This window comes from Stutzerimonas zhaodongensis (assembly GCF_003696365.1).
GTDB classification, from domain to species: Bacteria; Pseudomonadota; Gammaproteobacteria; order Pseudomonadales; family Pseudomonadaceae; genus Stutzerimonas; species Stutzerimonas zhaodongensis.
In genome coordinates this window covers 1-115,343 of record NZ_RFFM01000005.1, presented here as the reverse complement: position 1 = coordinate 115,343, position 115,343 = coordinate 1, and the positions used below count along the sequence as shown (strand labels likewise).

The 115,343-nt window shown below is 57.9% G+C and carries 97 protein-coding genes and 3 tRNA genes (1 of these 100 running past the window's edge); 50 read left to right on the top strand and 50 right to left on the bottom strand.

All coding sequences use genetic code 11. The features are described from left to right. Nucleotides 1-607 carry the 3' portion of a TRAP transporter substrate-binding protein gene (locus tag EA797_RS17625; protein WP_122167580.1) on the top strand. Its footprint begins 404 nt before the window's first position, so 607 of the gene's 1,011 nt are visible here — the last part of the coding sequence; its start codon lies off the left edge, out of view; the stop codon is at nt 605-607. Nucleotides 608-675: 68 nt separating this feature from the next. Further along, a complete protein-coding gene (gene gntR / locus EA797_RS17620; RefSeq protein ID WP_122167578.1) occupies nt 676-1,695 on the top strand; it encodes an HTH-type transcriptional regulator GntR in 1,020 nt (339 codons plus the stop codon). Nucleotides 1,696-1,748: 53 nt separating this feature from the next. Here the strand turns inward: gntR and EA797_RS17615 are convergent, their stop codons facing one another. Further along, nucleotides 1,749-2,663 carry a LysR family transcriptional regulator gene (locus EA797_RS17615; RefSeq protein WP_122167576.1) on the bottom strand — a complete coding sequence of 305 codons (915 nt, stop codon included), beginning with the start codon at nt 2,661-2,663 and terminating at the stop codon, nt 1,749-1,751. Nucleotides 2,664-2,809: 146 nt separating this feature from the next. Here EA797_RS17615 and EA797_RS17610 point away from each other — a divergent pair, with 146 nt between their 5' ends. Next, nucleotides 2,810-4,036 carry an acyl-CoA dehydrogenase gene (locus EA797_RS17610; protein ID WP_122167574.1) on the top strand — a complete coding sequence of 409 codons (1,227 nt, stop codon included), beginning with the start codon at nt 2,810-2,812 and terminating at the stop codon, nt 4,034-4,036. A gap of 188 nt (nt 4,037-4,224) precedes the next feature. On the opposite strand, the gene xylB is transcribed toward EA797_RS17610, so the two are convergent. The 10 genes from xylB to xthA form a co-directional block, all read right to left on the bottom strand. After that, entirely contained in the window at nt 4,225-5,748 is a 1,524-nt protein-coding gene (gene xylB, locus EA797_RS17605; RefSeq protein WP_122167572.1) for a xylulokinase, read from the bottom strand. Nucleotides 5,749-5,759: 11 nt separating this feature from the next. Beyond that, nucleotides 5,760-7,238 (bottom strand): mannitol dehydrogenase family protein, encoded by a 1,479-nt coding sequence (locus EA797_RS17600; protein ID WP_122167570.1) that lies wholly within the window; start codon nt 7,236-7,238, stop codon nt 5,760-5,762. 97 nt (nt 7,239-7,335) lie between these two features. After that, nucleotides 7,336-8,439 (bottom strand): ABC transporter ATP-binding protein, encoded by a 1,104-nt coding sequence (locus EA797_RS17595; RefSeq protein WP_122167568.1) that lies wholly within the window; start codon nt 8,437-8,439, stop codon nt 7,336-7,338. Between the two features lie 38 nt (nt 8,440-8,477). Continuing rightward, nucleotides 8,478-9,311 (bottom strand): carbohydrate ABC transporter permease, encoded by an 834-nt coding sequence (locus EA797_RS17590; protein ID WP_044314497.1) that lies wholly within the window; start codon nt 9,309-9,311, stop codon nt 8,478-8,480. Nucleotides 9,312-9,321: 10 nt separating this feature from the next. Beyond that, nucleotides 9,322-10,266 carry a carbohydrate ABC transporter permease gene (locus EA797_RS17585; RefSeq protein WP_122167566.1) on the bottom strand — a complete coding sequence of 315 codons (945 nt, stop codon included), beginning with the start codon at nt 10,264-10,266 and terminating at the stop codon, nt 9,322-9,324. Nucleotides 10,267-10,362: 96 nt separating this feature from the next. Continuing rightward, nucleotides 10,363-11,670 carry an ABC transporter substrate-binding protein gene (locus tag EA797_RS17580; RefSeq protein ID WP_122167564.1) on the bottom strand — a complete coding sequence of 436 codons (1,308 nt, stop codon included), beginning with the start codon at nt 11,668-11,670 and terminating at the stop codon, nt 10,363-10,365. A 307-nt stretch (nt 11,671-11,977) separates the two neighbouring features. Further along, the gene (locus EA797_RS17575) at nt 11,978-12,883 is read right to left on the bottom strand and encodes an AraC family transcriptional regulator (RefSeq protein WP_122167562.1); all 906 of its coding nucleotides are present in this window, start codon (nt 12,881-12,883) and stop codon (nt 11,978-11,980) included. A 66-nt stretch (nt 12,884-12,949) separates the two neighbouring features. Next, complete coding sequence (locus EA797_RS17570) at nt 12,950-13,885, bottom strand: carbohydrate kinase family protein (RefSeq protein ID WP_122167560.1); 936 nt, start codon at nt 13,883-13,885, stop codon at nt 12,950-12,952. A 99-nt stretch (nt 13,886-13,984) separates the two neighbouring features. Next, nucleotides 13,985-15,367, bottom strand: a complete 1,383-nt coding sequence (locus tag EA797_RS17565) for a substrate-binding domain-containing protein (protein ID WP_122167558.1) — start codon at nt 15,365-15,367, stop codon at nt 13,985-13,987. A 152-nt stretch (nt 15,368-15,519) separates the two neighbouring features. Beyond that, on the bottom strand, nt 15,520-16,332 hold the full coding sequence (xthA, locus tag EA797_RS17560) for an exodeoxyribonuclease III (protein ID WP_122167556.1): 813 nt from the start codon (nt 16,330-16,332) through the stop codon (nt 15,520-15,522). A 155-nt stretch (nt 16,333-16,487) separates the two neighbouring features. Here xthA and EA797_RS17555 point away from each other — a divergent pair, with 155 nt between their 5' ends. The 6 genes from EA797_RS17555 (at nt 16,488) to EA797_RS17530 (ending at nt 26,480) form a co-directional block, all read left to right on the top strand. Continuing rightward, entirely contained in the window at nt 16,488-17,126 is a 639-nt protein-coding gene (locus EA797_RS17555; protein WP_122167554.1) for a GNAT family N-acetyltransferase, read from the top strand. 144 nt (nt 17,127-17,270) lie between these two features. Further along, complete coding sequence (locus EA797_RS17550) at nt 17,271-18,998, top strand: autotransporter assembly complex protein TamA (protein ID WP_122167742.1); 1,728 nt, start codon at nt 17,271-17,273, stop codon at nt 18,996-18,998. After that, nucleotides 18,995-22,681 carry a translocation/assembly module TamB domain-containing protein gene (locus EA797_RS17545; protein WP_439655397.1) on the top strand — a complete coding sequence of 1,229 codons (3,687 nt, stop codon included), beginning with the start codon at nt 18,995-18,997 and terminating at the stop codon, nt 22,679-22,681. The genes EA797_RS17550 and EA797_RS17545 overlap by 4 nt, the downstream gene beginning before the upstream one ends. A gap of 421 nt (nt 22,682-23,102) precedes the next feature. Then, nucleotides 23,103-24,455, top strand: coding sequence for an alanine/glycine:cation symporter family protein (locus EA797_RS17540; RefSeq protein ID WP_122167552.1), 1,353 nt, complete (start codon nt 23,103-23,105; stop codon nt 24,453-24,455). Between the two features lie 50 nt (nt 24,456-24,505). Continuing rightward, on the top strand, nt 24,506-25,006 hold the full coding sequence (gene tpx, locus EA797_RS17535) for a thiol peroxidase (protein WP_122167550.1): 501 nt from the start codon (nt 24,506-24,508) through the stop codon (nt 25,004-25,006). 298 nt (nt 25,007-25,304) lie between these two features. Next, complete coding sequence (locus tag EA797_RS17530) at nt 25,305-26,480, top strand: NAD(P)-dependent oxidoreductase (RefSeq protein WP_122167738.1); 1,176 nt, start codon at nt 25,305-25,307, stop codon at nt 26,478-26,480. A 101-nt stretch (nt 26,481-26,581) separates the two neighbouring features. On the opposite strand, the gene EA797_RS17525 is transcribed toward EA797_RS17530, so the two are convergent. From EA797_RS17525 to EA797_RS17510, 4 genes are all read right to left on the bottom strand, one after another. Further along, entirely contained in the window at nt 26,582-27,877 is a 1,296-nt protein-coding gene (locus tag EA797_RS17525) for a TRAP transporter large permease (protein ID WP_122167548.1), read from the bottom strand. Then, on the bottom strand, nt 27,867-28,343 hold the full coding sequence (locus EA797_RS17520; protein ID WP_122167546.1) for a TRAP transporter small permease: 477 nt from the start codon (nt 28,341-28,343) through the stop codon (nt 27,867-27,869). The genes EA797_RS17525 and EA797_RS17520 overlap by 11 nt, the downstream gene beginning before the upstream one ends. 45 nt (nt 28,344-28,388) lie before the next feature. Continuing rightward, nucleotides 28,389-29,387, bottom strand: a complete 999-nt coding sequence (locus tag EA797_RS17515; RefSeq protein WP_122167544.1) for a DctP family TRAP transporter solute-binding subunit — start codon at nt 29,385-29,387, stop codon at nt 28,389-28,391. Between the two features lie 282 nt (nt 29,388-29,669). After that, a complete protein-coding gene (locus tag EA797_RS17510; protein ID WP_122167543.1) occupies nt 29,670-30,071 on the bottom strand; it encodes a hypothetical protein in 402 nt (133 codons plus the stop codon). A gap of 327 nt (nt 30,072-30,398) precedes the next feature. On the opposite strand from EA797_RS17510, the gene tig reads away from it, so the two are divergent. From tig to EA797_RS17480, 6 genes are all read left to right on the top strand, one after another. Next, nucleotides 30,399-31,709 carry a trigger factor gene (tig, locus tag EA797_RS17505; RefSeq protein WP_122167541.1) on the top strand — a complete coding sequence of 437 codons (1,311 nt, stop codon included), beginning with the start codon at nt 30,399-30,401 and terminating at the stop codon, nt 31,707-31,709. Between the two features lie 87 nt (nt 31,710-31,796). Next, nucleotides 31,797-32,435: an ATP-dependent Clp endopeptidase proteolytic subunit ClpP gene (gene clpP / locus EA797_RS17500; protein ID WP_122167540.1), complete on the top strand. Its 639-nt coding sequence runs from the start codon at nt 31,797-31,799 to the stop codon at nt 32,433-32,435. Nucleotides 32,436-32,533: 98 nt separating this feature from the next. Continuing rightward, the gene (gene clpX / locus EA797_RS17495; RefSeq protein WP_122167538.1) at nt 32,534-33,814 is read left to right on the top strand and encodes an ATP-dependent Clp protease ATP-binding subunit ClpX; all 1,281 of its coding nucleotides are present in this window, start codon (nt 32,534-32,536) and stop codon (nt 33,812-33,814) included. Nucleotides 33,815-33,942: 128 nt separating this feature from the next. After that, nucleotides 33,943-36,339: an endopeptidase La gene (gene lon, locus EA797_RS17490; RefSeq protein ID WP_122167537.1), complete on the top strand. Its 2,397-nt coding sequence runs from the start codon at nt 33,943-33,945 to the stop codon at nt 36,337-36,339. Between the two features lie 132 nt (nt 36,340-36,471). Further along, nucleotides 36,472-36,744, top strand: coding sequence for a nucleoid-associated protein HU-beta (gene hupB, locus EA797_RS17485; RefSeq protein WP_019339231.1), 273 nt, complete (start codon nt 36,472-36,474; stop codon nt 36,742-36,744). Between the two features lie 208 nt (nt 36,745-36,952). Next, entirely contained in the window at nt 36,953-38,806 is a 1,854-nt protein-coding gene (locus tag EA797_RS17480; RefSeq protein ID WP_122167536.1) for a SurA N-terminal domain-containing protein, read from the top strand. A 65-nt stretch (nt 38,807-38,871) separates the two neighbouring features. Here EA797_RS17480 and fabI read toward each other — a convergent pair whose 3' ends face one another. The 6 genes from fabI to EA797_RS17450 are packed head-to-tail and all read right to left on the bottom strand — an operon-like array spanning nt 38,872 to nt 47,102. Then, the gene (gene fabI, locus EA797_RS17475; RefSeq protein ID WP_122167534.1) at nt 38,872-39,666 is read right to left on the bottom strand and encodes an enoyl-ACP reductase FabI; all 795 of its coding nucleotides are present in this window, start codon (nt 39,664-39,666) and stop codon (nt 38,872-38,874) included. Further along, entirely contained in the window at nt 39,647-41,296 is a 1,650-nt protein-coding gene (locus EA797_RS17470; protein WP_122167532.1) for an ABC transporter ATP-binding protein, read from the bottom strand. Before EA797_RS17470 ends, fabI begins: the two co-directional genes overlap by 20 nt. A gap of 1 nt (nt 41,297) precedes the next feature. Continuing rightward, nucleotides 41,298-42,317 carry an ABC transporter permease gene (locus tag EA797_RS17465; protein WP_122167530.1) on the bottom strand — a complete coding sequence of 340 codons (1,020 nt, stop codon included), beginning with the start codon at nt 42,315-42,317 and terminating at the stop codon, nt 41,298-41,300. A 1-nt stretch (nt 42,318) separates the two neighbouring features. Next, the gene (locus EA797_RS17460) at nt 42,319-43,392 is read right to left on the bottom strand and encodes a microcin C ABC transporter permease YejB (protein WP_122167528.1); all 1,074 of its coding nucleotides are present in this window, start codon (nt 43,390-43,392) and stop codon (nt 42,319-42,321) included. Between the two features lie 3 nt (nt 43,393-43,395). Next, nucleotides 43,396-45,276 (bottom strand): extracellular solute-binding protein, encoded by a 1,881-nt coding sequence (locus EA797_RS17455; protein WP_122167526.1) that lies wholly within the window; start codon nt 45,274-45,276, stop codon nt 43,396-43,398. Next, nucleotides 45,273-47,102 carry an extracellular solute-binding protein gene (locus EA797_RS17450; protein WP_122167734.1) on the bottom strand — a complete coding sequence of 610 codons (1,830 nt, stop codon included), beginning with the start codon at nt 47,100-47,102 and terminating at the stop codon, nt 45,273-45,275. The genes EA797_RS17455 and EA797_RS17450 overlap by 4 nt, the downstream gene beginning before the upstream one ends. A 140-nt stretch (nt 47,103-47,242) precedes the next feature. Between EA797_RS17450 and EA797_RS17445 the strand changes: the two genes are divergently transcribed. Then, nucleotides 47,243-48,688 carry an HDOD domain-containing protein gene (locus tag EA797_RS17445; RefSeq protein ID WP_425275585.1) on the top strand — a complete coding sequence of 482 codons (1,446 nt, stop codon included), beginning with the start codon at nt 47,243-47,245 and terminating at the stop codon, nt 48,686-48,688. Between the two features lie 26 nt (nt 48,689-48,714). On the opposite strand, the gene EA797_RS17440 is transcribed toward EA797_RS17445, so the two are convergent. Beyond that, nucleotides 48,715-50,268 (bottom strand): lytic transglycosylase domain-containing protein, encoded by a 1,554-nt coding sequence (locus tag EA797_RS17440; protein WP_167468828.1) that lies wholly within the window; start codon nt 50,266-50,268, stop codon nt 48,715-48,717. 100 nt (nt 50,269-50,368) lie between these two features. Beyond that, complete coding sequence (gene gloB, locus EA797_RS17435; protein ID WP_122167522.1) at nt 50,369-51,148, bottom strand: hydroxyacylglutathione hydrolase; 780 nt, start codon at nt 51,146-51,148, stop codon at nt 50,369-50,371. Between the two features lie 112 nt (nt 51,149-51,260). Between gloB and EA797_RS17430 the strand changes: the two genes are divergently transcribed. From EA797_RS17430 to nudC, 7 genes are all read left to right on the top strand, one after another. After that, nucleotides 51,261-52,019 carry a class I SAM-dependent methyltransferase gene (locus tag EA797_RS17430; RefSeq protein ID WP_122167520.1) on the top strand — a complete coding sequence of 253 codons (759 nt, stop codon included), beginning with the start codon at nt 51,261-51,263 and terminating at the stop codon, nt 52,017-52,019. A gap of 14 nt (nt 52,020-52,033) precedes the next feature. Continuing rightward, complete coding sequence (rnhA, locus tag EA797_RS17425) at nt 52,034-52,486, top strand: ribonuclease HI (RefSeq protein WP_122167518.1); 453 nt, start codon at nt 52,034-52,036, stop codon at nt 52,484-52,486. Between the two features lie 11 nt (nt 52,487-52,497). Further along, entirely contained in the window at nt 52,498-53,259 is a 762-nt protein-coding gene (dnaQ, locus tag EA797_RS17420) for a DNA polymerase III subunit epsilon (protein WP_122167516.1), read from the top strand. 109 nt (nt 53,260-53,368) lie between these two features. Next, the gene (locus tag EA797_RS17415; RefSeq protein ID WP_122167514.1) at nt 53,369-55,621 is read left to right on the top strand and encodes an Orn/Lys/Arg family decarboxylase; all 2,253 of its coding nucleotides are present in this window, start codon (nt 53,369-53,371) and stop codon (nt 55,619-55,621) included. A 192-nt stretch (nt 55,622-55,813) separates the two neighbouring features. After that, a complete protein-coding gene (locus EA797_RS17410; protein WP_122167512.1) occupies nt 55,814-56,626 on the top strand; it encodes a crotonase/enoyl-CoA hydratase family protein in 813 nt (270 codons plus the stop codon). Between the two features lie 37 nt (nt 56,627-56,663). Then, nucleotides 56,664-58,346 (top strand): FimL-related protein, encoded by a 1,683-nt coding sequence (locus EA797_RS17405; protein WP_122167510.1) that lies wholly within the window; start codon nt 56,664-56,666, stop codon nt 58,344-58,346. Continuing rightward, complete coding sequence (gene nudC / locus EA797_RS17400) at nt 58,346-59,179, top strand: NAD(+) diphosphatase (protein ID WP_122167508.1); 834 nt, start codon at nt 58,346-58,348, stop codon at nt 59,177-59,179. Before EA797_RS17405 ends, nudC begins: the two co-directional genes overlap by 1 nt. Here the strand turns inward: nudC and EA797_RS17395 are convergent. Next, nucleotides 59,147-59,929: a TSUP family transporter gene (locus EA797_RS17395; RefSeq protein WP_122167506.1), complete on the bottom strand. Its 783-nt coding sequence runs from the start codon at nt 59,927-59,929 to the stop codon at nt 59,147-59,149. The genes nudC and EA797_RS17395 overlap by 33 nt on opposite strands. Nucleotides 59,930-60,140: 211 nt before the next feature. On the opposite strand from EA797_RS17395, the gene EA797_RS17390 reads away from it, so the two are divergent. Next, nucleotides 60,141-60,788, top strand: coding sequence for a hypothetical protein (locus EA797_RS17390; protein WP_122167504.1), 648 nt, complete (start codon nt 60,141-60,143; stop codon nt 60,786-60,788). A gap of 56 nt (nt 60,789-60,844) precedes the next feature. Here EA797_RS17390 and EA797_RS17385 read toward each other — a convergent pair whose 3' ends face one another. From EA797_RS17385 to EA797_RS17370, 4 genes are all read right to left on the bottom strand, one after another. Continuing rightward, a complete protein-coding gene (locus EA797_RS17385) occupies nt 60,845-61,612 on the bottom strand; it encodes an SDR family oxidoreductase (protein WP_122167502.1) in 768 nt (255 codons plus the stop codon). Nucleotides 61,613-61,638: 26 nt separating this feature from the next. Further along, the gene (locus EA797_RS17380; RefSeq protein ID WP_122167500.1) at nt 61,639-62,706 is read right to left on the bottom strand and encodes a phosphotransferase family protein; all 1,068 of its coding nucleotides are present in this window, start codon (nt 62,704-62,706) and stop codon (nt 61,639-61,641) included. Between the two features lie 246 nt (nt 62,707-62,952). Next, nucleotides 62,953-63,267, bottom strand: a complete 315-nt coding sequence (locus EA797_RS17375) for an SCP2 sterol-binding domain-containing protein (protein ID WP_045427587.1) — start codon at nt 63,265-63,267, stop codon at nt 62,953-62,955. A 64-nt stretch (nt 63,268-63,331) separates the two neighbouring features. Beyond that, on the bottom strand, nt 63,332-64,045 hold the full coding sequence (locus EA797_RS17370; protein ID WP_122167498.1) for a histidine phosphatase family protein: 714 nt from the start codon (nt 64,043-64,045) through the stop codon (nt 63,332-63,334). Between the two features lie 176 nt (nt 64,046-64,221). On the opposite strand from EA797_RS17370, the gene sohB reads away from it, so the two are divergent. Both sohB and EA797_RS17360 read left to right on the top strand, forming a co-directional pair. After that, on the top strand, nt 64,222-65,247 hold the full coding sequence (gene sohB, locus EA797_RS17365) for a protease SohB (protein ID WP_122167496.1): 1,026 nt from the start codon (nt 64,222-64,224) through the stop codon (nt 65,245-65,247). Between the two features lie 11 nt (nt 65,248-65,258). Next, complete coding sequence (locus EA797_RS17360; protein WP_122167732.1) at nt 65,259-66,251, top strand: YhdH/YhfP family quinone oxidoreductase; 993 nt, start codon at nt 65,259-65,261, stop codon at nt 66,249-66,251. Between the two features lie 253 nt (nt 66,252-66,504). Here EA797_RS17360 and EA797_RS17355 read toward each other — a convergent pair whose 3' ends face one another. The 7 genes from EA797_RS17355 to EA797_RS17325 all read right to left on the bottom strand — a co-directional run bounded on the left by EA797_RS17355 (nt 66,505) and on the right by EA797_RS17325 (nt 73,674). Next, a complete protein-coding gene (locus EA797_RS17355; protein ID WP_122167494.1) occupies nt 66,505-67,005 on the bottom strand; it encodes a DUF934 domain-containing protein in 501 nt (166 codons plus the stop codon). Next, nucleotides 66,989-68,647: a nitrite/sulfite reductase gene (locus tag EA797_RS17350; RefSeq protein WP_122167492.1), complete on the bottom strand. Its 1,659-nt coding sequence runs from the start codon at nt 68,645-68,647 to the stop codon at nt 66,989-66,991. The genes EA797_RS17355 and EA797_RS17350 overlap by 17 nt, the downstream gene beginning before the upstream one ends. A 366-nt stretch (nt 68,648-69,013) precedes the next feature. Then, a complete protein-coding gene (locus EA797_RS17345) occupies nt 69,014-69,232 on the bottom strand; it encodes a DUF2970 domain-containing protein (protein WP_122167490.1) in 219 nt (72 codons plus the stop codon). A 228-nt stretch (nt 69,233-69,460) separates the two neighbouring features. Next, complete coding sequence (locus tag EA797_RS17340; RefSeq protein ID WP_122167488.1) at nt 69,461-69,913, bottom strand: 3-phosphoshikimate 1-carboxyvinyltransferase; 453 nt, start codon at nt 69,911-69,913, stop codon at nt 69,461-69,463. A gap of 48 nt (nt 69,914-69,961) precedes the next feature. Then, nucleotides 69,962-71,305, bottom strand: coding sequence for a leucine-rich repeat-containing protein kinase family protein (locus tag EA797_RS17335; protein ID WP_122167487.1), 1,344 nt, complete (start codon nt 71,303-71,305; stop codon nt 69,962-69,964). A gap of 103 nt (nt 71,306-71,408) precedes the next feature. Continuing rightward, complete coding sequence (locus tag EA797_RS17330) at nt 71,409-72,476, bottom strand: RNA methyltransferase (RefSeq protein WP_122167485.1); 1,068 nt, start codon at nt 72,474-72,476, stop codon at nt 71,409-71,411. A gap of 49 nt (nt 72,477-72,525) precedes the next feature. Further along, nucleotides 72,526-73,674: an MFS transporter gene (locus EA797_RS17325; protein WP_122167483.1), complete on the bottom strand. Its 1,149-nt coding sequence runs from the start codon at nt 73,672-73,674 to the stop codon at nt 72,526-72,528. 192 nt (nt 73,675-73,866) lie between these two features. Between EA797_RS17325 and EA797_RS17320 the strand changes: the two genes are divergently transcribed. The 3 genes from EA797_RS17320 to EA797_RS17310 all read left to right on the top strand — a co-directional run bounded on the left by EA797_RS17320 (nt 73,867) and on the right by EA797_RS17310 (nt 75,715). After that, nucleotides 73,867-74,169 (top strand): DUF1883 domain-containing protein, encoded by a 303-nt coding sequence (locus EA797_RS17320; protein ID WP_122167481.1) that lies wholly within the window; start codon nt 73,867-73,869, stop codon nt 74,167-74,169. A gap of 126 nt (nt 74,170-74,295) precedes the next feature. Continuing rightward, nucleotides 74,296-74,811, top strand: a complete 516-nt coding sequence (locus EA797_RS17315) for a MarR family winged helix-turn-helix transcriptional regulator (protein ID WP_122167479.1) — start codon at nt 74,296-74,298, stop codon at nt 74,809-74,811. Continuing rightward, entirely contained in the window at nt 74,804-75,715 is a 912-nt protein-coding gene (locus tag EA797_RS17310; RefSeq protein WP_122167477.1) for a DMT family transporter, read from the top strand. The genes EA797_RS17315 and EA797_RS17310 overlap by 8 nt, the downstream gene beginning before the upstream one ends. A gap of 376 nt (nt 75,716-76,091) precedes the next feature. Here EA797_RS17310 and EA797_RS17305 read toward each other — a convergent pair whose 3' ends face one another. Then, entirely contained in the window at nt 76,092-76,418 is a 327-nt protein-coding gene (locus EA797_RS17305) for a DUF5629 family protein (RefSeq protein WP_122167476.1), read from the bottom strand. Between the two features lie 322 nt (nt 76,419-76,740). Here EA797_RS17305 and EA797_RS17300 point away from each other — a divergent pair, with 322 nt between their 5' ends. Further along, on the top strand, nt 76,741-78,489 hold the full coding sequence (locus EA797_RS17300) for a sensor domain-containing phosphodiesterase (protein ID WP_122167730.1): 1,749 nt from the start codon (nt 76,741-76,743) through the stop codon (nt 78,487-78,489). Nucleotides 78,490-78,610: 121 nt separating this feature from the next. On the opposite strand, the gene metH is transcribed toward EA797_RS17300, so the two are convergent. Continuing rightward, nucleotides 78,611-82,303, bottom strand: coding sequence for a methionine synthase (gene metH / locus EA797_RS17295; RefSeq protein ID WP_122167474.1), 3,693 nt, complete (start codon nt 82,301-82,303; stop codon nt 78,611-78,613). A gap of 280 nt (nt 82,304-82,583) precedes the next feature. On the opposite strand from metH, the gene nfuA reads away from it, so the two are divergent. The 3 genes from nfuA to EA797_RS17280 all read left to right on the top strand — a co-directional run bounded on the left by nfuA (nt 82,584) and on the right by EA797_RS17280 (nt 85,247). Beyond that, nucleotides 82,584-83,168 carry a Fe-S biogenesis protein NfuA gene (nfuA, locus tag EA797_RS17290; protein WP_122167472.1) on the top strand — a complete coding sequence of 195 codons (585 nt, stop codon included), beginning with the start codon at nt 82,584-82,586 and terminating at the stop codon, nt 83,166-83,168. A gap of 139 nt (nt 83,169-83,307) precedes the next feature. After that, on the top strand, nt 83,308-84,291 hold the full coding sequence (locus EA797_RS17285) for a response regulator (protein WP_122167470.1): 984 nt from the start codon (nt 83,308-83,310) through the stop codon (nt 84,289-84,291). A 2-nt stretch (nt 84,292-84,293) separates the two neighbouring features. Continuing rightward, nucleotides 84,294-85,247 carry a sensor domain-containing diguanylate cyclase gene (locus EA797_RS17280; RefSeq protein WP_122167468.1) on the top strand — a complete coding sequence of 318 codons (954 nt, stop codon included), beginning with the start codon at nt 84,294-84,296 and terminating at the stop codon, nt 85,245-85,247. On the opposite strand, the gene EA797_RS17275 is transcribed toward EA797_RS17280, so the two are convergent. The 6 genes from EA797_RS17275 to EA797_RS17255 all read right to left on the bottom strand — a co-directional run bounded on the left by EA797_RS17275 (nt 85,244) and on the right by EA797_RS17255 (nt 90,482). Further along, nucleotides 85,244-86,359, bottom strand: coding sequence for a DNA topoisomerase IB (locus EA797_RS17275; protein WP_122167466.1), 1,116 nt, complete (start codon nt 86,357-86,359; stop codon nt 85,244-85,246). The genes EA797_RS17280 and EA797_RS17275 overlap by 4 nt on opposite strands. A 94-nt stretch (nt 86,360-86,453) precedes the next feature. Further along, on the bottom strand, nt 86,454-86,618 hold the full coding sequence (locus tag EA797_RS21855) for a hypothetical protein (protein ID WP_167468827.1): 165 nt from the start codon (nt 86,616-86,618) through the stop codon (nt 86,454-86,456). Nucleotides 86,619-86,723: 105 nt separating this feature from the next. Continuing rightward, nucleotides 86,724-87,416 (bottom strand): DUF421 domain-containing protein, encoded by a 693-nt coding sequence (locus EA797_RS17270; RefSeq protein ID WP_122167464.1) that lies wholly within the window; start codon nt 87,414-87,416, stop codon nt 86,724-86,726. 298 nt (nt 87,417-87,714) lie between these two features. After that, complete coding sequence (locus EA797_RS17265; RefSeq protein ID WP_122167462.1) at nt 87,715-87,996, bottom strand: hypothetical protein; 282 nt, start codon at nt 87,994-87,996, stop codon at nt 87,715-87,717. Between the two features lie 212 nt (nt 87,997-88,208). Then, on the bottom strand, nt 88,209-88,478 hold the full coding sequence (locus tag EA797_RS17260) for a hypothetical protein (RefSeq protein ID WP_122167460.1): 270 nt from the start codon (nt 88,476-88,478) through the stop codon (nt 88,209-88,211). A gap of 369 nt (nt 88,479-88,847) precedes the next feature. Further along, nucleotides 88,848-90,482 carry a methyl-accepting chemotaxis protein gene (locus EA797_RS17255; RefSeq protein WP_122167458.1) on the bottom strand — a complete coding sequence of 545 codons (1,635 nt, stop codon included), beginning with the start codon at nt 90,480-90,482 and terminating at the stop codon, nt 88,848-88,850. A gap of 280 nt (nt 90,483-90,762) precedes the next feature. On the opposite strand from EA797_RS17255, the gene EA797_RS17250 reads away from it, so the two are divergent. The 3 genes from EA797_RS17250 (at nt 90,763) to EA797_RS17240 (ending at nt 93,362) form a co-directional block, all read left to right on the top strand. After that, nucleotides 90,763-91,593, top strand: coding sequence for an undecaprenyl-diphosphate phosphatase (locus EA797_RS17250; RefSeq protein WP_122167456.1), 831 nt, complete (start codon nt 90,763-90,765; stop codon nt 91,591-91,593). 32 nt (nt 91,594-91,625) lie between these two features. Continuing rightward, complete coding sequence (locus EA797_RS17245) at nt 91,626-92,600, top strand: alpha/beta fold hydrolase (RefSeq protein WP_122167454.1); 975 nt, start codon at nt 91,626-91,628, stop codon at nt 92,598-92,600. Between the two features lie 66 nt (nt 92,601-92,666). Next, entirely contained in the window at nt 92,667-93,362 is a 696-nt protein-coding gene (locus tag EA797_RS17240; protein WP_122167452.1) for a DUF1294 domain-containing protein, read from the top strand. 67 nt (nt 93,363-93,429) lie between these two features. On the opposite strand, the gene EA797_RS17235 is transcribed toward EA797_RS17240, so the two are convergent. Both EA797_RS17235 and acnB read right to left on the bottom strand, forming a co-directional pair. Further along, complete coding sequence (locus tag EA797_RS17235; RefSeq protein ID WP_122167451.1) at nt 93,430-95,016, bottom strand: ABC-F family ATPase; 1,587 nt, start codon at nt 95,014-95,016, stop codon at nt 93,430-93,432. Nucleotides 95,017-95,325: 309 nt separating this feature from the next. Further along, a complete protein-coding gene (gene acnB, locus EA797_RS17230; protein WP_122167449.1) occupies nt 95,326-97,935 on the bottom strand; it encodes a bifunctional aconitate hydratase 2/2-methylisocitrate dehydratase in 2,610 nt (869 codons plus the stop codon). A gap of 400 nt (nt 97,936-98,335) precedes the next feature. Here acnB and EA797_RS17225 point away from each other — a divergent pair, with 400 nt between their 5' ends. Continuing rightward, nucleotides 98,336-98,803 (top strand): DUF1289 domain-containing protein, encoded by a 468-nt coding sequence (locus EA797_RS17225; protein ID WP_122167447.1) that lies wholly within the window; start codon nt 98,336-98,338, stop codon nt 98,801-98,803. Between the two features lie 68 nt (nt 98,804-98,871). On the opposite strand, the gene EA797_RS17220 is transcribed toward EA797_RS17225, so the two are convergent. Beyond that, nucleotides 98,872-99,735 (bottom strand): universal stress protein, encoded by an 864-nt coding sequence (locus EA797_RS17220; RefSeq protein ID WP_122167445.1) that lies wholly within the window; start codon nt 99,733-99,735, stop codon nt 98,872-98,874. A 174-nt stretch (nt 99,736-99,909) separates the two neighbouring features. Between EA797_RS17220 and EA797_RS17215 the strand changes: the two genes are divergently transcribed. Continuing rightward, nucleotides 99,910-100,515 (top strand): MiaE family protein, encoded by a 606-nt coding sequence (locus EA797_RS17215; RefSeq protein WP_122167443.1) that lies wholly within the window; start codon nt 99,910-99,912, stop codon nt 100,513-100,515. Nucleotides 100,516-100,519: 4 nt separating this feature from the next. Here the strand turns inward: EA797_RS17215 and lpxH are convergent, their stop codons facing one another. Continuing rightward, nucleotides 100,520-101,242, bottom strand: a complete 723-nt coding sequence (gene lpxH / locus EA797_RS17210) for a UDP-2,3-diacylglucosamine diphosphatase (RefSeq protein ID WP_122167441.1) — start codon at nt 101,240-101,242, stop codon at nt 100,520-100,522. A gap of 5 nt (nt 101,243-101,247) precedes the next feature. Continuing rightward, nucleotides 101,248-101,742 (bottom strand): peptidylprolyl isomerase, encoded by a 495-nt coding sequence (locus tag EA797_RS17205; RefSeq protein WP_122167439.1) that lies wholly within the window; start codon nt 101,740-101,742, stop codon nt 101,248-101,250. Between the two features lie 343 nt (nt 101,743-102,085). Here EA797_RS17205 and EA797_RS17200 point away from each other — a divergent pair, with 343 nt between their 5' ends. After that, nucleotides 102,086-103,756, top strand: coding sequence for a glutamine--tRNA ligase/YqeY domain fusion protein (locus EA797_RS17200; protein WP_122167437.1), 1,671 nt, complete (start codon nt 102,086-102,088; stop codon nt 103,754-103,756). After that, nucleotides 103,756-105,141 (top strand): cysteine--tRNA ligase, encoded by a 1,386-nt coding sequence (cysS, locus tag EA797_RS17195; RefSeq protein WP_122167435.1) that lies wholly within the window; start codon nt 103,756-103,758, stop codon nt 105,139-105,141. Before EA797_RS17200 ends, cysS begins: the two co-directional genes overlap by 1 nt. A 115-nt stretch (nt 105,142-105,256) precedes the next feature. On the opposite strand, the gene EA797_RS17190 is transcribed toward cysS, so the two are convergent. Continuing rightward, nucleotides 105,257-107,125, bottom strand: coding sequence for a sigma-54-dependent Fis family transcriptional regulator (locus tag EA797_RS17190; protein ID WP_122167728.1), 1,869 nt, complete (start codon nt 107,123-107,125; stop codon nt 105,257-105,259). A 219-nt stretch (nt 107,126-107,344) separates the two neighbouring features. On the opposite strand from EA797_RS17190, the gene EA797_RS17185 reads away from it, so the two are divergent. From EA797_RS17185 to EA797_RS17160, 6 genes are read left to right on the top strand one after another with little or no spacing between them, the layout of a single operon-like run. Further along, nucleotides 107,345-108,427: an ABC transporter ATP-binding protein gene (locus EA797_RS17185; RefSeq protein WP_122167433.1), complete on the top strand. Its 1,083-nt coding sequence runs from the start codon at nt 107,345-107,347 to the stop codon at nt 108,425-108,427. Nucleotides 108,428-108,437: 10 nt separating this feature from the next. After that, on the top strand, nt 108,438-109,535 hold the full coding sequence (locus EA797_RS17180) for an ABC transporter ATP-binding protein (RefSeq protein WP_122167431.1): 1,098 nt from the start codon (nt 108,438-108,440) through the stop codon (nt 109,533-109,535). Next, complete coding sequence (locus tag EA797_RS17175) at nt 109,532-110,395, top strand: carbohydrate ABC transporter permease (protein WP_122167429.1); 864 nt, start codon at nt 109,532-109,534, stop codon at nt 110,393-110,395. Before EA797_RS17180 ends, EA797_RS17175 begins: the two co-directional genes overlap by 4 nt. Before the next feature lie 13 nt (nt 110,396-110,408). After that, complete coding sequence (locus EA797_RS17170; protein WP_122167427.1) at nt 110,409-111,209, top strand: carbohydrate ABC transporter permease; 801 nt, start codon at nt 110,409-110,411, stop codon at nt 111,207-111,209. Nucleotides 111,210-111,218: 9 nt separating this feature from the next. Further along, nucleotides 111,219-111,491, top strand: coding sequence for a DUF2160 domain-containing protein (locus EA797_RS17165; RefSeq protein ID WP_122167425.1), 273 nt, complete (start codon nt 111,219-111,221; stop codon nt 111,489-111,491). A gap of 42 nt (nt 111,492-111,533) precedes the next feature. After that, nucleotides 111,534-113,273: an ABC transporter substrate-binding protein gene (locus tag EA797_RS17160; RefSeq protein ID WP_122167423.1), complete on the top strand. Its 1,740-nt coding sequence runs from the start codon at nt 111,534-111,536 to the stop codon at nt 113,271-113,273. Between the two features lie 84 nt (nt 113,274-113,357). Here the strand turns inward: EA797_RS17160 and folD are convergent, their stop codons facing one another. Continuing rightward, nucleotides 113,358-114,212 (bottom strand): bifunctional methylenetetrahydrofolate dehydrogenase/methenyltetrahydrofolate cyclohydrolase FolD, encoded by an 855-nt coding sequence (gene folD / locus EA797_RS17155; protein WP_122167421.1) that lies wholly within the window; start codon nt 114,210-114,212, stop codon nt 113,358-113,360. A 270-nt stretch (nt 114,213-114,482) separates the two neighbouring features. Between folD and EA797_RS17150 the strand changes: the two genes are divergently transcribed. The 4 genes from EA797_RS17150 to EA797_RS17135 form a co-directional block, all read left to right on the top strand. Beyond that, nucleotides 114,483-114,559: transfer RNA gene (locus EA797_RS17150), tRNA-Arg, on the top strand. A 31-nt stretch (nt 114,560-114,590) separates the two neighbouring features. Further along, nucleotides 114,591-114,666, top strand: a tRNA-His gene (locus EA797_RS17145). A gap of 45 nt (nt 114,667-114,711) precedes the next feature. Next, a tRNA-Leu gene (locus tag EA797_RS17140) sits at nt 114,712-114,796 on the top strand. 170 nt (nt 114,797-114,966) lie between these two features. Continuing rightward, nucleotides 114,967-115,343: Arm DNA-binding domain-containing protein (locus tag EA797_RS17135; RefSeq protein ID WP_147456824.1), on the top strand; the 377-nt coding region annotated here is incomplete at its 3' end.

The following is a 115,343-nucleotide window of genomic DNA, read 5'->3' as shown; positions in this document are numbered from 1 at the left end:
GCTGGAGGCTAAGGGATTGGTCGGTCTGGTCTACTGGGAAAATGGCTTCCGGAACCTGACCAACAACGTCCGTCCGGTCGAGAAGATGGAAGACTTCAACGGCATCAAACTGCGCGTCATGCCGAACCCGGTGTTCATCGACACCTTCAAGCAGATGGGCGCCAACGCCGTCCCGCTGCCATTCTCCGAGCTGTTCACGGCGCTGGAGACCAAAGCGGTCGATGGTCAGGAAAACCCCTACAACACCATTCTGTCTTCGAAATTCTACGAGGTTCAGAAGTATCTGAGCGTGACCAATCACGTCTACAGCCCATGGATTGTTACGGCGTCCAAGCGTTGGTGGGACGGCCTTTCCGAGACCGAGCAGGGGATCATCATGGACGCGGCGAAAAAGTCGCGTGATTCGGAACGCGAGGACACTCGCGCCGAAGCTCGTGAGGCCTTGGCTCAAATCGAGAAGCAGGGCATGGCCGTCAACAAAGTCAGCCCGGAGGAAATTCAGCGCATGCGCGATCAGGCTAAGCCGGCCATCCAGACCGTAGTCGATACGGTGGGTGAGCCGCTGTTCAAGGAAGTACAGGCCGAAATCGCCAAAGCACCGAAGTGATGGCGCGCGCCCCTACGGGGGCGCTTTTCCCGATATAGAATTCCCGCCCCTGGTCGTTGGATGTTGTTATGAGTTCTCGCCGTCGTCGTTCGCTGGAACGGGCCACGCTCTCCGACGTTGCCCGCAGTGCCGGCTGTTCACTGATGTCCGCATCACGTGCGCTATCGCAGCCCGAACGTGTATCCGATGCACTGCGCGAACGTGTGATGACGGCTGTCAAGACCTTGGGTTATGTCCCTCATACCGCCGCCCGTAGCCTGGCCAGTGCACGGTCGAATTTGGTTGCGGTGATCATTCCTTCGCTCTCCAACGCCGTCTTCGTCGATACCGTAGAGGCCATTCAACGTGTGCTGATGCCTGCCGGTTACGAGTTGATGATTGGCGTCAGTCATTATCATCCTGAGGAAGATGAGCGCCTGCTGCGTGCCTACCTGGCGCATCAGCCGGCTGGCCTGCTGGTAACGGGTTTCGAACGCAGCGACGCGGCGCGTGAGGTACTGGGCAGCTACACCAGCCCCATCGTCACGCTGATGGAACTCAGCGATGGAGAAGAGGAGTACTGCGTCGGCTTCTCCCAGTACGAGGCGGGTGCTGCCATGACCCGTAAGCTGCTCGAGCGCGGCTATCGCAACATCGCATTCGCCGCTGCGCAGCTGGACCCACGGACGCTCCAGCGTGCCGAGGGCTATCGTCAGGTAATGCGTGATGCGTCCCGCTATGACGCCGCGCTTGAACTGCTGACGCCCCAGGTGTCATCGATCGGGCTCGGCGCCGAATTACTGGACCGGTTGCTCGCGCAACATCCGGAGATCGATGCGATTTTCTTCAACAACGATGACCTGGCACTCGGCGCACTGTTCCGGGCTCGCCAGCTGCAGTTGGCCGTGCCAGAGCGGCTGGCGATTGCGGGTTTCAATGATCTGCCTGCTGCTGCCTGGATGCACCCGGCGCTGACGACGGTGCGCACCATCCGTGGCGAGATAGGCAAGTTGGCGGGGCAGATGCTGCTCAGCCTGATGCGCGGTGAGTCGCCTGCGCAGCGACGCATCGATGTGGGGTTCGAAGTGGTGATGCGCGAAAGCGCCTGATACGTAACCGGCAAGCGTTGCGCCTGCCGGTCCCTGCATATCGGCGCTGTCGATCAGTCGGCTTGCTGCGCGGCGGTGACCTGCTGGGCAATCTCGATCATCTGTTCACGCATCCAGCGGTTGGCCGGATCCTGGTCCGTGCTTTCGTGCCAATAGATGTGCGTCTCCAACGGCGGAATGTCCACCGGCAGCGGGATCTGATGCAGATCGTGGCGACGGGCGAAGCGCTCGGGCACAGTTACAGCCATGTCGGTGTGCTGGATGACCTGCGTTGCCATCATGTAATGCTGCGAGCGCAGTGCAATTTTTCGCTGCTGGCCCATCTTGCCGAGCGCCAGGTCGACCATCCCCAGACCGCTGCGCCGGCTCGAAATATGGATGTGGGATAGCGACAGGTATTCCTCGACGCTGAGCTTGTCCTTGGCCAGCGGATGACCACGGCGCATCGCGCACACGTATCGATCTTCCAGCAGCTTGACGTGGCGCACCTGCGGGTCGGTGTTGAGCGGCGCGTCCATGGCGAAATCCAGGCGCCCGGCTGCCAGCTCCTTGGTGGTCTCGCGACGCTTGGCGAGCATGCTCTCGATCTTGACGTTTGGCGCCAACCGGCGCAGACGCTGGAATAGCGGCGGCAACACGACAGCTTCGGTGAGGTCGGTCATGCTGATACGGAAGGTCTTGTTTGCCTGCGCAGGGTTGAACGTCCGGCTTTCCTGTACTGATACGCGCAGCAGCTGCAATGCATTGCGCACCGGGCCGATGATGTTCTGCGCCATTGGCGTCGGCACCATACCTTGTGCGGTGCGCACGAACAGCGGGTCGTTGAAGGTTTCGCGAAGGCGGGCGAGCGCGTTGGAAACGGCCGGCTGGGTGATGCCGACGATCTGTCCGGCACGGGTCAGGTTCGCTTCGGTGTAGATGGCGTCGAAGACGATGAAAAGATTCAGATCGACCTTGTTCAGGTTCATTGTTGTGCTCTCCGGCGTGTATCGGAATTCGCCGATCATATATCGGTGATGAATGTTTATACACGAGGAAAATAGCTTAGATAAATCGCCAGACCTCCTCTAGCATCCAAAACTACAAAACATTACCTGCCAGAAGGTTGTCGCCCATGAATTTCGCCTACTCCCCGAAGGTTCAAGAGCTGAGAGAGCGCGTGCAAGCGTTCATGGATGCTCATGTCTATCCCGCTGAAAAGGTGTTCTACCAGCAGGTTGCCGAGGGCGATCGCTGGCAGCCGACCGCTATTGTCGAGGAGCTCAAGGCCAAGGCCAAGGCAGAAGGGCTGTGGAATCTGTTCCTGCCGGAGTCGGAGCTGGGCGCCGGTCTGACCAATACCGAATATGCGCCACTGGCGGAAATCATGGGCAGCTCGGGCCTCGGCCCAGAAGCCTTCAACTGCTCGGCACCGGACACCGGGAACATGGAAGTGCTGGTGCGCTACGGCAATGATCAGCAGAAGAAGCAGTGGCTAGAGCCACTGCTGCGTGGCGAAATTCGCTCGGCGTTCGGCATGACCGAGCCGGGAGTGGCGTCGTCGGATGCCACCAACATGCAGGCGCGCGCCGTGCGCGAGGGTGATGAGTGGGTTATCAACGGCCGCAAATGGTGGACCTCCGGCGCCTGCGATCCACGCTGCAAGGTGATGATATTCATGGGGCTGACCAACCCGGATGGCCCGCGCCACCAGCAACATTCGATGATTCTGGTGCCGATGGATGCGCCGGGTCTGAAAGTGCTGCGTCCATTGCCCGTTTTCGGCTACGACGATGCGCCGCACGGCCACGCCGAAGTGCTGCTGGAAAACGTTCGGGTGCCCTACGAGAACGTACTGCTAGGCGAGGGTCGAGGCTTCGAGATCGCTCAGGGCCGTCTCGGCCCAGGCCGTATCCACCATTGCATGCGCTCGGTGGGCGTCGCTGAGCGTGCTCTGAAACTGATGTGCCAACGCTCGGTGGACCGCACGGCATTCGGCAAGCCCCTGGCTCGCCTCGGCGCAAATTTCGATCACATCGCCGAGTGTCGGATCGAGATCAACATGGCGCGCCTGTTGACGCTAAACGCCGCCTATATGATGGATACCGTGGGCAACAAGATTGCAGCGAGCGAGATCGCCCAGATCAAGGTCGTCGCGCCTAATGTGGCTTTGAAGGTCATCGACCGTGCCATCCAGATTCATGGTGGCGCTGGCGTTTCCGAAGATTTCCCGCTTGCGCACTGGTGGGCCATGCAGCGCACCCTGCGCCTGGCCGACGGCCCGGACGAAGTGCACCGCGCATCGATCGCCAAGCACGAGCTGGGCAAATACATTTCTCGCGAGATGCTGCGCAGCCGCTAAGCCAACGGCAGGTCTGAGCTAAGCAAAAAGCAAAGCCACTCAAATGGCTTTGCTTTTTTTATGCAACGACAGTTGAGTTATCAAGGTGCGAGCGTGCTGGCAATCACTGAGGGCATGTAGGTCCTTCACCACGAATGATTCCGAACCCTGTGTTCACTCATGGCCCAGCCCGACACAGAGCCGGTTCATCACGGCGTGACTGTCGTCTGATCCGGGGGCGTACGCTGCCCATAGGTGGCAATGACCAGGGCTTGATAGCGCCGGTACACCTGTTCATAGCTCTGCACAGCGTTGGGTTCAGGCTCGACAGCGGTAGATTCGTCAAGGCTCACGCAGCGATCACAAAGCTCGACAAGGCTAGCCTGCGGGTCGCTTTGTCTGGCGTGACACCAAGCGGCCTGTATCGCACCGCCCAGGGCCGCAGCTTCATTATGGGACGTGCAGACCACAGGAGTGGCCATCATGTCGGCGACGATCTGGCGCCATTGCGGGTTCTTGGCGCCGCCGCCGATCAGCTGGATCCGCTCGCTGCGCACGCCACTCTCACGAAGCAAATCCAACCCGTAACGCAGGCCTAAGGTCACGCCCTCAAGTACCGCGCGGCAGAGGTTGGCGCGGGTCAGATTGTCGGTCGTCAGGCCGTGCAGGCTCGCAGTGGCCTGGGGCAGGGCGGGGACGCGCTCGCCGTTAAGAAAGGGCAGGAGGGTTACGCCTTCTGCGCCGATGGGCGACTGCACCACGAAGTCGTTGAACTGCTGAAGATCGAGCTCCAGCAGGTCGCGAATCGCCGCGTTGGCGTTAGTCAGGTTCATGGTGCAAATCAGAGGCAGCCAGCCGCCGCTGGAGGAGCAGAACGTGGCGACCGCTGGTTGCGGGCTGATCTGCGGTTCTCCTGTGAAGGCATACAAGGTGCCCGATGTGCCGAGGCTCATCGTGATAGCGCCAGGTTGGATGTTGCCGGTGCCGATAGCGCCCATCATGTTGTCGCCACCACCGCTCGAAACGATGACATTTGGGTTCAAACCCAGACGAAGTGCCAGTTCCGGGCGCAGCGTGCCCACAGCTTCATCAGGCCCGATCAGCTCCGGCAGTGCAGCTTCGAGACGGCCGTTGGGATCAATGTGCCGCAGCATCTCCAGATCCCAACGCCGGCTTCGCACGTCGAAGTAACCGGTGCCGGATGCATCGCCGTACTCGCTGCAGCAGCGGCCCGTCAGCCAGTAGTTAAGGTAGTCGTGCGGCAGAAGAATATGAGCGATACGCTCGAACAGCTGTGAATGCTGTTCTTTCATCCACAACAGCTTCGATACCGTGTATCCCGGTGCGATGACCACACCCAGCCGCTCAAGCGAGCCGCGTTCACCGCCCAGCCACTGCAATAGCCGCTGGTTTTCTTGGGCGGACTCGGTATCGCACCAGAGCTTGGCGGGCCTCAAAACCCGGCCGTCGCGATCAAGCGTGACCAACCCGTGTTGCTGGCCTGAAACACCGATCCCGAGCACCTGATCACCCGGTACCCCGGCGTCGGCGAGCGCCGCCGCGGTTGCCGCTTCAAATGCAGACGTCCATTGCTCGACATGCTGTTCGCGACGGCCGTTCGGGCCACTAATCAACTCGTGACTGGCCGAGCCCTGGCCGAGCACTTGTCCGCTGACTGCATCGAGCAGCAATGCCTTGGTGCCCTGGGTGCCGCAATCGATTCCGAGAAACATGATCTGCTCCGTTAGCGGGTCAGCAACAGATCGAGGGTGCCGCTCACGCCTAATGTGGTCAGACGCAGCAGGTTGCGGTCAAACGCCTCGCGGAATGCCGGCGAGCGGCCTATGTGATTGCCAAAGATCTCTTCCCGCCCGAGCAGGCGATCGGCAAGTCCGTCATCGTCTTCGACCAATGACTGGCAGAACTCCGCACGTGGATCGGGGATCCGGTAGCGGTCACCGTTCTCGTCGACGCCCCGCAGGTACAGCGCCCATGCAGCTACGACCAGCGCCGCGCGATCGAGCTCAGCGTTATCAGCGATCAGGCGATTGATGGTCGGCACAGTGAATTTTGGAAATTTCGAGGAGCCGTCGGAGCAGACGCGTTCCAGCTGGTCAGCGATGGCGCAATTGGAGAATCGCTCGATCAGGGTTCGTTTGTACTGCGTGAGGTCGATCCCCGTCACGGGAGCCAGCTGTGGCGTGACGTCCTCGTCCATGTATTGGCGGATGTACTCGACGAACAGCGGGTCGGCCATGGTTTCATGGACGAAGCGATACCCGCGCAGAAAGCCCAGATAGGTCAACGCAAGGTGGCTGCCATTGAGCAGCTTGATCTTCATTTCCTCGTAGGGCGCGACGTCATCGGTGAACTGGACGCCTACCTTTTCCCAGGCCGGTCGGCCAGCATTGAACTTGTCTTCCAGAACCCACTGTACGAAGGGCTCGCAGACCACGGGCCAGGCGTCATCGATCTCGTGGTTCTGGCGAAGATCCTTGCGGTGAGCAGCACTGGTCATGGGCGTAATGCGATCGACCATGGCATTGGGAAAAGAGACATTCTGCGCTATCCAGTTGGCCAACTCAGAGTCCACCAGATTGGCGAATGCCAGCGTCGCCTTACGCGTAACGTCGCCGTTGTGCGGCAGGTTATCGCAGGACATCACCGTGAACGCTGGCACACCCTGTCCGCGGCGTTTGGCCAAAGCTGCGCAGAGCAGACCGAATACGCTGATCGGCGCGCGCGGATTCTCCACATCGTGCTGGATGTGGGGCAGCGCGGCGTTGAACTCGCCGGTGCCATCGTCCATGCAGTAGCCGCCCTCGGTGATGGTCAGCGAAACGATGCGGATCGCGGGGTCAGCCAATCGGGCAACAACCGACTCGGAGCCGTCTTCGCCTACCAGCAGCATTTCGCGAATGCTGCCGATCACGCGGACCTCTGTATCGGGTCGGTCGTCAAGCTCGACCAGGGTATAGAGGTAATCCTGCGAGGCGAGGGCGTCACGCATGGACAGCTCATCGGCACGTGTGCCGATACCACAGATGCCCCACTCGAGCCCTTCGCCCGTGTTCATCAGTGCATCGGTGTACGCCGCTTGATGAGCGCGGTGGAAGCCGCCGACGCCGATGTGCGCTATCCCAGTCTTGACCTGATCCGGAGCATAGGCAGGACGCGCGATGTGGGCCGGCAGCTGCGGCAGATTCTGTCGTTTCAACTTCATGTCAGGCCTCGCAGGGCGTGGGAATGGAAAAGCCGAGGGCGCGATCGCGGCCTGGGTAGGCAGCGATCTCGCCGACATACGGGTTCTGATTGAAGCGTCAGGCCACCTGTTGCAGGGATTGACCGACCGCCAGGCCGTTGCCATCGAACAGGTGGCAGTGGGCGGAGTCGAGGCTCAGCTTCAGCGATTCGCCGTAGCGAGGGGTAAAATCGCCCCGGATGCGCATAGTCAGGGGTTCGTTCGCCTGGGTGATGACATGGCAGTAGGTATCGCTACCCAATCGCTCGCTGACGTCGGCTTTGACCTCAAGCTGGCAGTTGCCATCGGTGCTGCGGTTGAGATGCTCAGGGCGAATGCCAAGGGTTACGGCGTCTCCCACCGCCAGGGATGGTCCGCTGCGCGGCAGGTACAGTCGGCAGCCTGCGTCGAGTTCCACTTCGCAGCCTGTAGCTTCAACCTGCCTGATGCGGCCCTGCAAAAAGCCCATCTTCGGTGTCCCGAGGAAACCTGCTACGAAGAGGTTGGCGGGGTTGTGATAGAGCTCCATGGGTGATCCGACCTGTTCGATGCGTCCGCCGTTGAGCACTACGACCTTGTCCGCCAGGGTCATGGCTTCGACCTGATCGTGAGTCACGTAGATCATGGTCGCTTGTAATTCCTGGTGCAGGCGCGAGAGCTCCAGGCGCATCTGTACGCGCAAGGCGGCATCGAGGTTGGAGAGGGGCTCGTCGAACAGGAAAACCTTGGGATTGCGCACGATGGCACGGCCTATGGCGACGCGCTGGCGCTGGCCCCCGGAGAGCTGGCGCGGTTTGCGTTCAAGCAGTGGCTCGAGTTCGAGCGTACGCGCGGCCGCTTCGATTTTGCGAGCCACTTCCTGCTTGTCTGCCCCGGCGAGATCGAGGGCGAAGGACATGTTCTTGCGCACCGTCATGTGCGGATAGAGCGCGTAGGTCTGGAACACCATGGCCAGGTCGCGCTTGGCTGGGCTGACATCGGTGATGTCGCGCCCGTCGAGCTCGATCCTGCCGCTGCTGACTTCCTCCAGGCCGGCGATCAGCCGCAGTAGCGTGGACTTGCCGCAGCCGGACGGCCCGACGAAGACCACGAACTCGCGATCACGAATGTCGAGGTCTATACCTTTGATGATGTCGTTGCCGTCGAAGCTTTTCTTCAGGTTGTGGACTTTCAGGTCTGCCATGTTCGGAATCCTCTGTTGTTCTTCTCAGCTCAGCGGCGTTACTTCACAGCGCCGAACGACAGGCCGCGGACCAGCTGCTTCTGACTGATCCAGCCGAAAATCAGTATGGGGGCGCAGGCGAGGGTGGATACGGCTGAAAGCTTGGCCCAGAACAGCCCTTCTGGGCTGGAGTAGGAAGCGATCAGGGCGGTCAGCGGCGCGGCATTGGAAGAGGTCAGGTTCAACGACCAGAAGGCCTCGTTCCAGCACAGGATCAGCGACAGCAGCATGGTGGAGGCGAGCCCGCCCTTACTGATTGGCAGCAGCACGCGAACCATTTCCTGCATCAGCGTTGCGCCGTCCATGCGGGCCGCTTCGAGAATGTCGCGGGGTATGTCCTTGAAATAGGTGTAGATCATCCACACCAGGATCGGCAGGTTGATCAGCGTGTAGATGATGATCAGCACTGCGCGGCTGTCCAACATGCCGAACTGCTTGGCCAGCAGGTAGATCGGCACCAGCACGCCCACCGGCGGCAGCATCTTGGTCGAGAGCATCCACAACAGCGTGCCTTTGGTGCGCTTGGTCTCGTAGAAGGCCATCGAGTAGGCCGCAGGTATCGCAATCAGCATGCCCAGGGCCGTGGCGCCGAAGGAGATGGTCACCGAGTTCCAGGCGTATTTGAAGTAGCCGCTGCGGTCCTGAATCTGCAGGTAGTTCTCCAGCGTCGGCGTGAATATGAACTGCGGCGGTGTGGCGAAGGCGTCGATCTCGGTCTTCAGGCTGGTCATCAGCATCCAGAAGATCGGGAAGAACAGCAGCAGCGCCACGGCCCAGGCGAACAGCCCGACCACAAGGGTATTGAGGCGGCGACTTTGTTTGAGCGTCAGCATCGGTCTGTCCTCAGTATTTTTCGGTGAGATTCTTGCCGAGCATCCGCACCAGGATGATCGCCGCGATGTTGGCGATGACTACCGCGATCAAGCCGCCGGCCGATGCCATGCCGACGTCGAATTGAAGCAGTGCCTGGGTGTAGATCAGGTAGGCAAGGTTGGTTGACGCATAGCCGGGACCACCGCTGGTGGTGGTGAAGATCTCGGCGAAGACAGAGAGCAAAAAGATGGTTTCAATCATCACTACTACGGCGATCGGGCGGGCCAGATGTGGCAGGGTGAGGTGCCAGAAGATCGCGATGGGGCCAGCGCCATCCAGGCGGGCGGCTTCTTTCTGCTCCTGATCGAGGGACTGCATGGCCGTCATCAGGATCAGTATCGCGAAGGGCAGCCATTGCCATGACACGATGATCACAATCGAGGCGAGTGGATGCTGGGCCAGCCAGTCGACCGGCTGCGCCCCGAAGAACTTCCAGACGGCCGCGAGAATTCCCGAGACGGGGTGGTAGATCAGGTTCTTCCAGACCAGCGCGCTGACGGTCGGCATGATGAAGAACGGCGAGATCAGAAGCACGCGTACAATCCCGCGCCCAGCGAAGTCAGCCGCCTCCAGCAGCGCGGAGATCAATACCCCGAGCACGACGCTGATCAGCAACACGCTGCCCACCAGGATCAGTGTGTTGGTCATGCCCGGTATGAAACCGGCATCGGTCAGGAAGTAGTGGAAATTCTCCAGTCCGACGAAATCGTTGTCGCCGGGATAGAGCAGGTTGTAGCGAATCACCGAGAAGTAGACGGTCATCGACAACGGAACCAGCATCCACAGCAGCAACAGCGCAACGGACGGGCTGACGAGGAACCAGCTGGGGCCAAAGCGGCGCGGCTTTCGCTCGCTCGGCTCGCTTGCCGTGTCGGTGACAGACGCCTTGGGCAAGGCTGTGGATGAGGTGGCCATGGGTGTGCTCCGGCTGAAAGAAGGCCATGAGGGCTCGGGCGAGCCCTTTCCGGTGTTCACCTTCGATTAGGAAGGGACGATGCCTGCTTGGGGCGCTTACTTGGGATAGCCGGCGCGCTTCATCTCGCGCGTGGTCGACTGCTGCACAGCGGTCAGCATCTGCTCGACTGGCATCTGTCCGGTAAGCGCCGCGGAGAACATCTTGCCGACCTGAGTACCGATAGCCTGGAATTCCGGAATGGTCACCAGCTGGATGCCCACGTAGGGCACGGGTTTAGCGGAAGGCGAGGCGGGATCGGCCTGCTTCAGCGATTCCAATGTGATTTTGGCAAAGGGTGCAGCGGCCATGTACTCGTCGCTGTAGGTGGACTCACGAGTACCCGGTGGCACGTTGGTAACGCCGTCTGTTTCGGCAACGAGCTTGGCGTAGTCCTTCGATGTTGCCCAGGCGGTGAAGAGCTTGGCGGCTTCTTTCTGCTGCGAGCTGGTAGGGATCGCCAGTGCCCAAGAGTACAACCAGGCCGAACCTTTATCGGTCTCTTCCTGCGGAGCGAAGGTGAAGCCCACTTTGTCGGCGACCTTGCTTTGCGATGTATCCGTGACGAACGAGCCCGCTACCGTTGCGTCGACCCACATGGCGCACTTGCCGCTGTTGAACAGGGCCAGGTTCTCGTTGAAGCCGTTACTGGAAGCGCCGGGCGGGCCGTACTTGCTCAGCAGATCCACATAGAAGTTGGCCGCCTTGGTCCACTCCGGGCCATCGAACTCTGGTTGCCACTTCTCATCGAACCAGCGTGCGCCGAATGAGTTGGCGACTGTGGTCACCAGTGCCATGTTCTCACCCCAGCCGGCCTTGCCGCGCAGGCACATGCCGTACTGGTCTTCACCGGGCTTGTGTAGCTTCTCGGCGTACTCGGCCATCTGAGTCCAGGTGGGATGTTCAGGCATCTGCAGACCGGCCTGCTCGAACAGGTCAGTGCGGTAATAGGTCATCGAGCTTTCGGCGTAGAACGGCAGCGCATACAGCGTCCCGTCCACCGACAGACCTTCGCGGACCGAAGGAAATACGTCGTCCAAGTCGTAGCCTTCAGGCAGGTCCTTCATGGGCGTCAGCCAACCCTTGTCGCCCCAAAGCGAAACTTCGTACATGCCGATGGTGAGCACGTCGAACTGACCGCCCTGGGTAGCGATGTCGGTGGTCAGGCGCTGACGCAGGACGTTCTCCTCTAGCACCACCCAGTTGAGCTTGATGTCGGGATTCTGCTGTTCGAAAGTCTTGGACAGGCGCTGCATGCGGATCATGTCCGCATTATTGACGGTGGCAACGGTGATGGTTTCGGCGGCTTGTGCAATGCCGGTCGTGACGATGCAGGCACTGGCGAGCAGCAATTTGAATGTTTTCATTCCTGGACTCCTCTTCCAGGCATAGCCGTGGAAGCGCTTATTGTTTTTGTTGTTGCCCGCGTACTGCGCTACGAGCGTCTCGCGAGCATTACAACGCTGGTGATGGCTGGGTCACAAAGCCCTGACTGCACTCGTTTTGATACTTTCTTGCATCAGGGCGGACAGTCCTCGCTAGCCTTTTTTTATTCGAGGAACGCTTATGTAACCACGCGCAGCCGCTCAAGGACGAGGGTTTGGCCTTCGCCATAGCAAAGATGCGGAGGAAAAGCCGTCGATTCGAAACGTTGGCCCAAAGCTGGAAAGCGTATCAGCTGACCAGGTTTTGCTCGGTCAGCCGCTGCTCGACAAGGCGGCGATAGCACGAAGGGGTCATGCCCTTGAGCTGCTGGAAGCGTCGGTTGAAGTTGGAAAGGTTGTTGAAGCCCGATTCGAAGCAGACATCCGTGACGGGTTTGTCCTGATCGAGCAACAGCTCGCAAGATTTGCTGATGCGCAAACTGTTGACGAACTCAACGAAGCATCGCCCAGTGGCTCGTTTGAAGAAGCGCGAGAAGTAGGTGGGTTTCATGCCGAGATGACCAGCTACTTCCTCCAGGGGCAACTCACGCATGTAATTGTCGAAGATGTAGTTGACCGCAAGGTTCGTCCGGTCGGCATGATTCTCATCGCCCAGTTGCGCAGACGTTGCGCCGGAGAGCAACTGGTAATCGTCGCAGTTGGCGAGCAGCTCGAGCATGATCAGAAAATAACCGAGACGGGTGGCGCCACGGCTGTCGGCGACCTGCTGCATCAGTTGTCGCGCCTGAGCGATGGTGCTGGAGCAACGGAATTCGATGCCGTAGCGCGAGCGTTCCAGCATCGGCGTGATGCTGCGTAGCTCCGAAAATACCGAATGGCCGGCCTCGAACAGCTCGTCGGTGAAATTGACCAACATGTCTCGCTTGGCTACCACCTCACCGTCATCCATCTGGCTGATCCAGTTGTGTGGCAGATGTGGCCCGGTGAGGAACAGGCTATCGGGCGCGAAATTCCCAACGTAATCGCCGACGAAAACCTTGCCTGAACTGGCGACGATCAGATGCAGCTCATATTCCTTGTGATTGTGCCAACGCACCAGCGGGCAGGGGAACCCGTGCTCGCGGTAGATCAGGGAGTTGCCGTGGTGGTCGTCCATTAGCTCGTAGGACGGATCTGAAATCTTCAACGCTCTCATACAGGGTCCGTTGTAGTGCAAAGCCACGAAGGGTTATAGCTGCTGAGTGAGCAATGGCCAAACAGGTCAGTCAATTTCGTATCGGTGAGGCAGGTCGGGACCACGCCGTGAACAGGTGATCGCCGCTGCCGCGGTGGCGAACTTGAGCATTTGCTCCAGCTCAGATGAATCTACTTTCGCGAGCGCCTGCACAGTGTCCAGCTGATGCTCGTGCAGGTAGGTCAGGAGCGCTGCCTGAAAAGTATCGCCAGCGCCCACGGTGTCGCGGACCGTGACCGCATTGGCCGCTGCATAGAATTGCCCGTTTCGTCTGCTGAACAGCTCTGCTCCCTGACTGCCACGAGTCAGCACGACGACTTCGGCCCGCTCGGTGAGCCAGCGTTTAGCAATGCTTTCTGGTGCAACGCCCGGATACAAGAGCGCCAGGTCCTCATCGCTCACCTTGATCACGTGCGCGCGTGCGGCGAATGCCTCGACCCGCTCGCGCCATCGCTCCAGGTCGGGTTCAACATTAAGACGAATGTTTGGGTCCAGCGAGATCAGGCGCCGCGCTTGTTCGTTCTTCAATAGCGAGAGCAGGGCATCGGCGACTGGAGGGGTCACCAGCGAATAGGAACCGAAGTGGATACCTCGGATGTCATCGCCTAGCGATTGGAGATGGGATTGCTCTACCAGGCGGTCGGCGCAACCCTTACCGCGAAAGCTGTAGGCGGGTGCACCGTTGGCACTCAGTGCCACCATCGCCAGCGTCGTAGGTGCTTCGAATTCGATGAGGTGGCTGGAGTCGACGCCTTCGTTCTCCAGCACCTTGCGCAGCCGCTGCCCGAAGTGGTCGGTGGATATCCCGCCAAGCAGCGCCACGGGTGCGCCGAGTCTTGCCAGGCCTATGGCTACATTGAATGGCGAACCACCCGCCACAGCTTCTAGAGTCAAGCGATTGCTATGCGCGTCCGCGGGGGCCGAGAACACGTCGAAAAGCGCTTCACCACAGACGAGATACATAAGCTATTCCTGCCGTTTGACATCGTCCGAGCTTAGTCGGGGAGCGGATGTCGAGACAGTACGCCTTGGGCTAGTCTCCGGTACGATTTTGCACTGTCATCAATACAGCCACACCTCGACCCGACGGTTCTTGACTCGCCCAGCTGCGCTGTTAGAGGCAACTGGAAGTTCACCACCCAAGCCATTGATATCTTTGACAAGTATTCCGCCTTTTGCGAGCTCCCGACGCACTGCCATGGCGCGCAGCTTGGACAGCAATGCCGTGCGGGCGGCATCGTTTCCAGCGTCACCGAAGCCGACTAAAACCGCGGAATTCATGCGCTTGTCGTGAGCGTTCAGGTAATCGATCAGGCGGGTTATGTCGCGCTGCGCCTTGTTATCCAGCTGTGCGCTGCCTTCTTCAAAACGGAAATTGACCGTCAGCCGTTGTGCCTCGCCAGCGAGCCGTTGATAGGCCTCTGGCATGCTGGTTTGCACGGGGAGGGTAATCGGTGAAATGGCTTGTGCCACGTACCCTGACTTCTCGACGATGGCTTGCCCGTCTGGGCTATGCACGAAGTTAAGAAAATCGCGTGTCCACTGTGACTGGCTCGTCGGATTGGCGTATAGGAACAGTCGCCGGGATAGCGGGTAGTCTTCAGTGGCGACCAGCGCGGTGCTGGGTGGCATCGGCTGGGATCCGCCATCGGTGATCGAGAGTGCCTTGGAGGTGCCAACCGACGCCAGGCCAACGAAACCGATCGCACCGGGGCGACTGCTAACCGTCTGCGAAAGCGCATCGTTGGACTCATAGCGCCGCGCTGTGGCGGCAAGTACTTTGCCCTGGCCCGCGAGCACCAGTTCCTTGAAGGTATCGTAGGTGCCGGACTGATCATCACGGGCGTGTAATTCAATCGGTTGATCGTTACCGCCGAGTTCTCGCCAGTTTGTGATCTCCCCCGCGAACAGGCGCGCAACCTGTTCGACGCTTAGCGACCCGACTTTGTTGCCGGGGTGAACGATCACGGCAAGCCCGTCGATGGCGATCACTTGCTCCGCAGCCGCGCTGCGCAGGTTGCCCAACGCTGCAAGGCTTTCGGCTTCGGCTGGTTTTATTGGTCGGGAGGCAGCGGCGAGGTCGGCGGTGCCGTCTTTCAAGCCAGAGAATCCGGTTCCCGTTCCATGAGCGGCCACCAGGGCCTGAACAGGAGCACCCTGGCTATCGATCGCCGTAATGCGCTGTTCGTTCTCGCGGCCGGCTGGAGCTATGCGTACCGAGTGAAAACCTTTGGCCTCGAGCAGGCCGGCAACCAGCATGGGCGCCAGCTTAGCGCCAACGGTGTTCGATCCGTGTATGCGCAGAATTGCAGATCGTTCAGCTGCTGCACCTGTTGCGATCTGAGCCGTTGCATCGGTCGGAGCTGCCGCTGTGAAAAGCAGGCCCAGCGATGCGAGGCATAACGCCCGAATACTCGTACTACCAGCGGACGCACTCAGGCCCATGGCTAATCTCCCTATCAACGAAGCAGGGGAGATTAAGAAGGATTGTTTACAGTTATGTGACGGCTACCAAAAGAGATGCGCCGATGCGGTGCGCATCTCGTTTTTCTCACGTGGTTAGAAGACTATGACGAGGGTTTCGCGCCGACGAAAATTCAGCTCAGCTCGATCCACACCGGACAGTGGTCGGAGGGCTTCTCCATCGACCGAATGTCGTAATCCACGCCGCAGTCTACAACTCGATCATGCAGGCCTGCTGTGGTCAGAATGAGGTCGATGCGCAGGCCACGGCGCGGCTCATCTTCGAATCCGCGGCTGCGGTAATCGAACCAGCTGAAGCGATCCACGACCTCAGGATTTAGGGTCCGGAAGCTATCTTGCAGGCCCCAGCCTTTCAGTTTCGATAACCACTCACGCTCCTCCGGCAGGAAACTGCACTTGCCGGTCCGCAGCCATCGTTTGGCGTTCACCTCTCCGATACCGATGTCGCAGTCTTCGGGGGATATGTTGAAGTCGCCCATTACTGCGACGGCCTGGTCGGGCGTGAATCGCTCTTCCAGTAGGGATTGCAGGTCCGCATAGAACTTTGTCTTGGCGGGGAATTTGGTGGGATGAATCCGGCTTTCCCCCTGAGGGAAATAGCCGTTCATGACCGTCACCTCATGGCCTTTGGCATCAGCGAAACGGCCCCAAATGAAACGCTTTTGTGATTCTTCACCGTCGCCGGGGAAGCCCTTGTGAACTTCCAAAGGGGCCTGACGCGAGAGCAGCGCCACGCCGTAATGACCTTTCTGGCCGTGGTAGTGGACGTGGTAACCAAGCGCCTCGATTTCAGCTTGAGGGAATTGGTCATCGGCGACTTTGGTTTCCTGTAGCCCGATCACGTCAGGTTGATGCTTCTCGATGATTGCAGAAAGCTGATGAGGTCTTGCGCGCAAGCCATTGATATTGAAAGAAACCAGTTTCATCTTTTCGGGCTCCGGAAAAACCGCGATTCTAAAGTGTACGGGAGGCTGGTGCGAGTCAGGGTTCGTTGTCGCTTAGCTGGGCGTGACCGCGCCGTGGGTGCTAACGTGAAATCAGTGCCGTATACCAAGTGCCCGATATTCATAAGAGAGTAGCCATGCCGAAGCCTGCCGAAGTACGAATGCTGGACAGCGGATACGCCAGGGAAGCACGTTCACTGCTCTATAACGCCTATCGGCATGAGCCCACGTTTGCCTACCTCTTTGAATCTGACCGGCCCGGTTACGATCAGCGAGTGCGAGCGACGGTGCGCGAATTGGTTAATCAACATCTTCTTCAGGATCAACCAGCGCTTGGGCTCGTTCTGGATGACCGATTGATTGGCGCCGCTCTTATCGCACCGCCGCAACGGCGGCTGGATATCACTGAGAGTTGGGCATGGCGCATGCGCATGCTGCTCACAGCGGGATTTCGGTGTACGCGGCGTTACCTCGATTATCACGCCACCGTCCTTGGCTGCTTGCCGCCCGGCACCTTCCATGTGTTGCCGCTGATGGCCATTCATCCCCAGTTTCAAGGCCAGCACTACGGGGAGCAACTGCTCGAAGCGCTGCACAACTGGTGCGCGGCGGATTCGAGTTCAGAAGGGCTGGTGATCGACACCGGTAACCCTCGCTACCGCAATTTCTACGAACGGCAGGGCTATCAGGACATCGGACAGATCGCGATTGGGCCGGTAGTCGAACATGTGTTCTTTCATCCCGCGCCGCGAGCAGTGGAAGCAAACAGCGGTTGAAGCCGAATTTTGCGGAGTCTCGGTAGTCGAAACGCCGGGTGATCGATGAAGTACTTTTATGCATTGGGTAAAGCTGTCCCTTCCGCGCAACGCGCGTCGTCTTCGCGCAAAGCGCTGGTTGCTGTCGTGCTAGCATCGCTCGCCATGCGTATTTTTTTTCGCCGCCGCGTCCTACCGGCGGGGCTAGTCCTTCTTGTTGCGAACCCGGTTTCTGCCGCCGAGCTCGACGTCACCGTCCGGCCGGCAAACGGTGCGCTTCGCGAAAATGTCGAGAATTACATCGGCGAGCTGGGTGATCGCAGCGAACAGGAGCTTCTGCGCTACAGCCGCGTTGCGCAGACGCAGGCGGAAAAGGCCCTCCAGGCGCTCGGCTACTACAACGGCACCATCGAAACCGAAGTTGTTGCGGGCGAGACGCCAAGGCTGCGTGTGAGCGTCCGGCCTGGCGAGCCTGTCAGGCTGCGTGATATCACCGTGCGAGTCGACGGGCCGGCAGCGCAGATGAAGGCCTTCCGCGTGCCCCGGAATCGCCTGAAGGCGGGCGCGATACTCAATCACGGGGTATACGAGAGCGCCAAGCAGCAGATTCTTAATCAGGCTTCCCGCTATGGTTACTTCGACGGGCGCTTCGTCAAGCAGCGGCTCGCGGTGGACCCTGCCGAGAACGCCGCAGACGTAGAGCTGGTTTTCGAAAGCGGGCCTCGCTACCTGCTAGGTGACGTCAGCTTTGAGGGCGACTCGCCTTTCGACCCCGATCTTCTCGCGCGCATGGTGCCGTTCGAACCTGGCACTCCCTACGATTCAGAGCTGATTGCCGATCTCAACCAGGCGATGCAATCGAGTGGCTACTTCGAAGGCGTCCGAGTCGATGCCAACCCCGCAAATGCCGATCAGCAGCGCATTCCCGTTGCTGTGCAGCTGGCAACGCGAGACCCCCGTACCTTGGGGCTCGGACTAGGCTTTTCCACCGATGTCGGGCCACGCATGCGCTTCGACTTCCGTCGCCATTGGGTAAATCCGCAGGGGCACAGCTACGGGATCGAAACCGAGCTGTCCGCACCTCGGCAAAACGTGGGGCTCTGGTACGACGTACCACTGGACCCGCCTCTTACCGACAAGATGCGTTACGCAGCGGGCTACCAGTATGAGGAAATAGCCAACAGAGACAGCCTCAGCAAGCTGCTCACGGTCGGGCCTGAGTGGCACCGCAAGCTGCCAAATGGCTGGCAGAGGGTCTGGTCACTCAAGTGGCGGCACGAACAGTACGAGCTTGGGGACGACTCGGGCACCAGCACCTTGCTCATGCCCGGTGTTGCGTACAGTTTTCTGCGTAGCGACAACCGCATCGACCCCAGCAGAGGGTATCGACTGGAGTTTGAACTGGCAGCCGCCAAATCCGGGGTTCTGTCCGATGCCGATCTGGTTCACGCCAACGCCACGCTCAAAGGCCTGACAACGCTAGCGGACCGGCATCGCTTCCTCGGTCGCGTGCAGGTCGGAGGCAACTGGACCGACGAATACACCAACGTACCGCCATCGCTGCGCTATTTCGCCGGCGGGGATCAGAGCGTGCGCGGCTACGACTATCAAAGTCTCTCGCCCACCAATTCCAATGGCGACCGCATCGGTGGCCGCTACCAGTTGGCACTGAGCGCTGAATACCAATATCAGATTGCCGAAAAGTGGCGAGTTGCATCATTTGTCGACCAGGGCAACTCGTTCAATTCCCTGGATTTCCCAACGCTCAAGAGCAGTGTCGGGCTTGGTGTGCGCTGGGTATCGCCAGTGGGACCGATTCGGGTCGATCTGGCTCATCCGCTCGATAGCGAAGGTGGCGTGCGACTGCACTTTTCCATGGGGCCCGAGCTGTGAGGCGTAGTGTAAAAGTCATTGGTTGGACGCTGGGGCTGTTGTTGGCGTTGGTGCTGATACTGGTAATGGCAATCGGCGTAGTGCTGGGAACCTCGTCCGGTAGCCGCTGGGTGCTGAGCAAGGTTCCGGGCTTGCAACTCGAAGAATTCAATGGCCGGCTAGGCGGGCGCTGGCAAGCTCAACAGCTTGTCTGGGAGCAGGATGGCACTCGGGTGGTCGTCGCTGAGCCTCGAATGGCGTGGTCGCCGTCGTGCCTGTTGCGCCGGATGCTTTGCATCGAAGAGCTGGTGGCTGGTGACATCGACGTTCGGATCCCGCCTGGCCCTGACGAGCCCAGCAGCGGGCCCATCGAGTTGCCGGACGTCAAATTGCCTTTGGCGTTGCGTATCGAACGATTGGAAGTCGGACAGGTGCGGGTTAACGATGCGGAGCAATTGCAAAGCCTTCAGCTTCGGGCGGACTGGCGCCGCGAAGGGCTGGATATCCGTGTACTCCAGGTACAGCGTGATGACCTTTCGCTGGACCTGGCAGGTCGCCTGGAGCCGAACGGCGAGTGGCCGCTGGAGCTCAGTGGCACTGTCGCGATTCGCTCGCCTGACGAGCAGCCCTGGGCGTTGGCACTGCGGGTTGCCGGCGAGATGCGTGAACACCTTGTGCTGAACGTCGAGAGCCAGGGATTCATCAACGCCAGGCTCAGCGGGCGAGTGCGCCCCTTGGAGGAGGACCTGCCGGCCAACCTCGTGCTGCTGGTGGAGGGGTTCAAGGCCAGCCCGGACCTCCCTGATGCGTTGCGCCTGAACAGGATGGAGTTATCAGCCGAAGGCGATCTGGACAATGGCTATCGACTGAGTGGCGATGGAAGTCTGCAAGGCGAGGGCGGGGCGGTTGGCATCCTGTTGAATGCGGTCGTCGATGCGGCTGGGGCAAAACTCGATGGGCTGGAGCTCGATGCCGGTAATGACCAGCGCATCTCGATCAAAGGGCAGGTCGGTTGGGAGGACGCCTTACGCGCTGATGCGGAGCTCGCGTGGCGAAATTTCCCGTGGCGCAGGCTCTATCCCGATGTCGAGGAACCTCCAGTTGCACTGAAAATCCTCAATGCACAACTCCAGTACGACGATGGCAGCTATCTGGGTAATTTCGACGCCGGGCTTACCGGGCCTTCGGGTGATTTCAGCCTGCGTAGCCCGTTCAGTGGCGATCTCGAGGTCGTCCATCTGCCGCAACTGTTGTTACAGGCGGGGCAAGGGAGAGCAGAAGGCAACCTCAGTATCGGATTTGCCGACGGCATCGATTGGAACACCACATTGAACCTCAGTCAGCTTGACCCTTCCTACTGGGTCGCTGAACTCCCGGGCCAGCTCCGAGGCACCCTGACCAGTAGCGGCAGCATGCGCGAGCAACTGCAAGCGCAGGCGCAACTCGATCTCGAGGGAACACTACGTCGGCAACCTCTCCAGCTGAAGCTGGAAGCCAATGGCGAGGATGCCACCTGGGACCTGCCAACCCTTGATCTGCGACTTGGCGACAATCGTATTCAGGGCAGCGGCCGATGGGCAGAATCTCTGCAGGCGAGTCTGGATCTGGACATGCCGCGCCTGGCCCAGTTATGGCCTGATCTAGCAGGACGCCTGGCTGGAAAGTTCAACCTGTCCGGCACGCCCGATGCGCCGCTGGGTGATCTGACCCTGGAGGGCACTGCTATTGCCTTTCAGGACAATCAAGTCGAGCGCTTGCAGCTGTCGGCCAATCTTGCCGATGGCGAGCGCGGCCAGTTGCGTCTGAGCGCAGGCGGGTTGCGGGCTGGCGAAACTGAAATCGGCGAGCTGCGTCTGGATGCCAGCGGCACGCTCGATAGCCATGTAGCTGCGCTAGATCTGCAAGGGCCGTTGCTCGACCTTGAGATGGGTTTGGATGGAGGCGTGCGAGGCGAAGACTGGCGAGGCCGGCTGGTGCGAGCCGCTCTCGATGCCAAAGGACAGCAGTGGGCGCTTCAACAGCCGGCGACGCTCGAACGGTTGGCCAATGGACGAATCAATTTCGGTGCTCATTGCTGGGGCTCCGGCCCGGCGACCCTGTGCGCCGAAAATCAGCAGCTTGCCCCTGATCCGAAGCTACGGTATCGGTTGAGGGATTTCCCGATCGAATCGCTGGCAGAGTACCTGCCGGACAACCTCCGCTGGATAGGTGACGTCAATGCCGACCTGGCGATAGATATGCCGAGTGCTGGGCCGAGCGGTACAGTGCGCGTAGATGCCGGCCCAGGTACGTTGCGCTTCCGTGACGGCGAACAATGGCTGGATTTCCCTTACGCCACGCTGGCGCTGACCAGCGAGCTCGCACCAGAGCTGGTCGACAGCCGATTGCGTTTCGAAGGCGGCGAGCTTGGAGAGCTGGACGTGCGCTTTCAAATCGACCCCAGCACCGAGGCCAAAACAATTTCAGGCGATTTCAGGCTGAGCAACTTCAACTTGTCCGTCGCCAGGCCATTTGTCGCACAGGTCGACCGCCTCGAAGGGCAGCTAAACGGCAATGGGCGACTGTCCGGCACTCTGGCCGAGCCGCAGATCAATGGAGAACTCAATCTCAGCGGCGGTGAGATTGCGGGTAGCGAGCTGCCGGTCAGCCTCGAGCAATTGCAGATCAGCGCGATCATCAATGGTGAACGACTAACGCTGGACGGTAACTGGCGAAGCGGCGAACAGGGGCAAGGCAACATCGCCGGTGCCGTCGACTGGCGCAACGCGCTCGATCTTGATATCCGGGTCAGCGGTAGTCGTCTGCCTGTGATCGTAGAACCTTATGCCGAACTCGAGGTGGAACCGGATCTGCGCCTGCAGCTTGCTGACGATCAGCTGGCCATAGTCGGCAAAGTCAGCGTGCCGCGCGGCGATATCACCGTTCGTGAGCTCCCGCCCTCGACGGTCACCGTTTCCGAAGACGTCGTCATCATCGGTGAGGAATCGGAGGAAGCGAAGACGCCCCTTGCGATGCGAATGGATGTACAAGTCGAGGTTGGCAGGGATCGTTTGCGCTTTTCAGGGTTCGGCTTGACTGCAGACCTCGCGGGCTACGTGCACATCGGTGATGACCTGGACACGCGAGGCGAGCTGAATCTGAACAATGGGCGGTATCGCGCCTATGGTCAGCGATTGACCATTCGCAAAGCCCAGTTGCTGTTTACGGGGGTTCTATCCCAACCGTTCCTGGATATCGAGGCCATTCGACGAATTGAAGCAGATAACGTCATCGCCGGTCTGCGCATCACCGGCAGCGCGGAACAGCCGCGGGTCGATGTCTTTGCCGAGCCGGCCATGAGCCAGGAGCAGGCATTGTCCTACCTGGTTCTGGGTAGGCCGTTGGGCGCTGACTCCGGTGACAACAACATGCTTGCTCAGGCTGCACTTGGCCTGGGCCTGGCTGGCAGCGCATCGGTTACGGGCAACGTGGCGCAACGGCTTGGCATTCAGGACTTTCAGCTTGATACGCAGGGTAGTGGTACCGATACCAGTGTGGTTGCGAGCGGCCGGCTGACCGAGCGCCTGACTCTTCGCTATGGCGTGGGCGTGTTCGAACCGGCCAATACGGTCGCGCTGCGGTATCAACTGACCAAGCGGATATTCCTCGAAGCGGCCAGCGGGCTGGCCAGCTCCCTCGACGTTTTCTATCGGCGAAACTTCTGACGGCTGCCACCGCAAATGCCTTGCCACCTGCAAAATTTTTCGCCGCATACGCTGGCAGGCTGACGCCCGTCGGCTACGCTCAGCAGCTTACGTAACCGGCAGGCATATGACGCGAAGGCAGCTGACCAGTGAGTCGTTTTACGGCTTCGCTGGCTTGCTAAATTTGCGGCCTCATGGGCAGACGCCAAGTGCGCAAGGTGGTGGTAGGATCGCTCGGTCGCTCCTTGCAAGGCGGCTGTTGCATGGCTCTAGCATGGGTCTTGCAGGCTGCCGGTAACGCCCGTCACAGTGAAGTTTGGGTCTTACTGGGTCAACGGCCAGATGCAAGCTGGTTCAGTGGCAACCGATACTGACCTTCGGGCAGCTGGTCTGCGGCTCGCACGGGCAAGGATGTCTAACATAATTAATAAGGGTGCCTTGAATGGAATTCCTGCAAAACCTGGTAAATAGCATCAACGGCCTCGTCTGGGGCCCGCCAATGCTGGTGCTGATCCTCGGCACTGGTCTGTTCCTGATGGTCATGCTCAAGTTCATGCCATTGGTGCGTATCGGCACCGGCTTCGCACTGATTTGGCGCGGCCGCGCCAAAGGCGACGAAGGAACGGGTGAAATCAGCCCGTTCCAGGCGTTGATGACCTCTCTGGCCGCAACGGTCGGTACCGGTAACATTGCCGGTGTCGCCACAGCCATCTTCCTGGGTGGTCCTGGCGCGCTGTTCTGGATGTGGTGTACAGCTCTGGTCGGCATGGCGACCAAGTACTGTGAAGTCGTGCTGGCGGTTCATTATCGAGAGAAAGATGACCGTGGCGAGCACGTCGGCGGTCCGATGTATGCGATCAAGAACGGCTTGCATAAGCGCTGGTTGTGGCTTGGCGGCGCCTTCGCGATCTTTGGCGGTCTCGCAGGTTTCGGCATCGGTAACATGGTCCAGGTCAACAGCATGGCGCTCGCGCTGCAGGCGACCTTTTCGGTGCCGCTCTGGCTCACCGGCCTCGTAAGCATGGTTTTTGTCGGCCTGGTCATCCTCGGCGGAATCAAGCGCATCGGTAAGGTAGCTGCTGCACTGGTTCCCTTCATGTGCGTTGCGTACATCATTGCCGGTATCGTGGTGCTGGTCGTGAATGCGTCGGAAATCCCTGCTGCGTTCGACCTGATCTTTACCCATGCCTTCAGCCCGATCGCAGCGACTGGCGGTTTCGCCGGCGCCGCTGTCATTGCGGCGATTCGCTTCGGCGTTGCGCGTGGCATTTTCTCAAACGAGGCGGGTCTCGGCACCGCAGGCATCGCGCAGGCAGCCGGCACCACTCAAAGCTCCGTTCGCTCAGGTCTGATCGGGATGATGGGTACCTTCATCGATACCCTCATCATCTGCACGATCACCGGTCTGGCGATCATCAGTTCTGGCGTCTGGACCAGCGGAGAGAGCGGGGCGGCGTTGTCAGCTGCAGCCTTCGAGCAGGCGATGCCAGGCATCGGTGGCGCGCTACTGACCATCGCCCTGGTGGTGTTCGCTTTCACCACCATTCTTGGCTGGAGCTACTTCGGTGAGAAATGCTGGGAGTTCATGGTCGGTACCAAGGCCATCTGGCCATTCCGGATTGTCTGGGTGTTGGCGGTGCCGTTCGGCGCCATCGCACAGCTGGATTTCGCCTGGCTGCTCGCCGATACGCTCAACGGCCTGATGGCGATTCCTAACCTTATCTCGCTGCTGCTATTGAGTCCGGTAGTGGTCAAACTGACGAAAGAATACTTCGCACGTAAGCACGCGGCGTAACTAACGGGGCCGCGAGGTTTCTCGCGGCCAAACGCATCAGAGGAGTTCGCATGACTGAAGTTACTTTGAAGGGCAACCCTATTCAGGTCGCCGGCAATTTTCCGCAGGCTGGTACTAAAGCCAAACCCTTCAGCCTCGTCGGAGGCGATCTGGCAGACGTGTCGCTGAATAGCTTCTCCGGCAAGCGCAAGATCCTGAACATTTTTCCCAGCATCGACACCCCTACCTGCGCGACGTCGGTTCGCAAGTTCAACGCGCAGGCAAACGAGCTGGCCAACACCGTCGTGCTCTGCGTGTCCGCCGACCTACCGTTTGCACAGAAGAGGTTCTGCGGCGCGGAAGGGTTGGAGAATGTCATCAACCTGTCGACGATGCGTGGCCGTGAATTTCTCGAGGATTACGGTGTGCTGATTGCCAGCGGTCCGCTTGCCGGGGTTTCAGCTCGCGCCGTGGTTGTTCTGGACGAGCAGGACCAGGTCCTGCATAGCGAACTGGTCGCTGAAATCGGTACAGAGCCGAACTACGACGCAGCCCTCGCGACTCTAAAGTAATCAGCGTTACAAGAAGCGGTGCAATGCCGCTTCTTTCTTTAGATCGGGCAGTCCGCATCGAGGCTTCTTTGAGTCGTTCGATGATTGCATCAGTCAGTGAACTGCCCCGCTGTTGCTATCGACAGCTCCTGCACCCCAACGATCGACCGCAGCAGCTAGATGGCTTAATGCCAGACTTTTTCGTGCCCGGACCAAATCTTTTCCTGTCGTGGCGGTCAGAGCACTCGTTGCCCATTGAATGGATTCGTTTATGTCTACCTCGCATGCCAAGAAGAAGATCGGTGTATCCGGCACAGGGATGATCGCGCGCTGCTTCATTCGGCTGATCCAGACCCACTATCAGGACATGGAAATCAGCCATGTGCTGACTAGAAGGCCCCTGAATACGTTCAGCGATTTTCCAATGGCCGATCGGCTTACGAACTCTATCGATCAGCTGGTTGATGGCGCTGATCTGATCGTCGAATGCAGCGGTGATGTATTCCACGGCACCGAGGTTATCGAGCGAGCCTTCGAAGCGGGGTTGCAGGTCGTGACGGTCAACGCTGAACTGCAGGTGACCACTGGATCCTATCTGGCCGGCAAGGGCTTCCTCACTGAGGCCGAGGGCGATCAGCCCGGTTCTCTTGCGGCGCTGCATGAGGAAGCCTTGATGATGGGCTTCAAGCCGCTGGTCTACGGCAACATGAAAGGCTATCTGAATCATGATCCTTCGCCCGAGGATATGGCTTATTGGGCCAAGCGGCAGGGCATCAGCGTTGACCAGACCACCTCGTTTACAGATGGCACCAAGGTGCAGATCGAACAGGTCATCGTCGGCAATGGCCTGGGAGCGAGCATTACCCAGCAGGGTCTTCAAGGATTGGCTTCCACCAATCTCACCGAAACAGGCAATCTGCTGGGGATGATGGCTGATCGATTGGGCCAGCCCTTCGTGGATTACGTGATCCCTGCCGGTTTCCCCGCGGGTGGAGTATTCCTCGTCTGCCGTCATGACGACGAGCAGCGTGAAGCGATCGAGTACTTCAAGCTCGGTCCAGGACCCTATTACACCCTAGTCAGACCATTTCATCTTTGCTCGCTCGAAGTGGGCAAGACAGTCCGACGCGTACTTAGCGGCGGTAGCGTACTGTTGAACAATTCCATTGCGCCGACGCTGGGGGTTGGCGCTATCGCCAAGCGGGCCATGCGCGCTGGTGAGTTGGTCGAACGAGGGATAGGCGGATATCAATTCCGTGGAGAGGCGCTCAAGCTGGATCAGCACCCGGATCACGTGCCGATCGGCTTGTTGAGAAAGACCGCGCTCAAGCGAGCGGTCGAGCCAGGTCAGCTGGTCACATTCGACGACATCGACATTCTGCCGAGCCGTGCGCTGGATATCGTCATGCAGATGCGCGCTGAGCGAGCAGAGAACGCGGTGCCGAATCACTCGGTCAAGAACGCGCCTGCCGGAATGGCGGTACTGGATAGCTGATCGCTGCCTCTGCGCTGAAAAAAACGCAGCAGGCGATCCGTTCCGGTATCGCCTGCTATTGGAGACTCAAGGTCGAGTGAAGCGCCCAACCTGGCGGACTCCTATACGGCGTAGCCGAGAACGCGAGGCAGCCAAAGCGCGATCTCTGGGAATACTGCGACCAATACCAGCGCGCTCCCCATTACCGCTACGAAAAGCATCGCCCAGCCAACCGTCTGTTCAAGGCGAATCTTCGCGACCTCCGCAGTGACCATCAGGTTTATCGCCACTGGCGGCGTGAACTGGCCGATCGCAATGTTCATCGCCAGGAGAATGCCAAACCACACCGGATTCCAGCCAAAATGCTGCATGACCGGGATAAGGATTGGCATCAGGATGAGGTAGATGGAAATCGCATCTAGCAGCATGCCGGCCAGCAATACGGCGACCATCACCAGTATCAGCAGTACAGCGCCGCTATCCGATAGCGAGATGAGCCATTCCGCCAGGTGCCGGAATGTACCGAGCATGGTGCCAGCCCAGGCAAAGATTCCAGCCAGCGCAATGATCAACATCACCACGCCGGAAATCACTGCGGCCTCGCCACACAGCCGCCACAGATTGCGCCAGTCCAGTTCACGGGTTACGAACAGGCCGATGACCACGCCATAAGTCACGCCCGCTACTGCCGCTTCCGTGGGGGTAAATAGGCCGCTACGCAGACCGCCCAAAATCAGAACAGGCGCGAACAGCGCAGGCAATGCCTGACGAAAGCTCTCGCCGAGGGGCGGCCTCTCGGCACCCTCGGGATTCTCCCAGCCGTAACGGCGCGCAAGCAGCCATGCCGGCAGCATCAAGACCAAGCCGGCAATGACGCCGGGGAACAGGCCCGCTGCGAACAAAGCGCGAAGATCGACGCCAGGCACCACGATGGAATAGAGGATCAACGCTATCGAGGGTGGAATGAGGATGGCAGTGGAAGCCGACGCGGCAATCAGTGTTGCAGAAAATGGCTTGGGGTAGCCGGCTCTCGTCATGCTCGGAAGCATCACCATCGCGACAGCTGCGGCGTCTGCCGGGCCCGATCCGCTCATGCCTCCCATTATCAGGCAGACGAGGATTGCGACCATCGCCAGCCCGCCATGCTGCGGGCCGATCAGTGCCTGTGCAAACCGCACCAGCCGCAGCGCGACGCCGGATTTCTCGAACACCAGTCCCGTAAGAATGAACAGCGGGATGGCAATGAGCGGGTACTTGGCGACACCGTTATAGGTATTCGTGCCAAGCGTGGCGAGCATGTCAGGAGAGAGGCCCGCAAGAATGCCGATAGCACCAGACAGCGCTAAAGAGAACGCAACCGGAACGCCAATTAGCAACAACACCAGAAAGCTGGTGAGCATCCAGAAGTCAGGGCTCATCTTCCAGCCTCCCGCGGAGCCGGTCGATCGTCATTTGCGTCAAACGTACCAGCATCAAGAGCGCCAGCAACGGGAGCCAGATGACGTACCACCAGTTCGGCAAGCCGAGACCGGGTGATTCGGACTCCCACTGATACTCTTCCAGCGCAAAGTGCCCGCCGTACCACAGCACAAGGCCCAGCACCACCATGCTGGCGAGCCATTGCAGCAGAATGAGCGGCGTGCGAAGCCGAGGGAACAGACGCTCAAGGAATGCTATTCGGATGTGCCTGTTGCTGCGCATGGCTACAGAGGCGCCGGCGAATGTCAGGATGACCAGTAGAAAGACGGAAATTTCTTCCGTGAAAGCAAATGAAGCGTTGGTGAAATAGCGAACCACCACGTTGGCGAGACTGATCAGTCCGATGATGATCAGCGCCAGGGTGGCCAGTGCGCGCTCAAGGCGCGCGCCCTGTCGATTGTTCATGGATGTCCTCGAATCCCGGCGGCATCGCGCCGCCGGGCAACGGTTTTACTTTGCGATGGCTGCGCGAGCGGCTTCGAGCAGTTCAGTGCCGATCTTGTTCGCCCATTTCTCATGCACAACGCGCGTCGCTTCGACGAACGCTGCGTGCTGCTCGTCATTCAGCTCGGTCACTTCCACGCCACGCGAGCGGATGTCCTCCAGACGCTTGGCTTCGGCATTTCGTGAAAGCTCGATTTCCCACTTGCCTGCGTCGATGGCTGCCTGACGGAGGATCTCTCGATCAGCCTCGGGCAACTGTTTCCACACACGTTGATTGACTGCGAATACCAATGGGTCGGCCATGTAATGCCAGAGTGTCAGGTACTTCTGGCCAACTTGATCGACCCGCGCCACGTCGAAAACCGAAAGCGGATTTTCCTGGCCATCGACGGCGCCTGTGGTCAGCGCAGGTTTTGCATCTGCCCAGCTCATCTGCGTCGGGTTGGCGCCCAATGCAGTGAAGGTGTCTTGAAACAGTGGCGAGCCCACGACACGGATTTTCAGGCCAGCCAGGTCTGCAGGCGTTTTCACCGGCTTGGACGAGTTGGATATTTCCCGGAAACCGTTTTCACCCCAGGCCAGCGGTACGATTCCGCGCTTCTCTATGGCTGCGAACGCAAGCTTGCCGGCTTCGCCCTGAGTAATGGCATCGAGGTCGGAACTGTCCGCCATGAGAAAGGGCAGGGAGAACAGGTTGAGTTCTGGAACCTGCGGTGACCAGTTGATTGTCGAGCCGACCGCCATATCGATCAGCCCAGAGCGCATGGCTGAGAACTCCTTGGTCTGATCCCCAGCGACCAGCTGTGCGTTGGGGTAAACGCGAAGGGTGATCTCTCCTTTGGAGCGCTCCTCGACCAGGTCGGCCCATTTCTGCGCCGCCTGGCCCCAGGGGAATGCGTCGGACAGTACGGTCGAAACGGAATATTCACGAGCGGCTGTTGCAGAGAATGTTGCGGACAGGGCAGCGGCAGCGGCCAACGCGGTTAGGCAGCGAGTAAGTTTCATGAGGCGTCCTTGTTCGGATAAGTCTTGGTTTTATTAGCGAACGGCCGTCGATGGCGGGCATCGGCTGGCGGCGAAGGCAGGTAGCCTTCGGGACGCGCGGGTAGCGCGGAAACGACGCAGCAGGCTGACTGGGTAAAAGCAGCGAGCGAAAGGCGCGTCTAGAGCGCTGTACACCTTTTGGGTAAGCAGCACGCCAGCGAGAAGCGGCTGGTTTTCCAACTATCGCAGAAGGAGCAGGCGAGCGCTATTGCCGAAACGCTACCGAGATAGCGGAGGGAGAAGTCATGCATCACGCAACAAGTCATGTGCGTTAAGTAGGCTGTAGGCGATTTCCGGGCGCTTCTCCAACGCGCGTCGGATTGCTGCAGGAATCGATTGGCGAGTCTTCCGGCACAGCCCTGGGAGTTCCCCAAGTTCGATCCGGATACCTCGCATGCTGCGCACTTCATTGGAGCCCGGTGCAATTTGAAGATGAATGCCGAGCTTCTGGTAAAGCTGCCCCTGCATGTGTTCGAGGTCCTGAAGGCTGGTCAGGTTCTCCAGCCTTTCAATCAACCGAGCTTCCTCATGCCGCGTGAGTCGCAGAATTCGAAGATCACAGTCAGCCTCCTCCAGAAGCTGCATGCGCCCGCAAATGCAGGCGGCAGGGGGACAGGGCTGGCGGATCGGAACCGGAGCAGTCATGAATCAGATCATAGCGAACATAGTCGCCACGTGTTTACCCACTGCGCTGTGCATTTTTGCTTGCGAAGCTGGTAGCTATGCGCTTGAGACTAGTCTGGCTAGCCGCCGCGGTTGCTGCGTGAGCCGCGCTGAAGCCCCAGCGTCTTGCTGCTCGCACTGGACAAGCATCAAGGTGCGCTCGGTTCACCGATATCTATTGACAGGACTAAGCCGGCGCACGAGCAATCGGCTTTAGAGGCAGGGTGACTTCTCCTGTATGAGCCACTAGAATGCTTGCCCATTCTGGGGCCGGAACGCCGGCTTATGTCTGTGCAACGAGGAAAATCCATGCAAGTTTCTGTTGAAAGCACCTCCGCTCTTGAGCGCCGCATGACCATTGGCGTGCCGGTCGAGCGCATCGAGACCGAAGTCAACAAGCGTCTGCAACAGACCGCCAGTCGTGCAAAGATCCCAGGCTTCCGCCCCGGCAAGGTGCCGATGAGCGTTATCCGCCAGCGTTACGAAGCAGCTGCCCGCCAGGAAGCACTAGGTGACCTGATCCAGGCGACCTTCTATGAAGCTGTCGTTGCCGAAAAGCTGAATCCGGCCGGTGCGCCTTCCGTCGAGCCTAAAGTGTTCGAAAAGGGTAAGGATCTCGAGTACGTTGCCACGTTCGAAGTATTCCCGGAGTTCAAGGTTGCTGGTCTTGACGCCATTGAAGTCGAGCGTCTGCAGGCTGAAGTGGCAGATTCAGATGTAGACAACATGCTCGAGATTCTGCGCAAGCAGAACACTCGCTATGAAAAGGCCGACCGCGCCGCCGAAGACGGTGATCAGCTGAACATCGATTTCGTTGGCAAGATCGACGGCGAGGCCTTTGCAGGCGGCTCGGCTCAAGGTACTCAGCTCGTGCTTGGCTCTGGCCGTATGATTCCTGGTTTCGAGTCCGAACTGGTTGGCGCCAAAGCTGGTGAAGAGCGGGTGATCAACCCAACCTTCCCCGAGGATTATCAGAACCTCGACCTGGCTGGGAAGACTGCCGAGTTCACTGTCACCGTCAACAGCGTCGAAGCTCCTCAGCTGCCAGAGCTCAATGATGAGTTCTTCGCACAGTTTGGCGTTCAGGAAGGTGGTCTCGAAGGCTTCCGTTCCGAAGTGAAGAAGAACATGGAGCGCGAACTGCGCCAGGCGATCAAGACCAAGGTCAAGAACCAGGTCATGGAAGGTTTGGTCACTGCCAATCCAATCGAAGTGCCGAAAGCGCTGATCGACAACGAAGTTAACCGTCTGCGGGTTCAAGCGGTTCAGCAGTTCGGTGGCAACATCAAGCCCGATCAACTGCCGGCCGAACTTTTCGAAGAGCAGGCCAAGCGCCGTGTTGTTCTAGGGCTGATCGTTGCTGAAGTGGTCAAGCAGTACGAGCTGAAGCCCGATGATGCGCGCGTCCGCGAGCTGATCGAGGAAATGGCTTCTGCTTATCAGGAGCCTGAGCAGGTCGTCTCTTGGTACTACAAGAATGACGAGCAATTGAACGAAGTCCGCTCGGTTGTGCTCGAAGAACAAGTTGTAGATACTGTCCTGCAGCAGGCTAAAGTGACCGACAAATCGGTCTCCTACGAAGAAGCAGTGAAGCCTGCGGAAGCCCCGCAAGCTGCCTGAGTCTCTTCAATCGTTTAATGCACATTCATAAGCCAGCCTAGTGCTGGCTTATGTATTTGCGGCGTGACATAGGGAGTATCGTTGGAAATGTCCGGCAATTCGTTTATGCAAGCACCAGATATCCAGGCCGCTGGCGGGCTGGTGCCAATGGTCATCGAGCAGTCCGCTCGTGGCGAGCGCGCGTATGACATCTACTCCCGCCTCCTGAAGGAGCGGGTGATTTTCATGGTTGGCCAGGTCGAAGACTACATGGCGAACCTGATCGTGGCGCAGATGCTGTTCCTCGAGGCCGAAAACCCCGAGAAGGACATCCATTTGTATATCAACTCTCCTGGCGGCTCGGTGACTGCAGGCATGTCGATCTACGACACCATGCAATTCATCAAGCCCGATGTGTCCACAATCTGCATCGGACAGGCCTGCAGCATGGGCGCTCTGCTGCTGACTGGCGGCGCTGCCGGCAAGCGTTACTGCCTGCCACATTCTCGGATGATGATTCACCAGCCTCTCGGCGGTTTTCAGGGGCAGGCCTCCGACATCGAAATTCATGCGCGCGAAATTCTTACGATTCGCGAACGCCTGAACAAGGTAATGGCGGCACACACCGGCCAGCCGATGGAAGTGATCGCCCGCGACACCGACCGCGACAATTTCATGAGTGGTGAAGATGCCGTCAAGTACGGCCTTATCGACCAGGTTCTCGCTCAGCGGCAGATGGCAGTCTGATCTCACCCGCGTGGCGATATCCGGCTGTACCGTGGGCTTGAAAAAGCCCACGATTGCCTTCATCTTGTGTTTCAAGCCTTCCCGATTGGATCGATCGAATGACTGACACCCGCAACGGCGAGGATTCCGGCAAGCTGCTCTATTGCTCTTTCTGCGGCAAAAGCCAGCACGAAGTACGCAAGTTGATTGCTGGGCCCTCTGTCTTCATCTGCGACGAGTGCGTAGACCTGTGCAACGACATCATCCGTGAGGAGGTGCAAGAAGCACAGGCTGAAAGCAGCGCGCAAAAACTGCCTGCGCCCAAGGAGATCAGCGGCATTCTCGACCAGTACGTCATTGGTCAGGAGCGCGCGAAGAAAATCCTCGCAGTGGCTGTTTACAACCATTACAAACGACTCAATCAGCGAGACAAGAAAGAAGAAGTCGAGCTGGGTAAAAGCAACATTTTGCTCATAGGGCCAACTGGCTCGGGTAAAACGCTTTTGGCCGAAACGCTTGCACGCTTGCTGAATGTACCCTTCACCATTGCCGACGCCACCACTCTGACAGAGGCCGGTTACGTGGGTGAAGATGTTGAGAACATTATTCAGAAACTGCTGCAGAAATGTGATTACGACGTTGAGAAAGCCCAAATGGGTATCGTCTACATCGACGAAATCGACAAGATATCGCGCAAGTCTGATAACCCTTCCATCACGCGTGATGTGTCCGGTGAGGGTGTGCAGCAGGCACTGCTCAAACTGATCGAAGGTACAGTAGCTTCCGTGCCGCCGCAGGGCGGTCGCAAGCATCCGCAGCAAGAGTTTCTGCAGGTCGATACACGCAATATTCTGTTCATCTGCGGTGGTGCGTTCGCTGGTTTGGAAAAGGTCATTCAGGGCCGCTCCACCCAGGGTGGTATCGGTTTCAATGCTGAAGTGCGCAGTAAGGACCCGGGCAAGAAGATTGGAGAGTCTTTGCGGGCGGTCGAACCCGATGATCTGGTCAAGTTCGGTTTAATCCCCGAGTTCGTTGGACGCCTGCCAGTTATCGCAACGCTCGATGAGTTGGATGAGGCGGCGCTTATCCAGATCCTGACCGAGCCTAAGAATGCTTTGACGAAGCAATATGCAAAGCTTTTCGAGCTGGAAGGTGTGGACCTCGAGTTCCGTACTGACGCTCTTAAAGCCGTCGCTTCACGGGCACTGGAGCGTAAGACTGGTGCGCGCGGTCTTCGCTCGATCCTTGAGGGCGTTCTGTTGGACACCATGTACGAGATCCCATCTCAGAAGGATGTCAGCAAGGTTGTCATCGACGAGAGCGTGATCGAAGGCACGTCACAGCCTCTGCTTATTTACGAGAACAGCGAGCCGCCTGCGAAGGCTGCGCCGGACGCGTAATAGATAAGGGGCCTCCGGGCCCCTTTGCATTTCTACAGGGTCCTTGTTTTTTGGCCTTCGCGCCCTCATCTTGATGGCAAGTCTGTTTTTCCTGTTTACCGCCGTATGGCCGTCGTAGAGCTGAATTTATGAAGACAACCATCGAATTGCCCCTTTTGCCGCTGCGCGACGTAGTGGTTTACCCGCACATGGTGATTCCGCTGTTCGTTGGGCGGGAGAAATCTATTGAAGCGCTCGAAGCGGCGATGTCGGGCGACAAGCAAATTCTGCTCCTGGCTCAGAAGAATCCAGCTGACGATGATCCGGACGAAGAAGGGCTGTATCGGGTGGGTACGGTCGCGACAGTGCTACAACTTCTGAAGCTCCCGGACGGTACCGTAAAGGTACTGGTCGAGGGTGAGCAGCGTGGTGTTATCGATCGGTTCTATGACGTGGACGATCATTGCCGGGCCGAGGTGTCGCTTATCGATGAGTCCGAAATCGAAGAGCGTGAGGCCGAAGTTTTTACCCGTAGCCTGCTGAGTCAGTTCGAGCAATACGTTCAGCTCGGTAAAAAGGTGCCGTCCGAGGTGCTCTCGTCACTCGCAAGTATTGATGAACCGGCGCGCCTCGTTGACACCATGGCCGCTCATATGGCGCTGAAGATTGAGCAAAAGCAGGCCATTCTCGAAATTACGAACCTGCCTGAGCGCGTCGAGCACGTTTTGGCGTTGCTTGATGCCGAGATCGATCTTCTTCAGGTCGAGAAACGCATCCGTGGGCGCGTCAAGAAGCAGATGGAGCGCAGCCAGCGTGAGTACTATCTGAATGAGCAGATGAAGGCCATTCAGAAAGAGCTGGGCGACATCGATGAAGGTCACAATGAAATCGATGACCTAAAGAAACGCATCGAAAATGCGGGGCTCAGCAAGGACGCGCATACCAAAGCTACGACCGAGCTGAACAAGCTGAAGCAGATGTCCCCGATGTCCGCAGAAGCGACAGTTGTCAGGACTTATATCGATTGGCTGGTCAATGTACCGTGGAAGGCTGCGAGCAAGGTGCGTCTCGATCTCGCTAAGGCCGAAGATGTACTCGATACCGACCATTACGGCCTTGAGGAAGTAAAGGACCGGATTCTGGAGTATCTCGCTGTTCAAAAGCGCGTGAAGAAGCTCAAAGGTCCTGTGCTGTGTCTCGTAGGCCCACCTGGAGTGGGTAAAACGTCGCTCGCTGAATCCATCGCGCGTTCAACGAATCGTAAGTTTGTACGCATGGCGCTCGGTGGAGTGCGTGACGAAGCCGAAATCCGTGGCCATCGGCGCACCTATATCGGTTCGATGCCGGGGCGCTTGATCCAGAAGATGACCAAGGTTGGTGTTCGCAACCCGTTGTTCCTTCTCGATGAGATCGACAAGATGGGTAACGACATGCGTGGTGACCCTGCATCTGCCCTGTTGGAGGTGCTTGATCCCGAGCAGAACCATAACTTCAACGACCATTACCTAGAAGTCGATTACGACCTCTCGGACGTTATGTTTCTCTGCACCGCGAACTCCATGAATATTCCGGCACCGCTGCTGGACCGAATGGAGATCATTCGTCTGCCCGGTTATACCGAGGACGAGAAAATCAATATTGCCACTCGCTATCTTGTCCCTAAGCAGGTTCAAGCCAATGGACTGAAGAAGACTGAGCTACTGTTCGACGAGGAAGCGATTCGCGACATCATCCGGTTCTACACGCGAGAGGCAGGCGTACGCGGGTTGGAGCGGCAAGTGGCCAAGGTTTGTCGCAAGGTTGTAAAAGAACACGCGACGGAAAAGCGCTTCGAAGTGAAGGTGACGGCCGAGTCGCTTGAGCATTTTCTCGGTGTCCGCAAGTTCCGCTATGGTCTCGCTGAACAGCAGGACCAAGTGGGGCAGGTAACGGGCCTTGCATGGACCCAGGTTGGCGGTGAACTGCTTACGATTGAAGCGGCCGTCGTCCCAGGTAAAGGGCGTTTGACCAAGACAGGTTCTTTGGGCGATGTGATGGGTGAATCCATCACTGCAGCGCTTACTGTTGTTCGCAGTCGCGCAGCGAGCCTCGGCCTGCCTGCGGACTTTCACGAAAAACAGGATATTCACATCCATGTTCCGGAAGGGGCGACTCCGAAGGATGGCCCAAGTGCAGGGATTGGTATGTGTACGGCGCTTGTCTCTGCGCTGACTCAGATCCCGGTCCGGGCAGAAGTGGCAATGACGGGTGAGATTACGCTGCGGGGCCAAGTTCTAGCGATTGGCGGGTTGAAAGAGAAGTTGCTCGCTGCGCACCGGGGCGGCATCAAGACCGTGATCATTCCTGAAGAGAATCAGCGTGATCTGAAAGAGATTCCAGAGAATATTAAGCAGGACCTACAGATTAAACCAGTCAAGTGGATTGACGAAGTCCTCCAAATTGCGCTGCAATACGCGCCGGAGCCCTTGCCCGATGCGGCTCCTGATATCGTTGCAAAGGACGACAAACGCGAGCCTGATTCCAAGGAGCGAATCAGCACGCATTAGTCTGCAAGGCTTGATTGACACATTTTCGGTGGCCTTGATATAAGCCGGCCCATTGTGTCGTTGCTATTCGGCGCCGCTTTGCTTACACCAAAAAATTAAAGATACGACTCAACAGAAATAAGGGGACTTAGAGTGAACAAGTCGGAACTGATCGATGCCATTGCTGCATCTGCTGATATCCCGAAAGCTGTTGCTGGCCGCGCGCTGGATGCAGTAATTGAATCCGTAACAGGCGCTCTGAAGGCTGGTGATTCCGTGGTACTGGTTGGTTTCGGTACTTTTGCTGTCAAGGAGCGTGCTGCTCGCACCGGCCGTAACCCACAGACTGGCAAGCCGATCGACATCGCTGCTGCCAAGATTCCGGGTTTTAAAGCTGGTAAAGCTCTGAAAGACGCTGTCAACTAAGCGTTTTCGATCCGGCCAGTTGTCAGCTGATGCTGACCCTGGTCTGGAGCGGTTAGTCGAACAGGCATTGCCTGTTGTGTTCGGGCTTGGGGGATAAGCCCAACTGCTCCAAAAGCTCCGAGAAGGCGCATCCCTGGATGCGCCTTTCTTTTTTCCGGACTCCACCCGTGCTGCCGTGAGCATTGCGCAGCTGACTCCTGGGGGATGCATGCTTCAGAACATCAGGGACAATTCACAAGGCTGGATTGCCAAAACCATCATCGGCATTATCATCATGCTGCTGGCGCTGACGGGATTCGATGCCATCTTCAACGCTGCAAGCAATAGCCGAAATGCTGCAGAGGTCAACGGCGAAGAAATCTCACTGGATGAACTCAATCAGGCAATGAACATGCAGCGCCGTCAGCTGGCTCAGCAGCTGGGTGGCAACTTCGACCCTTCGATGCTGGATGACAAGCTGGTACGTGAGTCATCGTTGCGCGCATTGATAGACCGGGCGTTGCTGCTTCAGGGTGCGCGTGACGCAGATTTCGCTTTTTCCGAATCGGCCCTCGACCAGCTGATTCTGCAGACGCCCGAGTTCTCCGTTGACGGTGCATTCAATGCAGCGCGCTTCGACCAGGTCATCCAGCAGATGGGTTACACGCGGCTTCAGTTTCGTGAGCTCATGAGACAGGAAATGCTGATAGGCCAACTTCGTGCTGGTATATCGGGGTCAGGCTTTGTCACGGATGAGCAGATTGAGGCTTTTGCTCGATTGGAGCAGCAGACTCGTGATTTCGCCACTATTTCGATCCCCGCTGATACCGCGGCCGTCGAGGTGAGCGACGAAGACGCTCGCCAGTATTACGAACAGAACACTGACCGCTATCGCTCGCAGGAGCAGGTAGTGCTTGAATACGTCGAGCTCAAAAAGGAATCGTTCTTCGATCAGGTTGAAGTTTCCGATGAAGAGGTCAACGATCTCTATCAGCAGCGTATCGCCAACCTGGCACAGCAGCGCCGAGCTGCACATATCCTCATCGAAGCTGATGACGCTAGCGATAACGATGCCCGAGCCAAGATCGACGAGGTCGCTAAGCGCCTGAATGCGGGTGAGGATTTTGCGGCGTTGGCCAAGGAGCTGTCCGAGGATCCTGGGTCTTCAAATGAAGGGGGCGACCTTGGTTTCGCAGGGCCAGGGGTCTATGACCCAGCCTTTGAAGAGGCCCTGTATGCGCTTCAGGATGGCCAGGTCTCAGAGCCTGTTCGTTCTGACTTCGGCTGGCATCTGATCAAGTTGCTTGGCGTGCAGTCGCCCGAGGTGCCTTCACTGGATAGCCTCAAGCCCGAGCTGGTTCGCGAGCTGAAGGCTCAGCAGGTAGAACAGCGCTTTGTCGAAGCAAGTAAGCAACTAGAAGACACGGCATTTGAGTCCTCGGATCTAGCACAGCCGGCTCAGGAGTTGGGGCTGTCGGTCCAGACTACCGATGCGTTTGGTCGTGAGGGTGGTGCGGGTGTCGCGGCCAATCGGCAAGTCATTCAGGCCGCATTCAGCGAAGAAGTGCTGGTGGACGGAGCGAACAGCGGCGTCATCGAGCTGGATCCGGATACAGCCGTAGCCGTCCGAGTGAAGCAGCATTTGCAACCTGAGGTTCTTCCGTTCGATGAAGTCAAAGGCGCCATCGTTGCTCAGCTTCAACGCAGCAAGGCAGCTGATCAGGCACAGCAGGCTAGCGAGCAGATGATCGCAACCCTTCGTGACGGTGGTGAGGCGAGCGGCCAATGGCAGCCTGTGGAGGCCGCATCGCGCGATCAGGAGGGCGTGGATCCAGAGGTGCTTCAGCAAGTATTCCGCATGCCTAAACCTGAAACGAATGACAAACCAACATACGGCAGTGTGCGCCTCCCTAGCGGAGACTACGTGGTTGTCAGACTGAGCGGCGTCAGCGAGCCTCAATCTGCTCTTTCCGAAGAGGACAAGCAGAACTATCGCCGCTTCCTGGCTTCCCGCAGCGGCCAACAGGATTTTGCTGCCTACAGGCAAATGCTGCATAGCGATGCCAAGATCGAAACCTTCTGACAGGCTTCGGTGAGCTGAAACAAAAAACCCGCATTCAATGCGGGTTTTTTTTTGCGTCGAGAATGTCAGTCCTCGATCGCTCCCATGGCGGTTGTATTGAATCCACCATCGACGTAGAGGATTTCACCGCTGATTCCAGAGGCGAGGTCCGAGCAGAGGAATGCGCCCGCGTTGCCAACTTCATCGATTGTCACATTGCGGCGCAACGGGGTTTGCTTCTCATTGGCCGCCAGCATTTTGCGAAAGCTCTTGATGCCGGAGGCAGCCAAGGTCCGGATCGGCCCGGCTGATACAGCGTTGACGCGAGTGCCTTCAGGGCCGAGGCTGCCGGCCAAGTAGCGAACGCCCGCCTCAAGACTGGCCTTCGCCATGCCCATGACATTGTAGTTGGGCATGGTGCGCTCGGCACCCAGATAGGAGAGGGTGAGTATGCTGCCGTTTCGACCTTTCATGAGCGGACGTCCGGCCTTGGCCAGGGCGACCAAGCTATAGGCGCTGATGTCGTGGGCTATGCGGAACCCTTCGCGGGTGGTCACGTCGGTGAAGTCGCCATCGAGCTGGTCCCCAGGAGCGAAGCCTACCGAATGGACGATGCCGTCAAGACCGTCCCACTTTTTGCCCAGCTCTTCGAAGACCTTGACGATTTCTTCATCACTGGCGACGTCGCATGGGAAGCACAGCTCTGGACTGGAGCCCCAGCTGGCGGCGAACTCTTCAACGCGACCTTTGAGCTTTTCGTTCTGATAGGTGAAAGCCAGTTCGGCGCCCTCACGGTGCATGGCCGCGGCGATGCCGGAGGCAATCGACAGTTTGCTGGCGACGCCGACGATCAATACGCGCTTACCGGTAAGAAAACCCATGTGCTTGTCCCTCTTCTGGTTGTTCATCAGTAGCTGGCGCCATGAAGGCTGATTCCAGCAACTGCTGTGTATACGGATGTTGGGGAGCAGCGAAGATAGTCTTCGCTGCTCCCTGTTCGACGACCTTACCTTGCTTGACCACCATCATCTGGTGGCTCAGTGCCCGTACCACCGCCAGGTCATGGCTGATGAACAGGTAGGTCAAGTTGTACTTGGCTTGGAGCGAGCGCAGAAGCTCCACTACTTGCCGCTGCACGGTACGGTCCAGTGCCGAGGTCGGTTCATCAAGCAGGATCAGCTCAGGCTTGAGAACCAGCGCTCTGGCGATGGCGATTCGCTGCCGTTGCCCACCTGAAAACTCGTGGGGGTAGCGGTGACGACTCTCCGGGTCGAGTCCTACTTCGACCAATGCATCAATGATCGCTTGCGCCTGCTCCGAGGCTGAGCCCATTCCATGAATGCTTAGCCCTTCTCCGACAATCTGGCCGACCGACATGCGAGGGCTAAGACTGCCAAATGGATCCTGAAACACTACCTGCATCTGTCGTCGCAGTGGCCGTACAGCGCGTTGCGACATGTTCTCCAGCGCCTGGTCCTGAAATCGGATTTCACCCGTGCTGGAAAGCAAACGAATGATCGCCAGACCTAATGTGGACTTACCCGAGCCACTTTCGCCGACGATGCCGAGCGTCTGACCTCGCGGCAAACTGAAGGTGACCCCATCGACCGCCTTGACATGGTCAACTGTCCGCCGGAAAAGTCCCTTTTTGATCGGAAACCAGACTCGCAGGTCCTTCACTTCCAGCAGTGCCGGAGCGTCCTCCTGAACCGCTACCGGATCACCGCTAGGCTCGGCTGCAAGCAGTTCCTGGGTGTAAGGATGCTCCGGCGAGCGGAACAGTTTTTCGCAAGCTGCCTGTTCGACGACGCGACCGCTCTGCATGACACATACTCGATGCGCGATACGTCGAACAAGGTTCAGATCGTGGCTTATCAGTAGAAGTGCCATTCCAAGGCGCTGCTGCAAATCCTTGAGCAACTCTAGGATTTTCAGCTGGACTGTGACGTCCAGGGCGGTAGTTGGCTCATCGGCAATCAGCAGTTCAGGCTCATTGGCGAGTGCCATGGCGATCACTACTCGCTGACGTTGGCCGCCGGAGAGCTCATGGGGATAGGCACGAATTCGCTTTGCAGGTTCAGGAATTCCCACCAGTTCAAGCAGCTCCAGGGTCCGCGCAGTGGCGGCCTTGCCATTTAGTCCTTTGTGGATCTGGAGCACTTCATTGATCTGTTTGCCAATGGTATGCAGTGGGTTGAGCGAGGTCATCGGCTCTTGAAACACCATGGCGATGCGGTTACCGCGAACGCCTCGCATACGTTTCTCCGTTGCCTTGAGCAGGTCCTCGCCGGCATAGCGAATCTCACCCGCCGGATGCTGGGCCAGCGGGTAGGGCAAAAGCCGCAGGATCGAATGAGCGGTGACGGACTTACCCGAACCACTTTCACCCACCAGTGCCAGTGTCTCGCCCTTACGAATATCGAAGCTGACGCCTTCGACTACACGTTGCGCCTTACCGCCAGTGACGAACTCGACGGCAAGGTCGCGGACCTCAATCAGATTATCGGTCATGCTATTTCCTTGGATCGAAGGCATCGCGGGCGGCCTCCCCGATGAATACCAGCAGCGTCAGCATGACGGCGAGAACCATGAAGGCACTGATGCCCAGCCAAGGTGCTTGTAGATTCGACTTGCCCTGTGCGACCAGCTCCCCGAGTGAGGGCGCGCCGGGAGGCAAACCGAAGCCAAGGAAATCCAAAGCGGTCAATGTGCCAATCGCGCCTGTGAGGATGAACGGCATGAAAGTCATGGTCGAGACCATTGCGTTTGGGAGGATGTGACGAAACATGATTGCGCCATTACGCATTCCCAACGCTCTTGCCGCACGCACGTATTCGAGGTTGCGGCCGCGCAGGAACTCCGCCCGGACGACATCCACCAGGCTCATCCACGAGAAGAGCAGCATGATGCCGAGCAGCCACCAGAAATTGGGCTGCACGAAACTTGCGAGAATGATCAGCAGGTAGAGCACCGGGAGCCCGGACCAGATCTCGAGGACGCGCTGCCCGACAAGGTCGACCCAACCCCCATAGAAACCCTGCAAGGCTCCGGCTATTACACCGATCACCGAACTAATCAGCGTGAGCGTCAATGCAAACAGGACCGAGATCCGAAAGCCGTAGATGACCCTGGCAAGCACATCCCGGCCCTGATCGTCAGTGCCCAGCCAATTGTCTCGTGATGGGGGGGCGGGCGCTGGGACCTGAAGGTCGTAGTTGATGCTTGAATGGTGGAACGGGATCGGCGGCCAGATCATCCAACCGTCCTTCTTCTCGATCAGCTCTTGAATGTAGGGTCCTTTGTAGTTCGCCTGCAGGGGAAACTCCCCGCCAAATACAGTTTCCGGGTAGCGTTTGACCACTGGGAAATACCAGCCGCCATCAAAACGGACGACGATGGGTTTGTCGTTGGCGATCAGCTCTGCACCTAGACTGAGGATGAACAGCGTGAGGAATATCCAGAGCGACCACCAGCCTCGCTTGTGGGCTTTGAAAAGGGCGAAACGACGCTGATTGAGCGGCGACAGCGTCATCTCAGGCCTCCCTGCTTTCGAAGTCGATTCGCGGGTCCACCAGCGTGTAGGTCAGGTCGCCGATAAGCTTGACGACAAGGCCTAGCAGGGTGAAGAGGAAGAGGGTGCCAAATACGACAGGATAGTCACGGTTGATGGCAGCTTCGAAGCTGAGCAGCCCAAGCCCGTCGAGGGAAAAGATCACTTCGATCAGCAACGAGCCGGTGAAGAACATTCCGATGAACGCTGAGGGAAACCCAGCAATGATGATCAGCATCGCGTTGCGAAACACATGGCCGTAAAGCACCCGATTCTTGCTCAGACCCTTGGCCCGCGCTGTGATCACGTACTGTTTGTTGATCTCGTCCAGGAAGCTGTTCTTGGTCAGCAACGTCAGGGTCGCGAAGTTGCCTATGACCAGCGCGGTCACGGGCAGCGCCAGATGCCAGAAATAGTCGATGATCTTTCCACCGAGCGTAAGCTCGTCGAAATTTCCGGATGTCAGCCCTCTCAGAGGAAACCAGTTCCAGTAACTTCCGCCGGCGAACAGCACGATCAATAGTATGGCGAACAGGAACGCGGGAATGGCGTAGCCGACAATGATTGCCGAACTGGTCCAAACATCGAACGGGGTCCCGTGGCGGGTAGCCTTGGCGATACCGAGCGGTATCGAGGCCAGGTACATGATCAGCGTGCTCCATAAGCCCAGTGAGATCGAGACCGGCATCTTCTCGATGATCAAGTCCGTTACGGTGGCGTCACGGAAGAAGCTTTCCCCAAAGTCGAGCCGCAGGTAATTGCTGAGCATGATCCAAAAGCGTTCGGGAGCCGGTTTGTCAAAACCGTACAGGCGCTCGATCTCGGCAATCAGGTCCGGGTCCAGGCCCTGTCCGCCTCGATAGCTGTTACTACCTGTGGCTACCTCGGAACCGCCGCCGGCTATACGGCTGGTAGCTCCCTCGAATCCTTCAAGCTTGGCGATAGCCTGCTCGACGGGACCGCCTGGGGCGGCCTGAATGATGATGAAGTTGATCAGCAGGATGCCGAACAGTGTCGGGATGATAAGCAGCAGCCGCCGGAATATGTATGCAAGCATGCTTTATCGCTCCGCCGCAGGAGATGCGCTGGCGGGTGCTGATTCATCGGTTTCATCACCATCGATTGGCTTTGGTTTGGGCACCTCGACGTCGGGTTTATGCCACCAGGTCATCAGGCCGACATCAGAATCCGGTGTGGTCGCGGGATGGGCGAGGTGGTTCCAGTAGGCGACTCTCCACGTCTTGATGTGCCAGTTCGGAATCACGTAATGGCCCCACAGAAGCGTACGATCCAGCGCGCGCGTTCGGGTGATCAGCTCGTCGCGTGAATCGGCAGCGATCAGCTTTTCAACCAGGGTGTCGATCGCTGGATCTTTCAGCCCGATGAAGTTGCGGCTGCCCGGGTTGTCTGCGCTGGCCGAATGCCAGTATTCGCGCTGTTCGTTTCCTGGAGAGCTGGATTGGCCAAACCCGCTGACAATCATGTCGTAATCGCGCGAACGTAGCCGGTTGATATATTGCGAGACGTCGACGCGGCGTATTTCCAACTCGATCCCAAGGCCTGCAAGATTGCGCTTGTAGGGCAGCAGTACTCGCTCAAAGTCGGCTTGCACCAGCAGGAATTCGAGTTTGACCGGCTTGCCGTTGGCATCGATCATCCGGTCGTTCTCAATCTTCCAGCCGGCAGCTGTCAGCAGCTCGTAGGCGCGCCGCTGCTGCTCGCGGATCATGCCATCGGCCTTGGTCTGTGGCAGTTCAAATGCTCTATCAAACACAGCGTCTGGTATCTGGCCTCGAAGCGGTTCGAGGATGCTCAATTCCTCTTTGCTCGGCAGGCCTGATGAAGCGAGCTCGGAGTTATCGAAGTAACTGGTAGTCCGGGTGTAGGCCCCGTTGAATAACTGGCGATTGGTCCATTCAAAGTCGAAGAGCAACGCGAGCGCTTCGCGGACTTTGACGTCTTGCAGGCGGGCACGGCGAGTATTGAAAATGAAACCCTGCATACCCTGGGGGTTATGATTTTCGATCTCGTCCTTGACTATGCGGCCGTCTTTGACGGCCTGCGTGTCGTAGGCCGTCGCCCAGTTCTTCGCGCTGGTCTCGAGCCAATAATCGAAGTGGCCGGCCTTGAACGCTTGAAGTGCGACCGTGTTGTCGCGGTAGTAATCGAAATGCACGCGATTGAAGTTGTAGAAGCCTCTATTGACCGCGAGATCCTTGCCCCAGTAGTCCTCGACCCTTGCATAGCGAATGGATCGACCGGCTTCCACTTTTTCTACGCGATAGGGCCCGCTTCCAAGTGGTGCTTCCATGTTGCCTGATGTGAAATCTCTGTCGTTCCACCAGTGTTTGGGCAGGACATGAAGCTGGCCGAGGATAAGCGGAAGCTCTCGGTTGCCAACGTGCTTGAAATCAAAACGAACGCGGCGAGGGCCTTCAACCACGGCTTTCTCGACGTCTGCGTAATAGCCCCGGTAATGCGGAGCACCCTTGCTGACGAGGGTCTCGAAACTGAAGACGACGTCCTCGGCTTTTACGGGCTCGCCATCATGAAATCGCGCTTCGGGTCGCAGATAGAAGCGCACCCATTCGTTGTTCGGCCCTTTCTCGATCTTTTCTGCCAGCAACCCGTATACGGTGAACGGCTCGTCGAGACTGTTGGTTGTCAGCGTGTCGTAGACCAGAGCGATATCGTCTGCCGCGACGCCCTTGTTGATGAAAGGGTTAAGGGAGTCAAAACTGCCGAAGCCCGCCTGGCGGAGCATTCCGCCCTTGGGGGCGTCCGGGTTGACGTAATCGAAATGGGTGAAGTCGGCCGGATACTTGGGTTTTTCCCCATATAGGGTCAGCGCGTGTTGCGGAGCGGCTTCGAGGATCCCGCTGACACACAGCAGAGCCAAGGCGCCCGCTCGTAAGAACGACAACCGTGCGTTTCTTGTCATTGAGGTTTCTCCAGGTCCTTTAACCACCATGCACGCACGCCGAGGGTATACGGCGGGGTGGTGACGTGAGCGAACCGATTGCGGTAAGCCAGTCGGTGATAACTGATGTACCAGTTTGGAATGGTGTAATGGTTCCAGAGCAGAACCCGGTCGATGGCGCGAGCTGCGGCGACCTGCTCGTCACGGGATTTGGCAGCAAGCAGTTTTGCAAGGAGTTCGTCGACTATCGGATTGGCAATGCCTGCGTAGTTTCGGCCACCTTTGACACTGACTTGGCTGGAGTGGAAGTACAGCCACTGTTCCAGGCCAGGGCTAAGGCTCTGGCCCAGGGTTGTGAGTATTACGTCGTAATCGTATTGATCGAGGCGTTGCTTGTACTGCGCACCGTCGACGCTGCGCAGCCTCGCCTGAATGCCGATGCGGGCCAGGTTCTCCGTGTAGGGTTGAAGAATGCGCTCGAGCCGTGGGTTGACTAGCAGAATCTCGAATTGAAAAGGGCGGCCTGCCTTGTCGCGTAGTCCGTCGGGCGTCAGCGTCCAGCCGGCATCCTCAAGCAACGCCAGCGCCTTGCGTAAGGTGTCGCGTGGAATCCCGCGGCCGTCGGTCTCGGGTAGTTCGAATGATTCAGTAAAGAGCTGAGCTGGCAGCTGGTCGCGGAACGGCGACAGGAGCAACCACTCACCGCCTTCTGGCACGCCGGTGGCCGCGAACTCGCTGTTGGGGTAGTAGCTTTCGCTACGCTCGTAGGCGCCATAGAACAGGGCGCGGTTAGTCCATTCGAAATCGAACAACATCCCCAGCGCCTGACGAACCCGGATATCAGCAAAAGTCGGCCTTCGTCCGTTCAGGAAAAGTGCCTGTGTCTGAGTCGGAATCTGATGGGGAATCTCGGCGCGTATGACCTCGCCGCGACGTACTGCTGGAAACTCGTAACCATTGGCCCAGTTTTTAGCCTGGTGCTCGATGTAAAAGTCGAACTCGCCCACCTTGAACGCTTCGAAGGCAACGGTTGTATCGCGATAGAACTCGAGTTCAACGCGGTTGAAGTTGTACTTGCCTCGGTTGACTGGAAGGTCCGCACCCCACCAATTCTTGACTCGCTCGAAAGTCACCCTACGTCCCGGCTGGACTTCACTGATGCGATAAGGACCACTGCCCAGAGGCGGCTCGAAGGTCGTGGCGCGAAAGTCCCGATCCTTCCAGTAATGCTGCGGCAATACCGGCAGCTCGCCTAGCCGCATAATTAGCAAAGGCTGTGCAGGTTTGTCGAAGACGAAGCGAATCCGATGACGGCTGAGTATGTCGACGCGCTCGACGCCCTGTAGATCGGTGCGAAACCTAGGGTGCCCATCCTTGATCAACAGTCGATAAGAGAAGGCGACATCGTACGCCGTGATAGGCCGGCCATCATGAAAGCGGGCCGACTCGCGCAAGTTGAAAACCACCCAGCTATGGTTGTCGCTGTATTCGATGGTTTCTGCGATCAGCCCGTAGGCTGAAGCGGGCTCATCACCTGATGGGTCGTAGACACCGGTGCCGACCATTAACGGCTCGTTCATCTCGCTGATGCCGTATTGGATGAATCCCGGTGTTGCGGTGGGGCTTGTGCCTTTGAAGGTGTAGGGGTTGAGCGTGTCGAAAGTGCCGGATGCCATCAAGCGTACACGTCCGCCCTTGGGCGCATCGGGGTTGACCCAATCGAAGTGGGCAAAGTCTTCTGCATATTTAAGCGTGCCGAACTGCGCGTAACCGTGGCTTTCGCTGATGGTGGCGAATGACGGAAAGCTCAGTCCCAGGCAGCTCAATAGTATTAGGATGGGTCGCATCAAACGGTGAATCCGATCCATGGGGCTTTCGTCTTTTCGGCCGAGTACAGTAACAGCTTGTATCCGCTGGAAAAAGGCCGACCATCTGGGCAAACTGCCGTTCCTTTTAGCCGCCCGTTCAGTGGGTGAGGTCGCAGATTTTGAGTGAAACTACCTATGGTCTGCAGTCATGGATAGACCGCTTGAATCAATCCGAACTGCCGGCACTGGCGGCCGTTGTGCAGGATCTGCAACGGCTCACGCGGCAGCAAAATGCCTCCGTCCAGCAACTTGCCGACGTGCTGCTGCGTGATGCGTCGCTTACCTCCAAGGTCCTGCGGGTCGGTAACAGCAGCTATTACAATCCATCCCAGGAAACCATCAAGACCATATCCCGCGCCATCGTAATGATCGGCTTTGAAAACGTTCGGCTGATCAGCCTATCGGTCAGCCTGATTGACGGGTTGCTGGATCACGCTCCACGTCGGCAGTTGCAAGAACTACTGGCAAGGTCTTTTCATGCGGCGGTTCAGGCGCGAAACATCGCTGGCTATGTCCTGACGAAACATGAGGAAGAGGTTTTCATCGCCACCTTGCTTCATGAGGTTGGGGAGCTGGCCTTCTGGGGCTGCGGCGGAGCGCAGGCCGATGAGCTGGCTGCCGCTCTGGCGTCAGGTGAAATGGCCCACGATCAACCCGTCGAGAGGATCATTGGCACAAGTTTTCGCCAGCTGAACCTTGGCCTGATCAAGAGCTGGAACATCGGGGAGTTGGCCAGTTTCGCTCACGGCTCGACAAACTTGCGTGATCCCGCAGTGCATGCGGTAAGCCTCGGTGCTCGCATTGGCGTGGCTGCACTGAACGGCTGGGGCTGTCCCGAAATGGGCGAGTTGGTAAAAGAACTGGCCGACTTCAGCGGGATATCCGAAGAAGATGCGATGCAGCAGATTTTTGCCAGCGCGGACGAGGCCGTCAATGTAGCGACTACTTTCGGGGCTGGCCGCTTGGGGAAATTGATTCCATCAACCGACCCCGAGCTTGTGCAGCTGCAACAGGCTCAGCGTGCGGCCAGTCTCCTGCAGCCAAATTTACTGCTGATGCAACAGGCGATGCAGGATCTGGGGATGATGGCATCGAGCCGGAGCGAAGTTGCGCTGATTCTCGATGCGTTGCTGAAAGGTTTGCATGAAGGGGCGGGGCTGGAGCGGGTCATGTTGGCGGTTCTTGCCGATCAGCAAACGGCGTTTCGCGCCAAGCGTGTCGTTGGAGAGCAAACTCAGCCATGGATCGATAACTTCGTATTGCCGGGTGATCCATCGGGTCAGGCACATATCTTCAGCTACGTGCTTAGACTTCGCCAGCCCTTGTGGATGGGCGTGCCGGCAAGTTACAACCTCGAAGACCTGGTGACCTTGCCGCTTCGCCAGCACTTGGGGAAAGGGATGTTCTTCATCGCGCCGCTGATGGCCGGCACGCGCGAGATCGGCGTGCTCTACGCGGACAATCGCATTTCTGATAGGGCGTTGAAGCACGAGCAGTTCATTGCCTTCCAGCGATTCACGCAGCTAGCAGGGCGTTGCCTTGAGGCACTCAGTAAACGTAGCTGATCGCCCTGACAGCTACGACTCCGGATCTAGCGGGGGATATACAGCGTAAGCGTCTGCCCAGGCTTGAGCCGCTGGCTATCTCTCGGGTTCCAGGTTTTCAGGTTGTTGACCTGGACATTGAAGCGCTTGGCTATCTCGTAGAGCGAATCGCCTTTCTTCACCTTGTAGTAGGTAGGCGCAGGTTTGGCCTGTTGAGTGCTGCCGGCTGCCTGAAGGAAAAGTGCCTGGCCGACCTTGAGGCTGCTTCCGGAAAGATTATTCCAGCGCTGTAGATCATGCACTGAGACTTTCTGGTTCTTGGCAATATCCCAAAGGCTATCTCCCTTTCGGACACGATAGGCGCGAGGCGCGGGTTGGCTTCTCGCAACGGCGTGAAGAAGTTCGCTGGACTGCTTGGTTCCGGCCGGCTGCGGGAGACTCAATACCTGCCCGATCTGCAGGCTGTCGCCTCGGAGGCGATTGAGGTCACGGATAATGTTTACCGACAGATTGTGCCTGTTGGCGATCGCGCCGAGGGTATCGCCGGGGCGCACCTTATATTGTTGCCAGTTGACCAGGTCCTGTGGCTTCATGAGTGCCAGGTTCGCCGCGAACATTTCGGCCTTGGCACTCGGCACCAGAAGGTGCTGCGGGCCATCTAGCGTAATGCGACGAGTGAAGGCAGGATTCAGCTGATAGATCTCGTTTTCGTCGAGCTCAGCCATTTCTGCTACTCGGGCAAGGTCCATTCGCTGCTTCAGCGCTACCACTTCAAAGTAGGGTTCATTGGCAATCGGGCTCAAATCGAGGCCATATGCTTCAGGTGTTTGCACCATCTGCGACAAGGCCAGGAGCTTGGGTACATAGTCCTGAGTTTCCCGAGGCAGCGGCAGGTTCCAATAATCGGTCGGCAATCCGAGCTTCTGATTTCGCTCGATGGCGCGGCTGACGGTGCCTTCACCGGCGTTGTAGGCAGCCAAGGCGAGCAGCCAGTCGTCATTGAAAAGACCATGAAGATAGGTCAGGTACCGCAATGCTGCGGCAGTGGAAGCTGTGATGTCCCGGCGTCCGTCGTACCAGCTGGTCTGCTGCAGGTTGAAGTGCCGGCCGGTGGAGGGAATGAATTGCCATAGGCCGACGGCTTGGGCTGGCGAATAGGCGAAGGGGTTGTAGGCGCTTTCGATGATTGGCAGTAGAGCAAGCTCGAGCGGCATATCGCGCTCTTCGAGCTGCTCCACAATGTAATGGATGTAAGGACTGCCTCGTTCGCTTGCCATCTCGATCGAATTGGCTCTGGCTGAAAACAACAGTCTTTGTTGCTCGATGCGTGGGTTGCTATCGAGGTGGTCCTGCAGCTTGTAACCCTGTCTGACCCTATCCCATATGTTGGTGTGAGTCGCTGGGGCCGGCTCGCGGTCTGTCAGCCAAAGTGTTTCCTGCACCTGAGGTACAGGCCGTTTCGGCACGGCGCTTTGATGAGTAGGCGCTTGGGAGCCGGTCGTTTGACAGCCTGTTATAGCGAGGCATATGGCCAGCGCCAGGACCCTTCCGGAGGCTGCCAAGGCGTCCGGATATGGGCTGTTCGAAGAGTCAGACGGCATTGGCTGGAGGGCTCCCATCGCGCAAATTCGGGGGAGTGTAGGAATGCCGTTCCGGTGGGTCAACCCGACCTCCGGGTTTTTGGGTACTGGTCGATCTTCGTTAAAAGCTATCTTTCCATGCGCGCAACGCCGCGAAAACCGCTTGAGGCGAATCGAGTTGGCTGCCCGATTTCTTGCTTGCCGCTGCGGCAACGCTGGGTTCCCCGCTGCGCAGGAATGGGTTGGTAGCCAGTTCGGTCTGCAAATCGGAGGGCAAGGTTATGTGCCCTGCATTGCGCAATTCGGTGGTCTTTTCGAAACGTCTTGCAATGTCATGGTTGTCTGGCTCGACGGCTCGAGCGAATCGCAGGTTGCTAAGAGTGTATTCGTGGGTGCAATACACCCGGGTGGATGCCGGTAGTGCGGCCAGTCGTTGTAAAGAGGTGAACATCTGAGCTGGTGTTCCCTCGAACAGGCGCCCACAGCCTGCCGCAAAAAGGGTATCGCCGCTCAGTAACCAGGGTTCGTCAGCGTCTGGGTGAAAATACGCGATGTGGCCGCTTGTATGCCCAGGGACCTCGATCACCTGCAGCTCAATGCCCAGTATCTGGATGCACTGACCATCAACCAGTGCGTTGTCTCTTCCCGGGATACGCTCAGTCGCAGGCCCGTAGACGGTTGAACCATACCTGGCCTTGAGCTGCTCAACGCCGCCCACATGGTCATGGTGGTGATGGGTAATCAAGATGTCGCTCAGACGCCAGCCGGAATTAGCATCCAACCATGCTTGAACAGGGCCAGCATCGCCTGGGTCGACGGCCGCACAAACGCGGCGCTCGACGTCCTGGAGCATCCATATGTAGTTGTCGGTAAAGGCGGGTAGGGCTTCTATCTTCAACATAGGTTCGGGTCGCCAATTCATTAGCAAAAGCGCATCCTAACAGCCGAATCCAAAAGATGAATCGACCGAGCAGGCCCTTATATACGGCCCAACCGATGAACGGAGGCGAGCCATGAGTGAGTCTTGTAGCAAGTCGGATGAGCGCTGGCTGTCGCTGATGAATGAGGCTAGTGCCTGGTTCGATGGCCCCATCGGGCGGCAGCTGCTCGAGCAGGAGCAGCGTGTGATCAGCCAGGAATTGTCGCGTTGTTTTGGCAGTTATCTGGTGCATTACGGACCCTTTGCCAATACGCCTGTGGAACCTCAGAAGATCAAGCGCAGCGTCCGGCTAGGCCCGCCGCTTTCTGGCGTCGAGATCATTTGCGAAGAGCAGTCCTGGCCCATTGGCGAGCATGCCGCTGACGTCGTCGTGGTCCAGCATGGGCTGGATTTCAGCCTTTCGCCGCATGCCTTGTTGCGCGAAGCGGCCCGTAGCGTCAGGCCAGGCGGCCACTTGGTGATCGTCGGCGTCAACCCCTGGAGCCCCTGGGGCGTAAGCAGGTTGCTGTCGCGCAAGGCGTTTCGCCAAGCCCGCTGCATCCGTCCCTCACGCATTGGAGATTGGTTGAACCTGCTCGGTTTCGCGCTGGAGAAACGCCGTTACGGGTGCTATTGTCCGCCGCTTTCTTCGGCTCAGTGGCGGACTCGTCTTTCCGGATTGGAGGTCGCTGGCGACCGGTTGCAGATACCTACTGGTGGCTTTTATCTTTTGGTTGCGCGAAAGCTCATGGTCGGTTTACGGCCACTCCGACAGAGTCGCCGCGAGCGCATGGGCCAACTGCTGCCAATGCCGGTTGCCAAAGTCAGCCGACGCGATGCCGAACAGCAATAGGCAAGTAATCATCAATGAGTGAAGAAACGGTCGAGGTGTATACGGACGGTGCCTGCAAAGGCAATCCAGGGCCGGGAGGCTGGGGCGCGTTGCTCGTCTACAAAGGAGTCGAGCGGGAACTCTGGGGCGGCGAGGCCGAAACCACCAATAACCGTATGGAGCTGATGGCGGCGATTCGCGCGCTTGAAGAGCTGAAAAGACCTTGTCAGGTCAAGTTGGTGACCGACTCCCAATATGTCATGCAAGGCATCAACGACTGGATGCCCAACTGGAAGAAACGTGGCTGGAAGACAGCGGCCAAGCAGCCAGTCAAGAACGCCGATCTCTGGCGGCAGCTGGACGAGCAGGTCAATCGCCACCAGGTAAGCTGGCAGTGGGTACGCGGACATACAGGCCATCCTGGAAATGAACGCGCTGATGTGCTCGCCAACCGCGGCGTAGTACAGGCCAAACGACAAACTGTGTAAGTGAGTGATATATGCGTAGCGTAGTGCTGGACACCGAAACCACTGGCATGCCAGTGACTGACGGCCACCGAATCATCGAGATCGGTTGTGTCGAAGTCATAGGGCGACGCCTGACGGGCCGGCATTACCACGTATATTTGCAGCCAGATCGTGAGGTCGACGAAGGCGCTATTGCCGTTCACGGCATCACCAACGAATTCCTGACCGACAAACCTCGGTTCAAGGAAGTCGCAGATGAATTCTTTGAGTTCATCAAGGGCGCTCAGCTGATCATTCATAACGCTGCGTTCGACGTTGGCTTCATCAACAATGAGTTCGCGCTGCTGGGTCAGCAGGATCGCGCAGAGATAAGCGACCATTGCAGCATCCTGGACACGCTGTTGATGGCTCGGGAGCGCCATCCGGGGCAGCGCAACAGCCTCGACGCACTATGCAAACGCTATGGCGTGGACAATTCCGGTCGCGATCTGCACGGCGCTTTGCTCGATGCTGAGATTCTTGCAGACGTCTATCTGACCATGACTGGCGGACAGACCAATCTGTCCCTTGCCGGTGAGGGTGCCGATTCCGAAAACGGCGGACGGCAGCAAGCCACTCCGATCCGCCGGCTTCCTGTTGACCGGCCGGGCACACTGGTAATCCGTGCCAATGCCGACGAGGTTGCTGCCCATTCGGCTCGCATGCAGGCCATTGAGAAGGCAGCCGGCGCGGCGCCGCTCTGGGTTCAGCTGGAACAGCCAGCTGACAGCCAGGCTGAAGCCGTGCCTGCGTAGGTCTGGAACCCGGCTTCGTGAGCGGGTCGCTACTGAGCATACGCAATTCACGCTTGGAGCTTGGGGGCGAAGGTTCTACGCTGGGGTGGAATGCTTTTAGGAAGCACCCATGTATAAAGACCTCAAATTCCCCATCCTCATCGTTCATCGCGACATCAAGGCCGATACCGTGGCAGGCGAGCGGGTCCGCGAAATCGCGGCCGAGCTTGAGCGGGACGGTTTCCATATCCTTCCCACTGGCAGCGCGGCAGAGGGCCGAATTGTCGCTTCAACCCATCATGGGTTGGCGTGCATTCTGGTCGCTGCCGAAGGCGCCGGGGAGAACCAGCGCTTGCTGCAGGATGTCGTGGGCCTTATCCGAGTTGCACGTCGGCGCGCTCCGCAGTTGCCCATCTTTGCGCTTGGTGAGCAGATCACCATCGAGAATGCACCCGCTGAAGCGATGGCCGACCTGAATGAGCTGCGGGGCCTTCTCTATCTATTCGAGGACACCGTCCCGTTCCTGGCGCGCCAGGTAGCGAGAGCAGCGCGCAGCTATCTTGACGGCCTTCTACCGCCTTTCTTTCGTGCGCTGGTACAACACACTGGAGATTCCAATTATTCCTGGCACACGCCTGGCCATGGGGGCGGAGTAGCGTTTCGTAAAAGCCCGGTGGGTCAGGCTTTTCATCAGTTTTTTGGTGAGAACACGCTGCGTTCAGATCTGTCGGTGTCGGTGCCTGAGCTTGGATCGCTTCTCGACCATACCGGCCCGCTTGCAGCTGCTGAAGCTCGCGCCGCGCGCAATTTCGGCGCGGACCACACCTTCTTCGTGATCAATGGCACTTCAACGGCGAACAAGATCGTCTGGCACTCGATGGTTGCGCGGGACGACTTGGTGCTGGTGGATCGCAACTGCCATAAATCGATTTTGCACTCCATCATCATGACGGGTGCGATTCCGCTTTACCTGACGCCCTCTCGTAATGAGCTGGGCATCATCGGGCCGATTCCTCTTGAGGAGTTCTCGCCAGAATCGATACAGGCCAAGATTGAGGCGAACCCGTTGGCGCGCGGTCGGACGCCACGGGTGAGGCTAGCCGTTGTCACCAATTCAACCTATGACGGTCTTTGCTACAACGCCAACCTGATCAAGCGAACCCTTGGCAATAGCGTCGATGTGCTGCATTTCGACGAAGCTTGGTACGCGTATGCCGCCTTTCATGAGTTCTACGATGGGCGTTACGGGATGGATACGCGGGAGCAGGGGCCCCTGGTCTTCACCACCCATTCGACGCATAAAGTCCTGGCAGCTTTCAGTCAGGCGTCCATGATCCATGTCCTCGACAGCGAACAACGGCAGCTCGACCGTGATCGCTTCAACGAGGCGTTCATGATGCACATATCGACTTCTCCGCAATACGGCATTCTCGCGTCGCTCGACGTTGCTTCGGCGATGATGGAAGGTCCGGCGGGCCGCTCGTTGATCCAGGAAACCTTCGACGAGGCGCTGAGCTTTCGTCGTGCTCTGGCCAATCTCAGGCAACACCTGTCACCGGATGACTGGTGGTTCAGTATCTGGCAACCCCCGGCGGCGGACGGCACTGATGAGCTGATTACCAACGACTGGCTGTTGGAGCCGGAAGCGGACTGGCACGGTTTCGGTGATGTGGCTGATGACTATGTGTTGCTCGACCCGATCAAGGTGACTTTGGTTACGCCCGGGCTCACGGCTGGTGGAGTGTTGGGCGAGTGGGGAATTCCCGCTGCGGTTGTCAGCAAGTTTCTCTGGGAGCGGGGCCTGGTCGTAGAAAAGACCGGCCTGTATTCCATTCTGGTGTTGTTCTCCATGGGGATCACCAAAGGGAAATGGAGCACGCTGCTCACCGAACTCCTTGAGTTCAAAAGGCATTACGACAATAACGTGGCCTTGTGCGAAGCGTTACCTTCAATCGTACAAGCGGGGGGGAATCAATACATCAGCATGGGCCTGAAGGATCTATGCGATTCGCTTCATGACTGCTATCGACAGAATGCTACGGCGAAAGCCATGCGGCGCATGTATACGGCACTGCCAGCGCTGGCCATGAAACCGGCCGATGCCTACGACAAACTGGTTAGGGGTGAAGTGGAGGCGGTTCCAATCGAGGCCCTCGAGGGGCGTATAGCCGCAGTGATGCTGGTGCCGTATCCGCCTGGCATTCCGCTGATCATGCCGGGCGAGCGATTCACCACCGAGACTCGCTCGATCCTCGACTACCTTGCTTTCGCTCAGCGTTTCGCGGCCCAATTTCCGGGTTTCGATGCGGATGTCCATGGCTTGCAGCATGAGGAGCATCTTGACGGTGTGCGGTATACGGTTGATTGCATCCTTGAGGGCTAAGCATCTTCGCCGAGAGCCGGATATCGCGGATGTCAAAGCCGATGATGCGCGAGGTCGTGGGCTGCATCACAACGTCCCGCATCGACTTTCATCCGGCTGTTGCTATAGTTGCTCGGCTGAGAGCAGTCCCCGTCGCGGGCCTGTCCAACCTGTTTCAGGCACTTCGGTGCCGCGGCTGTCGAGGATGATAGCGTGATTGAATACCAAGCCTTCCGTGTTGAGCTGAAGGACAAGGTCGCCCATGTTGCGATCAATCGGCCCGACAAGGTCAATGCCATGAACGCCGCGTTCTGGAGCGAGATCGTCGAGATCTTTCGGTGGATCGACGAGACAGATGAGGTCCGAGTGGTGGTGTTGTCGGGCGAGGGCAAGCATTTTTCTGCAGGCATCGATCTGCAATTGCTGGCTCAGGCTGCCACTCAAATGGGGGCCGACGTGGGGCGCAACGCCGAGCGGCTGCGCCGGCAGATTCTCACCCTCCAAGCGTCATTCAACGCAGTTGATAATTGCCGCAAGCCCGTGATTGCAGCTATTCAGGGTTATTGCATAGGTGGCGCGATCGATTTGATTGCGGCGTGCGACATGCGTTATTGCACGCTCGACGCCCAGTTTTCCATCAAGGAAATCGACATGGGAATGGCTGCGGATGTTGGTACTCTGCAGCGATTACCTCGAATAATCGGCGATGGGATGATGCGCGAATTGGCCTATACCGGACGTGCCGTCGATGGCCGCGAGGCGCAAGCCATCGGCCTGGTCAACCGGACCTATGCGGATCAGCCAGAGTTGATGACGGCTGTCTTCGAGCTTGCCTCCGATATCGCCGCGAAATCACCCGTCGCGATTCGTGGCACCAAGGAGATGATCCGTTACATGCGTGACCACCGCGTTGACGACGGGTTGGAATACATCGCTACCTGGAACGCGGCAATGCTTCAGTCAGCAGACCTGAAGGTCGCCATGGCTGCCCATATGAGTAAACAGAAACCGGACTTCGCCGACTGATGCACTATTTGAACGTTGCGCGGGAGGCGCGCTAGGCATGGTTACTGGAGCTACTTCACTGAGCCTGGTCCGCGATGAGCTTTTCGCAACCATGGAGGAAGCCGAGCAAAGCCTCGAGCATTTCATCATCGACCGAAATAACGGCAGCCTGTTGCAGCAGGCCGTCGAAAACCTGAAACAGGTGCGCGGCACGTTGCGGCTCATCGAGTTGACGGGCGCTGAACTGCTCGCGCAGGAAATACTTCAACTGGCCACAGACATTCCTGTCGGGGCTGGGGAAGAGCGTGACAGCCAACTGGCGGCGCTGAGCAATGCGCTGTATGTACTAGGGCGATATCTGGAAAGCGTCGATGCCAGCCGCCAGGAAATGCCTGAACTGCTATTGCCACCTATCAATGCCTTACGGCTCGTCAGCGGTCAATCACCATTGCCCGAGAGTTTCTTCTTCAGCGTCAGGCTCGATCATTCGCGGCCGCCAATCACTGCTGCGGTACGTGAGCCGGCGGCCCGCGCGATCGAAGCGCGCCGGTTGCGCCAGATGTATCAGGTAGGCTTGCTCGGATTCATCCGGGAGGACAACGCTCAGGCAAGCCTCAAACTCATGGTCCGAGCACTCAGCAGGCTGGACATACTGTTTGCCAATACTGCGGGCGGTCGGCTGTGCTGGCTGGGCAGTGCCGCGCTCGAGGCTCAGTTGGACGGCCAGCTGTTGCCACGCCAGTCACGCAAGCAGCTATTTTCGAGATTGGATCGTGAGCTTCGGCAGCTATATAGCAACACTGCTTACGAGCCGCCCCGCGTGTTGCTCAAAGAACTGCTGTACCTAGTCGCGCTTGCTGAAAGCAATGGCCCTCTGGCCACGCAGGTTAGGGAAACCTTCTCGCTTGGTTCACTGCCCTTTACAGACCATCTTCTCGAAGACGAATCACAACGTCTGGCGGGCCCCGGACAGGCCGTCATGCGCTCGCTGTCCTCAGCTATTCGCGAAGAGCTCGCTAGCCTCAAGGATCTGCTTGATCTCATAGAGCGTCAGACGGCCCCAGCCGAGTCGTATGGGAATTTGCACAGTCTGCTCGGCAAGTTGGCGAAAACCTTGGGAATGGTAGGGCTGTCTTCGGCCTCCAGTAACCTGCAAGCACAGCTACCGGTGGTTTCTGGTTGGAGCATCGAGCAACTGCCGGACCCGCAGTCTCTACTGAAACTTGCAGATGCCGTTCTCTATGTCGAAAGCATGGTAGCAAGCCTCGAGCGAGGCGAGCGCCGTGACACCCGGCCCCAGGTTGTCCAGCCAGGCCATGAAGCCGAAGCGTTCGCTAACCATCAGCTTGCTGAAGCGTGCATCGTTGTGATCGGTGAGGCCACGGCAGGCCTCGCGCTCGCCAAGCGAGCGATAACAGCCTATCTGGAATCCAATGGAGAAAAGCTGCACTTGGCTAATGTCCCATTCAGCCTGATGGCAGTACGGGGTGGGCTGCGTTTCCTGGAGCAAGACCGGGCTGCGGAGCTGATAGGCGCATGTGCAGAGTTCATCCAGAAGCAGATGCTTGAAGGCGTGCAGATGCCTCCGGAACAGTTACTGGAAACGCTCGCCGATGCGTTGACCAGCTTGGAATACTACCTGGACGGAGGCGCGATACTACGGCGCGACGACTCCAGAACCAGCGTGCTCGATATCGCGACCGAGAGCGTCCGAGCCTTGGGTCTTCCGGTGGCCGCCTGATGAGTTTGCGCTGGCAGCCAGCACTGCTTGATCCCGCCGGCGAGGGCGGTTGGGCGGTTGTACATTGCCAGCAGGGCTTCCTGTTTGACGCTAATGGTGTGCTCTTTCCACGAGCATGGCTGAAGCGTCTCGAACTACCTCTTTTAAGCGAACAGGGCTTGGGTTACTTCGATGGCGACGAGGTGTTCCTGCTTGAGTTGGCGCACCCGGTTGAAGTGCCCGGTGCGGCGTGGCAGGGGTTGCGTCAGTTCATGATGCAAGATGAGGATTCCGACAGGTTTAGAATGCTCGGTTTCGCCGCGCAAATCGGCACCTGGGCCAGCCACCATCGTTTCTGTGGCAGCTGCGGCCATCGGATGCGTCAGCATCCTACGGAGCGTGCGATGCAGTGCGAAAGCTGTGGCATTCATCATTACCCTCGTATATCCCCAAGCATGATCGTTCTGGTTACCCGAGGCGACGAGCTGCTGCTGGCCAGATCGCCGCGGTTCGCGCCCGGTGTTTACAGCACGTTGGCGGGATTCGTCGAACCTGGGGAATCGGTCGAGCAATGCGTTCGCCGGGAGGTGAGCGAGGAGGTTGGTGTTTCGATCCGCGAGCCCCGCTATATCTGCAGCCAGGGTTGGCCATTTCCCCATTCACTGATGCTTGGTTTCCACGCTGAATATGCTTCGGGGGAAATCGTCATGCAGCCCGAGGAGATCGAAGACGCCGGTTGGTTTTCCATTCACGATCTGCCTGGTTTACCCGCCCCCAAATCGATCGCGCGTTACCTGATCGAGCTCTATCTGGCCAAGCGACTAGGTCGTGCCGAACCAGTGCTGCCAGGCTAGTCTCAAGCTAAGCACCAATACCACAGATATGAATATCGGTCGGATGAACTTCGAACCGCCCTGTATCGCTGTCCGCGCGCCCAGGTATGCGCCGGCCATCAAAGCAAGCCCCATTCCGATACCCAGTACCCATGCAACCTGCCCGCTGATGATGAACACCGTAAGCGCCATTGCGTTACTGACGAAGTTCATGCTGCGGGCAACGCCGCTGGCTCTCAGCAGATCCAGGGGATAGAGCAACATGTTGCTTACCGTCCAGAACGCCCCTGTCCCGGGTCCGGCCACGCCGTCGTAGAAGCCTAACGCCAGTCCTTGTGGCCATTGCCGACGCTTGGCGATGATCGCACCTTCGTCTCTCGGGGTGGTGGGCATTCGGCTGAACAAGAGGTATAGCCCGCACGCGAAAACGATCAATGGCAACATCTGATTCAGCCATTGTGCAGGGATCCAATGCGCCAGCCCCGCGCCCAAACCTGCCCCTATGGCTGTCGCCAAGAGGGCGAACCGCCACTGTCTCGGATCGAACAGTTTGCGGCGATAGAAGGTGAGACTTGCCGTGGCAGAACCAAAGGTCGCGCAAAGTTTATTGGTGCCCAGAACCAGGTGAGGTGGCAAGCCAGCCGTGAGTAAAGCAGGCAGTGTCAGCAAGCCACCGCCGCCAGCAATGGCATCGATAAAGCCCGCCAGGAAGGCAACTAGCATCAGCACGACCAGGACCAGCGGGTCTGCGGCGACTTCGAACATCGGCATACAGCATACTCAGATCAGGGAGAGGGCAGCGGTGCATGATGCCGTTGGCGCAGATATAAGCCAATCTAAGCGGTGCAAGTTGCATTAATCGACGCTCGCCTCGTATTGCGAATGCAGAATGTCGACTCGTCTCCAGTGTTCTGCACTTCGTCTGGCTGCTCTAGGATGAGCTATCGATAATGGCCCCACGAATCAGTCGGGAAGGTAATCGATGCAATATCTGGGGCTTGGGGTGGTTGTCGCGATACTTGCGCTGATCGCTGTGCTGACGTCGGTGCGTTTGCTGGCCGGAGGACACTGGCTGCTTGGTTGGCTGCGCGGCACTTTCGGAATGCTGGTCATGGCGTTGGCGGCCCTTGTCGGTTTGGTCGCGTGGGACCTCACCACCTACCAGCCTCTCAATATCGGCACGCCGCTGGTTTCACTGTCATTCAAGTCCGATGGGCAGCAGCGCTATCAGGTGAAGATTGAAGAGGGCCAGAAGGTACGCTTCGTCACCCTGGAAGGCGATCTCTGGCAGCTCGACGTGCGGGCAGTTCATTGGAAGGGAATCGCATCCCTCATAGGGCTGGAGCCCGGCTACCGATTGGAGAAACTTTCCGGTCGTTATCTCGCGGTAGAGCAACAGGATCATCTGCGGCATCCCCACGTGAAGCTGGCGCATAGCCGAGCTGGAGTGGACTTCTGGTCATGGTTGCAGCGTTGCCAGTGCGCGCCGCTGTTGATCGAGGCACAGCCCCGGCGGGTCAGCTTTCTCCCAATAGCTGATGGCGCCGAATACAGAATCGAAATGGCCCCAACAGGCCTGTTGGCAAAACCGGCAAACGCGGCAGCCGAGCGGGCTTTGAACGACTGGTAAGCGGCACGCTAAAACAAAAAGGGAACCCAAGAGTTCCCTTTTTTGCTCATGGCTTATCAGGCCAAATAACCGCCGTCCACGTTAAGTGACAAGCCGGTGGTGTAGCTAGAAGCATCGCTGGCCAGATAAAGCACCGCACCCGCCATTTCGCTTGGGTCGGCAACCCGGTGCAGCGGGATGTAGCGCAGTGCTTCTTCACGAATGGCATCATTTTTTACCAATGCCGACGCGAACTTGGTGTCGGTCAGGCCTGGGAGTAGGGCGTTGCATCGAATACCCTGAGCAGCGCACTCCTTCGCAAATGCTTTAGTCATGTTGATGACTGCTGCTTTGGTGACTGAATAGATGCCTTGGAAATTACCGGGCGTTACGCCATTGATGGACGCAACGTTGATGATGCTACCGCCGCCGTGTTCACGCATCAGCTTGCCCGCCTCAACCGACATGAAGAAGTAGCCGCGGATATTCACGTCGACAGTCTTTTGAAACGCCGAGGCGTCAGTGTCCAGAATATGGCAGAACTGGGGGTTTGTTGCGGCGTTGTTGACCAGGATATCCAGTCGACCGAATTGCTCACGAATCTGCGTGAAGACTGCCTGGATTTGTTCCAGCTCACCGATATGACAGGCCACGGCAGTCGCTTTTCCACCCGCCGCGATAATCGAATCTGCCACAGCCTGACAGCCATCTATTTTGCGGCTGGAAACAATTACGTGTGCGCCCTGCTGGGCAAGAAGCTTGGCGATCGCTTCGCCGATACCACGGCTGGCTCCTGATACGAAGGCGATTTTGCCGTCCAGATCGAAGAGGTTGGTTTTACTCATGGGGTGGTTCCTTTTGGAGAGCTGTCTTACAGCTTCGAATTGTTGATGACTTGTAGGCTTGCTTGCTCGAGGAGGGCGTTCATCTGTACAAATTTCGAGAAACGTTTGTCCTGAGTCTGCCCATGGAAATAGCGGTAGTAGATTTGCTGGACGATCCCCGCCAGGCGAAACAGGCCGTAGGTGTAGTAGTAATCGAAGTTCTCGATTCGTATTCCCGCTTTTTCTGCGTAATAGTCGACGAACTGCTGGCGCGTCAGCATGCCTGGAGCATTGCTGGGCTGTCTGCGGATCATTTGCATCGGAGCGGGATCCGTTGCTTCTATCCAGTAGGCGAGGGTATTGCCGAGATCCATTAAAGGGTCGCCGATTGTTGTCATTTCCCAGTCAAGAACGCCGATGATTTCCATCGGATTTTCCGGGCTGAGGATGACGTTATCGAAGCGGTAGTCATTGTGAACGATACCGGGCTTGTGGTGATCTGCCGGCATCTTGTCTCGCAACCATGTTTTGACAGGTTCCCAGCTCGGGGCGTCGGATGTCATGGCGCGCTCGTAGCGGTCAATCCAGCCGCCAATCTGGCGCTGCACGTAACCCTCCGGCTTGCCTAAGTCAGCCAGACCGCAGGCGTTGTAATCAACGTTGTGCAGCTCTACGAACTTGTCGATGAAGCTCTTGCACAGGGATGTGGTTTGCTCGGTGCTAAAGCCAAGTTCGGTAGGCATATCTTCGCGAAGGATGATGCCCCTGACGCGCTCCATTACATAGAACTCAGCGCCAATAAGCGTTTCGTCAGTGCAGTATGCATAGGCCTTGGGACAATACGGAAAGCCTGCGTTGAGCTGGTTGAGAATCCGATATTCGCGGCCCATGTCATGCGCGGACTTGGCTTTGTGTCCGAACGGCGGGCGACGAAGCACGAATTCCTGATCCGGATATTCCAATAAGTAAGTCAGGTTGGATGCGCCGCCTGGAAACTGCGAAATCTTCGGGGTCCCGGTGAGCGCAGGTATATGGGACTTCAAATACCCGTCGACGACTTCTACAGGCAGTTCTTCACCGGATCGTACGTCGCTGGTCTGATCTGTTAGCGCCATGCTTTTCCCTTCTTGTAATTCGGTGCTTCGTTGAGCAAGTCGCCGCAGCCAGCACATAACGGCGCTCACGAGCCATATATCGCTGATAAATCTAATCCGACGTTGGCGCCTCACCAAGGGATGTCGCCCGTTATTGGTCGGGGTGTTGAGCAGTGATCAAGCTGCTTGATGCATGAAAATCATCAAAAAGGCGTATAAAAAAACCGAAGTCGCAGGACTTCGGTTTTTTTTGGCACGCTACGTAAATCAGGCTGGGAACAATTCGCTCAGCTTGAGAGCGAGCATCATGTCGCCTTCAGCGCGCAGCTTGCCTGCCATGAACGCCTGCATACCGTCAGTCTCTCCGCTAATGACGCCCTGCATGGTTTCGCTGTCCATGATAAGCGTGACATTGGCGTCTGCAGACTCGCCTTTGTGGAAGTCGCAGGTGCCGTCTTTCACTACCAAGTAATAGTTTTCGGCATCGGTGATATTGAACTGGAAAACCAGATCCAGGCCAGCTGCAGCGCTGGGGTTGAATTTGGCCTTCATGCCCTGGATGGTTTCGTCGACATTGCTCATCGGTTTGTCCCTGTGTTTGTTGTCGTGGAATAACGTGCAGCTTTGAGCCGCGTTAGGCTGGAGCCTATCGATAAGTGACGAGCTCCGGATTTTTCAGCAGTTCGAGATGGGTGTGACTGTTGAATGAAGCCAATGTCACCTCCCGATCACGAAACTTCAGACGGCTGAGGGAAGTGTTGACGATCTGCCAGTTCAGCTCGAACGCGTTAACCGCCGGCACGCCGACGACTAGCTGCAGCAGGGCCGTAATGGTCCCGCCTGAAGTGAACACAGCGATGTGATCCTTTTTTTCTGCTTGATCAAGCAGCCGACTCATCCCTGCGTGCACGCGATCAAGGAAGCTTTGCCAGCTTTCCAGACCTTGCTTTTCATGCTCGCCCGATACCCATCGTTGTATGACATATCTGAACAGTCGCTGAAATTCTGCTCGGTGGCTGGCTGCATTGCGAAATACGTGCATGGCGCCAGGCTCCACAGCCAGCAGATCATCCATGTGGGCTCGGATCACCTCATCGGCATGAAATTCATTGAAAGCCGGATCAATCTCCAGCGACGGTCGCTGGCCTGCGTACGTCGAAGCCATTCGTTCGAGTGTTGTACGAGCGGTGTCTTGCTGGCGGCTCAACTCCCCGCTGATGCAGCGGTCGAAACGAATGCCCAGCTGATCAAGATGATCGCCCAGAGCTGCAGCCTGCTGAAAACCGAGCGGCGACAGAACGTCGTAATTTTCAGCGCCAAATGAGGCCTGACCGTGTCTGATCAGGTAGATACTGCCCATGTTCTGCTCCGGACCTCAGTTTTCGCGAGGGTAGGTGGATCATATTGGAGTGTCAACGATAAATCATACGTTCGTTTGAATTGCCGCCGCTGGCTCACACAGCAGTGCAGTCGGTATGCTTGCTCGAACAGCCATTGCGCACTTCTGCTGGCATCGTAGTTACCCGAGGGGGATCTGTGGAATTTCTTGCCGACTATGCAAGCTTTTTGGCGAAGACCGTTACGCTGGTAGCAGCCATCTTGGTCGTGCTTATTGGGATCGCCTCACTGCGTCGTGGACGAGGCAAGCAAGGGGGCGGTCATCTGGAAGTCCACAAGCTGAACGACTTTTATAAATCGATGCGTGAGCGCCTTGAGCAATCGCTGATCGATAAGGATCAGCTAAAGACCCAGCGAAAGCTGGAGGCCAAGGCAGCCAAGCTAGCCAAGAAAAATCCAGAGAATCGATCGCGCGTGTTCGTGCTGGACTTTGACGGTGACATCAAAGCCTCTGCAGTCGAAAACCTGCGCCATGAAATTACTGCACTGCTTACACTGGCAACACCGCAGGATGAGGTAGTGCTGCGTCTGGAAAGCGGTGGCGGAATGGTTCACGGATACGGGCTCGCCGCGTCACAGCTGGTCCGCATTCGAGATGCCGGTGTGCCGCTAACGGTATGCGTCGATAAGGTGGCGGCCAGTGGTGGCTACATGATGGCCTGTATTGGCCAAAAGATACTCAGCGCGCCGTTTGCCATACTCGGGTCCATTGGCGTTGTAGCGCAGTTGCCGAATGTACACAGGTTGCTGAAAAAGCATGACGTCGATGTCGAGGTCCTGACTGCCGGTGAATACAAGCGGACACTGACGATATTCGGAGAGAACACCGAGAAGGGACGTGAGAAATTCCAGGACGACCTGGAAACTACCCATGAGCTTTTCAAGAATTTTGTGGCGCGCTATCGCCAGCAACTATCCATTGATGACGTCGCCACGGGCGAGGTTTGGCTGGGCATTTCTGCGCTTGGAAAGCAGCTTGTGGATGAGTTGATGACCAGCGACGAGTACCTGGCGTCCCGGGCCAGTGAAGCCGATCTCTATCAGCTGCATTTTGCTGAGAAGAAAAGCCTTCCCGAACGATTTGGCATTGCTGCAAGTGCAGCGCTCGAGAGCGGTGTCCTGAAAGGCTGGACGCGGCTGAACGAACAACGATTCTGGCAATAAGAGGATTGATGATGACTAGCTTCAAGGCACTGCAAACCAGCGAAAGCGGCGAAGGTCGTTTCGAGACGAGCGTCATCGAGCGAGATATCAACGATCTGCCGTCTGGAGAGGTGCTGATTCGCGTCAGCTATTCATCGCTCAATTACAAGGACGCCTTGTCGGCAAGTGGCAATCGTGGCGTGACCCGTAGCTTTCCACATACGCCGGGCATCGACGCCGCTGGAACCGTTGCGGAATCCAGCGTTGCGGAGTTCACTAAAGGGGACGAAGTCATCGTCACTGGCTACGACCTCGGTATGAACACCGCAGGTGGGTTTGGTCAGTACATCCGTGTGCCTGCCGCGTGGGTAATCAAGCGTCCGGCGGGGTTGTCATTGCGCGAATCGATGGCGCTTGGCACGGCAGGGCTTACCGCAGCGCTTTGCATCGACAAGCTCGAGCAAGCAGGGCTGGAGCCCGGCGATGGCCAGGTACTCGTCACCGGTGCAACGGGTGGAGTCGGTAGCATTGCAGTCGCCTTGTTGTCTCGCCTCGGCTATAACGTGGCGGCCGTTACCGGTAAAGCTGACCAATCCGAGTTTCTGACTCAACTCGGCGCGAAGCAAATAGTTGAGCGCAGCGCACTTCAGGCTGGCACCGAGAAACCGATGCTTAAAGAGCAATGGGCAGGCGCAGTTGATACCGTAGGCGGGGATATCCTTTTCAATGTAGTGAAATCATTGCAACGCGGGGCAAGTGTTTCGTGCTGCGGATTGACAGCCGGCACCGCCTTTCAGGGCAGTGTTCTTCCCTTCATTCTGCGTGGGGTGAACCTGCTGGGTGTGGATTCAGTGGAAATACCTTTGGTAGTCAAGGCATCAATGTGGGACAAGCTCTCAGTTCAATGGAAGCTGCCTAATCTCGACGAGTTGGTCCAGGAAATATGCCTCGACGACCTGCCTATTGCCATCGAGCGCATTCTCGCGGGGCAACAGACGGGACGATTAGTGGTTCGCGTCGATTAGCCCACACTCATATGCCAAATTCCTGCTGCTATGGGAAACATAGTCAAAAGCGATTTCATAGCTGTGATTGATTGAGCGAAGCTAACAGCACTCCAACATCGCAGGAACAGTCATGAAAGCTTTGGCAGACAAGATAAAGGAAGCCCTCGGCAAGAAGCATGAAGTCGAGGCTGTCGAAATGGACCATCCAAATTTCTGGATGTATCGCTGAAAAGAGAAACCCGCCGAAAGGCGGGTTTTTTTACGCTTTGCTTCAACCCTGTCGACGTCTGAACAGCGGTAACGCTTCGTCTGCCGCCGACTGATAGGTAACAGTGAAATCGTTCAGGCCCTGCAGTGCGTCATAAGGGTCCCGATCCGCTCGCACGGCGAACGCATCAAAGCCGCAACGGCGCATGTAGAACAGCTGATCACGTAACACATCGCCGATCGCTCGGATCTCGCCCTTATACCCGTAGCGATCGCGCAGGAGCCGTGCGCTGGAGTAATGGCGGCCGTCTGTGAATGCCGGGAAGTTTAAGGCAATGACTTTGAAATGCTCAAGGTCATCGGCGATCTCTTCAACGGCTTCGTCAGAGTCCAGCCAGATGCCCAGTCCGCCATCGCGAGCCTTCAAGGCATGCGCGTGGTCGATCCACAACTGGAAAGGAACGATCAGATCGTCGCAATTGGAAAGGCCGTCAAGAGTAACGTCTTTGGGTAGCAGGTGCCAGGTCTCGTCGATGACTTGGCCGTCCTTAATGATTCGCTGCATAGACGCGCTCCTTGAAAGGGTCGATGCCGATTCGGCGGAAGGTGTCGAGGAACTGTTCCTCTTCTGTGCGTTGCTCCACATAGACGCCTATGACCTTCTCGATCACGTCGGGCATGACATCCTGCGCGAAGGAAGGGCCGAGTATCTGGCCCAGGCTTGCATTGCGCCCGGAGCTGCCGCCCAGCGATACCTGGTAGAACTCGGCGCCTTTCTTGTCCACGCCGAGAATGCCGATGTGGCCCACATGGTGATGACCACAAGCATTCATGCACCCTGAGATGTTCAGGTCGATATCACCAATGTCGAACAGGTAGTCCATATCGTCGAAGCGGCGCTGAATGGCTTCGGCGATCGGGATCGACTTGGCGTTTGCAAGCGAACAGAAATCGCCGCCTGGGCAGCAGATGATGTCTGTCAGCAGACCGATGTTCGGTGTGGCAACACCGAGGTCGCGCAGCTCGTTCCAAAGCTCGAACAGACGCGATTGCTCGACGTCGGCAAGGATCATATTCTGCTCGTGCGAATTACGCACTTCGCCGAAGCTAAACCGATCCGCAAGGTCTGCAATGGTATCGAGTTGCTTGTCGGTCACATCGCCTGGGGCCACGCCTGTGCTTTTTAGCGATAGGGTGACTGCGGCATAACCAGGCTTCTTGTGAGCAACTACGTTGCGCTGTCGCCAGCGGGCGAAACCAGGATGGTCGGCGTCCAGCTGAGCAAGCGCCGCGTCCTGATCTTCCAGATTCTTGTAGTCCGGATCGACAAAGAACTTACTGACACGCTCTACTTCAGTCTCGGTCAAGGTGTTGGGGCCGTCTTTGAGATAGGACCACTCGGCCTCAACTCGCTCGGCGAAGACCTCTGGCGTAAGGGCCTTGACCAGGATCTTGATACGCGCCTTGAACTTGTTGTCCCGGCGGCCGTAGCGGTTGTACACACGCAAAATGGCGTCGAGGTAAGTCAACAGTTGCTGCCACGGCAGAAACTCATTGATGAAGCTGCCTACGATCGGCGTCCGCCCGAGGCCACCACCAACAGATACACGGAAGCCCAACTCGCCCGCATCATTTCTGACAGCCTCAAGGCCGATGTCATGAACTTCGATGGCGGCGCGGTCGCTGACGGCGCCGTTCACAGCGATCTTGAACTTGCGCGGCAGGAAGGCGAACTCTGGATGGAATGTTGACCATTGGCGAATGATCTCGCACCACGGCCGTGGGTCAACGAGCTCATCCTTGGCTACGCCGGCGAACTGATCTGTAGTGGTATTGCGAATGCAGTTACCGCTGGTCTGAATGGCGTGCATCTGTACGGTGGCCAACTCGGCGAGAATGTCCGGAACATCCTCGAGCTCTGGCCAATTGAGCTGTACGTTGGTACGGGTGCTGATATGGGCGTAGCCCTTGTCGTACTTGCGAGTGATGTCAGCCAGTTTGCGAATCTGTGTTGACGACATTAGCCCGTAAGGTACTGCAATGCGCAGCATTGGCGCATAGCGCTGGATATACAGACCGTTCTGCAGGCGAAGGGGCAGCAGTTCTGCGTCAGTCAGTTCGCCGGCGAGGTAGCGGCGTATCTGGTCACGGAACTGACGCACGCGATCCTCGATGATGTGTTGGTCATACTGGTCGTATACGTACATGAAATGTCCTGTTTTCAGGCTGTTTACAGCTTTTTGCGCGCACGGCCGCGCACCCGTTTAGGGAGGCCGGCAAGATACCAGCAAGCGTTTATGCGTAAAAGTGATGTTTGGGAATATGTTTAGAACGAAACTGCCGCTTTTAGGCATTTAAGCGGCCCAGCTTGAGCCTATTGCAGCTGTGGTCTTAACTGCTAGAACGGTGAAGTACGCCGGCCCATAACAGCGGAGACAGCCATGTCCGAACAGTCCAATCACCGCGGAAGTGACAGCCGCGCAGACGCCACCGCGATTTTCTTGATCATCATGTTAGTGGTAGCCACGGCGGTTTTTTGGGTCAGTCATCAATAGCGATGTCCCTGGAGCGGCTCAGAGACCGACCAGGTAGAGCACCAGCTTGACGACACCAAGAATCACCAAGACGAAGACGACCGTAAAGCCGAGGCCAAGCAAAATGAAATGGCTGGGTTTCCCGTGACTGAAATCGCGCTCTCTGTTCTTGCCACTCTGAACGCCCAAAGCGCCGGCTAGCACGCTCTGTAGCATTTGCCTCAGCGTGAGTGACTTGGGTTGCTGCTCGTCTTCCATGTCAGTCTCCACCAGATAGGGTTGGGGTGAAGTCTAGACGGCATTCGGGACGTGGTTCATTCCGTGGCGATAACCGTGCCTTACCTGGTGCGTAATAAGTAGCCGACGCTGTCGGGTGCCGAAACTACCAACTGACATGAGCTAGTAGTAACGGTCTTCAGGCACAGTCAGGTTTCGTGCAATCCAGCTGGCCGCACGTTGACTTTGATTAATGATCAAGAGCCGATGTCAGCGTCCTCCCTTGAACCAGTCCCAGATCCCGAGAGAAAAATTCGGTAGCAGGTTGATCCCTAGCGCCGATTTGATCAGGTACAGCGCCAGCAGACCAACCAGAACGCAGAAGAACAGGAATAGCGTAATGGCTGCAGCCTTTGCGGCCAGCGAGATATTGCGTTGCGATCGAGAAAGGTTGCGCTTGTTGCGCCCACCCACCAGCACGAAATAGTACTGATTGCTCCACAAGCCGAAGGTGCCGCGCCAGTCCAGCTGGTGACGACCCCAAGACCGTGTAGCAAATGCGCTGCGCAGGCCTTGCAGCTGCTTTTCGCTGAAGCTCTCGCGCAGATCTTCAGGTAGCCGCTGCTTCAAGCCGATGATGAACGGGTCCCGCTCCAATGCAACGTCGCCAGCAGCAGGGTAGGGTGCGCTAGAATGGGTATCGCTGGTTTCAGATAAAGGCATAGTGTCAGGAAGCCGTCAGAACAGGTGGAAGACAGCACCTGTATGCAACTAGCTGGCCGGATCGCCCAGTCGCCCGGTTATTTGTTCGAATTGTCGTCTGAGCGCAAGGAAATCGGGACGTGCTGATGGACTCTCACTCAGGCACTGATCCTTCAGGCTCGCTGCAGGCGACATGCGTGGGTCGGTACCCGATTGTTCGCAGCGTTGCAGCAGCTCTTCGAGCAGGCAACCGAACGCGCGCGTCTCGATACGCTGGAGCGCTATTCCCTGAGTAGTTGCTGGGTCAAAGAACGAGGCTGCACCGAAATCGCTGAGCAGTGCATGGCCTCGCAGATTTACCAACAGGTTATGGGCGTACAGGTCGCCATGAAGAATGCCGCGACCGTGCAAGTGCGCGACAACAGCGGCCACGTCACTTGCTATATGCAACGCTTCATCGACGCTGAAGCTGCGGTCCTCTGCGTAGCAGTCGCGCGTGCAGCTGGCGAGCGATGGAGGACCAGCCAGGGTTTGATATGCGGGATCGATCAGCGCCAGGAGCAGCCCCTGCGGTGTTTCAGCAACTTCGGCCAAGGGCCCGGCGACTGGAATCAAATTTGGGTGTGCTCCAGCCGCGATGCAGGCTGCCATCTCGCTGTGTGGCAGCCCGTCACTGGTCAGGTTGCCTTTGAAAAGCTTGGCCGCCATGGCTCGGCTTGTACCGCCAGGCTGATGCCAGTCTGCACGATGAATTACGCCGGATGCGCCTTGTCCCAAAGTCTCGCCCAGTCTGATCTGAGCGCGGTCCACGGGAGGCAAGGGATGCTGAGCTAGGATTTCGGCCTCCATTGCGTCGCTGAAGGGATTACCAGCGAAGGCCAGCCAGCTCAGCCTGGGCATCTCAAGTAGCCAGTCAGGCAGGGACGGCAGCTGGTTGGCGGAAATCCTCAATAATTCGAGTCGACTGCAATTGGCGAGTGTTTCGGGCAGCGCATGCAAATTGTTACCCGCAAGCATCAACTTCTGCATGCGTGTGCATTGGCCGATTTCCGCCGGAAGTGCTTCAAGCTCGTTGTCAGTGAGGATCAGCCATCGCAGCAAAGGCGGTAACGCCTCGGGAGCAAGCGTACGTATCCGATTGGCCTTGAAGCCAACCATCTCCAGACGGGCGCAACGGCCAAGCACGGCGGGTACCTCGGTGAATGCATTGTCCGAGCAGAACAGGATACGCAGCCGGTGCAGACGCGGAAGGTCGTCCGGCAAGCTGGTCAGCTGATTGCCTGAGAGGTTTAGCACTTCAAGGGTGTCGGCCAGCTCGAAGATCTCGCGCGGGAAGTACTCCAGTTGCTCAGACAGGTCGAGGCGGGTGGCGCCAGCCAGTTCGCCGCGTTTCAGTTGTTGCAGTGTATGCATGCTGTACTCGCTTGGCCGTGTCGCAGGCTTCTGCCGCCGGCGCGGACTTAAGACGTTCCGCTTGATGGCGGTCGTCGGGATTGTGCGCTAGGACAGTCGGAGGTCAGGGTTGTTCAGCGCAGCGGCTTTGAGGTGGCACGGGAGCTGGATTCCGACGCTCGCGAATTACCCTCTCGGCACGGGCACGTAGCTGACCGCAACCGCCGTCGATATCCTGGCCTGCCGAGTTGCGTATCTTGGTCAACACCCCGTTTTCGTGCAGGTAACGCATGATCTGATGTATCCGCCCGGCTTCGGGGCGCTGAAATTCGTCATCGTCGAGGCTGTTGTAGGGGATGACATTCATGATCGCGAACTTGCCCCGCAGCAGCCGGATGATGCCATCCATCTCATCCTGGCTGTCGTTGATGCCCTTAAGCAGCGTCCATTGATACTGAATCGGATAGCCGACCTGCCGCGCGTAGCGCTCGCCCAGTTCCACCAATTCCGCCGGATCGAAGGCCGGTGCACGCGGCAATAGGGCGCGCCGCAGCCCGGCGTCCGTCGTGTGCAGCGACAATGCCAGCGCCGGCTTCACCAACTGGTGTGGCAAGCGCTCAAACACGCGTGGATCTCCAACTGTCGAGAACACCAGATTCTTGTGGCCAATGCCGCCATCGGTTCCCAGCAGGTCGATGGCCTCCAGCACGTTGTCCAGGTTGTGCGCAGGTTCGCCCATGCCCATGAACACGACCTTCTTGACCGGGCGAAAGCGCCTCGCCAACGCCACCTGAGCGACGATTTCAGCGCTACCGAGCTGGCGCAACAGGCCGCTTTTCCCGGTCATGCAGAATACACAGCCTACCGCGCAGCCGACTTGGCTCGATACGCAGAGACCGCCACGTGGCAGCAGAACGCTCTCAACCATCTGCCCGTCCGCAAGCTCGACGAGTAGCCTGGCCGAACCGTCAACTGCCGGATGCTCCGAACGCAGGCGGACCAGTCGGGCTATCGTGTCGCTGACGCTGGGGAGGCCGTTGCGCACCGACAACGGCAGAAAATCCTCGGTGCGCTGATGGCGGGTGCCGACATCCAGGGGCTGGCCTTGCAGCCAGGCACGGGTGACCCGGCCGATATGAACTGGCTTCGCGCCAAGACCGGCGAGCTGCTGATGAATTTCGTGAATACGCATAGGGCGCGCATTCTAGCCAAACGCCGGTTCGCGGTCTGTAGCAGCGAGGTCACTCGGAAAAACGGCGGCTACCGAGCACCAGACCCATCAACAGCACTGCCAGCAATGCGAACGCCAGGGTCAGCGATGCGAAGTGTGCAATGAGGCCTATCAAGGCCGGGCCGGCGAGCACGCCTGCAAATCCGATCGTGGTGGCGGCTGTGATTGCTTGATTTACGGGCATTTGCTGCTGCCGGCTGAGCGACGAAATCAGCACGGGCGAAACGTTCGCGCAGCCCATCCCGCACAGTCCGTATCCCAGCAGCGCCCAACCCCAGTGTGCGGTGATCAGGGTAAGCGCGATGCCCACCGCAGCGAGCAGCCCGCCATAGGCGATCGTCCGTGCAGTGCCCAACGCGTTGACCACCGGGCCGCCGGCAAAGCGTCCAACGGTCACCATCAACGCAAAGCTTGCGTAGCCAAGGCCGCCTTTGGCCGTTTCCAAAGCCTTCGTTTCGGTCAGGTAGAGGGCGCTCCAGTCCAGCACCGCCCCTTCGGCAAGGTAGACGATGAAACACAGGCCTCCTACCAGCAATACCGCTGCGCTCGGGCGTACGAACGCAACACCGCCAGCGGGCGCGCGATCGCGCAGGAAGCCGGATGAGACAGCCAGATTTGCCAGCACGATCAGCGCGACCATCAACAAAGTGCCCACAGCCGGCGGTAATCCAAGCGTGAGTGCCACTGTTAGCGCGAGTGCTCCGCATATCGACCCCAGGCTGAACATGCCGTGAAAGTTGGACATGTGTCGCTTCCCGGTATCGCGCTCGATCATCACGCCCTGGATGTTGAAGACGACATCGATCACGCCAAGGCTGCCGCCAAAGCAGAACAGCGCGAGCGCAAGAATCCACAGCGACTCGGTCAGCGCCATGCCAGTCAATGACAGAGCGAGCAAAGCCACGCTGAAAAGGATCACAGGACGAATCCCGCGACGGGCCACGAGCAGCCCGGACAGTGGCATCCAGGTCAGTGAACCGAGGCCGATGCACAGGAGCAGGGTGCCGAATACCGCGTCGCTCATCTCGATGCGAGCTCGCACGTAGGGAACCAGCGGCGCCCAGATGGCAAGGCCGAAGCCAGCCATGAAGAAGCCGACTCGGGCGGCACGTGTGGCAGCGGGGGATGCGGCATCGACAACCTGATTCGCCGCGATCATAAGCGGTTGGTCCTGTCAGAAAGTGAATTGCGTTGCTGGCGAGGTGAAATCGCGAGGTATTGTGCCAAACAAACGGCACGGAATGCCGACCACACAACCAGATCGCTGGGGCTGCTTGATGAGCAGCGAACGCCGTTTGTACCGGCCATGGTAATCTGCGCGCCTTACAGACAATGCGGCCCGGAGCGGTACATGAAGTTCATTCACCAGCGCGAACATCTCAACGAAGACGACTTCGTGATCATCGAGTGCTCGCAACCCTGCAACATTCGCTTGATGAACGACAAGAACTTTCGCAGCTTCCGCAACGGCGGCCGGCACGCCTACCACGGTGGTGCGTTCGATCAGTTCCCAGCAAAGATCAAGGTACCCGGCACCGGTTTCTGGAACATCACCATCGATACCATCACGCGGCGGGCCATCAGCGTGACGCGCAAGCCGACTCTGACCCACAAGATCAAGATCGTTCGCAATTCCCCTTCCGAGCTGAAGTGATTGTTAAAGCGTAGACGCGGCTTTGCAGCCGTCCGTCTGCGCCGGCTGCAATTTCCGCCGTACGCGCTTGTTCTACTGCCGGCTCCCATTTAGCTTCACGTAAAGATTCTTTTACTGGAGCAAAATATGCCCCCTTCGACTCAGGTCGATCATGTCGATCTGGTTCTCGCGCAGTGGCAAAGCGTAACGCCGGATCGTGACGTGTCCCCAATGGCGGTGTTCACACGCCTGTACCGTCTTTCGAAATACTTGAACCGAAGCGTCGCAACTGTGTTTCGTCGACACGGGTTGCATGACGGCGAGTTCGATCTGCTTGCCACGCTTTACCGCAGCGGCCAATCGGAAGGGCTTACGCCCAACGCGTTGCGCCGAGCCGCGGTACTCAGCTCCGGCGCCATGACCAATCGGTTGGACCGGCTGGAGTCGGCCGGCCTGATTCAGCGAGTCGCCAATCCGCAAGATCGACGCAGCCTTCTTATTCGACTCAGCGAGAAAGGGCAGACATTGCTGCTTGGTTGCCTTGACGAGTACCTGGCGGCATTGCATCAACTGCAAGCCCCACTTGGGCAAGACCAGCGCCTCGAACTTGCAGAAGCGTTGCGTACGCTGCTGGTGCCGCTCGAGGAGCAGGACGATGTCTGAGCCGAAACGTCGAACCACCCGCGCTCACTTGGGCATGTTGCTCTGGGCGCTCTTCGTCGGACTGTCGTTTCCGGCGGTGGGCCTGATGAGTGAGGGACTGCCGCCGCTGTTGCTTACGGCGATGCGGTTCACCATTGCGGCGTTGGCGCTCTCGCCGCTGCTGTTGCGGCATGCGGACTGCTGGCCGAGCCGTTTCGGACTTGTGCTCTACGCCTTGATGGGCCTGAGCCTGGCAGGATTTTTCGGCACCATGTTCTGGGCGGCGCATCGCGTAAGCGCACTGTCGATGGCCACTCTGTTCGTCAGCGTGCCGCTGCTGGCTTATTGCATTGGCCGGGGGATTGGTGTCGAGCAGCCAGCCGGGCGCTTGCTGGCGATTCTCGCCCTGGGTGCGATAGGTGCTCTGGGGTTGGCGTGGGCCGAGAATGGTGGCGATTTCAACGGGCTGCAGCTGGGGCTCGGCGAATTGGGATTCTTCTTCGGCTGTGTGGCATCCGCCCTTTACCCGGTGTTGAGTAAATGGGGATTGCAACGTGGCTGGCTTGCTCCACAGGCGGGATTACGGACGTTCTGGAGTCTGCTGATTGGGGCGGTCCTTATCGGCACGCTTGGTCTGGTCAGCGAGGATGCCGGTGCGCTCCTGGAAATGACGCTGTCAGACGTGGCTTTGGTCGCCTATCTCGGTGTTTTCTCCAGTGGCATGACCTTCTTCCTGCAGCAGCGGGCTACCGCGGTTCTGACGCCTGGTGCCGTCACGGCCTATAGCTACCTGGTGCCGTTTGTCTCGATGCTGCTGTTGTTCGCAACCCAGCCACAGCGGATGGGTTGGCACTGGCTGCCCGGTAGTGTGCTCGTGCTTCTGGCGATCGCCTTGCTATTGCGTCGCGGCAGCGCGGTTCGGTGACGCTCAGCCGTGGCAATACCATTGAAGGAACGACCGAGCTTTCGATCAGTCAACAGTCGCAGGGAGTAGACTGGCCTGGTGGCGCGCCGCTTGAGCAAGGTCGCCAGACCAGAACACTCGGCGGTCATCCTTGATGGGGTGAAGTTTTTTAATGGATCATCCGGGCGGCGGTTCCGCAAACAAGGTTTGATCGTTTTATGAGTGACGTAGGCAATCAGCAGGGCAAGAATCGCAACATTCAGTTTTTGCGTGGCCTCGCCATTACCATGATGCTAATAGCCCGCGAATGACCATCCCAACCGGGCACGAGCAGCGCGAGCCGGCGTGCCTACGTTGGATTGCCAGGCGGCCTGCTTGCGACGCTCCGATCCAGAGATCAAATCTCGCCGTTCACCGAGATTGCGCCTTGGCAGCGAAGACGGTGCCTGCCATCCAGCAGTAACCAGGTGTCTTCTTCGGTGAGATATTCAGCCTCCATCACCTCGTTATAGGTGAAGCGCCACACACGGCGTTCGCGCCCGTCGACGCCTTCGATGGTGACAACGGTTTCTGCGCTGGCGAACGGTAGTCCGGCCTCGGCTGCAGCATCTGCTTCATCGAGCAGCGCCTCGTTGAGCTCGAAGTGCCACGCGTGAAGCGCGTCGATCTCCAGCATGTCGGCGGCTTCCAGCTGATCCAGCAGGTAGGGTGTTTCGATTTGCATTGGCGATTTGTCCATTGGCGATGCGACCGGCTTAACCGGTCGGTTGGCTGCGTCGCCATTTAACCCTGTGATACGGATGCGAGCCAGCAGCGCTAACTCATGTTCTGGCGGACGGCGGTCGACAAATGGTAGTAAAGGACAGGCAGGCTGCGGCCGTTATACAGATTGCATACAGAAACGCATCGCAATCCCAGCCAATTGCAACAGGTTCGCTTCCGGCAGTGAGACTGGCCTGGGCCAAGGTTGCTGCGACCACAGGTAATCCGCCGTGACCTTGCTGCTGCGCTTCCCAGAGAAATGTAGTTCGGAGTTGATGCTGTCCATGACATCGTACGAGCAAGAGCGGCTGTCCGCCCTTAAGCAGCTGAATCTCCTGGATACCCCCCCCAGCGAAAGCTTCGATCGGATTACGCGAATGGCCAGTCAGTTGTTCGACTTGCCCATCGCAGCGGTATCGCTTACTGACAGCGACCGTCAATGGTTCAAGTCACGCGTTGGTGTGGCACATACAGAAATTCCAAGGTTCAAGGCGTGCTGTGGTGAAGTAGCAGACACCTCCGGAATGATCGTTATCAATGACCTGCTGGCCTCCCCACATTACAGCGACAGTACCCTTGCACATTCTGGTATCCGCTTTTACGCGGGTGCTCCGCTGGTCACCCGCGATGGCTATACGCTTGGTGCCATGTGCGTGCTGGGTACCGAACCTCGCGCCATTACCGACAGCGAGCGTTCAGCTCTCCGTGACCTGGCTTCCATGGTCATGGGGCAAATCGAGATGCAGCATGCCTACGGGCGTGTAGATCCGCTGACCGGCCTTGGCAATCGAAGCCAGTTTCTTGAAGATCTTGATGATCGCGGCCGAGATACGCCAGGGAGGCCGGTATTCGCGTTTTTCACAGACCTGGTGGACATGTCGCAGATGATTTCCATCCAGCGAGTGATGGGGCCTGCATTTCTCGACAAGCTGGTCAGGTCCGCCGCTTCTCACCTTCAGCGATCATTGCCTGACGGCGTGCGGCTCTACAGTGTAAGCCCATGCCAATTCGTGCATGTCATCGAAGCAACTGACGAGAACGAAGCGGTTCGTCTCGCAGCAGCCTGGCGCGCCGTACTTGCCTCACTCGCGCCGGATGATTCAGCATCCATGATGATGCGGCCGGCCATTGGCGTTGCACCTTTCCGTCTGGGGGAGCGGCTCGCCGAGGATGCATTGCGAATCGCCCACTCTGCCTGCCAGGATGCTCGTCATGACGAGACGGGGGTTGGGCTCTATTCAAGCGAGATCGATGCGCTTCATCAGCGACGCTTCCTCTTGCTCGCAGACTTTCGCACGGCGCTGACCCAGGCCGGACAGCTGCGGCTCGACTATCAGCCTCGTGTCGATATGAAAACCGGGTCGTGTGTAGGGGCGGAGGCGCTGATTCGCTGGGAGCATCCGCTGCTGGGCAATATCTCACCGGTGGAATTTATCCCGCTGGTCGAACAGACAAGGCTGGCTAGGCCGCTCACATCCTGGGTCATCGCGACTGCAGTGAGTCAGGCTGCGCATTGGCAAGCCATGGGATTGACACTCTGCATCTCGATCAACGTAACGGCCTTGAATCTTGAGGAAACGGATTTCGCAGACACGCTGATTGCCGCATTGGCTGAATGCAATTTGCCCGCGTCAGCTATCGAGCTGGAACTGACCGAAAGTGCTTTGATCAGCAATAGCCCGGCCGCATCCAGCCAGCTGGCTGCTCTGCAGGCGGCCGGCATCAGTATTGCTATCGACGACTTCGGTACCGGTTACAGCAGCTTGTCTTACCTGCAGAAAATATCCGCACAGGTGGTGAAGATCGATCGCTCGTTCATCACTTCTCTGGGCCAGCGCAGGCGCAGTCAGACCCTGGTCAAGTCGATGGTGAACATGGCCCACGACCTGGGTTATAGCGTGGTGGCCGAGGGTATCGAAGAAACCGAAGTCTATGATCTGCTGAAAACACTCGGCTGCGACGAGGCGCAGGGCTATCTGCTATCGAAGCCCCTGAGAGTAGACGACTTCGAACGCTGGCTTGCAGAGCACTAGGCACGCCGCTTCAGGCCGATGCACCTCGAACTGGCGCATGGAGAAACGGAGGGCAAGCGGCCGCTAAACGCGGCCGCTCTGGTTGACGGCATCAAGCTCTGTGATCGGAGCCGGTGCTTCTTCAGGCGTCGTAGCCCAGGTTCGGCATCAGCCAACGCTCGGTGACTGCCAGGTCTTGCTGCTTGCGCTGGCTATAACGCTCGGCCTGGTCCTTGTCTATCTTTCCAACCGCAAAATACTGCGCCTGCGGATGCGCGAAGTACCAGCCACTGACTGCCGCAGTAGGGAACATCGCGTAATGCTCGGTCAGGGTTACCTGGCTGGCGCCGTCGGCATCTAGAAGCTGGAACAGCGTGCCTTTTTCGGTATGGTCAGGGCAGGCCGGATAGCCAGGAGCAGGGCGGATACCCTTGTATTGCTCCTTGATCAGCTCTTCGTTACTCAGCTGCTCTTCCGGGTCATAGCCCCACCATTGCTTGCGGACCTGCTGGTGCAGCCATTCGGCGCAGGCTTCTGCGAGGCGGTCGGCAAGAGCTTTGACCATGATCGAGTTGTAGTCGTCACCTGCGTCCTGGTAAGCCTTGGCCACTTCCTCGGCGCCGATGCCAGCCGTGGTAATGAATCCGCCTACGTAATCGGTGAGGCCACTGCTTTTCGGTGCGACGAAATCAGCAAGCGAGAAGTTCGGCTTGCCGTCTGTCTTCACCGTCTGCTGACGAAGATGATGCAGCGTCGCCAGGGCCTCACCGTCATCGCCATAGACTTGAATGTCGTCTTCGTCGACCTGGTTGGCCGGCCAGAAGCCAAACACCGCGCGGGCCTTGATCAGCTTCTCATCGACCAATTTGGTAAGCATCGCCTGAGCATCGTTGAACAACGATGTAGCAGCTTCACCGACGATCTCGTCTTCAAGAATGCGCGGGTATTTCCCTGCCAAGTCCCAGGAAATGAAGAACGGCGTCCAGTCGATGTAATCGACCAGGGTACGCAGGTCGATGTCTTCCAGCACTTTGCGCCCGGTAAACGACGGCTTGACCGGCGAGTATTGTGCCCATTCGAACTTTGGTTTGACTGCAATGGCTTCGGGGTAAGTGAGGCGTTCGGTACGAGCGCTGCGGTTGGCCGTGCGCTCCCGGATCATCGCGTATTCTTCGCGGGTCTTCTGCACGAAAACCGGCTTCAATTCTTTCGACAGCAAGGTGGTGGCCACGCCTACGGCGCGCGAGGCATCGGTGACGTATACCACTGCATCGTTCTTGTAATGCGGGTCGATCTTGACTGCCGTGTGAGCCTTTGAGGTGGTCGCGCCGCCGATCATCAACGGCAGGTGGAAGTCCTGGCGCTGCATCTCGCGCGCAACGTGGACCATCTCGTCCAGCGACGGCGTGATCAGGCCTGACAGCCCGATGATGTCGCACTTCTCGGCAATGGCGGTCTGCAGGATTTTCTCAGCCGGCACCATGACGCCCATGTCGACAACGTCGTAGCCGTTGCAACCGAGCACAACGCCTACGATGTTCTTGCCGATGTCATGCACGTCGCCCTTGACCGTGGCCATGAGGATCTTGCCTTTGGCTTCTGGCTTGTCGCCTTTCTCCGCTTCGATGAAGGGGATCAGGTGCGCAACGGCCTGCTTCATGACGCGCGCAGATTTGACCACCTGTGGCAGGAACATCTTGCCCGAGCCGAAAAGGTCACCGACCACGTTCATGCCGCTCATCAACGGCCCTTCGATGACCTCGATGGGACGCGCGCACTGCTGTCGAAACTCCTCGGTGTCCTGAACGATGTGCGTGGTGATGCCCTTGACCAGCGCGTGCTCAAGCCGCTTCTCGACGGTATATCCGCGCCACTCTTCGGTTTCCGCTTCCTTGACGCTGCCGTCGCCCTTGAACTCGTCCGCTATCGCCAGCAACGCTTCGGTGCCGTTGGGCGTGCGGTTGAGCACCACGTCTTCGACCGCGTCTCGCAGCTTCTTCGGGATCTCGTCGTAGATCTCCAGCTGACCGGCGTTGACGATGCCCATCGTCAGACCGTTCTGGATTGCGTAGTAGAGGAAGACCGAGTGGATCGCCTCGCGCACCGGATTGTTGCCGCGGAACGAGAAGGACACGTTCGACACGCCGCCCGATGTCAGGGCGTGGGGAAGGTGGTCGCGGATGTAGGCGCAGGCTTCGATGAAGTCGACGGCATAGTTGTTGTGTTCTTCGATGCCTGTCGCGACCGCAAATATGTTCGGGTCGAAGATAATGTCTTCCGGTGGGAAGCCCACTTCATCGACCAGGATGTCGTAGGAGCGCTGGCAGATTTCGCGCTTGCGGGCTGCGGTATCGGCCTGGCCGGCTTCGTCGAACGCCATCACCACCACGGCCGCGCCGTAGCGCTTGCACAGACGTGCGTGATGCTTGAACGCATCGACGCCTTCCTTCATGGAGATCGAGTTGACGATGCCCTTGCCTTGGATGCACTTGAGGCCAGCTTCAATTACCTCCCACTTGGAGGAGTCGATCATGATTGGCACGCGGGAAATGTCGGGCTCGCCTGCAATGAGATTGAGGAAGGTCACCATGGCCTTCTCTGAATCCAGCATGCCCTCGTCCATGTTGATATCGATGACCTGAGCACCGGCTTCCACCTGCTGCAAGGCGACTTCCAGGGCTTCGGTGTAATTGTCTTCACGAATCAAGCGAGCAAAACGAGCGGAGCCGGTGATGTTGGTCCGTTCACCCACGTTGACGAACAGTGAGGTGCGATCGATCGTGAAGGGCTCGAGTCCCGACAGGCGACAGGCCTTTGGAATATCCGGTATTGCACGTGGCGCGTATTTGGCTACAGCGTTGGCGATGGCTTCGATATGCGCAGGTGTGGTGCCACAGCAACCACCAACGATGTTGAGAAATCCGCTGGCGGCGAATTCCTCGACGACTGAGGCCATCTCCGCAGGGCTCTCGTCGTACTCGCCAAACGCATTCGGCAACCCGGCGTTGGGGTGCGCAGACACATGGGTTTCGGCCTTGTTCGATAGCTCTTCCAGGTACGGACGCAACTCCTTGGCGCCCAGCGCACAGTTCAGGCCGACCGAGATAGGCTTGGCGTGACGCACGGAGTTCCAGAAAGCCTCGGTCGTCTGGCCGGATAGGGTGCGCCCAGAGGCGTCAGTGATGGTGCCCGAGATCATGATCGGCAGCTCGAAGCCAATCTCTTCGAAGACTTCCTGCACAGCGAAGATCGCAGCCTTCGCGTTCAGCGTATCGAAGATGGTCTCGATCAGGATCAGGTCTGAGCCGCCTTCGATAAGGCCGCGAGTGGCTTCAGTGTAGTTTTCTACCAGTTCGTCGAACGTGACGTTGCGGTAGCCCGGGTTATTCACGTCCGGCGACAGCGAGCAGGTGCGGCTGGTCGGGCCGAGCACACCAGCGACGAAGCGCGGGCGATCCGGCGTCTCGTCAGTCTTGGCGTCCGCGGCCTGGCGGGCGAGGCGGGCGCCTTCGACGTTCAATTCATATACCAGCTCTTCCATGCCGTAATCGGCTTGGGAAACACGCGTGGCATTGAAGGTATTGGTTTCGACGATATCGGCACCAGCATCGAAGTACGCTTTTTCGATGGCGCTGATGGCGTCTGGCCGCGTGAGGATCAATAGATCATTATTGCCTTTCAGGTCTTGCGGCCAATCGGCAAAGCGCTCGCCACGGTAATCGGACTCTTCCAGTTTGTAGCTCTGGATCATGGTCCCCATGCCGCCGTCGAGAATCAGGATGCGCTCCTTGAGGGCTTGCTGGAGTGCCTGGAGACGGGCATTGCGGTCGAGCATGTGGGACTACCTGAAGCTGGTGGCGAGGACCGAGGATAATAGCAAAGCTGCACGCTTTTTGATCATTCGCGATTTTTCATGAACAGTGCTCATGTTAGTCCCGAGCGCTGGACGTCAGCGTAACTGTGAATCTCTGAGACATGCCGCAGTGGCGCCGCAGGCTATCCAGGTTGCACCAGCCGACGCCCGACTAACTTGGAATATTTCCTACTAAAACACTAGGACTTTATCCTCCGCAGCGGTTGGCGTACACTCGCGAGCATGTCTGAGAGGAGTTCCCATGAGCGCCATTACCATTACTGAAGCTGCACACGATTACCTGGCCGATCTGCTTGAGAAGCAGAACACTACCGGTATCGGGATTCGGGTCTTCATCACTCAGCCCGGAACGCCCTATGCGGAAACCTGCATTGCTTACTGCAAACCGGGCGAGGAAAAGCCGGACGACGTGGCTATCGCTCTGCAACGCTTTACCGCCTGGATCGACAGCGTCAGCGAGCCGTTTCTCGAGGATGCCCTGGTCGACTATGCGACCGACCGCATGGGCGGACAGTTGACCATCAAGGCGCCCAACGCCAAGGTGCCGATGGTTAATGAAGACAGCCCGCTTAACGAGCGGATCAACTACTACCTGCAGACAGAAATAAACCCGGGCTTGGCCAGCCACGGCGGCCAGGTGACGTTGATCGACGTAGTCGATGAAGGCGTGGCCGTACTGCAATTCGGCGGTGGATGCCAAGGCTGTGGTCAGGCGGATGTGACGCTCAAGGAAGGTATCGAGAAGACATTGCTGGAGCGCATTCCTGAACTCAAGGGAGTACGCGACGTGACCGACCATACCAACCGGGATAACGCTTACTACTAAGCTGTAACAGCCCAAACGGTGGCTGTTTCGGCCACTTCTTGGCAAAATGCCACTATTGGTTTGCGTCGCCACCACGGCGCTCGTTTGCTGAGATAAGCTGTCCCGGTTCCAGTGTCCTGGCTAGCTGAGCGAGCGCCGAATGTCTGCTGTTTCCCTGTTGATTTGTGATGACTCGAGCCTTGCGCGCAAGCAGTTGCTGCGCGCGCTGCCTGCTGATTGGCCGCTGGATATCAGCCAGGCGAATGGCGGTCGTGAGGCGCTGGAGAAGATTCGGGAAGGCGACATAGACGTGTTGCTCCTTGATCTGACCATGCCTGACGTGGACGGGTACCAGGTGCTCGCTGCACTTCGCGAAGAAAAGCTCAGTTGCCAGGTCGTCGTGATTTCGGCTGACATTCAGGTTGAGGCGGTGCGACGTGTGCTTGAGCTAGGGGCGCTGGCGTTCATTCGCAAGCCGGCCGATCCCGCTTATCTGCAACAGACGCTCGCTGGCCTGGGGATCGCCGGAGGAGAGGTGCCCGTGCTCCAACACCGTGGAACAGGGGCGATCCCATTCCGCGATGCTTTCCGTGAAGTAGTGAACGTCGCAATGGGGCGCGCAGCAGCTTTGCTGGCCAGGGTGCTTGGTGTCTTCGTTCAGCTTCCCATTCCCAACGTGAATATTTTGGAAGTCGGCGAATTACATATGGCCCTCGCTGACGCAGCCCAAGGCGATAAGCTTTCGGCGGTGTGCCAGGGTTACATTGGCGGCGGAATAGCTGGCGAGGCATTGCTGATCTTCCACGACTCCGAAATTGCCGACATGGCGCGCTTGATGCGTGCCGATGACTATCTTGAGCTGGAAATGCTGTTAGACCTGTCCAGCCTGCTGATCAGCGCCTGTTTGAGTGGCATCGCCGACCAGATTGACGTGGTGTTTTCCCAGGGACACCCTCAGGTACTCGGCCAGCATGCGTCCATCGACGAGTTGATCTCGGTGAACCGACAGCGGTGGAAAAACACCTTGGCGGTTGAAATCAGCTATAGCCTGGAAGGTCACGATATCCATTTCGACTTGCTGTTGCTGTTCACCGAGGATTCGGTTGAGCTGCTCAATCGCAAGCTCGCTTACCTGATGAACTGAGCATGTCTGATTCTACTGATCTGAGCGAGCTCCACTGGTTGCTGGCAATCGTGCAGAGCATTGACGTAGGGGTCGTGGTGCTCGATCGCGAATATCGCATCGACGTCTGGAACACCTTCATGGAGAACCGCTCTGGCCGGTTGCCTGAAGAAGCGCGGCAGAAATCCTTCTTCGAGTTGTTTCCTGAGGTAGACGAGCAATGGTTTCGCCGCAAGGTGGAGAATGTTGCGACGCTCGGTACTCCGTCGTTCACCATCTGGGAGCAGCGCCCGTATCTGCTCCGCTTCAAGAATTATCAGCCGATCACCGGGCTGGAAGATTTCATGTATCAGAACACGACGCTCATGCCGCTGAAGGGGCTGAGCGGCAGGATCGAACAAATCTGTCTGATCATCTATGACGTAACAGACGTGGCAACCAACCGCCGTCAATTACAGGCGGCGAATCAGGAGTTGCAACGGCTCTCCAGCACTGATCGCCTGACGGGTTTGTTCAACCGCGGCCACTGGGAAGAAATGCTGCGCCAGGATTATGCGCGGCATTGCCGTTATGAGCGCAACGCTGCTCTGGTCATGTTCGACATCGATCACTTCAAGAAAATAAACGACACCTACGGCCATCAGGCCGGTGACGCCGTGATTCAACAGACAGCCGAACTCATTCGCCAGTGCATGCGGGATGCAGATATCTCTGGGCGATATGGCGGCGAGGAGTTCGTGGTTCTTTTACCCGATACCGACTGTGAGGGTGCGATGACCTTCGCTGAGCGCCTCCGCCTCACTATTGAGGCACATGAAGTGGTTTATGAAGGCCATAGCATTCGCTTTACGGTCAGCCTTGGAATCGCCGATCTCAGCCAGCCCACCAGTGGGTATCCGCAGCTGATAGAGCGCGCTGACAGTGCCCTTTATATGTCTAAGTCAGCGGGCCGTAATCGGGTCACCGTTTACCGTTAGCGATCGTTGGCTGCAGCGCAACGGGCCTTCAGGAAATTCAGCAAGGTGACTTCTTCACTGCTCATCCATTTTCGCTTGCGAGCCTTCGGCAGCCGAGCAAGCTCGCCGGAGGTAAAAGCTTCGAGCACTTCTGGGTGGATATAGCATTGACGGCATACGGCCGGCGTATTGCCTAGTTGCTGCGACACATCCTTAACCGTTTCAACCAGGTTGCGACGCGCCACGGCATCGGGCTGCCACTCGCGCTTTCGCAGACTATCGAGTGCCAATGCGCTTCCAGCCCAGGTGCGATAGTCCTTGGCGGTGAAATCACCGCCCGTCATCTGCTGGATGAATTGATTAACGTCGCTGGAGCTTACCGGGTGGCGAGTGCCGTCCTCGTCCAAGTACTGGAACAGGTGCTGTCCGGGAATCTCCATGCAGCGGCGCACCATGCGGGCCAAGCGCTGGTTCTTTAGGGTCACGCGGTGTTCCACTCCGCTCTTTCCGCGAAAATGGAAGCGTATTGCCGAGCCGCGCACATCTACGTGCCTGGTGCGCAAAGTGGTCAAGCCGTACGAGCGATTCTCCTTGGCGTAACGCGAATTGCCGACGCGGATCAATGTCGACTCTAGCAGCTGTACCAGTAACGCCATTACTTTTTCCCGCGGCATCCCCCGCACAGCCAGATGCTCCTTCAGACGCTCGCGCATTTTTGGCAGGGCTGCGCCAAAGGCGATGACTCGATCGTACTTGCTGCAGTCGCGAACCTCTCGCCACCGTGGGTGATAGCGATACTGCTTGCGGCCCCGCGCATCTCGACCGGTTGCCTGCATATGGCCCTGAGGGTCAGGGCAAATCCAGACGTCCGAGTACGCCGGAGGAATGGCCAGCTTGTTGATTCTGGAAATTTCCGCCGAGTCGTTGATCCGCTCGCCGGACGGTAGAAAGTAAGCAAACTTGCCTCTTAGCTTTCTGCGCGTGATGCCTGGGCCACTGTCATCGACGTAACGAAGGTCGGATGGAAGGTCAGGGCACAAAGCCGTGCCTGTATCTGGAAATTCGTCCGCCGGAACGGGACGAACGCCCTCCGCTAGCGGCGGGGGTGACTCTGTGCCCTGATCGGTCAACATATGGAACTCCTACCCGATAAGCCGATACCACTTTGCATCGCGGCCACGCTTGGCTGACACATGAACGCTACCAGCCGACGATGCGGCTTCCGGATCAGTCTTCGCTTTCCTGAGAGTTGCGCATCAACAAGCGTATGGCCGCGACCAATTCATCGATCGCTTCGCGGTAGATAGCGGGGTCGGCTTTGGTTTCTGCCGTGTCTGCCAGCTTTCGCGCGGTTTCGAGATGGTCGTTTATTGAGGAATAGTCACCGATCATGTTCACGCTCCGAGGGTTGCGAGTTGAGGAGGCTGAGCTGGGAGGCCAGCGCGTCGCCTGTCCCTATAAGTGACCGACTCCATGGGGCGGGGTTCGCGCCGTGCATCAGTGCAGACGCTGTGTCCTCAATGCCACGGACCACTCGGAGTTCTTGCAACGGGGGCAAGTGGAGTCCTGATGTTCTTCGATGATCTGAGGGTATCCACAACGGGTGCATGCATATAGGCCGCTCGCCGGGGCGCGCAGGTATATTGGTCGATGCTCTGGCGGCAAAACTGACAACCCGGGCACAACGGATTCTGCATCATTGAAGAAGAGGCTGACGTCCCCGTCCGTTTCCAGGATTCCCATCCGGATCTGCCCAAGATGTTCAACGCCTTGCTGGCGCAACTCCATGAAGAATTCATCGGAGGAAATATTCATCTGCTCCAGGCTATGCAGTTCGTACAGGCCGTCTTTGATGATGGTGACGGGCTTTCCTTCCATCCAACATGAAAAGCGCTTGTTGTGAGCCATGATCCATAGTGTCAGCCGATATAGGAACAGTAGCGTGATGAACACGGTGATGATCGGCAGCAGGGGAACATCGTCATAGAAGGACACGTCGCCAGCTGCCGAGCCAAGGGTGAGGATCACGACAAGTTCGAACAGCGAAAGCTGACGTATTCCCCGACGCCCACTGATTTTAAGGAAAAGGAATACTGCGACGAAGGCGAACAGCGCACGCAGCGCCACCTCCCCAATGAACAGCAGCGGAAAATCATCCAGCAGCATTCGCTGCAAATCGAAAGGAGTCATCCTAAGTACCGATATGCTGTCTAGTCGTTTGCCGGGTTTTGCTGGTAGTGATCATGAACTCACACTCGAGCAGACCATCTAGGTGCCAAACATGGCTCTTACCCGCCAGCAGTAAGTCGAGCGGCGCGCGTCATTTGCTCGCTGTGTCTACGGTGAAACTCTACCTCCTGGCCGGACTATCTTGCGCAGTAGGCGCGAGTTTGGCGCGTTCAACTCATACGCGGGCGCGATCCCGAGCAAAGCTATCGCGCGCTTCTGATTGATCGTGCTGCTAAACACGCGCCCAGGTTGCCGGCAATCACTTCGCGGGCTGAATGTCGAAAACGAGCTCGATGCCGTCACCGCTTCCGTCGCCGACGACAGAACCCTCAACCGGCCGAGGCGCCACCTCGCGACCTTTATAGAACTCACTGAGCTTCTGCTGCGCCACATCACGAATGTGGGTAATCAGGCCCGTGGTTTGAGTGTCGCGAGGGATGACGTATTTCAAGGTAACGCAATGAACTTCAGGGCCTTCTGGCAAATGTGCCAGCCCGCTGCTGTGCCACTGATCGTTAACGTAGGCCTGAGCACCTTTCATGATTTTCTCCCGTTGATTCACCTACTTATGGGACCGTGAAACACGCGAATGGGTCAGTGCGAACGAAGCGGGATGGAGCTAGGGCAGGGCAGCTGCAACAGAAAAGGCCCGGCGCTTGTGCGCTCGGGCCTTTCATGGAAAACGGGATTCGGACTGGCTGAGGAAGCGAACCGGGCAGTGTGGCGACTGCATTCCACCCCGATACGCTGGTGTCAGGCAGGCATCTGCCATGGGGCCAACGTAACGCCCTGGCGGCTCAAGTCGGCACGCGCTTGCTTGAGAGACTCGCCTAGCTTGACCGGATCGGAATAAACGCTGCTGGACAATTTGCAGTGGCCTACAGCACGCGATTCGCTGCCGTCCAAGACCGTGATGCTGAGTTCGCCGTTGCCTTCGAGCAGCGTCCAGGCGACGCACTGGAACGGCTTGAAAGCACGGTCAGTAATGAGGAGGGCGTCGTTGAAACGAAGCGGGCTGTTCATCGGGCATGTCTCTCTGTGTGATAACCAAAATTCGGATTTGAGCCTGCCGCCAGGCTGCCGGCGTTGGCTTTACATATCCATTGATGTTCACAGAGGACTGATAAGTCACACAGTGGTTTCGTAATTTATTGAGTTCTTTGCAATTAGCCAAAAGTCTAAATTTTACAGGGCAGACAATTACTTGCATTGATGTGCCGTAACTATTTGATTTTGTTGATGCTGTGAGAAAGAACGGACTGGTTCAGCCGCATTTCCTCGAATCACCACTTTGTCTGTGATGTGACGAAATGACGCGACCTGAGAAACGAAGAAGCGGCCAGATTTCATTGGAAATGCTGGCCGTTGCTGGGCTGCTGACAAGGAGCGTATTTAAACCTTGAACTGTTTGAGCAGGCGGTTCAGCCGGTCGGCCAGCTCTCCAAGTTGCTTGCCAGCTGCGCTCGATTGCTCGGCTGCGAGTGTACTCTCGTGAGCCAGGCCGGCCGCCTGGGTTACGTTCTGGTTGATGTCTTCAACCACATGAGTCTGCTGCAGCGTGGCACTGGCAATGGATGCATTCAATCCAGACAAGTTACGCAGGGCTTGTGCAATCTGTCCGAGGCTCTCACCGGCTTGGCTTGCCTGCTCGACGGTTGCCTGTGATGCGCGGCTGCTCTTCGTAATCACTGTAACCGCCGCGCTAGAGTTCTTCTGCAACCGCTCGATCATCGTATGAATCTCGGCGGTGGATGTCTGAGTCCGTTGAGCCAGCAGGCGAACCTCGTCAGCCACAACTGCGAAACCACGACCTTGCTCACCAGCGCGCGCGGCCTCGATGGCTGCGTTCAGCGCGAGAAGGTTGGTCTGGTCTGCGATCGATCCGATTACCTCCAGAACCGAGCCGATCTGGGTGGTCTCGTCTGCCAGAGATTGAATCACTCCGACTGCCTCAGTGATGGTGGTCGAAAGCTGGTCGATCTGTTGCAAGCTGGCTTCGATGTTGCGTTGGCCCTGACCGGCCTGTCTCTCTGCTTCGCCCACTTCGCTTGAAGCATGCTCGGCGTTTTTGGCAACTTCCTGCACTGCATAGGTCACCTCGTTCACGGCGGTCGCGACGAGTTCCATTTGCTGGGATTGCTGCTGGCTTTGCTGATGCGCTTGGCTAGCTAATCCGCCCAGGGCATTGGACGATTGCTCCAGAGAGCTGGATGTCTCGAAAAGCTGACCGACGACAGTACGTAGCTTGTGGGTAAACGTATTGAAATCACGACTCAGCGTAGTCAGCTCGTCATTCCCCGAGACGTCCAGGCTACGCGTGAGGTCAGCTTCGCCGCTGGCAATGTTGGCCATGGCTTGCATCGAGCGGCGCAGAGGCTGGGTGATGCTGCGAATCAGGATCGCTACTAGTACTGCCATCAGTGCTGCGATGGCCAATCCGATAATCGAAAAGCGCACCAGATAATTGCGGAATTCAGCTTCCACGTCGTCAACATAGATACCTGAGCCGATGATCCAGCCCCAGGGCTTGAAAAGCGCGACGTAGGAAATCTTTGGAACTGGGTCTTTCTCGCCCGGCTTTGCCCATTGGTAGTCCACCAGACCTGCCCCCTGCTGCTGGGCGACCTTGACCATTTCGTTGAAGAGCGCCTTGCCGTTCGGGTCCTTGGTCTTGGAAAGATCCTGCCCTTCAAGCTCTGGCTTGATCGGATGCATCACCATGACCGGCTGCATGTCGTTGATCCAGAAGTAGTCGTTGTGTCCGTAACGAATCATCCGGATCTGGTCCTTCGCCGCCTGTTGCGCATCGGCAGTGCTCATGCTGCCGTTCGCTTCAAGCTTCTGGTAGTAGTCGAGCACGCCGCGTGCGGTCTCGACGATGTTCTGCGTCATGACCTCCTTACCTTTGTACAAGTCGACACGAACCTGCTGGATCATCAACAAACCAAGGATGAATAGCATGGCGACGGCTACTAGCGGGATGAGCCAGAGCCGCTTGCTGATTGGGAAATTTCTTAGCATATTCATTGGTTTGTAAGCTCCTGTTAAAGCAGAACTTCTTTTATTCATATTATTAGGAGCGCGGCGAAACGATCTGCTTCGGAACACCGGCTGCGGCAGCGACAATTTGTCATGGCCCATCGAATAGTGTTTCGGCAGCGCGGCGAAAAAGATGAGCACTACAACGCACCAAATCGGTGAATTTACTTGTTTAGTGCGAGTCTGAAGATCGCGCAGATGGCTATCTGACATATATCGGGGTTGTGGACATTCAAGCGCGGTGACTGGCACCGCTATCGAGGCGAAGATGGATCTTTGGATTGCCTTTCAGGCATTGCTATTGGGCGTGGTTGAGGGCATTACGGAGTTTTTGCCGATTTCCAGCACCGGACATCAGATAATCGTCGCGGACCTTATCGGGTTTGGCGGCGAGCGCGCGCTGGCTTTCAATATCATCATTCAGTTAGGCGCAATTCTGGCGGTGGTATGGGAATACCGCCGTAAGATCCTGAATGTGGTTATCGGCCTGCCGAGAGAGAAACAAGCGCAGAAGTTCACCGCGAACCTGCTGGTGGCGTTCTTCCCCGCAGTTGTGTTGGGCATGACCTTCGCCGATCTCATCCATGAATATCTGTTCAACCCGATCACTGTTGCCGCTGCATTGGTGGTCGGCGGAGTGGTGATGCTCTGGGCAGAGAAGCGCCAGCATGAAGTGCAGGCCGAGACCGTTGATGACATGCACTGGAGTCACGCGCTGAAGGTCGGAATGGCGCAATGCTTGGCACTAATCCCCGGGACATCGCGCTCTGGGGCAACCATCATCGGTGGCCTGCTGTTCGGGCTGTCGCGTAAGGCGGCTACCGAGTTTTCGTTCTTTCTGGCCATGCCGACCATGGTCGGCGCAGCGGTGTACTCGGGGTACAAATATCGCGAGCTTTTCCAGCCTGGCGATTTCCCGGTGTTCGCGATTGGCTTCGTTACTTCATTTATCTTCGCGATGTTGGCGGTAAGGGCGCTGTTGAAATTTATAGGCAACCATAGCTATGCGGCATTTGCCTGGTATCGAATCATCTTCGGCATCATCATTTTAGCCACTTGGCAGTTCAGTCTGATCGACTGGAGTACTGCATCCGGCTGACGCGGCTGCAACAGATAGTTCGAAGGAACCCTATGCACACATATGAACACCAGCTTTTGACGGTCAATGGCATCTCGCTGAGTCTTTATACCGCGGGGCCTGCGGACGGGCCGGTGGTCTGGCTGCTGCATGGATTTCCGGAAAGCTGGTATTCGTGGAGGCATCAGATTCAGCTGCTGGCAGACGCGGGCTTGCGCGTAATAGTGCCCGAGATGCGTGGCTACGGTCAGACCAGCGCACCGAGTGAGATTGCAGCGTACGACCTCATGACGGTCTGCGGCGACATCCAGGCGGCTATGGATCTGCTCGGTCAACGCAGCGTTGCTGTGGTTGGCCATGATTGGGGCGCGCCGGTTGCCTGGCATCTCGCTCTGCTTGAGCCGGAGCGCGTCAAGGTGATTGGCGCCATGGCTGTGCCCTATGGTGGGCGCCCGAAAAAGCCTGCTATTGAAATCATCCGCAACCAGTTCGCTGATCGCTTCAACTACATCCTGTATTTCCAGCAGCCGGGCGTTGCTGAAGCCGAACTGGACCATGACATTCCCCGAACCTTGCGAATGATGATGCACAACACATCGGCGGCCGTGCCAAAGGATTTCTTTTTACAGAAGAAGCCAGCCGGTAGCTCTCTGCATGACGGCATGCAGGATCCTGGCGCTCCGCCTGACTGGTGTGAAGGTGACGCTTTCGACGTATATGTTCGTACGTTCGCTGGCCGCGGTTTTCGCGGAGCGCTGAACTGGTATCGCAACTTTCAGCGCAACTGGGAAAGAACCGCGCCGCTGGCGGATAGGAAGGTGCTGCAGCCGGCACTGTTTCTCCTCGGTGACAATGATCCCGTCGGCACGCTCGAGGCTCACACCCTGCAGAAGATGCCGGCATGGGTACCTGACCTCGAGCAGCATCTGGTCGCCGACTGTGGCCATTGGCTCCAAGGTGAACAGCCGGAAGAGGTCTCCCGGCTGCTGCTGGACTTCCTCAAGCGCCGGTACATCGTGCAGCGTTGAAGTAGGCGTCTCGTCGCTAATGAAATTAGCGATTAGACTCGCCGGTTTTGCACCGGACCAGCCGTCATGGAATTACGCGGTCAGCTGAAAAGCTGGAACGATCAGAAAGGCTTTGGGTTCATCCGCTCCGAGCAGAACGGGGATGACGTCTTCGCACATATTTCTGCCATGCGAGGCGCACGCCGACCGGTACAGGGCGATCGGGTGCTGTACCTCAGTGAACCTGACAAGGACGGGAGGCTGCGCGCCACCCATGTCCGCCTTGATGCCGGACTGTCGATCGATGAGCCGAAGATCCGGCACAAGCCGTCTAATGCCATAGTCAAAGCGAAGGCATCTGACAGGCCTCACAACCGCCCGAACCGGAGCGCGCGGGTTAGTCAGCCTCTGCCGAAGGTCGTGGCTTACAGCTCGCTGCTTGTGCTTCCGACTTCGGGCCTGATGCGCCTGGGCGGCCAAGGAATTCATTGGCCCCTGTACGCCTATTTCCTGGCAAGCCTGCTGGCGCTCGGGCTCTACCTGCATGACAAACGGCGCGCGCAGCACAGCGGCTGGCGCACACCAGAAGCCCAGCTGCATCTGATTGAACTGCTCGGCGGCTGGCCCGGCGCATTGATCGCCCAGCAGACGCTACGACATAAGACTCGCAAAATAGCATTCCAGATAATCTTCTGGCTTATCGTCATGGCGCATCAGATCGCGTGGCTGGATTACCTGTATCTCCAACGGCTGCGCCATTTGGTGTTGCAGCTTGCGTCCTGAACACAGGCACGACCACGGAGCAAAAACGCCCCGACTCAGCAGGGCGTTCTTGTGGTGCCGATATCTGTCAGATCACGCCGAGACTGCGCAGGTAATCATCGTAAGTACCGCTGAAGTCGGTGACGCCGGTATCGGACAGCTCAATGATCCGCGTCGCCAATGAACCGACGAACTCACGGTCATGGCTGACGAATATCAGTGTGCCCGGATAGTTTTCCAGTGCAAGGTTCAGTGCTTCGATCGATTCCATATCCAGGTGGTTGGTTGGTTCGTCCATTACCAGCACGTTCGGCTTTTTCAGGATCAGCTTGCCGAACAGCATGCGGCCTTGTTCACCACCCGAAATGACGCGTACTGACTTCAGAATCTCATCGTTGGAAAACAGCATGCGGCCGAGAGTGCCGCGCACGACCTGTTCCCCGCCCTGTGTCCATTGGCTCATCCAGTCGAACAGGGTGACGTCATCCTCGAAATCGTCTGCGTGATCCTGTGCGTAGTAACCGAGGTCTGCGCTCTCGGTCCACTTCACGGCGCCAGCGTCGGGTTGAAGCTCACCAACAAGCGTGCGCAGCAAGGTCGTCTTGCCGATGCCGTTGGGGCCGATGATGGCTACGCGTTCACCGGCTTCGACTGTGAAGCTGAAGTTCTTGAACAGCGTTTTGCCGTCAAAACCTTTGGCAACGTTTTCCACGGTTACAGCCTGGCGGTGCAGCTTCTTGGTCTGCTCGAAGCGGATGAATGGGCTGACGCGGCTGGATGGTTTCACCTCTGCCAGTTGAATCTTGTCGATCTGCTTGGCGCGCGACGTCGCCTGTTTGGCTTTCGAGGCGTTGGCCGAGAAGCGGCTAACGAAGGTCTGCAGTTCAGCGATCTGCGCTTTCTTCTTGGCGTTGTCGGCCAGAAGTTGTTCACGCGACTGGGTCGCCGCTGTCATGTACTCATCATAGTTGCCTGGGAACAGGCGCAACTCGCCGTAGTCCAGGTCCGCCATATGGGTGCAGACACTGTTGAGGAAGTGGCGGTCGTGGGAAATGATGATCATGGTGCTGTTACGCACGGTCAGAACGTTTTCCAGCCAGCGAATCGTATGGATGTCCAGGTGGTTGGTTGGCTCGTCGAGCAGCAACACTTCCGGATCGGAGAATAGCGCCTGCGCCAGCAGCACGCGGAGCTTCCATCCCGGCGCGACTTCGCTCATGGGCCCAAAGTGCTGCTCAAGTGGAATGCCCAGTCCAAGCAGCAACTCGCCGGCGCGAGATTCGGCGGTATAGCCATCCATCTCTGCAAATTCGGTTTCCAGTTCCGCTACCGCCATCCCGTCTTCTTCGCTCATTTCCGGCAACGAGTAGATGCGTTCGCGCTCAGCCTTGACCTTCCACAGTTCCTCGTGGCCCATGATCACCGTGTCGATGACATTGAAGTCTTCGTAGGCGAACTGGTCCTGGCGCAATTTGCCCAGGCGCACGTTGGGTTCCAGCATGACCTGACCCGCCGATGGTTCGAGGTCGCCACCGAGAATCTTCATGAAGGTCGACTTACCGCAGCCGTTGGCACCGATCAGGCCGTAGCGGTTGCCGTTGCCGAATTTGACAGAAACGTTTTCGAACAGCGGCTTGGCACCGAACTGCATCGTGATATTGGCGGTTGAAATCAAAGGGTATACCTATCAATAACTAAGGCTTGCTGGAGGCCAGTTGGCGCACGGCCCGAGAATCCATCAGTTTGGAAGGGTCCACGGACAGAGGTTGGCGCAGCCATGACGCGCTAGGGCGAGCTGTTGGGAAAAATGCGGGGGTTCATACCAGACATTGGCCGGTATTGTCTCATAGCTGTGTAGGCAGTTGTATGACAGACCACGAAAGCAAACGCCCCGAACCAGTCGGGGCGTTGCTTTATCTGCTGATGCATCGCCCGTGATTCACATCACTGGCGATGCAGGCATTTACACTGACGCTTTAGTACTTCAAACAGCAACCACGTCGATCTTGGCTTTGGCCGCGGACTCGCGGAATTCGGCAATCTGATCGAAGCTCAGGTAGCGGTATACATCAGCCGCCATGGTATCAATCTGAGCGGCGTAGACCATGTACTCCTCAACGGTCGGCAGGCGACCCAGAATCGAGGCGACCGCTGCCAGTTCGGCAGAGGCCAGGTACACGTTCGTTGCATCGCCAAGGCGGTTCGGGAAGTTACGAGTCGAAGTGGAGACGACCGTCGAGCCGGTCTCGACCCGCGCCTGGTTGCCCATGCACAGCGAGCAGCCTGGCATTTCCAAGCGGGCCCCAGCGCGACCGTAGATACCGTAATAGCCTTCCTCAGTCAGCTGATGCTGGTCCATCTTGGTAGGCGGAGACAGCCACAGGCGAGTCGGCAACGCGCCTTCCACCTTATCCAGCAGCTTGCCAGCGGCGCGGAAGTGACCAATGTTGGTCATGCACGAGCCAATGAATACCTCGTCGATCTTCTCGCCCTGAACGGTCGAGAGCAGACGTGCATCGTCCGGGTCGTTCGGTGCACAGAGCACAGGCTCGGTGACTTCGGATAGGTCGATCTCGATGATCTCGGCGTATTCGGCGTCAGCATCGGCAGCCAGCAATTCCGGCTTGGCCAACCAGGCTTCCATGGCCTGAGCGCGGCGCTCAAGTGTGCGAGCATCGCCGTAACCTTCGCTGATCATCCAGCGCAGCAGGGTGATGTTCGACTTCAGGTACTCAGCGATTGCAGCTTCCGGCAGCTTGATGGTGCAACCTGCAGCAGAACGCTCAGCCGAGGCATCCGACAGCTCGAAGGCTTGCTCGACCGTCAGTTCGTTCAGGCCTTCGATCTCGAGAATACGGCCGGAGAAGATGTTCTTCTTGCCCTTCTTCTCGACGGTCAGCAGACCTTTCTGGATGGCGTAGTAGGGGATCGCATGGACCAAATCGCGCAGCGTGATGCCAGGCTGCATCTTGCCCTTGAAGCGAACCAGTACCGACTCCGGCATGTCCAGCGGCATGACGCCAGTGGCTGCGGCGAAGGCGACCAGACCGGAGCCGGCCGGGAAGGAGATACCCATAGGGAAGCGGGTGTGCGAGTCACCACCAGTACCGACGGTATCCGGCAGCAGCATACGGTTCAGCCAGCTGTGGATGATGCCGTCACCCGGACGCAGCGAAACACCGCCGCGGGTCATGATGAAGTCCGGAAGGGTATGATGCGTGGTGACGTCGATCGGCTTTGGATAAGCCGCAGTGTGGCAGAAGGACTGCATGACCAGGTCCGCCGAGAAGCCGAGGCAAGCCAGGTCTTTCAGCTCGTCACGCGTCATTGGGCCAGTGGTGTCCTGGGAGCCGACGGTGGTCATCTTCGGTTCGCAGTAGGTGCCTGGACGGACGCCTTTGCCTTCTGGGAGGCCGCAGGCGCGACCGACCATCTTCTGTGCCAGGGTAAAGCCTTTGGTGCTCTCGGCAGGGGCTTCGGGCTTCTTGAACAAATCAGTCGGGCCCATGCCCAGCTCGGCACGTGCTTTTTCGGTCAAGCCGCGGCCGATAATCAGCGGGATACGACCGCCAGCGCGGACTTCATCGAGCAGGACATCGGTCTTCAGCTCGAAGGTGGTGACCAGTTCATCGCTGCCGTGGCGACGGACTTCGCCCTTGTAGGGGTAGACGTCGATGATGTCGCCCATTGCCAGATCAGAGCAGTCGAACTCGATCGGCAGTGCGCCGGCGTCTTCCATGGTGTTGTAGAAGATCGGTGCGATCTTGGTGCCAAAGCAGAAACCACCTGCACGCTTGTTAGGTACGTTCGGGATATCGTCGCCGAAGAACCACAGTACCGAGTTGGTAGCGGATTTGCGCGAGGAGCCGGTACCTACCACGTCGCCCACATAGGCGATCGGGAAACCTTTGGTGGTCAGCTCTTGCATCTGCTTGAGCGGGCCAACCGAGCCTGGAACGTCCGGGTTGATGCCGTCGCGAGCCATTTTCAGCATTGCCAAGGCATGCAGCGGAATGTCGGGACGCGACCAGGCGTCAGGAGCGGGCGACAGGTCGTCAGTGTTGGTTTCACCCGTAACCTTGAAGACGGTCAGGGTGACTTTCTCGGCAACCGGAGCGCGGTTCTTGAACCATTCGCCTTCGGCCCACGATTGCATCACGGCTTTGGCATTGGCGTTGCCAGCTTTGGCTTTCTCTGCAACGTCATGGAACGCATCGAACATCAGCAGAGTGTGCTTCAGCTGCTTTGCGGTGGTGTCGGACAGTTCTGGGTCGTCGAGCAGCTCGACCAGCGTGACGATGTTGTAACCGCCTTGCATGGTGCCCAGCAGCTCAACAGCGTGCTGCTTGCTGATCAGTGGAGAGGTGGCTTCGCCTTTGGCGATGGCGGCGAGGAATCCGGCCTTGACGTAGGCTGCCTCGTCCACACCGGCAGGAACGCGGTTGGTGATCAGGTCGAGGAGAAATTGTTCTTCGCCGGCAGGCGGGTTCTTCAGGAGGTCGACCAGGCCAGCTGTCTGTTCGGCGTTGAGCGGCTGGGGCACGACGCCCTGGGCGGCACGCTCTTCTACGTGTTTGCGATAGGCTTCAAGCACAGTTATATACCCTCATCATTGGTCCCTTGGGTGTTTCGGGACGCGCATCCGGAAGCTGTTTTCAAAGTTTTACGCCGGCGGGATAACGGATGCGCAGGAGAGAGGGAACTGCGCACCCGTCGATGACCGGTTAACTGTGCTCGTGACGCTTTGAAAACAGCTTCTTGCGGATTGTGTCGCCTAAAACGGCGGGCCGATTCTACTGGAACGGGCCCGCAAAGTTAAGCGAAAGCCCCGAGCGGACTAATCGCTCCATAAGTTCAGGGTTGGAGTGCTACGAAGCTGCAGCCCGTATTCCGTGGCCTTTGGGATGTTTTGGGAGAGGCTGGCGTGATTGTCGAGTGACCCGGCTTGGACAAAAGTCTAAGATGCGCCGCTGTCCTTCGATCCATCGCTTGCCATGCCCAATCAGCGAATCAAAACTCCCTGCGTAGGTCTTTGCTCGACCGTTTATGGCGATCTAGTGTGCCGTGGCTGCAAGCGCTTTCACCACGAAGTGGTGAACTGGAACGGCTACAGCGAGGAAGGCAAACGCTCGATATGGCATCGCCTCGAGATCCTGCTTGCTCAGGTGATGGCAGCAAAGCTGGAAGTGTTCGATCCGGCGCTGCTGCGCAGTCAGCTGGAAAGTAGGCAGATTCGTTTCGTTGCAGAGCAATCGCCCTATTGCTGGGCCTATCATCTGATCGCCAGAGGCGCGCGGGTAATTCAGCAGCTTGAAGCCTATGGTGTCGTCCTGATGCCAGAATTCCGCGACTGGTCATTGCCCGAGCTTCGTGACGCCATCGACCGGGAGTTCTTCCTTCTGTCCGAAGCCCACTACCATCGTTATATCGCGCCACGGTTTCTCGACGATACGGCGCCCTAGATACAGCGCCGTCGAAGTTTTTCCTTGGTTCTATAGAAAGAGAACTGGGCTTTCGCACTAAAAAGACTTCAGCGCTGCGCGACCAGTCCCTCCAGATGATCGATTATGTCTTCGGGCTTGAGTACCAATACGTCACTTTCAAGCGCATCGAGGATCACCTCCGCGGTGTTGCCCATCAACGCCCCCGAAAACCCGGTTCGGGCTACCGTGCCGATCACGGTGACGACGGCTTGGAGCTGATGGCAAACACGCGGAATCAAGGCGTCGGCTGGACCTTCCTCAATGTGCAGCTGGCCGTCAGGGATGTCGTACTCATCTTGAAATTTGCGGCTGGCGTTGCGGTAGCGGGCCTCGATCGTTTCTTTCAGTTGAAAATCAGGATCGGCCGCCGACAGCATTGCAGAAGGGTGTGCACTGATGACATGAAGCGTGCCTTCGGCCAGTGAGGCGATTTCATAACCATGGCGCACGATGCTGGAGTGGAGCGTGCGGTGCTCGATATCGGAGTTCCCCACATCCACCGCGGCCAGGATATTGCCGCCAGTCCAGGGCGCTTCGGTTTTAACCATCAGCACTGGGCATGGGCAATAACGCAGCAGTTTCCAGTCGTCCGGCGTGAGCAATGCACGTTTGAGCGGGTTGTCGGCGACGTGCTGCTTGATGACCAGCCCACAGCCCTCGGCTTGCTGCACTGCGATGATTGTCTGATGAAGGTTTCCGTGCCAGGCCTGCCGAGCCGTAGCCACGTGACCTTGATTCTCAAGCTCCAAGCGCAAGCCGTCCAAATACTCAACGTGATTCTGCTTGTCATCACAGATCAGCAGGTGCAGCTCTGATTGGCTGACGCTGGAGATCAGACGTGCTCGCTTGAGTGCGAGGTTTTCTGAGAGCTTTGGATCGATAACGACGAGGATGCTGCGTATGGCTTGCATGATCGGCTCCGTTTCCGGTATCGGATGGGTTGACTATAGACAAGGACTTCGCAGCGGCCACTGATCCATATCAAGCAAAGCTGGCCGCGCCAGGAAGCATTCGTATAATGCGTCCCCGGCGCTCGTCTTCGAGCGCATCGCTGCTCAAATCAACTTCACGAATGTCCGGACCTCATGCTTCCTGAACTGAATGAATTTCTTGGCTGCACGACACCTCCAGCGTGGGTCGCCGCGGCGCTGCAAAATCAGGACGTGATGCTCATCGATCACGGCAACTGTGAAAAAAAGGCTGCGGGCGCCGCTTTCCAGCTGATGTTCAGGTATGTCGACAAGCCCGATCTACAGAACAAGATGTCGCGTCTGGCCCGGGAAGAGCTCCGGCATTTCGAACAGGTACTGTCAATCATCCGCAAGCGAGAGATAGGCCTGCGTAATATCGGATCGTCCCGTTATGCCGCGGGTCTGCGCGAGCTGGTACGTAACCACGAGCCTTATCGGCTAACCGACACGTTAGTGATCGGGGCATTCATCGAGGCACGTTCGTGCGAACGCTTCGCGATGCTGGTTCCGCATCTGGACGATGAATTGGGCAAGTTCTATCACGGGCTGCTCAAGTCCGAGGCGAGGCATTTTCAGGACTATCTCAAGCTTGCCTATCTCTACGGGGAGGCAGCGGATATCGATGCGACGATAGTTCGTGTTCGTGAGCGCGAACGTGAGTTGATCGAAAGCCCCGACAGTGAGTTTCGTTTTCACAGCGGCGTACCCTGCGCAGCCTGAATTCTTACGTCAATTCGAAAGGCGTTTGGTGAAACCCCGATTCGTCGACCTGCAGCGCCCACCCTTGACGATCCCAGTCACCCAGTACGATCCGCCGGGCAACCTGTCCATCGACCTCCAGCACGTGCGTTGCAGGGCGGTGGGTATGGCCATGGATCAGAGTGTGGACATTGTGGCGTTGCATAACCTTCACGACTTCATCGGGGGTTACGTCGACGATATCGCTGGCTTTCATGCGCGTTTCTTCTTTGCTGCTTGAGCGCAACTTTTGCGCAAGTTGTTGCCGTTTGGTAAGCGATAGGTTATGCAGGATGAACAGGCTGACAGGGTTGCGCAGCCAGCGCTTCAGTCGCATGTAGCCTTCATCGCGGGTGCAGAGACTATCGCCGTGCATGAGCAGCACACGTTCACCATTCAGTGGCGCGACATGTGGGTCGGCGAGCAGCGTGCATCCTGCCTCGCGACAGAACGCCTTGCCGATCATGAAGTCGCGGTTACCGTGCATTAGATAGATGCGGGTTCCGGCAACACTCACAGCCTTCAACGCTCGGGCAATTTCGCGCTGAAAATGGGTCATGCCATCGTCACCGACCCATACCTCGAAGAAGTCTCCGAGGATATACAGCGCCTCGGCATGCCGGGCTCTGGTTTCCAGAAAGCCAAGAAACGCCCGGCTTATGTCCGGGCGTCGCTCTTCGAGATGCAGATCAGAAATCAGCAGGATCAATAGCGTTACTCGACGATCTCGGCTTTCTCGATCACAACGTCTTCTACCGGCACGTCCTGATGGCCGGACTTCATGGTGGTAGGCACGCCCTTGATCTTCTCTACTACATACATGCCCTCGACGACTTCGCCAAACACTGTGTAACCCCAGCCTTGTACTGTCGGGGCAGTGTGGTCGAGGAAATCGTTGTCTTTGACGTTGATGAAGAACTGCGCGGATGCCGAATGCGGCTCCATGGTGCGGGCCATTGCCAAAGTGCCCATCTTGTTGGATAGACCGTTGTTGGCTTCGTTCTTGATCTGGCCGCGCGTGGCTTTCTGTTTCATACCGCTCTCGAAGCCGCCGCCCTGGATCATGAAGTTGCTGATCACGCGGTGGAAGATGGTGCCGTCATAGTGCCCACTCTTCACGTATTCCTTGAAATTGGCGGTGGTCTCCGGTGCTTTGTCTTCGAACAGCTTGACGGTGATGACGCCATGATTGGTATGCAGCTTGATCATTGGAAAGCCTTCCTGAATGGGGGACGGAAATATAGGTCGCGCAGACGCGACCGGTGATTGCACTTGACTCGTGATCGCGGCGCAGGGCGCGGCAGGGCGCTTTGCTCTGTCAGGGGGTTGACGGGTCCGCTATGATAGGCGCTTTGATTTGGCCGGCCTACCCTGAGAGAGATTTACAAATTACTGCGCTCGGCCATGCCGCGTTGAATCCAGTCTCAAAATGCTCATGTACAAGCTGTACATTCCGCTTTTTTCCGACTGGTGTCGCCTTGCCTGGTCATCGTTCGCTACTTTTGTAAAAACCTCTCTCTGAGCCGCACACTCGCAGATCGTTAAGGACACCATGAGCAAGCCTGAGACTACCGCAGCCACGAATTTTCTCCGCCCGATCGTTCAGGCCGACCTGGATTCGGGTAAGCACACCAAGATCGTCACGCGCTTTCCGCCTGAGCCCAACGGCTATCTGCACATCGGTCATGCCAAGTCGATCTGCCTGAACTTCGGTTTGGCCAAGGAGTTCGGCGGCGAGTGCAACCTTCGCTTCGATGACACCAATCCGGCGAAAGAGGATCAGGAATACATTGATGCGATCAAGAGCGACGTTCAGTGGCTCGGTTTCCAGTGGGCGGGTGAAGAGCGCTACGCTTCGAACTATTTTGGCCAACTGCACGATTGGGCTGTCGAGCTGATCAAGGCGGGCAAAGCATATGTTTGCGATTTGACGCCCGATCAGGCCCGGGAATACCGCGGCAGCCTGACCGAGCCGGGCAAGAACAGCCCGTTCCGCGAGCGTGCCGTGGAAGAAAACCTGGACCTGTTCGCACGCATGAGGGCCGGCGAGTTTCCTGATGGAGCCAAGGCGTTGCGCGCCAAGATCGATATGGCCTCGCCGAACATGAACCTGCGCGACCCGATTCTCTATCGGATCCGCCATGCGCATCATCACCAGACGGGCAACGAATGGTGCATCTACCCGAGCTATGACTTTACCCATGGCCAGTCGGATGCCATCGAAGGCATCACCCATTCGATCTGCACCCTGGAGTTCGAAGACCATCGTCCGTTGTATGAATGGTTCTTGGAGAACCTGCCAGTTCCGGCGCGACCGCGTCAGTATGAATTCGCGCGTCTCAACTTGAACTACACGATCACCAGCAAGCGCAAGCTCAAGCAGCTGGTGGATGAAAAGCACGTCAGCGGCTGGGATGACCCGCGCATGTCGACCCTCAGCGGCTACCGCCGTCGCGGTTACACGCCGGCTTCAATTCGTACCTTCTGCGACATGATCGGTGTAAACCGCGCAGGCGGCGTCGTCGATATCGGCATGCTCGAATTTGCCATCCGCGAGGACCTGGACGCCAATGCGCCGCGCGCAATGTGCGTGCTCAAGCCCATCAAAGTGGTCATTACCAACTACCCGGAAGGCCAGGTGGAAAACCTGGAACTGCCGCGCCATCCGAAGCAGGACATGGGCGTGCGTCAGCTGCCGTTCTCGCGCGAGATCTACATCGATGCGGGGGACTATGAAGAAAATCCTCCCAAGGGCTTCAAGCGTCTCGAGCCCAATGGTGAGGTGCGCTTGCGCGGCAGTTACGTCATTCGCGCCGATGAGGCGATCAAGGATGCCGAGGGCAATATCGTCGAGCTGCGCTGCAGCTATGACCCGGAAACGCTCGGCAAGAATCCTGAAGGTCGCAAGGTCAAAGGCGTCATCCACTGGGTGCCGGCCGCCGAGAGCGTGGAGTGCGAAGTGCGCCTGTACGATCGCCTGTTCCGCTCAGCCAACCCGGAAAAGGACGAGGACGGTGGTAGCTTTCTGGACAACATCAACCCTGAGTCCCTGATCGTGCTCAAAGGTTGCCGCGCGGAGCCGTCGCTGGCCTCGGCCGAAGCCGAAGAGCGTTTCCAGTTCGAGCGTGAGGGCTATTTCGCGGTCGACCTCAAGGACAGCCAACCGGGCGCGCCTGTGTTCAACCGTACCGTGACTCTGCGCGACTCATGGGGAGGCCAGTAATGGCGCTGGCGATCTACAACACGCTGACCAAGGCCAAGGAACCGCTCAAGCCGCTGATTGGCAATCAGGTGCGCATGTACGTGTGCGGCATGACGGTCTATGACTTCTGCCACATTGGTCATGCGCGGGTCATGGTGGCGTTCGACGTCGTGTCGCGCTGGCTGCGCCATCGTGGCTACGAGCTGACCTACGTACGCAACATCACCGATATCGACGACAAGATCATCCGCCGCGCGCAGGAAAATGGCGAAAGCTTCGACGCGCTGACTGATCGCATGATCGCTGCGATGCATGAAGACGAGGCCCGTCTGAATGTGCAGCGTCCTGACCTTGAGCCGCGGGCCACCGACCACATCGCTGGCATGCACGCCATGATTCAGACCTTGATCGACAAGGGTTTCGCCTACGCGCCCGGCAACGGCGACGTGTACTACCGGGTCGGGAAGTTTGTCGGTTACGGCAAGCTCTCTCGACGCAAGATCGAGGATCTCAAGATTGGCGCCCGCATCGAGGTCGATGAGGCGAAGCAGGATCCGCTGGACTTCGTGCTCTGGAAGGCGGCCAAGCCGGGTGAGCCGAGCTGGGAATCTCCATGGGGTGCAGGGCGTCCTGGCTGGCATATCGAGTGCTCGGTCATGTCCACCTGCTGCCTGGGCGAGACCTTCGATATCCATGGCGGCGGCCCGGATCTGGTCTTCCCGCATCATGAAAACGAGATCGCGCAGAGCGAAGCCGCGACCGGCAAGCAATACGCCAACGCTTGGATGCACGCCGGCGCCGTACGCGTCGATGGCGAGAAGATGTCCAAGTCGCTGGGCAATTTCTTCACCATCCGTGAGGTGCTGGAGAAATACCAGCCAGAGGTCGTGCGCTACTTGCTGGTATCGAGCCACTACCGCAGCCCGATCAATTATTCCGAAGACAGCCTGAAGGAAGCCAAGGGGGCGCTTGAGCGGTTCTATACCGCGTTGAGGGGCCTTCCCGAGTTGCCTGCAAATGGCGGTGAGAGCTTTGTCGCTCGCTTCGGTGAAGCCATGGATGATGACTTCAATTCCCCTGAAGCTTGTGCAGTGCTGTTTGAAATGGCTCGGGAGATCAATCGTCTGCGTGACACCGACTTTCAAGCCGCTGCCGCTCTCGCAGCTCGCTTGAAAGAGTTGGCCGGTGTGCTTGGTGTGCTGCAGATCGATCCTGACGCGTTTCTGCAATCCGGTGCTGCTGGGACGGTGGACGCAGCCGAAGTCGAAGCCCTGATCGCCGCGCGCTTGCAAGCTCGTGCTGACAAGAACTGGGGCGAATCCGACCGGATTCGTGATCAGCTCACAGCCATGGGCGTGGTGTTGGAAGACAGTAAGGGTGGAACGACCTGGCGACTCGCCGAATAGCTGATCTGGCTCTTCAAGAGGCCGCCTTGTGCGGCCTTTTTTGTGGGCGCCCGGTAACCACCGATTCGAGAAAATGGACAGGCTTCATCACTATGTGATCAGACGGGTGAGGCGATCAGCTCGGATACAACCCCTCGGCACGCAACCGCTTGTAAAGGGTGTTGCGGCTCACGCCCAAGTGCCTGGCCAGATGCGAAACGTTGCCGCGACAGGCCTCGAATTGAGAACGCAGCGGCTGATTGACTGCAACGGGCGGCGGGCTGACCTTTGCCACCTTCGAGGAAATGTTCGTAGGCAACGCACGGTCTCCCGCCACGTCAAGATCCGCGAAAAAGTCGTCCGGTAAATGCTCTGCGCGAACTGGCTGGTCGCCGGCCAGTGCCAACGCAACCTGGATCACGCTGCTCAGCTGCCGGAGGTTGCCCGGCCAGGGGTGAGAATCAAGCAGCCGCTGTACGTCCGGCGTGAGCCCAGCCCACTGCTGTGGTTCACGATGTTGCTCCCAGATGCGTTGAATCAGCGCCTGCCTGTCGCGCCGATGCCTCAGCGGCGGCAGCTCGACGCTCAGCCCGCTGACCCGGTAGAACAGATCTTGGCGAAAACGACCATTCTCGACTTCCTCCCTTAGTGAACGGTTCGTCGCACATATCAGGCGGAAGTCGACGGGGACGGGCGCTCCGCCACCGAGCGGCTGGACGCTGCGGTCCTGCAGCACGCGCAATAGGCGCGCTTGCAGGCTCAACGGCATGTCGCCAATTTCATCGAGAAAGAGTATCCCACCGTCGGCCTTGCGAATCAGACCGAGGCTGCCTTTCTGGTGGGCACCGGTGAAGGCACCTTTCTCATAGCCGAAGAGTTCGGATTCGATCAGTTCGGCAGGAATCGCGGCACAGTTCACCGCAATGAGAGGCGAGCTGGCACGTGAGCTCGCGGCATGCAGGGCCTTGACCAAGACTTCCTTGCCGACACCGGTCTCGCCGTGCACGAGCACCGGAACATCCTTCTCGAGCATCAGCTGTGCTTGGCGGACCACTTTATTCACCTGCGGATCGCCCTGGTCGATGTCCGCCAGTTCCAGATGCTGCCCGGAACGAGAAGGCTTGCGGAAGTCTCGTGGCTGGACGCGCGGTCTCAGCGGGCGCCGAACCAGGCCGTGGAAGCGATGCCGTCCCATGGCACGCAGGAGCATGGGCTGCTCTTCCGGTTGATTGAGCAACTGTAGAAGCGGGACGTCGAACAGCTGGTCGATCCGGGTGCGTGTCAGGGTCACGCCTAGCAGGTTGTCGGCACGTCGGTTGGCTGAAACGATCAGGCCTGACTCGTCGAACACCAGCAATCCGGCCCATTGGCTGTCCAGATTGTCCTGCCCGGTATTGAAGGTCAGCTGAAAGTAATCGTCATTGAACAGATTGAGGATCAGCCGGTTCTCCACCGACTGAGTCATCATCTTGACCATGCCGAGCGTGTGGGACGGCGGCAGGTAGCTGTCGCTGGATACATCGAGCACGGCGATCAGCTGGCGCTGGGCGTCGAAGATCGGAGATGCCGCGCCGGACAGATAGCGGTTCGCCTTGAGGAAATGCTCATCACGTTGAATGTGCACGGCCTGCCCGCTGGCCAGTGCTGTGCCGATGGCATTGGTACCGGTATCGCGCTCCATCCAGCTCGCGCCGGGATTGAAACCGCGTTGTTGAGATGGATCCACAAAACGTCGATCGCCCCATGACTCCAGTAATCGCCCAGCGCTATCGGCCAGCAGAATCAAACAGCTGGAATTTGAAAGGATGTTTTCGTAGTAGGGCAGGACTTCGCGCTGAGTGGTTTGCACCAGACTGCGTTGGCGTTCGAGCAATTCGTTGACGTCTCGCTCAGCCGGTTGACCGAAGCTGGGAATACTGTGGGGTTGCAAGCCATAGCGCTCGCAGCGACTCCATGAATCTTCGATCAGGGTTTGGTGTGAGATGGACTGGGCTGAATCGGCCATGTTGCCTCTCTGACGATGCATGTTCTTATTTTTATTGACTGCAGCCGTGGCGGCGCCTTGAACAGTTTTGTTCATTTCTGAGCACTGTCAATGTTCACTTTTGTTCATTTTGAACAGTCGAGAACGGGTATTCCCGCGTCGGCTCATGAGCTAGAGCGGGTGGGGGCGGGTGGCACGGATATCGCTATGCATCCTTCACAACAATTAGAAGGATGCGGCATGTCCCTCACGCTGGAACACGTTACCAAGACCGTCGATGGCCAAGTGCATATCGATGACGCGAGCCTGGTTTTCGAACCGGGGTCGTTCAACGTCCTGATCGGGCGGACGCTGTCGGGTAAGACATCGCTCATGCGGCTCATGGCAGGCCTGGACAAGCCTACCCGGGGGCGCATTGTGATGAATGGCGCCGACGTTACGGACGTGCCGGTGCGCAGGCGCAACGTGTCGATGGTGTATCAACAGTTCATCAACTACCCAACGCTGAGTGTTTTCGAAAATATTGCCTCGCCGTTGCGGCAGGCAGGTGTGAGCAAATCGGAGATCGAGCGCAAGGTTCGTGAGACTGCCGAAATGCTGCACATAGAGGGATTTCTCAAGCGCCATCCTCTGGAGCTGTCGGGCGGCCAGCAGCAACGAACAGCCATGGCCCGTGCACTGGTCAAGGATGCCGATCTGGTGTTGTTCGACGAGCCGCTGGTCAATCTCGATTACAAGCTCCGTGAAGAGCTGCGTCAGGAAATGCGTGAGTTGTTCAGGACTCGTCGCAGCATTGCCGTATACGCCACTACCGAGCCCAACGAAGCGCTGGCGTTAGGCGGAACCGCAACGGTGCTGCACGAAGGGAGGGTGATACAGAGCGGCCCGACTTCAGAGGTATACCACCGGCCGAGCCAGATGCTCAGTGCCGAGCTGTTCTCCGAGCCCCCGATCAACCTGCTGCCGGGTCGCATCGCGGCCAATGAGGTCAGCTTCCAGGATTGTCTGCATTTTCCACTCAATGCCGATCTACGGGCCTTGGGTGAAGGTGAGTACCGCTTTGGCGTACGACCTAGCCATATCGGTCTCGTACCGTCCAACGATGATGATCTGGAAGTATCCGGCATGGTTGAACTCGCGGAAATCAGCGGTTCGGAAACCTTCCTTCATGTGCGCAACGAGCATTTCAGTCTGGTGCTGCACCTGCAGGGCGTACATGACTACGCAGTGGACTCGCCGATCCGGGTGTATATCCCGACCCACAAGTTGTTCGTCTTCGATGCCTCGGGCCAGCTGGCCCAGGCACCGGCGCGGCGTGCCTGAGGAGGGCGTTATGGCAGAGATTCGCTTGCAGAACCTGGCCCATAGTTACAGCGCGCAACCAAGTGGCGCGGCGGACTATGCCATCCGGGAGATGGACCACGTGTGGGAGCAGGGCGGCGCCTACGCCCTGCTGGGCCCCTCAGGATGCGGCAAGTCGACGTTGCTGAATGTCATTTCCGGCCTGCTCAGCCCCTCGGAGGGGAAAGTGCTGTTCGATAGCCGCGAAGTGAACAGGCTGACTCCCGAACAGCGCAACATCGCTCAGGTTTTTCAGTTTCCAGTGGTGTACGACACCATGACGGTGTTCGACAACCTGGCTTTCCCGCTGCGCAACCAGGGCGTGCCGGAAGCGCGAGTTACCAGCAAGGTTCACGAAATCGCCGAGGTGCTCGATCTGCATCCGCTGCTCAAGCGCAAGGCCCGGAACCTTACAGCGGACGAGAAACAGAAGGTGTCCATGGGGCGTGGACTGGTACGAGATGACGTTTCGGCAATCCTTTTCGACGAGCCGCTTACCGTTATCGACCCGCATCTGAAGTGGAAACTGCGGCGCAAGCTCAAGCAGATACACGAGCAGTTCAACATCACGATGATCTACGTCACGCACGACCAGCTGGAGGCCTCGACCTTCGCTGACAAGATTGCCGTGATGCATGGCGGGCAGATCGTCCAATTCGGTACGCCACGGGAACTGTTCGAACGGCCACAGCATACATTTGTCGGCTTTTTCGTTGGCAGCCCAGGGATGAACCTGATCGAGGTGCGCGCTGAGCAGCGCGGTGTCGGCTTCGGAGATCTGCATCTGCCACTGTCCGATGCGCTCGCGGCTCGTTTGCCGGAATTGACACAAAGCCGCCTGCAGATCGGCATCCGCCCCGAGTTCGTTCAGGTGACCGAGGAGCCAGCAGCCGGCGCAATGCAGGCCGATATGGTGCGGGTTGAAGATCTAGGGACTTACAAAATCGTCACGCTTCGCCTGGAAGGGCATTTGCTGAAGGCTCGCTTACCTGAGGATCAGCCCGTTCCGAAGGGGCAGGCCTGGGTGGGGTTCCCTGCCCAGTGGCTGATGCTCTACGCCGATGATCGGCTGGTGGAGGAGAGGGCATGACCAAGGTCCAGAACAACCGTGCCTGGTGGTTGGTGCTGCCAGTGTTTCTGTTGGTGGCATTCAGCGCGATTCTCCCGATGATGACCGTGGTGAACTACTCGGTTCAGGACATCTTCGATTCCTCGACCCGGTTCTTCGTGGGTGCGGACTGGTACCGCCAGATACTTCATGACCCTCGGCTGCACGACTCACTTTTGCGGCAATTCATTTTCTCCGGTTGCGTGCTGCTTATCGAGATCCCGCTGGGTATCGCCGTTGCGCTGACCATGCCGACCCGTGGCCGCTGGGCGTCGCTGTGCCTGATCGTGATGGCGATTCCGCTGCTGATTCCATGGAACGTGGTCGGCACCATCTGGCAGATATTCGGGCGCGCCGACATCGGTTTGCTGGGATACGGGCTGCGTGAGCTGGGTATCGACTACAACTATGCATCCAACACGCGAGACGCGTGGGTGACGGTCCTGGTCATGGATGTCTGGCACTGGACCTCTCTGGTGGCATTGCTCTGCTACTCGGGATTGCGGGCGATCCCTGACGCTTATTACCAGGCCGCGCGCATCGACAGGGCGTCTTCCTGGGCGGTGTTTCGCTACATACAGCTGCCGAAGCTAAAAAGCGTGCTGCTGATTGCCGTGATGCTGCGCTTCATGGACAGCTTCATGATCTACACCGAGCCATTCGTGCTTACCGGCGGCGGCCCGGGAAATGCCACCACCTTCCTCAGCCAGACGCTGACAAAAATGGCGGTCGGGCAGTTCGATCTCGGCCCGGCGGCGGCCTTCTCGCTGATCTACTTCCTGATCATCCTGCTGGTGTCCTGGGTGTTCTACACCGCCATGACCCATGGCGACCAGAAATGAAGAGGGACTGCTGATGAACCTGCGCAAGCGAGCGGTACTGATCCTCTACATCGCTTTCCTGATGGTGCCGATCTACTGGCTGGTCAATATGTCGTTCAAGAGCAACACCGAGATTCTAGGCGGGCTGACGCTGTGGCCTCGGGACCTGACGCTGGATAACTACAAAGTCATCTTTACCGATCGCAGCTGGTACAGCGGCTACATCAACTCGTTGTACTACGTCTGCCTGAACACGATCATTTCATTGACGGTGGCATTGCCAGCCGCCTATGCCTTTTCCCGCTTTCGCTTTCTCGGCGACAAGCACCTGTTCTTCTGGCTGCTAACCAACCGGATGGCGCCACCGGCGGTATTTCTGTTGCCGTTCTTTCAGCTTTACTCATCGATCGGGCTGTTCGACACCCACATCGCAGTGGCATTGGCGCACTGCCTGTTCAACGTGCCTTTGGCGGTGTGGATTCTCGAAGGTTTCATGTCCGGTGTGCCCAAGGAAATCGACGAAACGGCATACATCGACGGCTACAGCTTTCCCAAGTTCTTCGTGAAGATTTTCATCCCCCTGATTGGTTCGGGCATCGGGGTCACGGCGTTCTTCTGCTTCATGTTCTCGTGGGTCGAGTTGCTATTGGCGCGCACTCTGACGTCGGTTGATGCCAAGCCGATCGTCTCGGTGATGACACGGACCGTCTCGGCTTCAGGGATCGACTGGGGTGTGCTGGCTGCTGCCGGCGTGTTGACCATTCTGCCGGGCATGCTGGTGATCTGGTTTGTCCGCAATCATGTCGCCAAGGGCTTCGCCCTCGGCCGCGTATAGGAGTCGCTCATGAGCTGGATGGCATGGACCGCGCCGACCACGGCTTTTTTCGCCGTCATTGGTGTAATGCTGGCGCTGATGAGCGCCTGGGAACTGAGGCGACCTTGCGTTCCGCGCAAAGGTTTTCTGCCTATCGTTACCACCCGGGGCGATCGGCTATTCATTGGACTTTTGGGCAGCGCCTATTGGCACCTTCTGCTGATAGGGCTGACCGACTGGAGCATCTGGATAGCGTCCGCGCTGTCTCTCGTCTGGTTGTTTGCAGTGATGCGCTGGGGTTGAGCCTTGTGGCCCATCCCTCCGAAAAACCCAAAGGAGGTGTTTATGTTCGAGAATAAAAACAACACCCGACATGGCATGGCGCTCACGGCCCTGCTGATGTTGTCCGGCTTTGCAGGTACGGCATGGGCCGATGCCTATGAGGATGCGGCGAAAAAGTGGATCGAGTCGGAGTTCAATCCATCGACGTTATCGCCGGAACAACAGATGGAAGAGTTGCGTTGGTTCATCAAGGCCGCCGAGCCGTTTCGTGGCATGGAAATCAACGTCGCTTCGGAGACCATCACCACCCACGAGTACGAGTCCAAGACCCTCGCTCGTGCATTCAGCGAAATCACCGGCATCCGCCTGCGCCATGACCTGATGCAGGAGGGCGATGTCGTCGAAAAGCTGCAGACGCAGATGCAGTCCGGCAAGAACATCTACGATGGCTACATCAACGATTCCGACCTGATCGGCACCCACTTCCGTTATGGCAAGGCAGTTGCCATCAGCGACATGATCGAGGGCGAGGCGAAGGATTACACGCTGCCAACCCTCGATCTAAAAGACTTCATCGGGATTTCCTTTACCACCGGGCCGGACGGCAAGATCTATCAGCTGCCGGTTCAGCAGTTCGCCAACCTCTACTGGTTCCGCGCCGATTGGTTCGAGCGCGATGACCTCAAGAAACAGTTCAAGGAGCGTTACGGCTATGAACTCGGCGTGCCGGTGAACTGGTCGGCTTACGAGGACATCGCCGAGTTCTTCAGCAAACACGTCAAGGAGATCGACGGGCAGCGCGTGTACGGCCACATGGACTACGGTAAGAAAGATCCTTCACTGGGCTGGCGCTTTACTGATGCCTGGTTTTCCATGGCTGGTGCTGGAGACAAGGGATTGCCAAACGGGCTGCCGGTGGATGAGTGGGGTATTCGGGTAGAGGACTGCCATCCAGTTGGCTCCAGCGTTGCCCGCGGTGGCGCTACCAATGGCCCGGCGGCAGTGTTCGCTACGCAAAAGTACGTCGACTGGATGCGCGAGTACGCCCCGCGCGAGGCGCAAGGCATGACATTCTCGGAGTCGGGCCCGGTTCCGGCGCAGGGCAATATCGCCCAGCAGATCTTCTGGTATACAGCCTTCACGGCCGACATGACCAAGCCGGGCTTGCCTGTGGTAAACGAAGATGGCACGCCAAAATGGCGGATGGCGCCATCGCCCAAAGGTCCGTATTGGGAGGAGGGTATGAAGCTCGGCTACCAGGACGCGGGCTCCTGGACATTCCTCGATTCGACCCCCGAAAAGCGGCGCCTGGCAGCGTGGCTATATGCGCAGTTCACAGTAGCGAAAACCGTGTCGCTGAAGAAAACCTTGGTTGGTCTGACACCTATCCGTGAGTCGGACATCAACTCTGATGCCATGACCGAGGCCGCGCCTAAGCTCGGCGGGCTGGTGGAGTTCTACCGCAGCCCGGCTCGGGTGCAGTGGACGCCCACCGGAACCAACGTTCCTGACTACCCACGTCTTGCCCAGCTTTGGTGGCAGTACATTGCCGAAGCGGCCAGTGGCGACAAGACGCCTCAGGAGGCTTTGGATGGGCTAGCCGAGGCTCAGGACACCATGATGGCCAGACTTGAGCGGGCCAAGGTGCAGCCCAAGTGCGGCCCCAAGATGAACGAGCCGCGTGATCCGCAATACTGGCTGAGCCAGCCTGGTTCGCCAAAACCCAAATTGGAAAACGAAAAACCACAGGGTGAGACCGTCAGCTATGACGAGCTGATCAAATCCTGGGAGCAGGAGCGTTAGTTGCGGCAAGTAGCTCCTGGCAAAACGGCACCCTCGGGTGCCGTTTTTCGCTAGCTCGTCAACTTGCCACAATCGCAGCTGCCATCAATCGTGCAAATGCTCGGCCGCATGCAAAGTGTTCTCCAACAAGCAGGCTCGTGTCATGGGCCCCACCCCACCTGGAACTGGGGTGATCCAGCCCGCACGCTGTACAGCAACATCGAACTCCACATCCCCGACCAGTTTTCCGTCGGCTTGGCGATTGATGCCGACATCGATGACGATGGCGCCTTCCTTGATCCACTCGCCTTTCACCAAACCGGTGATGCCGGTCGCCACCACGATCAAATCAGCACGCTTGACGTGATCAGCCAGGTCATTGGTAAAGCGGTGCGTGACGGTGGTCGTGCAACCTGCGAGCAACAGTTCAAGGGCCATCGGCCGACCTACGATGTTTGACGCACCGACTACAACGGCGTTGAGGCCATGTAAATCGACGCCTGTGCTTTCGAGCAGCGCCATGATGCCTTTTGGCGTACAGGGGCGCAGCAGCGGCATGCGTTGGGCGAGGCGGCCGATGTTGTAGGGGTGGAATCCATCAACGTCTTTGTCGGGGCGGATGCGTTCGAGCAATTGCGATGCATCCAGGTGCTTGGGCAGCGGAAGCTGTACGAGAATCCCATCTATGAGTGGGTCCTCGTTGAGCTGATCGATTAGCTGCAGCAGGTCGTCCTGGGTGGTCGAGGCGGGCAGATCATGAGCGGTAGATTTGAAACCTACTTCTTCGCAGTCTTTACGCTTGTGAGCGACATATACCTGCGATGCTGGATCAGTGCCAACAAGGATCACTGCCAGTCCCGGTACTCTGAGGCCTTGCTGAGAGCGCTCGGCGACTCTGCCTGCAATCTGCTGGCGAATGGTGGCAGCGATCTTTTTACCGTCGATCAGTTGTGCGGTCATGACGCGTGATTAACCATCGGGGAGGATTGGAAAAGGACGCGCATTCTCGCACGGCGGCTCCGTTCGGCAAAGGCGATGCAACGGTGGATTCCCGTAACTCCTTTACCAGGCTGAAATTTTTTCGACTTTGCTGTTGACGAGGTCCAGGCAGGCCATTAAGATTCGCCCCGCTTGTCGAGCACAGCCTGCTGCTGGGTAAGACGGCTTTTGAAGGTCATTCCTTCACTCGCCGGAGCTTGAAGTCTGCGCTCAAATTGAATGCAGATAAAAGCGCCCGTAGCTCAGTTGGATAGAGCATCCGCCTTCTAAGCGGATGGTCGCAGGTTCGAGTCCTGCCGGGTGCGCCATTCCGGCTCTGGCACAAGCAAAGGCAATATGGTGGGCGTAGCTCAGTTGGTAGAGCACAGGATTGTGGCTCCTGCGGTCGTGGGTTCGAACCCCATCGTCCACCCCATATTCCGAAACGCCAGGCTTAGCCTGGCGTTTTTGTTAGAAGTTTGCGGACGTGGTGAAATTGGTAGACACACCAGATTTAGGTTCTGGCGCCGCAAGGTGTGAGAGTTCGAGTCTCTCCGTCCGCACCATCTAATGGTTTCCTGGCCTCTCATGAGGACACGGAAATCCCTGAAAGCCCCGTAATAGGGGCTTTTTTGTGTCTGTTGATTATCAGCTTTTTTTAGTAGCTGCCGTGCCAGCACGGATCAGGGTGTACTAAAATGTGTCCCAAACGAATGTGACCGAGGTTTTTGGACACATGGCGCTTTCAGACACCGCTGTGAGACAGGCAAAGCCGGCGCACAAGGACTATACGATCAGCGACAGCAATGGGCTGGCGTTACTTGTGCACCGCAACGGTAGCAAGTACTGGACATTTCGCTACAGCCACCAAGGCAGAAAGCGAAAGATGTCGTTAGGCGTTTATCCAGACGTCTCTCTCAAGCGTGCGCGGGAGAAGCGGGATGAGTGCCGAGTCCGACTTGCCGACGGTTTGGACCCTTCCGAAACAGCATTGGACACCGAGGTGTCCAAAAAGCTTTTTCGCGAGGTCGCTGACGATTGGGATGCCTTTCGAACCCCTCGTCTTACGCAGGGCCGTAAGGGTTCGGCCGCACAAGCACGACGTTACCTGGA

What these genes read in the sequence shown, in the direction of transcription:
- gntR (WP_122167578.1), top strand. Translation starts at nt 676, where the DNA reads ATGAGTTCTCGCCGTCGTCGTTCGCTGGAACGGGCCACGCTCTCCGAC.
- EA797_RS17615 (WP_122167576.1), bottom strand. Translation starts at nt 2,663, where the DNA reads ATGAACCTGAACAAGGTCGATCTGAATCTTTTCATCGTCTTCGACGCC.
- EA797_RS17610 (WP_122167574.1), top strand. Translation starts at nt 2,810, where the DNA reads ATGAATTTCGCCTACTCCCCGAAGGTTCAAGAGCTGAGAGAGCGCGTG.
- xylB (WP_122167572.1), bottom strand. Translation starts at nt 5,748, where the DNA reads ATGTTTCTCGGAATCGATTGCGGCACCCAGGGCACCAAGGCATTGCTG.
- EA797_RS17600 (WP_122167570.1), bottom strand. Translation starts at nt 7,238, where the DNA reads ATGAAGTTGAAACGACAGAATCTGCCGCAGCTGCCGGCCCACATCGCG.
- EA797_RS17595 (WP_122167568.1), bottom strand. Translation starts at nt 8,439, where the DNA reads ATGGCAGACCTGAAAGTCCACAACCTGAAGAAAAGCTTCGACGGCAAC.
- EA797_RS17590 (WP_044314497.1), bottom strand. Translation starts at nt 9,311, where the DNA reads ATGCTGACGCTCAAACAAAGTCGCCGCCTCAATACCCTTGTGGTCGGG.
- EA797_RS17585 (WP_122167566.1), bottom strand. Translation starts at nt 10,266, where the DNA reads ATGGCCACCTCATCCACAGCCTTGCCCAAGGCGTCTGTCACCGACACG.
- EA797_RS17580 (WP_122167564.1), bottom strand. Translation starts at nt 11,670, where the DNA reads ATGAAAACATTCAAATTGCTGCTCGCCAGTGCCTGCATCGTCACGACC.
- EA797_RS17575 (WP_122167562.1), bottom strand. Translation starts at nt 12,883, where the DNA reads ATGAGAGCGTTGAAGATTTCAGATCCGTCCTACGAGCTAATGGACGAC.
- EA797_RS17570 (WP_122167560.1), bottom strand. Translation starts at nt 13,885, where the DNA reads ATGTATCTCGTCTGTGGTGAAGCGCTTTTCGACGTGTTCTCGGCCCCC.
- EA797_RS17565 (WP_122167558.1), bottom strand. Translation starts at nt 15,367, where the DNA reads ATGGGCCTGAGTGCGTCCGCTGGTAGTACGAGTATTCGGGCGTTATGC.
- xthA (WP_122167556.1), bottom strand. Translation starts at nt 16,332, where the DNA reads ATGAAACTGGTTTCTTTCAATATCAATGGCTTGCGCGCAAGACCTCAT.
- EA797_RS17555 (WP_122167554.1), top strand. Translation starts at nt 16,488, where the DNA reads ATGCCGAAGCCTGCCGAAGTACGAATGCTGGACAGCGGATACGCCAGG.
- EA797_RS17550 (WP_122167742.1), top strand. Translation starts at nt 17,271, where the DNA reads ATGCGTATTTTTTTTCGCCGCCGCGTCCTACCGGCGGGGCTAGTCCTT.
- EA797_RS17540 (WP_122167552.1), top strand. Translation starts at nt 23,103, where the DNA reads ATGGAATTCCTGCAAAACCTGGTAAATAGCATCAACGGCCTCGTCTGG.
- tpx (WP_122167550.1), top strand. Translation starts at nt 24,506, where the DNA reads ATGACTGAAGTTACTTTGAAGGGCAACCCTATTCAGGTCGCCGGCAAT.
- EA797_RS17530 (WP_122167738.1), top strand. Translation starts at nt 25,305, where the DNA reads ATGATCGCGCGCTGCTTCATTCGGCTGATCCAGACCCACTATCAGGAC.
- EA797_RS17525 (WP_122167548.1), bottom strand. Translation starts at nt 27,877, where the DNA reads ATGAGCCCTGACTTCTGGATGCTCACCAGCTTTCTGGTGTTGTTGCTA.
- EA797_RS17520 (WP_122167546.1), bottom strand. Translation starts at nt 28,343, where the DNA reads ATGAACAATCGACAGGGCGCGCGCCTTGAGCGCGCACTGGCCACCCTG.
- EA797_RS17515 (WP_122167544.1), bottom strand. Translation starts at nt 29,387, where the DNA reads ATGAAACTTACTCGCTGCCTAACCGCGTTGGCCGCTGCCGCTGCCCTG.
- EA797_RS17510 (WP_122167543.1), bottom strand. Translation starts at nt 30,071, where the DNA reads ATGACTGCTCCGGTTCCGATCCGCCAGCCCTGTCCCCCTGCCGCCTGC.
- tig (WP_122167541.1), top strand. Translation starts at nt 30,399, where the DNA reads ATGCAAGTTTCTGTTGAAAGCACCTCCGCTCTTGAGCGCCGCATGACC.
- clpP (WP_122167540.1), top strand. Translation starts at nt 31,797, where the DNA reads ATGTCCGGCAATTCGTTTATGCAAGCACCAGATATCCAGGCCGCTGGC.
- clpX (WP_122167538.1), top strand. Translation starts at nt 32,534, where the DNA reads ATGACTGACACCCGCAACGGCGAGGATTCCGGCAAGCTGCTCTATTGC.
- lon (WP_122167537.1), top strand. Translation starts at nt 33,943, where the DNA reads ATGAAGACAACCATCGAATTGCCCCTTTTGCCGCTGCGCGACGTAGTG.
- EA797_RS17480 (WP_122167536.1), top strand. Translation starts at nt 36,953, where the DNA reads ATGCTTCAGAACATCAGGGACAATTCACAAGGCTGGATTGCCAAAACC.
- fabI (WP_122167534.1), bottom strand. Translation starts at nt 39,666, where the DNA reads ATGGGTTTTCTTACCGGTAAGCGCGTATTGATCGTCGGCGTCGCCAGC.
- EA797_RS17470 (WP_122167532.1), bottom strand. Translation starts at nt 41,296, where the DNA reads ATGACCGATAATCTGATTGAGGTCCGCGACCTTGCCGTCGAGTTCGTC.
- EA797_RS17465 (WP_122167530.1), bottom strand. Translation starts at nt 42,317, where the DNA reads ATGACGCTGTCGCCGCTCAATCAGCGTCGTTTCGCCCTTTTCAAAGCC.
- EA797_RS17460 (WP_122167528.1), bottom strand. Translation starts at nt 43,392, where the DNA reads ATGCTTGCATACATATTCCGGCGGCTGCTGCTTATCATCCCGACACTG.
- EA797_RS17455 (WP_122167526.1), bottom strand. Translation starts at nt 45,276, where the DNA reads ATGACAAGAAACGCACGGTTGTCGTTCTTACGAGCGGGCGCCTTGGCT.
- EA797_RS17450 (WP_122167734.1), bottom strand. Translation starts at nt 47,102, where the DNA reads ATGCGACCCATCCTAATACTATTGAGCTGCCTGGGACTGAGCTTTCCG.
- EA797_RS17440 (WP_167468828.1), bottom strand. Translation starts at nt 50,268, where the DNA reads ATGCCGTCTGACTCTTCGAACAGCCCATATCCGGACGCCTTGGCAGCC.
- gloB (WP_122167522.1), bottom strand. Translation starts at nt 51,148, where the DNA reads ATGTTGAAGATAGAAGCCCTACCCGCCTTTACCGACAACTACATATGG.
- EA797_RS17430 (WP_122167520.1), top strand. Translation starts at nt 51,261, where the DNA reads ATGAGTGAGTCTTGTAGCAAGTCGGATGAGCGCTGGCTGTCGCTGATG.
- rnhA (WP_122167518.1), top strand. Translation starts at nt 52,034, where the DNA reads ATGAGTGAAGAAACGGTCGAGGTGTATACGGACGGTGCCTGCAAAGGC.
- dnaQ (WP_122167516.1), top strand. Translation starts at nt 52,498, where the DNA reads ATGCGTAGCGTAGTGCTGGACACCGAAACCACTGGCATGCCAGTGACT.
- EA797_RS17415 (WP_122167514.1), top strand. Translation starts at nt 53,369, where the DNA reads ATGTATAAAGACCTCAAATTCCCCATCCTCATCGTTCATCGCGACATC.
- EA797_RS17405 (WP_122167510.1), top strand. Translation starts at nt 56,664, where the DNA reads ATGGTTACTGGAGCTACTTCACTGAGCCTGGTCCGCGATGAGCTTTTC.
- nudC (WP_122167508.1), top strand. Translation starts at nt 58,346, where the DNA reads ATGAGTTTGCGCTGGCAGCCAGCACTGCTTGATCCCGCCGGCGAGGGC.
- EA797_RS17395 (WP_122167506.1), bottom strand. Translation starts at nt 59,929, where the DNA reads ATGCCGATGTTCGAAGTCGCCGCAGACCCGCTGGTCCTGGTCGTGCTG.
- EA797_RS17390 (WP_122167504.1), top strand. Translation starts at nt 60,141, where the DNA reads ATGCAATATCTGGGGCTTGGGGTGGTTGTCGCGATACTTGCGCTGATC.
- EA797_RS17385 (WP_122167502.1), bottom strand. Translation starts at nt 61,612, where the DNA reads ATGAGTAAAACCAACCTCTTCGATCTGGACGGCAAAATCGCCTTCGTA.
- EA797_RS17380 (WP_122167500.1), bottom strand. Translation starts at nt 62,706, where the DNA reads ATGGCGCTAACAGATCAGACCAGCGACGTACGATCCGGTGAAGAACTG.
- EA797_RS17375 (WP_045427587.1), bottom strand. Translation starts at nt 63,267, where the DNA reads ATGAGCAATGTCGACGAAACCATCCAGGGCATGAAGGCCAAATTCAAC.
- EA797_RS17370 (WP_122167498.1), bottom strand. Translation starts at nt 64,045, where the DNA reads ATGGGCAGTATCTACCTGATCAGACACGGTCAGGCCTCATTTGGCGCT.
- EA797_RS17360 (WP_122167732.1), top strand. Translation starts at nt 65,259, where the DNA reads ATGACTAGCTTCAAGGCACTGCAAACCAGCGAAAGCGGCGAAGGTCGT.
- EA797_RS17355 (WP_122167494.1), bottom strand. Translation starts at nt 67,005, where the DNA reads ATGCAGCGAATCATTAAGGACGGCCAAGTCATCGACGAGACCTGGCAC.
- EA797_RS17350 (WP_122167492.1), bottom strand. Translation starts at nt 68,647, where the DNA reads ATGTACGTATACGACCAGTATGACCAACACATCATCGAGGATCGCGTG.
- EA797_RS17345 (WP_122167490.1), bottom strand. Translation starts at nt 69,232, where the DNA reads ATGGAAGACGAGCAGCAACCCAAGTCACTCACGCTGAGGCAAATGCTA.
- EA797_RS17340 (WP_122167488.1), bottom strand. Translation starts at nt 69,913, where the DNA reads ATGCCTTTATCTGAAACCAGCGATACCCATTCTAGCGCACCCTACCCT.
- EA797_RS17335 (WP_122167487.1), bottom strand. Translation starts at nt 71,305, where the DNA reads ATGCATACACTGCAACAACTGAAACGCGGCGAACTGGCTGGCGCCACC.
- EA797_RS17330 (WP_122167485.1), bottom strand. Translation starts at nt 72,476, where the DNA reads ATGCGTATTCACGAAATTCATCAGCAGCTCGCCGGTCTTGGCGCGAAG.
- EA797_RS17325 (WP_122167483.1), bottom strand. Translation starts at nt 73,674, where the DNA reads ATGATCGCGGCGAATCAGGTTGTCGATGCCGCATCCCCCGCTGCCACA.
- EA797_RS17320 (WP_122167481.1), top strand. Translation starts at nt 73,867, where the DNA reads ATGAAGTTCATTCACCAGCGCGAACATCTCAACGAAGACGACTTCGTG.
- EA797_RS17315 (WP_122167479.1), top strand. Translation starts at nt 74,296, where the DNA reads ATGCCCCCTTCGACTCAGGTCGATCATGTCGATCTGGTTCTCGCGCAG.
- EA797_RS17310 (WP_122167477.1), top strand. Translation starts at nt 74,804, where the DNA reads ATGTCTGAGCCGAAACGTCGAACCACCCGCGCTCACTTGGGCATGTTG.
- EA797_RS17305 (WP_122167476.1), bottom strand. Translation starts at nt 76,418, where the DNA reads ATGCAAATCGAAACACCCTACCTGCTGGATCAGCTGGAAGCCGCCGAC.
- EA797_RS17300 (WP_122167730.1), top strand. Translation starts at nt 76,741, where the DNA reads ATGACATCGTACGAGCAAGAGCGGCTGTCCGCCCTTAAGCAGCTGAAT.
- metH (WP_122167474.1), bottom strand. Translation starts at nt 82,303, where the DNA reads ATGCTCGACCGCAATGCCCGTCTCCAGGCACTCCAGCAAGCCCTCAAG.
- nfuA (WP_122167472.1), top strand. Translation starts at nt 82,584, where the DNA reads ATGAGCGCCATTACCATTACTGAAGCTGCACACGATTACCTGGCCGAT.
- EA797_RS17285 (WP_122167470.1), top strand. Translation starts at nt 83,308, where the DNA reads ATGTCTGCTGTTTCCCTGTTGATTTGTGATGACTCGAGCCTTGCGCGC.
- EA797_RS17280 (WP_122167468.1), top strand. Translation starts at nt 84,294, where the DNA reads ATGTCTGATTCTACTGATCTGAGCGAGCTCCACTGGTTGCTGGCAATC.
- EA797_RS17275 (WP_122167466.1), bottom strand. Translation starts at nt 86,359, where the DNA reads ATGTTGACCGATCAGGGCACAGAGTCACCCCCGCCGCTAGCGGAGGGC.
- EA797_RS21855 (WP_167468827.1), bottom strand. Translation starts at nt 86,618, where the DNA reads ATGATCGGTGACTATTCCTCAATAAACGACCATCTCGAAACCGCGCGA.
- EA797_RS17270 (WP_122167464.1), bottom strand. Translation starts at nt 87,416, where the DNA reads ATGACTCCTTTCGATTTGCAGCGAATGCTGCTGGATGATTTTCCGCTG.
- EA797_RS17265 (WP_122167462.1), bottom strand. Translation starts at nt 87,996, where the DNA reads ATGAAAGGTGCTCAGGCCTACGTTAACGATCAGTGGCACAGCAGCGGG.
- EA797_RS17260 (WP_122167460.1), bottom strand. Translation starts at nt 88,478, where the DNA reads ATGAACAGCCCGCTTCGTTTCAACGACGCCCTCCTCATTACTGACCGT.
- EA797_RS17255 (WP_122167458.1), bottom strand. Translation starts at nt 90,482, where the DNA reads ATGAATATGCTAAGAAATTTCCCAATCAGCAAGCGGCTCTGGCTCATC.
- EA797_RS17250 (WP_122167456.1), top strand. Translation starts at nt 90,763, where the DNA reads ATGGATCTTTGGATTGCCTTTCAGGCATTGCTATTGGGCGTGGTTGAG.
- EA797_RS17245 (WP_122167454.1), top strand. Translation starts at nt 91,626, where the DNA reads ATGCACACATATGAACACCAGCTTTTGACGGTCAATGGCATCTCGCTG.
- EA797_RS17240 (WP_122167452.1), top strand. Translation starts at nt 92,667, where the DNA reads ATGGAATTACGCGGTCAGCTGAAAAGCTGGAACGATCAGAAAGGCTTT.
- EA797_RS17225 (WP_122167447.1), top strand. Translation starts at nt 98,336, where the DNA reads ATGCCCAATCAGCGAATCAAAACTCCCTGCGTAGGTCTTTGCTCGACC.
- EA797_RS17220 (WP_122167445.1), bottom strand. Translation starts at nt 99,735, where the DNA reads ATGCAAGCCATACGCAGCATCCTCGTCGTTATCGATCCAAAGCTCTCA.
- EA797_RS17215 (WP_122167443.1), top strand. Translation starts at nt 99,910, where the DNA reads ATGCTTCCTGAACTGAATGAATTTCTTGGCTGCACGACACCTCCAGCG.
- EA797_RS17205 (WP_122167439.1), bottom strand. Translation starts at nt 101,742, where the DNA reads ATGATCAAGCTGCATACCAATCATGGCGTCATCACCGTCAAGCTGTTC.
- EA797_RS17200 (WP_122167437.1), top strand. Translation starts at nt 102,086, where the DNA reads ATGAGCAAGCCTGAGACTACCGCAGCCACGAATTTTCTCCGCCCGATC.
- cysS (WP_122167435.1), top strand. Translation starts at nt 103,756, where the DNA reads ATGGCGCTGGCGATCTACAACACGCTGACCAAGGCCAAGGAACCGCTC.
- EA797_RS17190 (WP_122167728.1), bottom strand. Translation starts at nt 107,125, where the DNA reads ATGGCCGATTCAGCCCAGTCCATCTCACACCAAACCCTGATCGAAGAT.
- EA797_RS17185 (WP_122167433.1), top strand. Translation starts at nt 107,345, where the DNA reads ATGTCCCTCACGCTGGAACACGTTACCAAGACCGTCGATGGCCAAGTG.
- EA797_RS17180 (WP_122167431.1), top strand. Translation starts at nt 108,438, where the DNA reads ATGGCAGAGATTCGCTTGCAGAACCTGGCCCATAGTTACAGCGCGCAA.
- EA797_RS17175 (WP_122167429.1), top strand. Translation starts at nt 109,532, where the DNA reads ATGACCAAGGTCCAGAACAACCGTGCCTGGTGGTTGGTGCTGCCAGTG.
- EA797_RS17170 (WP_122167427.1), top strand. Translation starts at nt 110,409, where the DNA reads ATGAACCTGCGCAAGCGAGCGGTACTGATCCTCTACATCGCTTTCCTG.
- EA797_RS17165 (WP_122167425.1), top strand. Translation starts at nt 111,219, where the DNA reads ATGAGCTGGATGGCATGGACCGCGCCGACCACGGCTTTTTTCGCCGTC.
- EA797_RS17160 (WP_122167423.1), top strand. Translation starts at nt 111,534, where the DNA reads ATGTTCGAGAATAAAAACAACACCCGACATGGCATGGCGCTCACGGCC.
- folD (WP_122167421.1), bottom strand. Translation starts at nt 114,212, where the DNA reads ATGACCGCACAACTGATCGACGGTAAAAAGATCGCTGCCACCATTCGC.